Annotated in this window: 99 protein-coding genes, 1 tRNA gene and 1 pseudogene (2 of these 101 cut by a window edge); 36 read left to right on the top strand and 65 right to left on the bottom strand. The window is 63.0% G+C overall.

Features of this window, described 5'->3' with window-relative positions; translation table 11 throughout:
* Positions 1-249, top strand: the 3' end of a protein-coding gene (locus tag NY023_RS22360) for an IS110 family transposase (protein ID WP_013970314.1). The gene continues 705 nt to the left of window position 1, outside the view; 249 of the gene's 954 nt are visible here — the last part of the coding sequence; its start codon lies off the left edge, out of view; it ends in the stop codon at positions 247-249.
* An 85-nt stretch (positions 250-334) separates the two neighbouring features.
* Here NY023_RS22360 and NY023_RS22355 read toward each other — a convergent pair whose 3' ends face one another.
* On the bottom strand, positions 335-1,210 hold the full coding sequence (locus tag NY023_RS22355; protein WP_013974028.1) for a LysR substrate-binding domain-containing protein: 876 nt from the start codon (positions 1,208-1,210) through the stop codon (positions 335-337).
* A 114-nt stretch (positions 1,211-1,324) separates the two neighbouring features.
* Between NY023_RS22355 and NY023_RS22350 the strand changes: the two genes are divergently transcribed.
* Positions 1,325-2,962 (top strand): 5-guanidino-2-oxopentanoate decarboxylase, encoded by a 1,638-nt coding sequence (locus NY023_RS22350; protein WP_013974027.1) that lies wholly within the window; start codon positions 1,325-1,327, stop codon positions 2,960-2,962.
* Between the two features lie 134 nt (positions 2,963-3,096).
* Here NY023_RS22350 and NY023_RS22345 read toward each other — a convergent pair whose 3' ends face one another.
* A complete protein-coding gene (locus NY023_RS22345; RefSeq protein WP_003258430.1) occupies positions 3,097-4,017 on the bottom strand; it encodes an AraC family transcriptional regulator in 921 nt (306 codons plus the stop codon).
* A 202-nt stretch (positions 4,018-4,219) separates the two neighbouring features.
* Between NY023_RS22345 and NY023_RS22340 the strand changes: the two genes are divergently transcribed.
* Entirely contained in the window at positions 4,220-4,513 is a 294-nt protein-coding gene (locus NY023_RS22340; RefSeq protein ID WP_003258431.1) for a putative quinol monooxygenase, read from the top strand.
* A gap of 82 nt (positions 4,514-4,595) precedes the next feature.
* Positions 4,596-4,829 (top strand): hypothetical protein, encoded by a 234-nt coding sequence (locus tag NY023_RS22335; RefSeq protein WP_023660990.1) that lies wholly within the window; start codon positions 4,596-4,598, stop codon positions 4,827-4,829.
* On the opposite strand, the gene NY023_RS22330 is transcribed toward NY023_RS22335, so the two are convergent.
* Both NY023_RS22330 and NY023_RS22325 read right to left on the bottom strand, forming a co-directional pair.
* The gene (locus NY023_RS22330) at positions 4,830-5,435 is read right to left on the bottom strand and encodes a flavin reductase family protein (protein ID WP_013974025.1); all 606 of its coding nucleotides are present in this window, start codon (positions 5,433-5,435) and stop codon (positions 4,830-4,832) included.
* A 118-nt stretch (positions 5,436-5,553) separates the two neighbouring features.
* Positions 5,554-5,958 carry a hypothetical protein gene (locus tag NY023_RS22325; protein ID WP_003258434.1) on the bottom strand — a complete coding sequence of 135 codons (405 nt, stop codon included), beginning with the start codon at positions 5,956-5,958 and terminating at the stop codon, positions 5,554-5,556.
* Positions 5,959-6,299: 341 nt separating this feature from the next.
* Between NY023_RS22325 and NY023_RS22320 the strand changes: the two genes are divergently transcribed.
* Positions 6,300-7,052 carry a membrane protein gene (locus NY023_RS22320; RefSeq protein WP_013974024.1) on the top strand — a complete coding sequence of 251 codons (753 nt, stop codon included), beginning with the start codon at positions 6,300-6,302 and terminating at the stop codon, positions 7,050-7,052.
* A gap of 267 nt (positions 7,053-7,319) precedes the next feature.
* Here the strand turns inward: NY023_RS22320 and NY023_RS22315 are convergent, their stop codons facing one another.
* The 4 genes from NY023_RS22315 to bglX all read right to left on the bottom strand — a co-directional run bounded on the left by NY023_RS22315 (position 7,320) and on the right by bglX (position 14,444).
* Positions 7,320-8,639, bottom strand: a complete 1,320-nt coding sequence (locus NY023_RS22315; protein ID WP_003258436.1) for an MFS transporter — start codon at positions 8,637-8,639, stop codon at positions 7,320-7,322.
* A gap of 279 nt (positions 8,640-8,918) precedes the next feature.
* Positions 8,919-10,253: a sigma-54-dependent transcriptional regulator gene (locus NY023_RS22310; protein ID WP_038410115.1), complete on the bottom strand. Its 1,335-nt coding sequence runs from the start codon at positions 10,251-10,253 to the stop codon at positions 8,919-8,921.
* Positions 10,247-12,004: an ATP-binding protein gene (locus NY023_RS22305; protein ID WP_024087686.1), complete on the bottom strand. Its 1,758-nt coding sequence runs from the start codon at positions 12,002-12,004 to the stop codon at positions 10,247-10,249. The genes NY023_RS22310 and NY023_RS22305 overlap by 7 nt, the downstream gene beginning before the upstream one ends.
* Positions 12,005-12,152: 148 nt before the next feature.
* Positions 12,153-14,444: a beta-glucosidase BglX gene (gene bglX / locus NY023_RS22300; RefSeq protein ID WP_013974021.1), complete on the bottom strand. Its 2,292-nt coding sequence runs from the start codon at positions 14,442-14,444 to the stop codon at positions 12,153-12,155.
* Positions 14,445-14,630: 186 nt separating this feature from the next.
* Between bglX and NY023_RS22295 the strand changes: the two genes are divergently transcribed.
* The gene (locus NY023_RS22295; protein WP_013974020.1) at positions 14,631-15,248 is read left to right on the top strand and encodes a TPM domain-containing protein; all 618 of its coding nucleotides are present in this window, start codon (positions 14,631-14,633) and stop codon (positions 15,246-15,248) included.
* Positions 15,249-15,507: 259 nt separating this feature from the next.
* Complete coding sequence (locus NY023_RS22290; RefSeq protein ID WP_013974019.1) at positions 15,508-16,722, top strand: class I SAM-dependent methyltransferase; 1,215 nt, start codon at positions 15,508-15,510, stop codon at positions 16,720-16,722.
* 44 nt (positions 16,723-16,766) lie between these two features.
* On the opposite strand, the gene NY023_RS22285 is transcribed toward NY023_RS22290, so the two are convergent.
* The 7 genes from NY023_RS22285 to NY023_RS22255 all read right to left on the bottom strand — a co-directional run bounded on the left by NY023_RS22285 (position 16,767) and on the right by NY023_RS22255 (position 23,669).
* On the bottom strand, positions 16,767-17,774 hold the full coding sequence (locus NY023_RS22285) for a DUF4917 family protein (RefSeq protein ID WP_013974018.1): 1,008 nt from the start codon (positions 17,772-17,774) through the stop codon (positions 16,767-16,769).
* 176 nt (positions 17,775-17,950) lie between these two features.
* Positions 17,951-19,198, bottom strand: coding sequence for an IS256 family transposase (locus NY023_RS22280; RefSeq protein WP_013970710.1), 1,248 nt, complete (start codon positions 19,196-19,198; stop codon positions 17,951-17,953).
* 162 nt (positions 19,199-19,360) lie between these two features.
* Entirely contained in the window at positions 19,361-21,067 is a 1,707-nt protein-coding gene (locus NY023_RS22275; protein ID WP_013974017.1) for a SulP family inorganic anion transporter, read from the bottom strand.
* A gap of 165 nt (positions 21,068-21,232) precedes the next feature.
* Positions 21,233-21,306: transfer RNA gene (locus NY023_RS22270), tRNA-Gly, on the bottom strand.
* Positions 21,307-21,417: 111 nt separating this feature from the next.
* Positions 21,418-22,305 (bottom strand): alpha/beta fold hydrolase, encoded by an 888-nt coding sequence (locus NY023_RS22265; protein WP_013974016.1) that lies wholly within the window; start codon positions 22,303-22,305, stop codon positions 21,418-21,420.
* A gap of 449 nt (positions 22,306-22,754) precedes the next feature.
* Positions 22,755-23,447, bottom strand: coding sequence for a pseudouridine synthase (locus NY023_RS22260; RefSeq protein WP_013974015.1), 693 nt, complete (start codon positions 23,445-23,447; stop codon positions 22,755-22,757).
* 9 nt (positions 23,448-23,456) lie between these two features.
* Positions 23,457-23,669: a cysteine-rich CWC family protein gene (locus tag NY023_RS22255; protein WP_015271611.1), complete on the bottom strand. Its 213-nt coding sequence runs from the start codon at positions 23,667-23,669 to the stop codon at positions 23,457-23,459.
* Between the two features lie 143 nt (positions 23,670-23,812).
* On the opposite strand from NY023_RS22255, the gene NY023_RS22250 reads away from it, so the two are divergent.
* Positions 23,813-24,265, top strand: a complete 453-nt coding sequence (locus NY023_RS22250) for a hypothetical protein (protein WP_024087683.1) — start codon at positions 23,813-23,815, stop codon at positions 24,263-24,265.
* A gap of 147 nt (positions 24,266-24,412) precedes the next feature.
* Here NY023_RS22250 and NY023_RS22245 read toward each other — a convergent pair whose 3' ends face one another.
* Complete coding sequence (locus tag NY023_RS22245) at positions 24,413-25,519, bottom strand: enoyl-CoA hydratase/isomerase family protein (protein ID WP_013974012.1); 1,107 nt, start codon at positions 25,517-25,519, stop codon at positions 24,413-24,415.
* A gap of 126 nt (positions 25,520-25,645) precedes the next feature.
* Here NY023_RS22245 and ung point away from each other — a divergent pair, with 126 nt between their 5' ends.
* Positions 25,646-26,338, top strand: a complete 693-nt coding sequence (gene ung / locus NY023_RS22240) for a uracil-DNA glycosylase (protein WP_044047153.1) — start codon at positions 25,646-25,648, stop codon at positions 26,336-26,338.
* A gap of 120 nt (positions 26,339-26,458) precedes the next feature.
* Here ung and NY023_RS22235 read toward each other — a convergent pair whose 3' ends face one another.
* The 5 genes from NY023_RS22235 to NY023_RS22215 all read right to left on the bottom strand — a co-directional run bounded on the left by NY023_RS22235 (position 26,459) and on the right by NY023_RS22215 (position 31,976).
* Entirely contained in the window at positions 26,459-27,490 is a 1,032-nt protein-coding gene (locus tag NY023_RS22235) for an AbrB family transcriptional regulator (RefSeq protein ID WP_013974010.1), read from the bottom strand.
* Entirely contained in the window at positions 27,483-28,997 is a 1,515-nt protein-coding gene (locus NY023_RS22230) for a tripartite tricarboxylate transporter permease (RefSeq protein ID WP_013974009.1), read from the bottom strand. The genes NY023_RS22235 and NY023_RS22230 overlap by 8 nt, the downstream gene beginning before the upstream one ends.
* 3 nt (positions 28,998-29,000) lie before the next feature.
* Positions 29,001-29,459, bottom strand: coding sequence for a tripartite tricarboxylate transporter TctB family protein (locus NY023_RS22225; protein WP_013974008.1), 459 nt, complete (start codon positions 29,457-29,459; stop codon positions 29,001-29,003).
* 200 nt (positions 29,460-29,659) lie between these two features.
* The gene (locus NY023_RS22220; protein WP_013974007.1) at positions 29,660-30,640 is read right to left on the bottom strand and encodes a Bug family tripartite tricarboxylate transporter substrate binding protein; all 981 of its coding nucleotides are present in this window, start codon (positions 30,638-30,640) and stop codon (positions 29,660-29,662) included.
* Positions 30,641-30,686: 46 nt separating this feature from the next.
* The gene (locus tag NY023_RS22215; protein ID WP_013974006.1) at positions 30,687-31,976 is read right to left on the bottom strand and encodes an OprD family porin; all 1,290 of its coding nucleotides are present in this window, start codon (positions 31,974-31,976) and stop codon (positions 30,687-30,689) included.
* Between the two features lie 200 nt (positions 31,977-32,176).
* Between NY023_RS22215 and NY023_RS22210 the strand changes: the two genes are divergently transcribed.
* Complete coding sequence (locus NY023_RS22210; protein WP_013974005.1) at positions 32,177-32,848, top strand: response regulator; 672 nt, start codon at positions 32,177-32,179, stop codon at positions 32,846-32,848.
* Positions 32,841-34,220 carry a sensor histidine kinase gene (locus NY023_RS22205; protein ID WP_013974004.1) on the top strand — a complete coding sequence of 460 codons (1,380 nt, stop codon included), beginning with the start codon at positions 32,841-32,843 and terminating at the stop codon, positions 34,218-34,220. Before NY023_RS22210 ends, NY023_RS22205 begins: the two co-directional genes overlap by 8 nt.
* A gap of 117 nt (positions 34,221-34,337) precedes the next feature.
* Here the strand turns inward: NY023_RS22205 and NY023_RS22200 are convergent, their stop codons facing one another.
* Positions 34,338-35,144 (bottom strand): HDOD domain-containing protein, encoded by an 807-nt coding sequence (locus NY023_RS22200; RefSeq protein ID WP_013974003.1) that lies wholly within the window; start codon positions 35,142-35,144, stop codon positions 34,338-34,340.
* Between the two features lie 55 nt (positions 35,145-35,199).
* Positions 35,200-36,141, bottom strand: a complete 942-nt coding sequence (locus NY023_RS22195; RefSeq protein ID WP_013974002.1) for a YgfZ/GcvT domain-containing protein — start codon at positions 36,139-36,141, stop codon at positions 35,200-35,202.
* A 133-nt stretch (positions 36,142-36,274) separates the two neighbouring features.
* Here NY023_RS22195 and NY023_RS22190 point away from each other — a divergent pair, with 133 nt between their 5' ends.
* Both NY023_RS22190 and NY023_RS22185 read left to right on the top strand, forming a co-directional pair.
* Complete coding sequence (locus tag NY023_RS22190; protein WP_003252043.1) at positions 36,275-36,529, top strand: succinate dehydrogenase assembly factor 2; 255 nt, start codon at positions 36,275-36,277, stop codon at positions 36,527-36,529.
* Positions 36,513-36,971: a protein YgfX gene (locus NY023_RS22185; RefSeq protein WP_013974001.1), complete on the top strand. Its 459-nt coding sequence runs from the start codon at positions 36,513-36,515 to the stop codon at positions 36,969-36,971. Before NY023_RS22190 ends, NY023_RS22185 begins: the two co-directional genes overlap by 17 nt.
* 118 nt (positions 36,972-37,089) lie before the next feature.
* Here the strand turns inward: NY023_RS22185 and nadB are convergent, their stop codons facing one another.
* Complete coding sequence (nadB, locus tag NY023_RS22180) at positions 37,090-38,694, bottom strand: L-aspartate oxidase (protein WP_013974000.1); 1,605 nt, start codon at positions 38,692-38,694, stop codon at positions 37,090-37,092.
* Between the two features lie 434 nt (positions 38,695-39,128).
* Between nadB and rpoE the strand changes: the two are divergent.
* The 4 genes and pseudogenes from rpoE to NY023_RS22160 all read left to right on the top strand — a co-directional run bounded on the left by rpoE (position 39,129) and on the right by NY023_RS22160 (position 42,908).
* Positions 39,129-39,688 (top strand): annotated as a pseudogene (gene rpoE, locus NY023_RS22175) (RNA polymerase sigma factor RpoE).
* A 31-nt stretch (positions 39,689-39,719) separates the two neighbouring features.
* Complete coding sequence (locus NY023_RS22170) at positions 39,720-40,310, top strand: sigma-E factor negative regulatory protein (protein ID WP_013973999.1); 591 nt, start codon at positions 39,720-39,722, stop codon at positions 40,308-40,310.
* Between the two features lie 12 nt (positions 40,311-40,322).
* Positions 40,323-41,285, top strand: a complete 963-nt coding sequence (locus tag NY023_RS22165) for a MucB/RseB C-terminal domain-containing protein (RefSeq protein ID WP_013973998.1) — start codon at positions 40,323-40,325, stop codon at positions 41,283-41,285.
* Positions 41,286-41,507: 222 nt separating this feature from the next.
* Positions 41,508-42,908: a DegQ family serine endoprotease gene (locus NY023_RS22160; protein ID WP_013973997.1), complete on the top strand. Its 1,401-nt coding sequence runs from the start codon at positions 41,508-41,510 to the stop codon at positions 42,906-42,908.
* A gap of 77 nt (positions 42,909-42,985) precedes the next feature.
* Here NY023_RS22160 and NY023_RS22155 read toward each other — a convergent pair whose 3' ends face one another.
* Positions 42,986-44,179 (bottom strand): hypothetical protein, encoded by a 1,194-nt coding sequence (locus NY023_RS22155; RefSeq protein ID WP_144084447.1) that lies wholly within the window; start codon positions 44,177-44,179, stop codon positions 42,986-42,988.
* A 202-nt stretch (positions 44,180-44,381) separates the two neighbouring features.
* Between NY023_RS22155 and lepA the strand changes: the two genes are divergently transcribed.
* The 6 genes from lepA (at position 44,382) to pdxJ (ending at position 50,379) form a co-directional block, all read left to right on the top strand.
* Positions 44,382-46,181, top strand: coding sequence for a translation elongation factor 4 (gene lepA, locus NY023_RS22150; RefSeq protein WP_013973995.1), 1,800 nt, complete (start codon positions 44,382-44,384; stop codon positions 46,179-46,181).
* 5 nt (positions 46,182-46,186) lie between these two features.
* The gene (gene lepB, locus NY023_RS22145; RefSeq protein ID WP_003258486.1) at positions 46,187-47,041 is read left to right on the top strand and encodes a signal peptidase I; all 855 of its coding nucleotides are present in this window, start codon (positions 46,187-46,189) and stop codon (positions 47,039-47,041) included.
* A 161-nt stretch (positions 47,042-47,202) separates the two neighbouring features.
* On the top strand, positions 47,203-47,892 hold the full coding sequence (gene rnc / locus NY023_RS22140) for a ribonuclease III (protein ID WP_003258487.1): 690 nt from the start codon (positions 47,203-47,205) through the stop codon (positions 47,890-47,892).
* Positions 47,885-48,787, top strand: a complete 903-nt coding sequence (era, locus tag NY023_RS22135; RefSeq protein ID WP_015271595.1) for a GTPase Era — start codon at positions 47,885-47,887, stop codon at positions 48,785-48,787. The genes rnc and era overlap by 8 nt, the downstream gene beginning before the upstream one ends.
* Positions 48,788-48,911: 124 nt before the next feature.
* Positions 48,912-49,595 carry a DNA repair protein RecO gene (gene recO, locus NY023_RS22130; RefSeq protein WP_013973993.1) on the top strand — a complete coding sequence of 228 codons (684 nt, stop codon included), beginning with the start codon at positions 48,912-48,914 and terminating at the stop codon, positions 49,593-49,595.
* A gap of 61 nt (positions 49,596-49,656) precedes the next feature.
* The gene (pdxJ, locus tag NY023_RS22125; protein WP_013973992.1) at positions 49,657-50,379 is read left to right on the top strand and encodes a pyridoxine 5'-phosphate synthase; all 723 of its coding nucleotides are present in this window, start codon (positions 49,657-49,659) and stop codon (positions 50,377-50,379) included.
* A gap of 127 nt (positions 50,380-50,506) precedes the next feature.
* Here pdxJ and NY023_RS22120 read toward each other — a convergent pair whose 3' ends face one another.
* Positions 50,507-51,889, bottom strand: a complete 1,383-nt coding sequence (locus NY023_RS22120; RefSeq protein WP_013973991.1) for a heavy metal sensor histidine kinase — start codon at positions 51,887-51,889, stop codon at positions 50,507-50,509.
* Positions 51,886-52,560, bottom strand: coding sequence for a heavy metal response regulator transcription factor (locus NY023_RS22115; RefSeq protein ID WP_003258489.1), 675 nt, complete (start codon positions 52,558-52,560; stop codon positions 51,886-51,888). Before NY023_RS22115 ends, NY023_RS22120 begins: the two co-directional genes overlap by 4 nt.
* Before the next feature lie 349 nt (positions 52,561-52,909).
* Between NY023_RS22115 and NY023_RS22110 the strand changes: the two genes are divergently transcribed.
* Positions 52,910-53,113, top strand: a complete 204-nt coding sequence (locus NY023_RS22110; RefSeq protein WP_013973990.1) for a hypothetical protein — start codon at positions 52,910-52,912, stop codon at positions 53,111-53,113.
* A 69-nt stretch (positions 53,114-53,182) separates the two neighbouring features.
* On the opposite strand, the gene cmoB is transcribed toward NY023_RS22110, so the two are convergent.
* The 7 genes from cmoB to NY023_RS22075 form a co-directional block, all read right to left on the bottom strand.
* The gene (gene cmoB / locus NY023_RS22105; protein WP_013973989.1) at positions 53,183-54,139 is read right to left on the bottom strand and encodes a tRNA 5-methoxyuridine(34)/uridine 5-oxyacetic acid(34) synthase CmoB; all 957 of its coding nucleotides are present in this window, start codon (positions 54,137-54,139) and stop codon (positions 53,183-53,185) included.
* Complete coding sequence (cmoA, locus tag NY023_RS22100; protein ID WP_013973988.1) at positions 54,136-54,879, bottom strand: carboxy-S-adenosyl-L-methionine synthase CmoA; 744 nt, start codon at positions 54,877-54,879, stop codon at positions 54,136-54,138. Before cmoA ends, cmoB begins: the two co-directional genes overlap by 4 nt.
* Before the next feature lie 147 nt (positions 54,880-55,026).
* On the bottom strand, positions 55,027-55,419 hold the full coding sequence (locus NY023_RS22095; protein ID WP_013973987.1) for a protease inhibitor I42 family protein: 393 nt from the start codon (positions 55,417-55,419) through the stop codon (positions 55,027-55,029).
* 170 nt (positions 55,420-55,589) lie between these two features.
* Entirely contained in the window at positions 55,590-58,010 is a 2,421-nt protein-coding gene (gene lon / locus NY023_RS22090) for an endopeptidase La (RefSeq protein WP_013973986.1), read from the bottom strand.
* 217 nt (positions 58,011-58,227) lie between these two features.
* Complete coding sequence (locus tag NY023_RS22085; RefSeq protein WP_013973985.1) at positions 58,228-60,639, bottom strand: glucose/quinate/shikimate family membrane-bound PQQ-dependent dehydrogenase; 2,412 nt, start codon at positions 60,637-60,639, stop codon at positions 58,228-58,230.
* A gap of 30 nt (positions 60,640-60,669) precedes the next feature.
* A complete protein-coding gene (locus tag NY023_RS22080) occupies positions 60,670-62,004 on the bottom strand; it encodes a carbohydrate porin (protein ID WP_013973984.1) in 1,335 nt (444 codons plus the stop codon).
* A gap of 301 nt (positions 62,005-62,305) precedes the next feature.
* Complete coding sequence (locus NY023_RS22075; protein ID WP_044047152.1) at positions 62,306-64,357, bottom strand: TonB-dependent receptor; 2,052 nt, start codon at positions 64,355-64,357, stop codon at positions 62,306-62,308.
* 165 nt (positions 64,358-64,522) lie between these two features.
* Here NY023_RS22075 and NY023_RS22070 point away from each other — a divergent pair, with 165 nt between their 5' ends.
* On the top strand, positions 64,523-64,744 hold the full coding sequence (locus NY023_RS22070) for a VF530 family DNA-binding protein (protein WP_003252112.1): 222 nt from the start codon (positions 64,523-64,525) through the stop codon (positions 64,742-64,744).
* Position 64,745: 1 nt separating this feature from the next.
* Entirely contained in the window at positions 64,746-65,381 is a 636-nt protein-coding gene (locus tag NY023_RS22065; protein WP_013973982.1) for a Pr6Pr family membrane protein, read from the top strand.
* Between the two features lie 58 nt (positions 65,382-65,439).
* On the opposite strand, the gene NY023_RS22060 is transcribed toward NY023_RS22065, so the two are convergent.
* From NY023_RS22060 to NY023_RS22050, 3 genes are all read right to left on the bottom strand, one after another.
* On the bottom strand, positions 65,440-66,201 hold the full coding sequence (locus NY023_RS22060) for a siderophore-interacting protein (protein ID WP_013973981.1): 762 nt from the start codon (positions 66,199-66,201) through the stop codon (positions 65,440-65,442).
* Positions 66,194-66,739 carry a PadR family transcriptional regulator gene (locus tag NY023_RS22055; protein ID WP_013973980.1) on the bottom strand — a complete coding sequence of 182 codons (546 nt, stop codon included), beginning with the start codon at positions 66,737-66,739 and terminating at the stop codon, positions 66,194-66,196. The genes NY023_RS22060 and NY023_RS22055 overlap by 8 nt, the downstream gene beginning before the upstream one ends.
* An 89-nt stretch (positions 66,740-66,828) precedes the next feature.
* Positions 66,829-69,978, bottom strand: a complete 3,150-nt coding sequence (locus tag NY023_RS22050; protein ID WP_044047151.1) for a transglycosylase domain-containing protein — start codon at positions 69,976-69,978, stop codon at positions 66,829-66,831.
* A gap of 476 nt (positions 69,979-70,454) precedes the next feature.
* On the opposite strand from NY023_RS22050, the gene NY023_RS22045 reads away from it, so the two are divergent.
* Entirely contained in the window at positions 70,455-71,873 is a 1,419-nt protein-coding gene (locus tag NY023_RS22045; protein ID WP_013973978.1) for an amino acid permease, read from the top strand.
* A gap of 123 nt (positions 71,874-71,996) precedes the next feature.
* Here the strand turns inward: NY023_RS22045 and NY023_RS22040 are convergent, their stop codons facing one another.
* The gene (locus tag NY023_RS22040; RefSeq protein ID WP_044047150.1) at positions 71,997-73,616 is read right to left on the bottom strand and encodes an FMN-binding glutamate synthase family protein; all 1,620 of its coding nucleotides are present in this window, start codon (positions 73,614-73,616) and stop codon (positions 71,997-71,999) included.
* 246 nt (positions 73,617-73,862) lie between these two features.
* Positions 73,863-78,131: a DEAD/DEAH box helicase gene (locus NY023_RS22035; protein WP_044047149.1), complete on the bottom strand. Its 4,269-nt coding sequence runs from the start codon at positions 78,129-78,131 to the stop codon at positions 73,863-73,865.
* 232 nt (positions 78,132-78,363) lie between these two features.
* Here NY023_RS22035 and NY023_RS22030 point away from each other — a divergent pair, with 232 nt between their 5' ends.
* Positions 78,364-78,777 (top strand): NUDIX hydrolase, encoded by a 414-nt coding sequence (locus NY023_RS22030; RefSeq protein ID WP_013973975.1) that lies wholly within the window; start codon positions 78,364-78,366, stop codon positions 78,775-78,777.
* Here the strand turns inward: NY023_RS22030 and metR are convergent.
* On the bottom strand, positions 78,761-79,678 hold the full coding sequence (gene metR, locus NY023_RS22025) for a transcriptional regulator MetR (RefSeq protein WP_003258025.1): 918 nt from the start codon (positions 79,676-79,678) through the stop codon (positions 78,761-78,763). The genes NY023_RS22030 and metR overlap by 17 nt on opposite strands.
* A gap of 196 nt (positions 79,679-79,874) precedes the next feature.
* Here metR and NY023_RS22020 point away from each other — a divergent pair, with 196 nt between their 5' ends.
* Positions 79,875-80,870: an alpha/beta fold hydrolase gene (locus NY023_RS22020; RefSeq protein ID WP_044047148.1), complete on the top strand. Its 996-nt coding sequence runs from the start codon at positions 79,875-79,877 to the stop codon at positions 80,868-80,870.
* A gap of 158 nt (positions 80,871-81,028) precedes the next feature.
* On the opposite strand, the gene NY023_RS22015 is transcribed toward NY023_RS22020, so the two are convergent.
* The 12 genes from NY023_RS22015 to NY023_RS21960 form a co-directional block, all read right to left on the bottom strand.
* Positions 81,029-81,364, bottom strand: coding sequence for a GlpM family protein (locus NY023_RS22015; protein WP_013973973.1), 336 nt, complete (start codon positions 81,362-81,364; stop codon positions 81,029-81,031).
* Positions 81,365-81,389: 25 nt separating this feature from the next.
* Entirely contained in the window at positions 81,390-82,667 is a 1,278-nt protein-coding gene (locus NY023_RS22010) for a sigma-54-dependent transcriptional regulator (protein ID WP_230491511.1), read from the bottom strand.
* Positions 82,668-82,714: 47 nt separating this feature from the next.
* Positions 82,715-84,619, bottom strand: a complete 1,905-nt coding sequence (locus NY023_RS22005) for an ATP-binding protein (protein ID WP_044047147.1) — start codon at positions 84,617-84,619, stop codon at positions 82,715-82,717.
* A gap of 72 nt (positions 84,620-84,691) precedes the next feature.
* Entirely contained in the window at positions 84,692-85,426 is a 735-nt protein-coding gene (locus tag NY023_RS22000; protein WP_003258023.1) for an amino acid ABC transporter ATP-binding protein, read from the bottom strand.
* Positions 85,423-86,094 (bottom strand): amino acid ABC transporter permease, encoded by a 672-nt coding sequence (locus NY023_RS21995; RefSeq protein ID WP_013973970.1) that lies wholly within the window; start codon positions 86,092-86,094, stop codon positions 85,423-85,425. The genes NY023_RS22000 and NY023_RS21995 overlap by 4 nt, the downstream gene beginning before the upstream one ends.
* The gene (locus NY023_RS21990; RefSeq protein ID WP_013973969.1) at positions 86,095-86,841 is read right to left on the bottom strand and encodes an amino acid ABC transporter permease; all 747 of its coding nucleotides are present in this window, start codon (positions 86,839-86,841) and stop codon (positions 86,095-86,097) included.
* 141 nt (positions 86,842-86,982) lie between these two features.
* Positions 86,983-87,900, bottom strand: coding sequence for a glutamate/aspartate ABC transporter substrate-binding protein (locus NY023_RS21985; protein WP_013973968.1), 918 nt, complete (start codon positions 87,898-87,900; stop codon positions 86,983-86,985).
* 322 nt (positions 87,901-88,222) lie between these two features.
* A complete protein-coding gene (locus NY023_RS21980; protein WP_013973967.1) occupies positions 88,223-92,371 on the bottom strand; it encodes an NEL-type E3 ubiquitin ligase domain-containing protein in 4,149 nt (1,382 codons plus the stop codon).
* Positions 92,372-92,505: 134 nt separating this feature from the next.
* Entirely contained in the window at positions 92,506-94,038 is a 1,533-nt protein-coding gene (gene glpD, locus NY023_RS21975) for a glycerol-3-phosphate dehydrogenase (RefSeq protein ID WP_044047146.1), read from the bottom strand.
* 252 nt (positions 94,039-94,290) lie between these two features.
* Positions 94,291-95,046, bottom strand: a complete 756-nt coding sequence (gene glpR / locus NY023_RS21970; RefSeq protein ID WP_013973965.1) for a DNA-binding transcriptional repressor GlpR — start codon at positions 95,044-95,046, stop codon at positions 94,291-94,293.
* A gap of 276 nt (positions 95,047-95,322) precedes the next feature.
* Complete coding sequence (gene glpK / locus NY023_RS21965) at positions 95,323-96,822, bottom strand: glycerol kinase GlpK (protein ID WP_013973964.1); 1,500 nt, start codon at positions 96,820-96,822, stop codon at positions 95,323-95,325.
* A gap of 51 nt (positions 96,823-96,873) precedes the next feature.
* On the bottom strand, positions 96,874-97,725 hold the full coding sequence (locus NY023_RS21960) for an MIP/aquaporin family protein (RefSeq protein ID WP_013973963.1): 852 nt from the start codon (positions 97,723-97,725) through the stop codon (positions 96,874-96,876).
* 301 nt (positions 97,726-98,026) lie between these two features.
* Here NY023_RS21960 and ybaK point away from each other — a divergent pair, with 301 nt between their 5' ends.
* Positions 98,027-98,497 (top strand): Cys-tRNA(Pro) deacylase, encoded by a 471-nt coding sequence (ybaK, locus tag NY023_RS21955; RefSeq protein WP_013973962.1) that lies wholly within the window; start codon positions 98,027-98,029, stop codon positions 98,495-98,497.
* Positions 98,498-98,535: 38 nt separating this feature from the next.
* On the opposite strand, the gene NY023_RS21950 is transcribed toward ybaK, so the two are convergent.
* Entirely contained in the window at positions 98,536-99,645 is a 1,110-nt protein-coding gene (locus NY023_RS21950; RefSeq protein ID WP_013973961.1) for an ABC transporter ATP-binding protein, read from the bottom strand.
* Positions 99,642-100,562, bottom strand: a complete 921-nt coding sequence (gene argF, locus NY023_RS21945) for an ornithine carbamoyltransferase (protein ID WP_013973960.1) — start codon at positions 100,560-100,562, stop codon at positions 99,642-99,644. The genes NY023_RS21950 and argF overlap by 4 nt, the downstream gene beginning before the upstream one ends.
* Positions 100,563-100,959: 397 nt before the next feature.
* Between argF and NY023_RS21940 the strand changes: the two genes are divergently transcribed.
* Both NY023_RS21940 and grxD read left to right on the top strand, forming a co-directional pair.
* The gene (locus NY023_RS21940; RefSeq protein WP_044047286.1) at positions 100,960-103,068 is read left to right on the top strand and encodes a molybdopterin oxidoreductase family protein; all 2,109 of its coding nucleotides are present in this window, start codon (positions 100,960-100,962) and stop codon (positions 103,066-103,068) included.
* A gap of 91 nt (positions 103,069-103,159) precedes the next feature.
* Positions 103,160-103,495 (top strand): Grx4 family monothiol glutaredoxin, encoded by a 336-nt coding sequence (gene grxD / locus NY023_RS21935; RefSeq protein WP_003254949.1) that lies wholly within the window; start codon positions 103,160-103,162, stop codon positions 103,493-103,495.
* A 57-nt stretch (positions 103,496-103,552) separates the two neighbouring features.
* On the opposite strand, the gene bfr is transcribed toward grxD, so the two are convergent.
* Positions 103,553-104,026: a bacterioferritin gene (gene bfr, locus NY023_RS21930; RefSeq protein WP_003258014.1), complete on the bottom strand. Its 474-nt coding sequence runs from the start codon at positions 104,024-104,026 to the stop codon at positions 103,553-103,555.
* A gap of 201 nt (positions 104,027-104,227) precedes the next feature.
* Positions 104,228-104,446 (bottom strand): bacterioferritin-associated ferredoxin, encoded by a 219-nt coding sequence (locus tag NY023_RS21925; protein WP_003254947.1) that lies wholly within the window; start codon positions 104,444-104,446, stop codon positions 104,228-104,230.
* 224 nt (positions 104,447-104,670) lie between these two features.
* Here NY023_RS21925 and NY023_RS21920 point away from each other — a divergent pair, with 224 nt between their 5' ends.
* Complete coding sequence (locus tag NY023_RS21920; RefSeq protein ID WP_003254945.1) at positions 104,671-105,273, top strand: peroxiredoxin; 603 nt, start codon at positions 104,671-104,673, stop codon at positions 105,271-105,273.
* Between the two features lie 159 nt (positions 105,274-105,432).
* On the opposite strand, the gene rnt is transcribed toward NY023_RS21920, so the two are convergent.
* Positions 105,433-106,044: a ribonuclease T gene (rnt, locus tag NY023_RS21915; RefSeq protein ID WP_230388460.1), complete on the bottom strand. Its 612-nt coding sequence runs from the start codon at positions 106,042-106,044 to the stop codon at positions 105,433-105,435.
* A 59-nt stretch (positions 106,045-106,103) separates the two neighbouring features.
* Entirely contained in the window at positions 106,104-107,150 is a 1,047-nt protein-coding gene (pyrC, locus tag NY023_RS21910; protein ID WP_013973958.1) for a dihydroorotase, read from the bottom strand.
* Between the two features lie 130 nt (positions 107,151-107,280).
* Here pyrC and NY023_RS21905 point away from each other — a divergent pair, with 130 nt between their 5' ends.
* On the top strand, positions 107,281-108,198 hold the full coding sequence (locus tag NY023_RS21905) for a flagellar protein MotY (protein ID WP_013973957.1): 918 nt from the start codon (positions 107,281-107,283) through the stop codon (positions 108,196-108,198).
* 156 nt (positions 108,199-108,354) lie between these two features.
* Positions 108,355-109,572 carry an argininosuccinate synthase gene (locus NY023_RS21900; protein ID WP_013973956.1) on the top strand — a complete coding sequence of 406 codons (1,218 nt, stop codon included), beginning with the start codon at positions 108,355-108,357 and terminating at the stop codon, positions 109,570-109,572.
* Between the two features lie 56 nt (positions 109,573-109,628).
* On the opposite strand, the gene NY023_RS21895 is transcribed toward NY023_RS21900, so the two are convergent.
* The gene (locus tag NY023_RS21895; RefSeq protein ID WP_013973955.1) at positions 109,629-110,111 is read right to left on the bottom strand and encodes a hypothetical protein; all 483 of its coding nucleotides are present in this window, start codon (positions 110,109-110,111) and stop codon (positions 109,629-109,631) included.
* 365 nt (positions 110,112-110,476) lie between these two features.
* On the opposite strand from NY023_RS21895, the gene NY023_RS21890 reads away from it, so the two are divergent.
* Positions 110,477-111,097 carry a response regulator transcription factor gene (locus NY023_RS21890; protein WP_023660944.1) on the top strand — a complete coding sequence of 207 codons (621 nt, stop codon included), beginning with the start codon at positions 110,477-110,479 and terminating at the stop codon, positions 111,095-111,097.
* Positions 111,098-111,140: 43 nt separating this feature from the next.
* Here the strand turns inward: NY023_RS21890 and NY023_RS21885 are convergent, their stop codons facing one another.
* From NY023_RS21885 to NY023_RS21860, 6 genes are all read right to left on the bottom strand, one after another.
* Complete coding sequence (locus tag NY023_RS21885) at positions 111,141-111,317, bottom strand: PA3496 family putative envelope integrity protein (RefSeq protein ID WP_003258006.1); 177 nt, start codon at positions 111,315-111,317, stop codon at positions 111,141-111,143.
* A gap of 104 nt (positions 111,318-111,421) precedes the next feature.
* Positions 111,422-112,060, bottom strand: a complete 639-nt coding sequence (gene nth / locus NY023_RS21880) for an endonuclease III (protein WP_013973953.1) — start codon at positions 112,058-112,060, stop codon at positions 111,422-111,424.
* A gap of 4 nt (positions 112,061-112,064) precedes the next feature.
* Positions 112,065-112,589 (bottom strand): NADH:quinone oxidoreductase, encoded by a 525-nt coding sequence (locus NY023_RS21875; RefSeq protein WP_013973952.1) that lies wholly within the window; start codon positions 112,587-112,589, stop codon positions 112,065-112,067.
* Positions 112,582-113,184: an RnfABCDGE type electron transport complex subunit G gene (locus NY023_RS21870; protein WP_013973951.1), complete on the bottom strand. Its 603-nt coding sequence runs from the start codon at positions 113,182-113,184 to the stop codon at positions 112,582-112,584. The genes NY023_RS21875 and NY023_RS21870 overlap by 8 nt, the downstream gene beginning before the upstream one ends.
* Positions 113,181-114,155, bottom strand: a complete 975-nt coding sequence (locus NY023_RS21865; RefSeq protein WP_013973950.1) for an RnfABCDGE type electron transport complex subunit D — start codon at positions 114,153-114,155, stop codon at positions 113,181-113,183. Before NY023_RS21865 ends, NY023_RS21870 begins: the two co-directional genes overlap by 4 nt.
* Positions 114,152-114,273, bottom strand: partial view of an Rnf-Nqr domain containing protein gene (locus NY023_RS21860; RefSeq protein ID WP_013973949.1) — the 3' portion only. It continues 427 nt past the right edge of the window; the window shows 122 of its 549 coding nt (coding positions 428-549); its start codon lies beyond the right edge, outside the window; the stop codon is at positions 114,152-114,154. Before NY023_RS21860 ends, NY023_RS21865 begins: the two co-directional genes overlap by 4 nt.

Genomic DNA, 114,273 nt, shown 5'->3' with positions numbered 1-114,273 from the left:
GGACAGAAGAATGGGCGACGTCGCCTCACCAAGCGAGGTTGTTCAGAAATTCGTCGCTTATTGCACAACGCTGCGATGGCGGCCAGCAGATCGGCAGCCTGGAAAGGGCTTTACGAACAGCATCGGAGCAGTGGTAAAGCAACAACCCAAGCGTTGGTAATCCTGGCAAGAAAGCTCGCGCGGGTGGCATTCGCCCTGATGAAAAATCAGGACGAATACGTCACTAAAGGCGCGAAACTGGCTTGCTGAAAACCATAGAATCTCCCACAGGTAAAGCACAGGTCTTGGAATCTGTGCTGTACCTGTGGGAGCGGGCGTGCCCGCGAAGAGGCCCTCACTGGCTGGCCTGGTGTTCCAGCCAATCCAGCAACTCCCCCAACCCCGGCGGCAAGCTCTTGGCCTGGCTCACCAGGTAATACCCCTTGCCGGTCATCACCTTCAGCGCAAACGGCATGCACAACCGCCCCCCGCGCAAGTCATCGCCGATCAGCGACCAGTCGCCGATGGCCACGCCGGTGCCCTGCGAGGCCATGGCCATCGCCATGTCCAGCGTCTCGAAATGCTGCTTCGGACCTTGAATGGCCAGCGTTGCCCCGGCTGCCTGCAGCCATAACCGCCAGTCATGCTCATTCCGCGAGGGGTGCAGCAGCATGTGTCGCGCCAGGTCCTCGACCTGCTGCAACGGCACCGGCCCCTCGCGCAGTGACGGCGCGCACACCGGCGTCAACTGCTCATCGAACAGCTTGCGCACGCGCAGCCCGTGGTTCGGCGCATCGCCATACACCACCGCCGCATCGAAACCCTCGCGGCGAAAGTCCACTCCATGTTGCACCGTGGTGGTCAGCTCCACCGGTACATCCGGGCGTAGCGCCTGCCATTCCATCAGGCGTGGCAGCAGCCAGCGCATCACGCAGGTCGGTGCCTTGAGCTGTAACGTAGCGCTGCGCCCACCCACCTCGCGCACCCCTTGTTCAATCAGCGCAAATACCTGTTGCACCCTTGGCAGCCAGTCCTGGCCTTCACGGGTCAGGCTCAACCCACGGGCCTGGCGCTGGAACAAGGCATAGCCCAGATGCTCTTCGAGGGCCGCGATCTGCCGGCTGACGGCGCCCTGGGTGATATGCAGCTGCTGCCCGGCACGGGTGAAATTGCAGTGCTGGGCGGTGACCAGGAAGGTATGCAGGGCGGGCAGGGGCGGGAGGCGTTTCATTGTGCTGAGCCATGATTGCAGAACATGGCTAGTATGTGTTTTTTTGCATTGTGGCGATAGCCGTGGCTGGGTCCAATAGGGGCATAACCCAACCAAGATTCACGGTGAAACCCAATGGCGACCTGCGGCGAAGTACTGGTAAAACTCCTTGAAGGCTATGGCGTTGACCATGTCTTCGGCATTCCTGGTGTACATACCGTGGAGCTCTACCGCGGCCTGGCGGGTTCGTCCATCCGCCATGTCACCCCGCGCCACGAGCAGGGTGCCGGGTTCATGGCCGACGGCTATGCGCGGACCCGCGGCAAACCGGGGGTGTGCTTCATCATCACCGGCCCGGGCATGACCAACATCACCACCGCCATGGGCCAGGCCTATGCCGACTCGATCCCGATGCTGGTGATTTCCAGCGTGCAATCCCGCGACCAGTTGGGCGGTGGCCGTGGCAAGCTGCATGAGTTGCCCAACCAGGCCGCGCTGGTGTCGGGTGTGGCGGCGTTTTCCCACACCCTGATGAGTGCCGATGACCTGCCGCAGGTGCTGGCTCGGGCATTCGCCGTGTTCGAAGGCGCCCGACCGCGCCCGGTGCATATCGAGATCCCGCTCGACGTGCTGGTCGAACCGGCCGATCACCTGCTGCCGGGGCGCGTGGTGCGCAGTAGCCGGGCAGGGGCAGCGCCGCAGGCCGTGGCGCAGATGGCCGAGCGCCTGGCCAATGCACGGCGGCCATTGATCCTGGCTGGGGGCGGCGCATTGGCCGCGGGCGCTGCGCTGGCGCGCCTGGCCGAACACCTGCAGGCGCCGGTGGCGCTGACTATCAATGCCAAGGGGCTGCTGCCGGCCAGCCACCCCCTGCAGATCGGCTCGACCCAGTCGCTGCCAGCCACACGGGCGCTGGTGGCCGAGGCCGATGTGGTGCTGGCGATCGGTACCGAACTGGCCGAAACCGACTATGACGTGACCTTCAAAGGTGGTTTCGAGATCCCGGGCACCCTGTTGCGCATCGACATCGACGCGGACCAGACAGTGCGCAATTACCTGCCGACGCTGTCGCTGGTGGCCGACGCCGAATTGGCTGCCGAGGCGCTGTTCGACGCTTTGCAGCCACTGCCGCAACCCGTGCGTGAAAGCACGTGGGGGGCAACCCGCGTGGCCAAGTTGCGCCAGGCACTGGCGGCGGGTTGGGACCAGCCGACCCTGAGCCAGACGCGTCTGCTGAGTGCGATTCTTGAGCGTCTGCCCAATGCCATTCTGGTGGGCGATTCGACTCAGCCGGTGTACACCGGCAACCTGACCCTGGACATGGACCAGCCACGCCGTTGGTTCAATGCCTCGACCGGCTACGGCACCTTGGGTTACGCATTGCCGGCGGCCATGGGCGCCTGGCTGGGCAGCGCGGAGCAGGTCGGTGAGCGTGCCCCTGCGGTGTGCCTGATTGGTGATGGCGGTCTGCAGTTCACCTTGCCGGAGCTGGCCAGCGCGGTGGAAGCGCAGGTGCCGTTGATCGTGCTGCTGTGGAACAACCAGGGGTACGAGGAAATAAAGAAGTACATGGTCAACCGGGCCATCGAGCCGGTCGGGGTGGATATCCATACGCCAGACTTCATCGGTGTGGCGCGGGCCTTGGGCGCGGCGGCGGAGCAGGTGGCAGATGTGGCGCAGCTGCAGGTGGCGTTGGGGCAGGCAGTGGAGCGCAAGGGGCCGACCTTGATCCAGGTTGACCAGAATCAGTGGCAGGGAGCTGTGTCGGGTTGAAGTAAATCTATTGCCAGTATCGGCCCTTTCGCGGGTGAACCCGCTCCCACAGGTACTGCACAGTTATCAATATCTGTGCAAAACCTGTGGGAGCGGGTTTACCCGCGAAGAGGCCGGCACAGGCAAAGCCAAACTCAGCCAGCAGTCGCCCGCAACCTGGCCACATCACGAATCGGCGGCGCGCCATACAGCCGGCTGTATTCACGGCTGAACTGTGACGGGCTTTCATACCCCACCCGGTAGGCCGCCACCGCTGCCTCGAGGCCGTCATTGAGCATCAATCGCCGCGCCTCCTGCAGGCGCAGTTGCTTCTGATACTGCAGCGGGCTCATCGACGTCACGGCCTTGAACCGGTGGTGCAAGGTCGAGGTGCTGAGGTTGACTTCACGCGCCAGATCCTCGATGCGCAAAGGCCGCTGGTAGTTCTGGTTGAGCCAGGTGATGGCCTGACAAACCCGGTGGGTCTGGCTGTTGGCCAAGGCAATTTCGTACAACCGATAGCCCTGCGGCCCGCGCAGCAGGCGGTACAGAATCTCCCGGCGGAACAGCGGCGCCAGCATCGCGATGTCGCGAGGGGTGTCCAGCAGGCGTATCAGCCGCAGCAAGGCGTCGAGCAACGCGGCGTCGGTTCTCTCCACATACAAGCCACGACCGGAAGGCCGGTTGGGCACCAGCATCGGCCCGCTTTCGGCGATCAGTTGGCTTATTTCGGCTGGGTCCAGGTCCATGCGCAGGCCAAGGCTCGGGTGCTCGGGGCTGGCGTCGAGCTTTACGCCGCTAAGCGGCAAGGTTACCGAGACCACCATGTAGTGCAGCGGGTCGTAGGCGTACTGCTCGTCACCCAGGAACAGGCTTTTGCTACCCTGGGCGAGGATGCACAGCGCGGGTTGCGCCAGCGTCGGTACCGAGCGCACGTTTTCGGTGTAGCGCACCAGGTACAGGTCATCAATGGCCGATGCCGGGCCATGAGGCTCCCCGGCGTGGCGGCGGATCAGCTCGGCCAGTTCCTGGCGTTGCAGTTCCAGGCTTGGGTCGATGGACGTGGCGATGGTCATGATGGCTTTCCTCTGCTGACCGACGCAGCATAGGTTTGGGCAATGGCGGGCGCTAGTCAAAAGCTGCACGCCGATTGCCTGATCCTGCCGCGCTGCAGGATCAGGCAATCGGCGTGCAGTAATGGCCTAACGTGTCGCGCGGGCGAGGCCCTAACCTTGGCAGCCTGGCTTTTTCGTCCGCCTGCTTCAAGGAGATTGTGCAATGACCCCGACACAACCGGTCACCCACCTTGCTTTCATCCGTGCCAGCAGCGGGCGCTCGGCGGAGCTGGGCGCGCGCCTGCGTGACTTGCTCGAGCCCTCGTTGCGGGCACCGGGCTGCCTGAGTTTTTCGGTGCAGCGTTCGCAGGCTGATGCCGATTTATGGTTGCTCAGTGGCAGCTGGCAGGACCAGCAGGCGATGAGTGGCTATTTTGCTTCGCCGACACTGGAAGTGTTTGGTGAGTTGGTGCAGGAACAGGTGGTCAGCAGCCTGGATCTGCATACCTTTGATTGAGGTGTTGCCTGTACCGGCGATAGGGCCTGTACAGGCAAATAGGGTAAAATGCCGGCCCCCGATCAACGAAGCGGATAGCAATATGGCACGTAGGGAATTTCCGTATTTCGAAGCGGTTTCGGCGATGGTCCCGGTGGAAGGTGGCGGCTACAACGCGGCCATCGCGGTCAAGGCCCTGGGCATGGGCGGTGTGCCGCGCTTTCACAAGATTCTCGACGGCCAGGTGTTCCAGGGCGCCGTGGCCGCCGATGAAGCGGCCACGGCCGAGCTGCAACGCCTGCAGGGCGTCAGCGAAGAGGGTGAGCTGATCTGGTGATCAGGCCGGTGGGCGGGCCATCTTGAACAGGTTGCCCAGCTCGAAATAGTCTGCCGGGCCACCACCACGCAGGATCGGCTCGGCGGCAGCGGTATCGTAGATACCGTTCTTCAACAGGTGCTCGGCAATGTGCACCGCCACCACTTCACCCAGGATCAACCAGCTGGGCACCAGTTCCTGGTCGGCCCGCTTGAGCTGGACGATCTGGCTGACCTTGCACTCGAAGGCCACTGGGGTTTCGCCAACACGCGGCACATTGACGATGCTTGATGGCGTGGCGGTGAGGCCGCTCAATTCGAATTCGCTTACCTCGGCGGCAACCGGTGCGCAGCTCTGGTTCATCTGCTCGGCCAACGTGCGAGTGGCCAGGTTCCAGACGAACTCGCCGGTCTGCTCGATGTTGTTCAGGCTGTCTTTGCGCCCGACGCTGCAGAAACCGATGATTGGCGGGATGTAGTTGAAGGCGTTGAAGAAGCTGTAGGGCGCCAGGTTCAGGCGGCCTTCGCGGTCCTGTGAGGAGATCCAGCCGATAGGGCGGGGGCCGACGATGGCGTTGAACGGGTCGTGGGGCAGGCCGTGGCCTTTTGCGGGTTCGTAGTAATACATCTGTGCTGGGCTTGCTGGCCCTACCTCCTGGTGGACAAGGCGCCTAGTGTGCCAAGCCTGTGCCCGCCTGAAAATGATCAAGCCCGGCCGAAGCCGGGCTGGGTGCTCGCATCAGGGATCAGCTGATGCGGTGGGCGTTGGTGCGGTTGAAGCCGTCTTCGGCGAAGCGCTGGCCACCAGTGCGGTCGAAGCCGTCTTCGGCGAAGCGTTGACCACCAGTGCGGTCGAAGCCGTCTTCGGCGAAGCGTTGACCACCAGTGCGGTCGAAGCCGTCTTCGGCGAAGCGTTGACCACCAGTGCGGTCGAAGCCATCTTCAGCGAAGCGCTGGCCACCGGTGCGGTCGAAGCCATCTTCAGCAAAGCGCTGGCCGCCAGTACGGTCGAAACCATCTTCAGCGTAGGCAGCGGATTGGCTCTGGGTCGCTGCGAAGGTGTGGGCGTTGGTGCGGTTGAAGCCATCTTCGGCGAAAGCGCCAGCAGCGAAAACCGAGAGGGCCAGGGTAAGGATCAGTTTGTTTTTCATGGTCGTTGCTCCAGGGGTTTTTGAGGTTGTTTTGTTTCTATGGGTTTAATCCTACGCCGATTAATTTGATTAAAAAGCGCAAATAGTAGTGCTTAAAAATCGAATAGTTCGATATGTGTTGGCATGCATCTTGTGGCTCGGGCAGCGGTTCTGGCTCAGGTGTCCGCCCATGCGCCGACGTTCTGCCAGCCATTTCAGCTTGAGGCGGTGGAATTAATGGGGCGTTAAGGATGAAAAATTTGTCATTGAAGGCTGCTGAACGCATTTTTCATACATCACCAACCGATTTTTCAAATGCTGCTCAGCACCATCGCCGCACCTCAAACCGGAGCGGCACAACAATGAACAAACTTCCGCAAATCACCTTGGCCTTCTGGGTCATGAAGATCTGCGCTACCACCCTTGGCGAAACGGCGGGGGATTTGCTGTCGATGACCCTGAACATCGGCTATGCCCTCAGTTCGTTGCTGCTTGTCAGCGTGTTCCTGCTGACCTTGCTCGGCCAGCTGTACTCGCGCCGCTACCACCCGATGCTGTACTGGCTGGTGATCCTCTCCACCAGCACCGCCGGCACCACCATGTCCGACTTCATGGACCGCACCCTGGGCCTGGGCTACGCCGCGGGTTCGGCCATCCTCATCGGCATCTTGCTGCTGACCTTCCTGGTATGGCGCCTGAGCGGCAACCCGCTGGATGTCACCCGCATCAAGAACCGCACGGGGGAATTGTTCTACTGGGTGGCGATCCTGTTTTCCAACACCCTCGGCACGGCGCTGGGTGATTACCTGGCCGATGACTCGGGGCTCGGTTTTGCCGGTGGCGCACTGTTGATAGGCAGTGCCATCGCCTTGGTAGTGGTGGCCCGCTACTGGACACGCATCCCTGGCGTGGTGTTGTTCTGGGTCGCGTTCGTGCTTACCCGCCCGTTCGGCGCCACCTTGGGCGATTTCCTCACCAAGCCCCACGAGAAGGGCGGTTTGGACTTCGGCACGGTCGGCTCTTCGGCGGTGCTGGGCGGGGTGTTGCTGGTACTGGTGCTGATGGCCACCTGGTACCAGCGCCGTGAGCCGCGTCAGGCGTTGGAGATGTCCTGAGCCTGCTTTCCGATACCAGTGAGCCGATTAATTGGGCTATTCGGCTCACATTGTGAGCCGAATAGGATTTCTAATCGGCTCATCAGAAGGCTTCGGAGGTATGGCTTGATGTTTGCGCTGTTGCTGAAATCAAGCGCCGTCCGCGCGGTGCGTCTCGCATGCGCTGGAGCCCTCAAACCGTACACCTGGATTGCATGACGCATTCGCATGTATGAAAAAAGGCGCCCCGAAAACGGGGCGCCCTTCTTCATTACCGCAAGCTCACACTCACTCAGTGGTAATCCGCGAGTGCTGCTTGGTGTCCTTCATGGTCGCGTAAACCAGCAGCGAGCAGGCGATGCAGGCGGTCACGTACCAGTAGAAGCCACTCTCCATGCCGGCGCTCTTGAACCAAAGGGCCACGTACTCGGCGGTGCCGCCGAAGATCGACACGGTCAGCGCGTACGGCAGGCCCACGCCCAGGGCGCGGATTTCGGTGGGGAACAGCTCGGCTTTGACCACGGCGTTGATCGAGGTGTAGCCGCTGACGATGATCAGCGCCGCCATGATCAGGAAGAACGCGCCCCACCAGGTCTGGATGGTGTGCAGGGTGCTGAGGATCGGTACGGTGAACAGGGTGCCGAGCACGCCGAAGGCGATCAGGATCGGGCGTCGACCGATCTTGTCGGACAGGCCGCCGATCACCGGCTGCAGGCACATGAACAGGAACAGCGTGGCGGCCGAGATGGTGGTCGAGTCGCTGATGCTCATGCCAACGGTGTTGACCAGGTACTTCTGCATGTAGGTGGTGTAGGTGTAGAAGGCCAGCGTGCCGCCCATGGTCAGCCCGACCACGGTCATCAGCTCCTTGGGGTGGCGCAGCAGGGTGCGCATCAGGCTTTCCTTGGCCTTTTCCTTCTTGGTGAAGGAGGCGGTTTCTTCCATGCCGCGACGCAGGTACAGGGCCACCACGGCGCACAGCGCACCGATCACGAACGGTACGCGCCAGCCCCAGGCATACAGCTGCTCGGTGGTCAGGGTCTGTTGCAGGACGATCAGTACCGCCAGGGCGATGAGCTGGCCGGAGATCAGGGTGACGTACTGGAAGCTGGAGAAGAAGCCACGGCGGTCCTTGCTGGCCATCTCGCTGAGGTAGGTGGCCGAGGTGCCGTATTCACCACCCACCGACAGGCCCTGCATCAGGCGTGCAATGACCAGCAGGATGGGTGCGGCGACTCCGATGGTTTCGTAACCCGGGGTCAGGGCGATGACCAGCGAGCCTGCGCACATCAGCAGTACCGAGGCCATCAATGCGGCCTTGCGGCCTTTGCGGTCGGCGTACAGGCCCATCAACCAGCCACCGATCGGGCGCATGAGGAAGCCCACGGCGAAGATCGCGGCGGTATTGAGCAATTGTGCGGTGGAATCGCCGGCCGGGAAGAAGGCCTTGGCGAAGTACAGCGAGAATGCGGCGTAGACGTACCAGTCGTACCATTCGACCATGTTGCCGATGGACCCGCTGAAGATCGACTTCAGGCGGCTGGCGGTGGTTTTTTCTGTGGCAGGCGCGGTGGACGCCCCGGCTGGCAGGGAGGTGGCATTATCCATCAGGGATACCTTCTCGTTGTTTTTGTGGAGCGCGCCGTAGCGCAGCTTGCACAGGTGATTGCAGAAGGTGTGCCAAATGGGTGCATTGGGCTTCAAATGGGGGCGCTGCGCGCCCCTTCGCGGGCACACCCGCTCCCACAGGGACCGCGTGACGTCTGACTCTTCGCGTTTCCCTGTGGGAGCGGGCGTGCCCGCGAAGGGCTGCAACGCAGCCCCAAAAGAATCCTGCTAATGAGCGGTTATTTGCTTAGTGAGCGAGCACGATAGGCGGATTTCCGCTCATTCCCGCTCGATGAAGTCCTCGCGCACCAACCCATGCCGCTGCATCTTTTCGTTCAGCGTGCGCCGCGGCAGCTGCAAGGCCTCCATCACCGCCTTGATTTCGCCCCCGTGCTGGCGCAGCGCCGCGCGCAGGCATTGCGCCTCGAACGCTTCCATCTGTTCGCTCAACGACTGCCCGGCAGGCGTCACCTCGATGTTCGGCGAGCCCAGCCCCAATGCATGCCGCTCCGCCGCGTTGGCCAGCTCACGCACGTTGCCCGGCCAGTCATGCGACAGCAGCTGCGCCAGTTGCGCGCCCGACAGTGGCGGGGCTGCGCGACCAAGCTTTTCGCCGGCGGCACGGGCAAAGTGCTCGAACAGCAGTGGAATGTCCTCACGCCGTTCACGCAACGGCGCCAGGCGCAACTCGGCCACGTTCAGGCGATAGGCAAGGTCTTCGCGGAAGCGCCCGGCGCGGGCTTCTTCGAGCAGGTCGGGCTTGGTCGCGGCAATGATGCGCAGGTCGACGCTGATGCTCTGGTTGGCCCCCAGGCGTTCCAGCTTCTGTTCCTGGATCACCCGCAGCAGCTTGGCCTGTTGGGCCAGTGGCATGCTTTCGATTTCGTCGAGGAACACCGTGCCACCGTTGGCGTACTCCAGCTTGCCGATGCGCTTGCCTTGGGCACCGGTAAAAGCGCCGCTTTCATGGCCGAACAGCTCGGCCTCGAACAGCGACTCGGGGATGGCTGCACAGTTGAGGGCGACGAACGGCTTGCCGGCGCGTGGGCCAAAATCGTGCAGGCAGCGGGCCACGCGCTCTTTGCCACTGCCGGTTTCGCCGCGGATCAGCACATTGACCGGCAGGCTGGCCAGGTCCAGCACTTGCCGACGCAGCTGTTGCAGGCCCTGGGACATACCCAGCAGTGTGCCTTCCAGGCGTGACTTGAGATCGGCCTGCTCGTGCAGCCGGCGGTTTTCCAAGACCAGCTGGCGCTTTTCTAGGGCCCTGCGCAGGCTGCCCAGCAGGTGCTGCGGGGTAAAAGGTTTTTCCAGGAAGTCGTAGGCCCCGCTGCGCATGGCTTCCACTGCCATGGGCACATCGCCGTGGCCGGTCAGCAGGATCACCGGCAAGTCGGGGTCGTCCGCCAGCAGGCGTTCGAGCAACTGCAGGCCATCCATGCCCGGCATGCGTACATCGCTGATGATCACCCCGGGAAAGTGCCGTGGCAGGTGTGCCAGGCATTCTTCGGCGCGGGCGAACAGTTGCACGCTGAAGCCCGACAGGCTCAGCCATTGCTCGACCGCCGTGCGGATACTGGCTTCATCATCGACGACGATCACTGAATTCAACATGCAGGCTCCAGGTCACGGGGGAGGGTAAGGCTCAGGCGCGCACCGCCAGGCAGGTTTTCGGCCTGCAGCTTGCCGCCGGCCTCGTGGACGATGCCGTAGGAAATGGCTAGCCCCAGCCCAAGGCCTTCACCCACCGGCTTTGTGGTGAAGAATGGGTCGAAGACCTTGGCCAGGTTGGCCTCGGCAATGCCGCCACCCGAATCCAGCACGCTCAGGCGCCATAGCTCGCCGTCGGGCTCGATGCGGATTTCCAGGCGTTTGTAGCGCTTGTCGGCCATGGCGTCGAGGGCATTGCGCAGCAGGTTGATCAGCACCTGCTCCAGGCGAATGGCATCGCCGCGCACCCAGGCCGGGCGCGCCAGGTACAGGGCTACCTCCACTTCTTCGCTGCGAATACGCGCCTCCAGCAGGTGCAGTGCCTGGTCGACCACGGTGGCCAGGTCGAGGCGTTCGCGCAGGCCGACCGGGCTGTTGCGGGCGAAGGTTTTCAGGTGACTGGTGAGCGCGGCCATGCGCGTGAGCATCTGCTCCAGCGGCTCCAGTGCCTGGCGTGCTTCGTCATATCGGCCATGGTCGAGCAGCAGACGCAGGGTTTCCAGTTGCATGCGCTGGGTGGTCAGCGGCTGGTTGATTTCATGGGCCATGGCCGCCGACATCTGCCCAAGCGCCGCCAGCTTGGCCGATTGCACCAGCCCCTCCTGGGCGGTGCGCAGCTCACGGGTGCGTTCCTCGACCTGGCGCTTGAGCTCCTCCCGGCTACGCTGGCGCAGGCGGGCAAGGCGCAGGCGCTGGCTGACGAACAGCGCAGCGAACACCAGGCTCAGCCATACGGCGGCGGCGCCGAGGGCGGCATTGCGACCGTCGGCGGCCACCTGCGGCTTGCGCAGCAGATGCAAGGTCCAGTTTTCACTTTCCAGCGGCAGGCTTTCCCACAGGTACTCGGCGCTACCCTCCGGGCCTTGCACGCGGCTGAGGGTGCTGTTGGCGGCAAAGCGGGTCAGCACCTGGTGCTGCAGCGGCACCAGCGGTTGCTTGTCGTACTGACGGGTTTCGGCCAGTTCGGCACGGTCGGCACCATTGAGCGGCTGCAGCTCGCGGTAGCGCCAGCCGTCCTGGTTGGCGATGAAGGTGATGCCACGGGCATCGCTGACCAGCAGGATGTCGCTGCCCTGGCGCCACTCGCGTTCCAGCTCGGGGAACTCCAGCTTCACCACCATGGCGCCGAGGAAGCGGCCATGCTCGTCGTTCACCGCGCTGGCGAGGAAGTAGCCCGGCACGCCACTGGTCACACCGACTGCGTAGAAGCGGCCACTGCCTTGGCTGCGGGTTTGCTTGAAGTAGGGGCGGAAACCGTAGTTGGAGCCCACATAGCTGCTGGGCAGCCGCCAGTTGCTGGCGGCGATGGCCAGGCCGGTGCGGTCGAGCAGTTCGAGGGTGGAGGAGTTGGCAGCGCCGTTGATGCGTTCGAGCTTGCGGTTCAGGGCGTCCTGCATCGGTTCGCTGACCGGGCCGCGCAGGGCGGCGATCAGTTCCGGGTCCAGCGCCAGCACGGCGGGCAGGGCGCGGTAGCGGTCGATCAGCGTGTGCAGGGCATTGGCATACAGGCCCAACTGCTGGCTGGCACGCTGGGCGTCGGCTTCCATGGCCTGGCGCTTGGCCTGGTGCATGGCCCAGCCGGCGCTGAGGGCGGTGCCCAGCACGATCAGCAGGGAGATCAGCCCCAGACGCAGGGCGCGAACGGAAAAGGGCATGGGGCGGATCCGGATTGAATGGGAGATCAGGGCCGGCCTCTTCGCGGGCTTGCCCGCTCCCACAGGTATCGCGCAGGCCATCTGCTTGCGGAGTACCTGTGGGAGCGGGCAAGCCCGCGAAGGGGCCGGTACAGGCAAAACCTGTCAGTTACAGCAGTTCAAAGCTCTGCTGTTGCACCGCCTGGGAATCCAGCCCGACCTGGACATTGAATTCCCCTGGCTCGGCAACCCGTTGCAGTTGGCCATTGTAGAACTTCAGGTCTTCTTCGCTGATGCGGAAGCTCAACGTGCGCGACTCGCCAGGCTTGAGCATCAGCTTCTGGAAGTTCTTCAGTTCCTTCACCGGGCGGCTCATCGATGCCGATACATCCTGCAGGTACAACTGCACCACGGTCTCGCCTGCCACCTTGCCGGTGTTCTTCACCGTCACCTTGGCTTCCAGCGTGTCGCCACGCTTGAGGTCCTTGTTCGACAGCTTCAGCCCCGACAGCTCGAAGCTGCTGTAGCTCAGGCCATAGCCGAACGGGTACAGCGGGCCATTCGGCTCCTCGAAGTACTGCGAGGTGTAGTTGCCCGGCTTGCCCGGTGTGAAGGGCCGCCCAATACGGGTGTGGTTGTAGTACATCGGGATCTGCCCGACCGAACGCGGGAAGGTGATGGCCAGCTTGCCGGACGGGTTGTAATCGCCGAACAGTACGTCGGCGATCGCGTTGCCGCCTTCGGTACCGGCGAACCAGGTTTCCAGAATGGCGTCGGCCTGCTCGCGTTCCCAGGCAATCGACAGTGGGCGGCCGTTCATCAGCACCAGCACCAGCGGCTTGCCGGTGGCCTTCAGGGCCTTGATCAGCTCCCGCTGGCTGGCCGGTATTTCCAGGGTGGTACGGCTCGACGACTCGTGGGACATGCCGCGGGATTCGCCGACCACTGCCACCACCACATCGGACTGCTTCGCCGCCTTCACCGCCTCGTCGATCAGCACCGCGGGCGGGCGCGGGTCGTCGACGATTTCCGGAGCATCGAAGTTGAGGAAGTTCAGGTAATCGAACATCGCCTTGTCGCCGGTGACATTGGAGCCTTTGGCGTAGACCAGCTTGGCCTTGCCCTCCACGGCGCGGCGCAGGCCTTCGCGCACGGTCACCGAGTGCATCGGTTTGCCGTCGGCAGCCCAGCTGCCCATCATGTCGATCGGCGCATCGGCCAGCGGGCCGACCAGGGCGATGGTGCCGGCCTTTTTCAGCGGCAGGGTCTGGTTGTGGTTTTCCAGCAGTACCAGGCTGCGGCGCGCCACGTCACGCGCGGCATCGCGGTGTAGGCGGTCGTTGCCGTAGTAGTCCTTCAGGTCGGTTTCGGCCTTGCCGATGCGCACGTACGGGTCCTTGAACAGGCCCATGTCGTACTTGGCACCCAGCACTTCGCGCACTGCCTGGTCCAGTTCGGCCTGGGTCACTTCGCCAGACTTCAGCAGGCCTGGCAGCTCTTCGCCGTACAGGGTGTCGTTCATGCTCATGTCGATGCCGGCCTTGATCGCCAGTTTGGCGGCTTCGCGCCCGTCGCGGGCGACGCCATGGCGGATCAGTTCCTGGATGGCACCGTGGTCGCTGATGGTCACGCCCTTGAAGCTCCACTCCTTGCGTAGCAGGTCGTTCATCAGCCAGGTATTGGAGGTGGCCGGCACGCCGTTGATCGAGTTCAGCGCCACCATCACCCCGCCGGCACCAGCGTCGAGCGCGGCGCGGTAGGGTGGCAGGTAGTCGTTGTACATTTTCGGCAGGCTCATATCGACCGTGTTGTAGTCGCGCCCGCCTTCCACCGCGCCATACAGGGCGAAGTGCTTGACGATGGCCATGATGCTGTCGGGGTTGGCCGGGCTGCTGCCCTGGAACGAGCGGACCATCACCTGGCCGATCTTAGAGGTCAGGTAGGTGTCTTCGCCGAAGCCCTCACTGGTGCGGCCCCAGCGCGGGTCGCGGGCGATGTCGACCATCGGTGCGAAGGTCATGTCCAGGGCGTCGGCCGCGGCTTCGATGGCGGCGGTGCGGCCGACCTTGGCGACGGCGTCCATGTCCCAGGTCGCGGCCATGCCCAGGCCGATCGGGAAAATGGTGCGTTCGCCGTGGACGGTGTCGTAGGCGAAGAACATCGGAATCTTCAGCCGGCTACGCATCGCCGCGTCCTGCATGGGGCGGTTCTCGGGGGCCGTGCGTGAGTTGAAGGTACCGCCGATGCGCCCGGCGGCAATTTCCTCGCGGATCTTATCCTTGGGCATTTCCGGCCCGATACTGATCAGGCGCAGTTGGCCGATCTTCTCGGCTTCGGTCATCTGGCTGATCAGATGGTCGATGAACGCCTGCTTGTCCTGCAGGGGCGGGGCGGAGGGGGCGGCGAGTGCCGCCTGACTGGCAAGGCCCATGGCCAGGCCCAGCAAAGACAGTTTCATCATCAATTCCGTTGTGAGGCCTGTGCCGTATCCACGGTGATACGCGCGCGGCCGAAGTTTTCAGGCGGCTATTGTTGTACGATTCGCAGGCATTTCTTCCAGCGGCGGATTATGCCTGAATATGTCGCCTGCGGACGAAGCCCCGAATGCCGGGACAACAACTATAAGAACGCTCAAGAGACCGACGGCATGACCCCCCTCGACGAATACCATCAGCGCCAGATCGCCGAAGCCATTGCCCGTGCCGAACGGCGCACCGATGCCGAACTGGTGACGGTGCTGGCCCGCCGGGCCGACGATTATGCCTACTGGCCGTTGTTCTGGGCCGCCGTGCTGGCGCTGGCCGTGCCGGCCCTGTTGCACTGGCTGCTGGGTTGGCCCGGAGTGCGTGGCTTGCTGGTGGCCAATGTGCTGCTGTTCGTAGGCTTGTGCCTGCTGCTGCGCAGCCCGCGCCTGGCCGGCTGGCTGATCCCCCGGGCCCTGCGCCGCTGGCGTGCTTCGCGCCTGGCCCGCCAGCAGTTTCGCGAACAGAACCTGCAGCGCACTGCTGGTGCCACGGGCGTACTGATCTTCGTCAGCGAGGCAGAGCGGCATGTGGAGATCCTGGTCGACCGCGGTATTGAGCGCCATCTCGATGCCACCGCCCGCGCGGCCATCGTCGCCCGCCTTGCCGAACAGGTACGCCAGGGCCGCACCTTGCAGGGGTTTGTCGAGTGCATCGAGGCATGCGGCGAACTGCTCAGCGAACATGTGCCGCCTACCCATGCACGTAACGAGTTGCCCAACCGGTTGGTGATTCTCGATTGAGCCGAACCCCGATGGCTTGACGCGCCCCCCTGTAGGAGCGGCTTTAGCCGCGAACACCGGCGCAGCCGGGGCCATGCACCGCGTTGGATTCTTCGCGGCTAAAGCCGCTCCCACAGGGTACGTGTACCGCTTGCGAATTCGGTTCCCTACGCGACAGCGCAGCCCAAAGGACTGGGCGATCTCCCACAGGAAGTTAGCCACCCTGTAGAATGCGTGCATTGCGCCATGCGCTCCCCGCTACCCGAGGCACCGTTTTTCCATGTCCGCCAGTTCTTCTGCCCCATCCGCGCCGGATGCGCGCACCCAGTTTCTCGACCTGCTGAACGCCGCCCTGCATGGCAATACCCTGGTCAAACTGGTATTGGCGCGCCATGTCGGTGCCGACCAGACCTTGCAACGGATCATTGCTAAGCCGCTGCAGGTCAAGGGCCAGCCGTGCCTGTCGCTGGTCTATCGCCACCAGACCCGTGACATCACCCGCAATCTGGCGCTGGAGCAGGCCCAGGCGCTGGTCGCCGAGCTGCTACCGGACAGCTTCCGCAACGCGCACCTGTTCGATGCCGACGGTGAAGTGCAGTTGACCTTCAGCAAGAAGGGCAAGCCCATGCTCCAGCGCCACGGCGCACAGGCGCCACGCGAAGCTGCCAGCAGCAGCGGCCATGACCGCGAGAAGAAGCGCTATCTGGAGCTTTCACGGCCGTTCCTGCGTGACCTCGGGGTTACTGACGCACAAGGCGCGCTGATACCGTCGATGTCGCGCAAGTGGAAGCAGATCAACAAGTTCATCGAAGTCTTCGACCACGCCCTGGCCAGTGCACCGGTGCCGGCGGAGCAGGCGCTACGGGTGGCCGACTTCGGCTCAGGCAAGGGCTACCTGACCTTTGCCATGCACGACTACCTGCGCAATAGCCTGGGCCGCGAAGCGCAGGTAACCGGCGTCGAGCTGCGCCAGGACATGGTCGACCTGTGCAACGCCGCCGCCTTGCGCCTGGAGCACCCGGGCCTGGAGTTCCAGTGTGGTGACGTGCGTAGCGTGGTGCCCGAGGCCATCGAAGTGATGATTGCCCTGCATGCCTGCGACATCGCCACCGACTACGCCATCCACACCGGCATTCGCTGCAACGCCGCGATCATCATGTGCTCGCCGTGTTGCCACAAGCAGATCCGCCCGCAACTGCACAGCCCGGGGTTGTTGCAACCGATGCTGCAGTACGGCCTGCACATGGGCCAGCAGGCCGAAATGCTGACCGACAGCCTGCGCGCGCTGTACCTCGAAGCCTGCGGGTACGAGACCAAGGTGTTCGAGTTCATCTCGCTGGAGCACACCAACAAGAACAAGATGATTCTTGCGGTGAAGCGGCGCCAGGCAGGGGACAACGGCGCGTTGCTGGAGAAGATCGGGCAGCTCAAGGCCTTTTACGGGGTGCAGGAGCATTGCCTGGAGACGTTGTTGCGTGCGGATGGGTTGCTCTGACGTTACGACGCCAGGCAGCTCCTGCAACTGACTGCGTTGAGCGATCAGGTGCGAGCTGGCGCCTCGATAGCCAGTTCTGCCTGTCCCAACGGATGCGTACTGGCATCAAAGAAGTGCAGCATTGTCCCCGGCATATCCCCGAACCTGTCGACAAAATGCTGCTTCTGGTTGATCACCGATGCCTCGCTCAACGGCCTTATGGCAATCGACAGATGCGTCGGTCGGGCCTGTCGGATGGCTTCGAGCAGATGCTGGTCACTGCTGTCCAGGTGCAGCCCGAACAGGCATAGCCCCTGGCTTTCCCGCGCCAGTTGCCCCAGGCACCAGCCCAGGTAGTCAGAGTTGCGGATGGCGCGCAGCTTCTCGTCGCTGCGGTCTTCGTTGACGAACAGCGGCACTTCGCCCGGGATGTTCACGGCAAAACCATCAAGCAGTTCGGCGCTGTCGGCACTGCGTTGGCGGGTGGTACCGTCGGGCAGCTTGAGCAGGTGCAGGCCGCCATGCAGGTGCAGCACCCGCGTGCCTTCGCCGTTGGTGCGGCGCACGTCGAAGAAGCCTTGCTCGTCGAACAGTTCGGCGAAACCCTGCGGGGCGTGTTGCACGGCCCACGGTAGCAGCAGGTCGTAGTTGCTGGTGTAGACGCTGCGGTAGCCGCGCAGGGCCTGGTTGAGGGTTGCCAGGGTCGTGGCCGGCATGAGTGGCCACGGCAGGTGCACCGTGCGTACGGCGTGGATCAGCGCTTCCTTGATCGAGTAGTAGCGGTTCAGCGGCGCGGTGGAGTTGATGGCCAGCGCGGCGTTGGTGCGCACGGTGGTGTTGAGGGCGCTGAGCACCGGCTCGAACAGTTCCGTACCCAGTGACTTGAACAGTGCCTGGTCGCTGACGGCCAGGCCTTTCTTGCGCCCGGCACGTTGCGCTTCCTCGAACAGCGAGAAGTAGCCGAACGGCTTCCACAGCACGCGGCTGGCGCCGTTGCCCAGCAGCAGGGCGTCGCAAGGGTGGCGGGCGGCGAGTTCCGGCCAGGGGGTGAGAGTGGCGTCTAGTGCGGGCATGCTGGGGTCCGTTGGGTGGAGCGGGAACGGGGGCGACTTTAGCATGTCATGCAAGGCGTGCGAGGGTTGGTGTCCAGGCAACTGCTTTGTGCAGGCTGCACTGGCCCTATCGCCGGGACTGTCAGTTTTTTTGTGTTCGGGCCGGTAATGGCCTGCCGCCAGGCAGGCCCTGATTTTCACCAGGTTGGCCTGATGAACCGATCTCCGTACAGAATCGCAAATTGATTCATCGCGCTTTTCCAATCATGGGCCGGTTTTCCCCAATTGGCTGTTATGTTGCGCAATCCCAGCCAAATCAGTTTGGTCGCTGCGTCATCATTCGGGAAATGCCCGCGAGTCTTGATGACCTTGCGTAGTTGGGCGTTGATGCTCTCGATGGCGTTGGTAGTGTAAATCACCTTCCTGATGGCCGGAGGGAAGACGAAAAATGGAATCACTCGATCCCAGGCGCGTCTCCAGGCAGCCACCACCGTTGGATATTTCTCGCCCCACGGCCCGCTTTCAAATTCATCGAGTGCTTGCTCAGCCGCTTCAGCATTGATGGCTTGGTAAATCGGCTTCAGCTCCTTGGCCAGAGCCCGCCGCTTGTCCCAGGCCGCGAAGTCGAGGCTGTTGCGGATCAGGTGCACGATGCACGTCTGCAGCGTCGTCTCTGGAAACACGGCGCTGAGGGCCTCTGGCATGCCTTTGAGACCATCGGTCACGGCAATCAGCACATCTTCGACACCACGCGTCTTGAGATCGTTAAAGACCTTCATCCAGAACTTCGCACCCTCGGTGTTCTCGATCCAGATGCCCAAGATATCGCGCGTCCCGTCGGGTAGAACGCCCAGTGCCAGGTAAATGGCCTTGTTGCGCACCAGGCCTTCTTCGCGAATCTTCACCCGCAGCGCATCGAAGAAAATGACCGGGTACATCGGCTCCAGTGGTCGCTGTTGCCACGCGCCAATCTCCTCCATGACCTCATCTGTCACAGAGCTGATGAAATCGGGCGAAACGTCGGTTCCATACTGCTCGGACAGAAAGGCTCGGATCTCTCTGACCGTCATGCCTCGGGCGTACATGGCGATGATCTTGTCATCGAAGCCGGTGTACCGCCGCTCGTGCTTAGGGATCAGAATGGGTGCAAAGCTGCCGTCTCGATCTCGGGGAATTTCCAAACGAAGAGGGCCATCGCCGGTCAAAACCGTCTTGCCACTCTTACCGTTACGCTGGTTGGTTTCATCCTCTGGGCGCTGCGCGCCCGGCGGATAACCCAGGTGGTGGCCGAGCTCGGCATGCAGAGCTCGCTCAATCAGGGCCTTTTTGAACGCCGCAGAGGCATCCTCGATAGCTTCTGCGGTCATCAAACCCTCACCGAACTGCTCCAGCAGCTCTTTGGGGATTTTGGGCAGGTCACGCAGGGGTTTCTTTTTGGTTGGCATACATGCACCTCTTACTCATGTTATGCCCGAACACAAAATTTCTGACACCCTCCTATCGCCGGCAAGCCAGCTCCCACATGTTCGTCACAGGCATTGAGAGCAGTGCAGTACCTATGGGAGCCCGCTTGCCTGCGATATGGCCAGTAGCAGCGACGCAACGCTTCAACCTTGTTCAGCCTGTTGCCCAACGCGACTCCTGTTACGCCAAACCCGATAGGCGCGAATGCCCGCCCGCACCGAGCCGAACAGCAGTTTGTCTTCCATCTCCCGGGCCATCCCCGAGCGCACCAGCATGCGCAGGAAGGTGCCGCGGGCACGGGCGATGGCGAAGAAGATGCCCTGGGCGGCCAGGGTGTCGCGCACTTCGCGCAGGGCGGCGATGCCGCTGACGTCGATGCTGGTCACCGCCTCGGCATCGAACAGCACGGCCCTGGGCCGTTCCTGGCTCTGCACCGCTTCGAGCAGGCGCATCTTGAAGTAGTCGGCGTTGAAGAACAGGATCGCGTCGTCGAAGCGGTACACCACCAGGCCTGGCACGGTGCGGGCATCCTTGTGTTTGCGGATGTCCACCTGGCCTTCGGTGCCCGGCAGCCAGCCCAGCACTGCGTCGGTGGGCTGATAGATGCTGTACAGCAGGCGCAGGATCGCCAGGGTCACGGCAAACACGATGCCGGGCAGCACGCCCAGGCTCAGCACACCGACCGTGGTCAGCAGGCAAAGCCAGAACTCGAAGCGGCTCAGGCGGCGGATATGCTTCAGCGACTTGATGTCGATCAGCCCCCAGCCTGCCATCAGCAGCACGGCACCCAGCGCGGCCTGCGGGATCCACGCCATCGGCGCGGTGAAGAACAACAGGATCAGGGCGATGACCAGTGCTGCGATGATGCCCACCAGTTGGCTCTTGCCACCGACCATGTCGTTGACCGCAGTGCGCGAGTCTGCGCCGCTGATGGCAAAGCCCTGGGAAACCCCGGCAGCCAGGTTGCTTACGCCCAGGGCGACGAATTCGTGGTTGGCGTTGATCGCGTAGCCGTGCCGGGCGGCAAAGCTGCGTGCGGTGAGCATGGCGCTGCAGAAGCTGACGGTGGCGATACCCAGGGCGTCGCGCAGCAGGCTTTTCATTTCTGCCAGGTTACTGTGTGGCCAGGCCAGCTGCGGGATGCCGGCAGGTACCGGGCCGAGAATGGCGACGCCAAAGCGGTCAAGGCCGAGCAGGCCGACCAGCAGCATGAACAGCGCCACTACAGTTAGCGCCGCAGGCAGCTTGGGGTAGCGTCGTGGCAGCCAGATCAGCAGGCCCAGTGCGGCGATGCCGATGAGCAGCGTCACCCAGTGGATTTCGCCCAGGCGCTGGAAGAAGTTGATCAGGCTGAGGATGAAACCGTCGCCCTCGATCTTGAACCCCACCACCTTGGACAACTGCCCGGCGATCAGGCTCAGGCCGATACCGTTGAGATAACCGATCAGGATCGGCCGCGAGAAGAAGCTGGCGATGAACCCGGCCCGGGCTACCCCAGCCGCGATCAGCATTACCCCGACCAGCAAGGTGACGATCACCGACAGCTCGGCAATCCGGTGCGGCTCGCCCATGGCCAACGGCGCCACGGCGCCGGCGATCATCGCGCAGGTAGCGGCGTCTGGGCCGACCATCAGCTGACGCGAGCTCCCGATAAGGGCATAGACCATCATCGGCAGCACACAGGCATACAGGCCGTACTGCGGCGGCAGGCCGACGATCTGCGCGTAGGCGATGGCAATGGGAATCTGGATCGCCGCTACCGAGAGGCCGGCCTGCAGGTCGGCGTGGAACCACTCGCGGCGGTAGTGCAGCAGGTTGGCAAGGCCCGGTAGCCAGCGGGAGAGAAACATGCGTCGTCCTTTCGAAATGCTTCACGAATCCATCCACGCATTGAAGCGGATCGGCAGGCAAATGGCCATGGGGCAGGTCAAAGGGAGGGGGGAGAAACGAAAAAAGGAGCCTGGGCTCCTTTTGACAGCGATGACGTTGCTGGAACGCCATGCGGGAATGCGATGTGGAGCGGGTAGAGGGAATCGAACCCTCAACTAAAGCTTGGGAAGCTTTCGTTTTACCACTAAACTATACCCGCGTTTGCGCAGCACTTTTTACCAGAACCCTCAACGAATTAGAAGCCCAAGTTATTAAAAAGCTTGTCGGCGCCCCATGGTTTGCGGGTTTGAGCCACAGGACGCCGAGTTGCTCAGATGGCCAATGCATGCTGCTCCTGTTTTACAGGCTGGTAACGTTGACGAGGTTCACGCACGGTTGGCTTCAGGAACCCCAGCATGACACTGCGAGTGTCCTCGCAAGCGGCCTTGTGTTCCATATCCAGGAAGTGGCCTGCATCGCGGATCACGCTGAAGTGGCTTCGGCCCACGTGCTTGCTGAACTGCCGCGCATCTTCGACCGTGGTGTACTCGTCGCGGTCACCATTGATGAAAAGTACCGGGATGTCGATATTGCGTGCACCATCCAGCGCCCGCCCCAGGTCATGTTGCAGCACCTCGTTGATGTGGAAGTGCATCTGCGCATACTCGTGGCTGTCCAGGCTGCTGACATGGCGGTAGTTGAAGCGCTTGAACAGTGACGGCAGGTGTTTGCCGATGGTGTCGTTGATCAAATTGCCGACCTGATAACGGTCGCAGGCGGCCAGGTACTGGCAACCACGGTCCAGGTAGTCGCGCATCGGTTCGTTGATCACCGGTGAGAACGAACTCACCACTGCCTTCTTCACGCCCCGCGGCTGGTGCGCCAGCGCCAGCAGCGTACTTGCGCCACCCCACGAGAACGACATCACGTGGTCTGCCTGGAAGTGCTCGATCAGCTCGAGGAGAATATGCGCTTCGGTCTCCTTGCTGATAAAGCGTTCCTGGCGATTGTGCGGCTTGGATTTGCCAGCGTATGGCTGGTCGAACAGTACAACGTTGAACTGCGGGTGCAGGTTACGTACCGTCTGGGCGAACGAGGCCGTGGTGGCAAGCGAGCCATTGATCAGGATGATCGTATTCTCGGCCGCATCCGCGCGATAGAACTCCGTGTAAACCCGATACTGACCTTGGATATCAAGTACAGCGATTTCTGGCCTCATGTCATCGACTCCTGGCGCAAAAAGGGTATTCGCGTCACCTAGGGTGCACGTTCTTTATGACAGGTAGGCATTTGCCTGAAGAGAAACCGGGGGGCCCTGTGTCGATCCTTGGCACGTGCGTCGACGGTATTGTTTTTGGCGGGCAATTCGCCGTGCCCCAAGGCATCGAGGCCCTGGGTGGCCGGCAAAAAGTGTCTTCGACTGCGGTCGTGACTTGGTAGTCACATGCAGACTGACGATTTGGATTCAAGCAGTGGGTCGGGAATCCCGCAAGTGCCGTTCGGGGGAAAATGTGACTTTTGTCGCTGAGCGGTCGTATGACGACCCCTGATCTGTCTGGTCCGGCCTCTTCGCGGGCTCGCCCGCTCCCACAGGGATCACACCAGCCCGGAGGCCTGTGGTGTGCCTGTGGGAGCGGGCGTGCCCGCGAAGAGGCCGGTACAGGCTGATTAGACCGTCGCTATTTCATCCGCCGTCAGCTCACGAAACGCCCCAGGCGCTAACCCCGGGTCAAGCCGGATCGCCCCCATGCTCTCCCGATGCAACCCCACCACCTTGTTGTCGAAATGGCCGAACATGCGCTTCACCTGGTGATAGCGCCCTTCGATGATCGACAGCCGTGCCTGGCGCGGCCCGAGGATGTTCAGCTGGGCGGGCAGGGTGGTGAGGTCTTCGAAAGCGAAGTAGAAGCCCTCGAGGAACTTGGCCACATAGTGCTCGCCAATCTCGTCCTCGGTTTGCACCAGGTAGTGCTTGGGCAGCTTGGTCGCGGGCTGGGTAAGCCGGCGTGACCATTGGCCATCGTTGGTCAGGATCATCAAGCCCGTAGTGTTGAAGTCCAGCCGCCCGGCAATGTGCAGGTCCTCACGCAAACCGGCTGGCAGCAGGTCGAGCACGGTGCGGTGTTGCGGGTCCTGGGTGGCGCTGACGCAGCCTGCCGGCTTGTGCAACATCAGGTAGCGTGCCGGGCGGCCAGCCTGCAGCAGCTGGTCGTCCAGCTCCACGCGGCTGAATTCGCGCACTTCGGCCAGTGGGTCGCTGACCACTTGGCCATCCACCCGCACACGGCGTTGCGCCAGCATCAGACGGACTTGCTGGCGGTTGTGGCTGGGCAGGTTGGCGAGGAAACGGTCGAGGCGCATGGCAAACGGTCAGTCGGAAGCGGGGGAGCGAAGTTGTTCTTCGACGGCGGCGCAGCGCGGGCACAGGCAGGCTTTGTCGCGCAGCTCGGCGGGCAGGGCTTCGAGCACGGCAGGGTCGATGGTCACGCTGTAACACCAGCAGGCCTGGGTGGCTCGGCGCGGATCTGCCAAGCTGCACTGGTTGAGGGCGCCACAAGCGGGGCAGTGCTGGTTGTCGGGCATGGCTGCCATTCACCTGTATCAAATTGTTGCAGAAATGGCACTGCACCTTGGTGGCACTGTCTTATTCAGTGTCGATGATCGCATTTCGCATCGACGCTCGCCAGCGCCGCTGTTCGGGCACTCCAGCGGTCCAGGAGGCCGCCATGTCCTATCGAATCCTGTTGATCGCCCTGCTGGGGCTGATGACTTCCGCCTGCGTTCCGTACTACGAGAGCGGGGGCTATTACCGATCGGACCACTACTACTCCGACCGTTATGTGTCACCGGATTATTACCGTTATGACCGCTATTACGTAGCGCCGCAGCCCCGTTATTACTATCAGCCTGCGCCACGCTACTACTACCGCTCGGCGCCCGCGCCTCACTACCGGTCTCATCCACAGCCGGGGATGAAGCAATGGTATGGCAACCCACGCAACGACTATGGCAACCGCCAGCGGTATGACTATGGGCGCGACCGGGATCGTCATGATTATCGCGATGGCAGCCAGCGCTATCAGCAGAATGACCGTTGGCACTCCAGCGGGCGGGGGGATGGTGACCGACGCGGGGATGGGCGGCGTGGGCACGGGCAAGGGGGGAACTGGCAGCGGTAGGTGAATTGAAAACCGGGGGCGCGTTGCGCCCCTTTCGCGACGCAAGGCCGCTCCCACAGGTACGGCGCAGCATTGGAAACCATCGCTGTACCTGTGGGCGCGGCCTTGTGTCGCGATGGGCTGCAATGCAGCCCCAACTTCTCGAAGCTACCCGAGATCCGCCAGCGGATGCCGCCCCTCCCACACCTTGGCAAAATGCGCCTCCACCACCGCCGCCGGCACTTGCGCCACATCGGGCCAGTGCCAGTGCGGCTGGTTGTCCTTGTCCAGCAGGCGCGCACGCACGCCTTCGCTGAATTCCGGGTGGCGGCAGCAGTTCAGGCTCATGTTGTATTCCATCTGGAACACCTGCGCCAACGACAGGTGCCGTGCCCGACGGATCTGTTCCCACACCAGGTGTGCGGTCAGCGGGCAACCTTCATGCAACCGTTGGCCGGCATCTGCCAGCAGCGGGTCGCCGTGATGCTTGAGCCCCTCCAGCGCACGCCAGGCGGCAGCTGCGTCGGCCACGTCGAGCAACTGATCGATCACCTGTCGCCTTGGTAGCCACTGGGCCTCGGGCAACTCGGCGCAGACGCGGTGCTGTTCGGCCTTGAGCAGGCTGTTCAGTTGCAGGGCGGTCTGTTCCTGCCAGTTCAGTTGCAGCAGTTCCTCGATCAGCGCCTCTTGCTGGTACTCGCCCAGAAATCGGTCGGCCAGGCCCAGGTCCAGGGCGTCGTGGGCATTGATCGGCGCACCCGTCAGGCCGAGGAACAATCCCAGCTTGCCCGGCAGGCGGGCAAGGAACCAGCTGGCGCCCACATCCGGATACAGGCCGATGCTGATTTCCGGCATGGCCAGCCGACTGCTGGGGGTGACAATACGCACATTGGCGCCCTGCAGCAGGCCCATGCCGCCGCCCAGCACATGCCCGTGCCCCCAGCACAGCAGCGGCTTGGGATAGGTGTGCAGGGCAAAGTCCAGACGATATTCGGCGGCGAAGAAGGTGGCGGCCAGCGGGGGCACGCTACCAGGGTGGTCGCGGCAGGCTTGTACCAGCGCACGCACATCACCGCCGGCACAGAAGGCCTTGGCACCGTTGCCGCGCAGCAGCACGCAGACGATTCCCGGGTCGCGGGCCCAGGCGTGCAACTGTTCGCCCAATACTTCGATCATCGGCAGGCTCAGCGCATTGAGCGCCTTGGGCGCATCCAGGGTGGCGATGCCGATGCGGGCGCCATCGGCGCCGGTGAGTACCTCGCAATGAATGGCCATGGACTACCTCGCGCAAGTCATCGCCCAAGTATGGCTTGCCTGGCCGAACATGCCGGTCGTCGGTCGGATCGTTTGACAAGCGGGAAGGGCTTACCTAGTGTCGCGCCATTGTTTATGGAAGGCCCCATGACTGACGACGATCGCATCAAACTCGAACCCAGCTGGAAGGCCGCCTTGCGCGCGGAATTCGACCAGCCCTACATGCATCAGTTGCGCGAGTTCCTGCGCAGCGAGTACGCCGCCGGCAAAGAGATCTACCCGCCAGGGCCGTTGATCTTCAACGCGCTCAACTCGACGCCGCTGGACCAGGTGAAGGTGGTCATCCTTGGCCAGGACCCTTACCACGGGCCGGGCCAGGCGCATGGCCTGTGCTTCTCGGTGCAGCCGGGCGTGGCCACGCCACCGTCGCTGGTCAACATCTACAAGGAGCTGCAGCGCGACCTGAACATCCCGATTGCCAGTCATGGCTACCTGCAGAGCTGGGCCGAGCAGGGTGTGCTGTTGCTCAACACGACCATGACCGTGGAGCGCGCCAATGCCGCGTCGCATGCCAAGAAGGGCTGGGAGTTCTTTACCGACCGGATCATCCAGGTGGTTAGCGAGCAGTGCCCGAACGTGGTGTTCCTGCTGTGGGGCTCGCATGCGCAAAGCAAGCAGAAGCTGATCGACGGGACCAAGCACCTGGTGCTGAAATCGGTGCATCCATCACCGTTGTCGGCTTACCGTGGGTTCCTGGGGTGCGGGCATTTCAGCCGGGCCAACAGTTTCCTCGAGCAGCGCGGGCTGGCGCCGATCAACTGGGCATTGCCACCGCTGTGATCACCTGAAAGAACGCGTCGCCTGCTTCGCGGGCTTGCCCGCTCCCACAGGGATAGCACCTGCCTTGAGGGCGATGCAGTTCCTGTGGGAGCGGGCAAGCCCGCGAAGCAGGCGACGCGATTATTCCGGGGTTGCGTTCCACACCCGGAACAACGGCTCTGCCAGAAACAGCACAAACAACAAGCGCATCACCTGCAGCGCCGTCACCAGTGGCACCGACAGCTGCAGGGTCTCCGCCGTCAGGCTCATCTCGGCAATTCCGCCCGGCATCATCCCCAATGTCAGCGAACGCAGATCCAGCGCGGTCATCATGCTCAGCACCCATGCGGCACTGCCGGCAATCGCCATGCACAACGCCGTGGCCACCAGGGTGCGGCCCAGGAACGACGGTGCGCGGCGGAAGAACGCGCGGTTGAAGTGGCAGGCCAGGCCGCTGCCGATCAACCACTGGCCGATCTGGCTGGCGCCATTGGGCAGGGTTATCTGCAGGTCGCCCGCCAGGCTCACGGTGGCTGCGACCAATAAGGGCCCGAACAACCACGGGTTGGGCTGGCGCAAGCGCTGCCACAGCAGGGCGACGGCAACGCCCAGCGGTGCAATCAGCGCCAGCCAGCCCCAGCTCACACTGCCGGTGTGATTCAGCGGTACCCCGTCACCCAGCAGGAACTTGAACAGCGCCGGCACGCACAGTACCACCGCCAGTACGCGCAGGCTTTGCGCCGCCGCCACCTGGCTGAGCACTGCGCCATTGCGGGCGCCAAGGTTGACCATCTCCCCCGAACCGCCCGGCATGCTGGCGAAGAACGCCGTGGCACGGTCTTCACCGGTGCGCCGCAGCAGCCATACGCTGATCACGCTGGACAAGGTGGTGAACAGCGCGCCGAAGAAGATCAGTGCGAAATGGCTGGCCACCTGCTCGATCACCGCCGGGGTGAAGTGCAGGCCAATGCCGACACCGATGATGCATTGCCCGCATTTGCGGCCATTGGGGATTTCCGGCAGCTGCCAGGGTGTCAGGCAGCGCACCAGGATGATCGCCAGCAACGAGCCGACCATCCACGGCAAAGGCCAGCCGACCTTGCTGGCGGCAAAACCGCCAGCAAGGCCGACCAGCCCGGTCGCGACAAACAACGGCAACGAGCGATCAGGCATCGGCCATCGCCCGGCGCTGCAGGCTGCGTTTGCGCCAGATGCGCAGCAGCGGCAGGGTCAGCATGCAAATGGTCAGTACCCATACCGACATGCTGATCGGGCTCGACCAGAGGATGCCCAGTTCGCCGTTGGAGATCGACAGCGCCCGGCGCAGGTTCTGCTCCATCAACCCACCGAGGATGAAACCGAGCAGGATCGGCGACAGCGGGAAGTCCAGCTTGCGCAGGATATAGCCCATGATGCCGATACCGACCATCAGGAACAGGTCGAAGGTAGTGGCATGCACGGCGTAAACGCCGATCGCGGTGATGATGGCGATCACCGGTACCAGCGCCCAGTTTGGCACGGCGAGGATGCGGGTGAAGATGCGGATCATCGGGATGTTGAGGATCACCAGCATGATGTTGGCGACGAACAGCGAGGCGATCAGGCCCCAGACGATGTCTGGCTGCTGTTCGAACAACAGCGGGCCTGGGGTGATGTTGTACAAGGTCAGCGCGCCGATCATCACCGCGGTGGTGCCCGAGCCAGGTACGCCCAGGGTCAGCATCGGTACCAGGGCGCCACAGCAGGAGGCGCCGATGGCGGTTTCCGGTGCGGCCAGGCCGCGGGCGTCGCCCTTGCCGAACTTGCCCTTGTCGCCCGCCAGGCGTTTTTCGGTCATGTAGGCCACGGCGCTCGCCAGTGTTGCACCGGCACCAGGCAGCACACCCATGATGAAGCCAAGCAGGCCGCAGCGGATGTTGACCACGAACACCGAGGCCGCTTCCTTGAAGTTGAACAGCATACGGCCGGTGGCTTTGACTGCCTGGTGGCCATGGTGGGTCTTTTCCAGCAGCAGGAGGATTTCGCTGATGGAGAACAGGCCCAGCACCAGTACCACGAACTGGATGCCGTCGGCCAGGTGCACGCTGTCGCCGGTGAAGCGGTACACGCCACTGTTGGCATCGATGCCGACTGCCGACAGGAACAGGCCGATCAAAGCGGCAATGAAGGTTTTCAGCGGCTTGTCGCCGGCCATGCCGCCGAGGGCGACGATGGCGAACACCATCAGCACGAAGTACTCCGCCGGGCCGAAGGCGATTGCCCATTTCGCCAGCAGCGGTGCGAACAGCACCATGCCGCAGGTGGCGATCAGCGCACCGATGAACGAACTCCAGGCCGACAGCGACAGCGCTACGCCAGCCAGACCATTGCGGGCCATCGGGTAGCCATCGAGAGTGGTCATCACGGTCGAGGCTTCGCCGGGGATGTTCAGCAGGATCGAACTGATACGTCCGCCGTACTCGCAGCCCAGGTACACCGCTGCCAGCAGGATCAGCGCCGATTCCGGCGGCAGGCCGAGGGCGAAGGCGATGGGGATCAGCAAGGCCACGCCGTTGATCGGGCCCAGGCCCGGCAGCAGGCCGACCACGGTACCGATCAGCGTGCCGGTGAGGGCGGTGACCAGGTTGTAGGGGGACAGGGCGACGCCGAAGCCCTGGCCCAGGTAGCTCAAGGTATCCATGTGTCAGTTCTCCAGTACGCTCAGCAGGCCAAGGGGCAGGGGCACGTCCATCACGCGGTCGAACAGCCAGTAGAGAAACAGGCTCATGCCCGCCACCACGATGGCGCTGTGCAGCCAGCGGCCGCCGTACAGGCGGGCCATGGGCACGCCGACCAGGATGGCGCTGAGGATGAAGCCCAGGGCTTCGAAGGTGCTGGCGAACACGATCAGCAGGCCGACGCAGGCGGCGATCTTGATCAGGGTCTCGCGGTCCAGTTCCGGTTCATCGTCCTTGCGCACGATGGGGGTGGGGCGGAACACCAGGTACAGCAGGCCCAGGCCGAGCAGGCCGAGCGTCAACAGCGGGTAGGCGCGCGGGCCCACCGGTTCATAGGAAAACGCCGCCTGGTAAGGCCAGGCCATCACGGCCAGGGCGGAGCACACCGCCAGCAGGGCCAGGGCGAAGATGCGTTGCAGGATCATGAAGGAATCCTCGTTGGGATCACGCAAGCGAGATGCAAATCCTGTGGGAGCGGCCTTGCGTCGCGATCGGGCGCGAAGCGGCCGCAAAACCTGCCACTGCGATCTGTCTGAAGCATCGCATCGGCTGAGACAGGGGCCGCTGTGCGGCCTATCGCGACACAAGGCCGCTCCCGCAGGGATTGTGGTAACTCCGGCCAGTGTTACTGGATCAGGCCAAACTCCCTGGCCAGTGTCTTGTAATCAGCCACTTGCTTCTTCACATAGCCGTCCAGCTCTGCACCGGTCATGGCGAACGGGAACAGTTCGCGCTGGTCACGCAACTTGGCGAAGTCTTCCGAAGCCAGCATCTTGTCGAATGACTGCTTCCACCAGGCGTATTCCTCGTCGCTCACCTTTGGCCCCAGGTAGAAGCCGCGTACCACTGGCCAGACGATGTCGTAACCCTGTTCCTTGGCGGTGGGGATGTCTTTCATCTCGGGCTCGTCCAGGCGCTTTTCCGAGAACACCGCGAGGATGCGCATGTTGCCGCTCTGAATGTGCGGCATGGAGTCGGAGATGTCGGTCGAGCCTACCTGGATATGCCCGCCCAGCAACGCCGTGGCGATCTCGCCGCCACCTTCCAGGGCGACGTAGCGCAGGTCACGCGGGTTGATGCCGGCGGCCTTGGCAATCAGGGCGGTCTGCATCCAGTCCTGGCTGCCGACGGTACCGCCGGAGCCGATCACCACCTTGCTCGGGTCTTTCTTCAACGCCGCGACCAAGTCGTCGAGGGTTTTGTAGGGCGAGTCGCTTTTCACTGCGATGGCGCCGTAGCTGGTGCCGACGGCGGCCAGCCATTTCACCGCGTTCTCGTCGAAGCGGCCGAACTTGCCCTGGGCCAGGTTCAGCAGCGAACCGCTGGACCAGGCCACCAGGGTGCCGGCATCGGCCGGGCGCTGGGCGACCACGGCGTTGTAGGCCACCGCACCAACACCGCCGGGCATGTAGGTGACGCGCATCGGCTTGGTGAGGATTTTTTCCTGCACCAGGGCGCTCTGCACCAGTTTGCAGGTCAGGTCGAAGCCGCCGCCGGGCGAGGCGGGAGCAATGCATTCGGGGCGTTTCGGTTCGGCAGCGAGGGCGTTGCCGGCCAACAGCAGGCAGCCGGTAGCGAGGACGAGGCGGCGCAGTGAGTAGGTCATCGTCTTTCTCCGTGAGCGTTGTTGTTATCAAGTTATCGCTATGGGGTTACCACAGCGCCACGCTGTAGCTCACCAGCAGCCGCACCTCGTCCGCGTCGCGGGCGAAGTTGGAGCGGAAGGTGGCGTTGCGCAGGCGCACGGCGACGTTCTTCAACGGGCCGCTTTGTACCACGTACTTCATTTCGGTATCGCGTTCCCACTCCTTGCCCTCGCCACCGGCGGCGCGGCTGACGTTGTCGCCGCTGATGTAGCGGGTCATGAAGGTCAGGCCGGGCACGCCGAGCGCGGCGAAGTTGTAGTCGTAGCGTGCCTGCCAGGAGCGCTCGTCGGCGCCTGCGAAGTCGTTGATCTGGACGAAGTTGACCAGGTACGGGTCGGCACCATCGACGTACGGGAAGGCGCTGTCGCCTGACAATTGCTGCCAGGCGGCGCTGACCTTGTGCCCGCCCAGGGCGTAGCTGAGCATGCCATTGACGGTGGTGTTGTCGATGTTGCCGGCCTTGGCGGCGCCGGCGTCGTCACTCACAGCCAGGCGCAGGTCGGCGCCCAAGGTGCCGGGGCCCCATGGCTGGGTGGCGACCATGCCGATGAAGTGCTGGCGGTAGATATCGTCGAGCTGGGCAAAGTGGTAGCTGCCGGTGATGCGATCGGTGAACTGGTAGTCGAGGCCGGCCAGGTCCAGGTTGTCGGCGTTGAACGAGCCACCGAAGCGGCCGTTCTTGTTGTTCAGGGCCAGGTCTTCCCAGTTGGTGTCGTTGCGGTCCTTGGCCTTGTCCAGTCGGCCTCCGGTGAAGGTCAGGCCCTTGACCTCCTTCGAAGTCAGCAGGCCGCCTTCGAAGGTTTGCGGCAGGATGCGCCCATCGTTGGGCTGCAGGGTCGGCAGTTCGGGGATCAGAGTGCCGATCTTCAGTTCGGTCTGCGACACCTTCACCTTGCCGGTCAGGCCGAGTTTGGAGTACTCGTCGGCGGCCTTGCCGTCATCGTGCGTCGGCAGCAGGCCGGTGTCGGTGCGGTCGGGGCTGGAGTCGAGCTTGATGCCGAGCATGCCCAGCGCATCCAGGCCGAAACCCACGGTGCCATCGGTGTAGCCAGACTCGAAGTTGAGCATGAAGCCCTGGGCCCACTCGTCGCGCTTGGATTGCTGCGCACTGGTGCCGTCGCGGAAATCGCGGTTGAAGTACATGTTGCGGGTTTCGAAGGTGGCCGTGCTGTCTTCGAAGAAGGCGGCCTGACTCATCGGCGCGACACCGGCAAGCGCAAGGGCGCTGACGATGGCGGAGGGGCGTGCGGCAAAGGAACGGGTAGGCGCGAACGCCTGCGGCTGCGATGACAGCATCACTGATGGCTCCGTTTATTGTTCTTATTCGTTGCACCTTGCTGGTGCTTTTTTTCGGCGCGTAGGGCGACCGTGGTGCGATGCTAGGTAACCAACCTTTCGCTAACCTTTCAGCGTGAAAGGTTTGTCGACAGGGCTTCACAGGCCTGCCGACAGCGGTACACTCCGCGCCACCGTCCCACCCGAGCAGGGAGAATCCGATGCGTGTGCTGCTGGTCGAAGACCACCTGCAACTGGCTGAAAGCGTGGCCCAGGCCTTGAAAAGCCATGGCCTGACCGTGGATGTGTTGCATGACGGCGTGGCCGCCGACCTGGCCCTGGCCAGCGAGGAGTACGCCGTGGCCGTGCTGGATGTCGGCTTGCCGCGCATGGATGGCTTCGAGGTGCTGGCGCGCCTGCGCGGCCGTGGCAAGACCCTGCCGGTGCTGATGCTGACCGCGCGCAGCGACGTCAAGGACCGGGTTCATGGGCTGAACCTGGGCGCTGACGACTACCTGGCCAAGCCGTTCGAGCTGACCGAGCTGGAAGCACGGGTCAAGGCCCTGTTACGGCGCAGCGTGCTCGGTGGCGAGCGCCAGCAACGCTGCGGGCCGTTGGTATACGACCTGGATACCCGGCGCTTCACCTTGGGTGGCGACAACCTGACACTGACTTCTCGCGAACAAAGCGTACTGGAAGCGCTGATCGCCCGCCCGGGCCGGGTGATGAGCAAGGAGCAACTGGCCGCCCAGGTGTTCGGCCTGGACGAAGAAGCCAGCCCCGATGCCATCGAAATCTACATCCACCGCCTGCGCAAGAAGCTCGACGGCCACCCGGTGGCGATTGTCACCTTCCGTGGCCTGGGCTACCTGCTCGAGCACCGCGATGCGTGACAACGGCAGCCTGCGTGGGCGCTTGCTCGGCAACCTGGCCTTACTGCTGGTGGTGCTGATGCTGGCCAGCGGCCTGAGCGCCTACTGGAACGGCCGCGAGGCCGCCGATACTGCCTACGACCGGACCCTGCTGGCCTCGGCAAGGACGATTGCCGCAGGCCTGTCCCAGCGTGACGGTTCGCTGAGCGCGGATGTGCCCTACGTGGCCCTGGACACCTTCGCCTACGACAGTGCCGGGCGCATCTACTACCAGGTGCTGGACATCCAGCAGCGGCTGATTTCCGGCTACGAGAACCTGCCAGCGCCGCCGCCGGGCACGCCGCGTACCGACGACTATCCGGCGCTGGCGCGGTTCTACAATGCCACCTACCTGGGCCAGGACGTGCGCGTGGTCAGCCTGCTGAAGCCGGTGAGCGAGCCGAACATGAACGGCATGGCGGAAATCCGTGTGGCCGAGACCGAGGAAGCGCGGGTGCGCATGGCCCGTGGCCTGATGGCCGATACCCTGCTGCGCCTGGGGATGCTGGCGCTGGGCGCGCTGGTGATGGTGTGGTTTGCCGTGAGTGCCGCGTTGCGGCCGCTGGAGCGCCTGCGCACGGCGGTGGAAGAGCGCCAGCCGGACGACCTGCGGGCCTTGCCGGTGGTGCAGGTGCAGCGGGAGCTGGGCCCGCTGGTGCGGGCTTTGAACCATTTCACTGAGCGTTTGCGCGGCCAGTTCGAGCGCCAGGCGCAGTTCATCGCGGACGCTGCCCACGAGTTGCGCACGCCGCTGGCCGCGCTGAAGGCGCGGGTCGAGCTGGGCCTGCGTTCGACCGAGCCGCAGGAGTGGCGGCAGACACTGGAGTCCGCGGCCCAGGGCACCGACCGGCTGACCCATCTGGCCAACCAGCTGCTGTCGCTGGCGCGGGTCGAGAACGGTGCGCGGGCGATTGCAGAAGGCGGCGCGCAGCGCCTGGACCTGAGTCAGTTGGCTCGTGAGCTGGGCATGGCCATGGCACCGCTGGCGCACAAACGCGGGGTGGCGCTGGCCCTGGAGGCCGAGGCGCCGGTGTGGCTGAAGGGGGAGCCGACGCTGCTCAACGAGCTGTTGAGCAACCTGGTGGACAATGCCTTGGCGCATACGCCGGCTGGCGGCAACGTGATCTTGCGAGTGCTGGCGCCGGCGGTACTGGAGGTGGAGGATGACGGACCGGGGATTCCCGAGGCCGAGCGTGAGCGGGTATTCGAGCGCTTCTACCGGCGCAGTGCGCAGGGCAGTGGGCTTGGATTGGCGATTGTCGGCGAGATCTGCCGGGCGCACCTGGCACAGGTGAGCCTGCATGACGGTGCGAAGGGCGGGTTGCGGGTGCGGGTGAGTTTTATCGCGGATTGATGTGTTGCCTGTACCGGCCCTTTCGCGGGTGAACCCGCTCCTACAGGTACAGCGCAGCCTTCAGCAGCGGCGCGGTCCCTGTAGGAGCGGGTTTACCCGCGAAGAGGGCGCTGTCGGTCAGCGCAACATGCTCCGCGCCTCGATCAGTTCACCCACTTCAAGCTCGGTGCCGTACGGCAGGCCCAGATGGCGGTATGCCGGCAGTGCCGCCAGCGGTCGGTGGCGGCCTCGCTGGCTGATGCAGCGGGCGATCTGCACGATGTCGATGTAGTCGATGTTGTCGGTCTGCCGGTCCAGGTCCTGCACCTGGCTCGGCAGGTTGACCAGTTGCTCCGGAAACTCCCAGGCCTTGAGGATCTTGTCGCCCAGCACTGGCTGGATCTGCTCGATCACATAATGCAGGCACACTGGGTCCGACAGCAGTTCGTTGTGCTCTTCGGCGTAGATCAGTACCGGCAGCGCGCCAATCTGGTTGACCAGGCCGCCGAGGGTGGCCTGGTCGGGTTTGAGTTGTGTAAAGCGCCGGCAGATTTCGTAGCTGATGCCCGCCACATCCAGGCTGTTGGCCCAGATATCGCGTAACTTCTGCTCCACAGCCGGCGCCCGTGCGTGGAAAATCTGCTCGATCACCAGGCCAATGGCCAGGTTGCAGCTGTAGTTGATGCCCAGCCGCGTGATGGCGGTGTGCAGGTCGGTGACCTCGACCGCCGCGCGCAGCAGTGGGCTGTTGACGACTTTGATCAGGCGCGCTGAAAGGGCCGCATCGCGACCGATCACCTTGCTCAGGGCCGCTACGCTGATCTCGCTGTCTTCCGCCGCCTCGCGGATGCTCAAGGCAACCTCGGGCAGGGTCGGCAGGACCAGGTCATCCTTTTCGATGGCATCGAGCAACTGTGCTTGAACCATCTCGGCCAGCTTGTTCATGGGCGTGTCTACCGCAGTGGTGGTGCGGCCCCGCCATGTAGGCGGGGCAGGCTGGTCAGCGCTGGATTTCCCGGTCGCGGTCCAGTTCGTAGGGCAGGGTCAACACCTGCAGGCGTTGGCCTTCGAGGCTGCCCAGGTGCAGGTTGTCGTCTTCCACCGCTTCGGCGCTGAGCACCGCGAGCAGTTCGCAGCCTGTGCCGTTGCTGGCAGCAATGACCACTTCACCGACCGACGAACCATGGGTGGGCGAGAAGATCTCGACGCCCGGGGCCGGAATGGCCTGCTGGTCCAGTGCCAGGCGGTACTGGCGGCGCTTGAGCTTGCCCAGGTACTGCATGCGGGCAACGATTTCCTGACCGGTGTAGCAGCCTTTCTTGAAGCTGACGCCGTCGACGGCCTGCAGGTTGATCATCTGCGGGATGAACAGCTCGCGGGTCGGCCCCATGACCTGGCCGATACCGGCGCGAATCTGCCCCAGCAGCCAGTTATCCAGGCTGCCTTCGGGCAGCGCGGTGGCCAGCGCCTGGCGAACGCGGTCGGCGTTGTCTGCCGGTACCCACAGTTCAACGCGGTCGGCGGACACGGCGATGGCGATCAACCCGTCGTGGCGCACGGTGCTACCGGCTGCCGCAGGCACATCGAGCCCCAGGGCCTGCAGCGCCGCATCGCCGCCTTGCAGGCCGAAGCGTGCCCAGGCAGCGCTTTCATCGGTCAGCGTGGCCTTGGAGAACACGGCGTACTTCTTGAGGTCGGCCAGCTGGGCGTCGAGCAGCTCGCTGGCCATGGCCAGCAGGTAGCCGTTGCCTTCGGGCAGGATGCGGAAACTCGACTGCATGCGCCCCTTGACCATGCAGCGGGCGCCGAGGCTGGCGTGTTCCGGGCTGAGGTAGTTGATGTTGCAGGTCAGCTGGCCTTGCAGGAACTTGCCTGCATCGGAGCCGCGGACGGCGAGGATGCCCTCGTGGGACAGGGGGCAGAAGAAAGCGGAATCGGCCATGGGTCATCGCGGTGGCTAAAGACTGGCGGCCATCATAGAACGCCGGTAACAAAATAGGTAGTTGACTAGACCAACGCCCGGTGTCGCTTCGCTCGCCTGGCTGTATACTGGCGGGCCATTCGAGGAGGGCCCCATGGTCGAACAAACTGAACTCAACCGGCTTTTCTGGCACAGCCGCCGCGGCATGCTGGAACTGGACGTACTGCTGGTGCCTTTCACCCAGGAAGTCTACCCCACGCTCAACGAAACCGACCGCGAACTCTACGTGCGTCTGTTGAGCTGCGAGGATCAGGACATGTTCGGCTGGTTCATGGAGCGCACCGAGTCCGAAGACCCGGAGCTGCAGCGCATGGTCCGCATCATCCTGGACCGTGTCCAGCCCAAGTGAGTGCTTCGAGTGCCGCTGGCAAGGCTCGCGCCTGCTGCTGGCGGCCTACCTGGGTTGCCAGGTACTGGCGTGGTTCGCCGTATGGGCGAGCCCGCTGCCCGGGTGGTCGGCCCTTGCAGTTGTCGCCGCCTGTATTGCCCACGCTGGCTGGGCCATTCCCCGACGTATTCTGCTGACGCATGAGCATGCCGTTGTCGGCCTGCGCCGTGATGTGCGCGGCTGGCAGGTGTTCAGCCGTGCCCGTGGCTGGCAGCCGGTGCGCTTGTGCCGGGACAGCGTGGCGTTGCCGGCGCTGGTGGTGTTGCGCTTTGTGCGGGCGGGGCGCTGGTTGGGGGAGAGCCAATGCGTGCCACGGGATGCGCTGGGGGCTGATGAGCACAGGCGCTTGCGGGTGCAGTTGAAATTCAGCCGGCGCAGGTGGGCAGGGGTGGGCCGGGCATAAAGCCCTACCGAATTGACTTCTTCGCGGGCTGGCCCGCTCCCACAGGTACTGCGCAAGGCTGCAAGGCAGTGGGAATCCTGTGGGAGCGGGCGGGCCCGCGAAGGCCGCGACGCCGATTTCAGATCGGGCTGAGAATGGTGTCCTTGGCCTCGTCCAGCATCCCCGGGTAATCCAGGGTGTAATGCAGTCCGCGGCTTTCCTTGCGCTGCATGGCCGACAGGATCATCAACTCGGCCACCTGCGCCAGGTTGCGCAATTCGATCAGGTCGCGGCTGACTTTGTAGTTGCTGTAGAACTCGTCGATTTCGTCCAGCAGCAGGCGAATGCGGTGCTGCGCTCGCTGAAGGCGCTTGCTGGTTCGCACGATGCCGACGTAGTCCCACATGAAGCGCCGCAGTTCGTCCCAGTTGTGCGCAATGATCACGTCCTCGTCCGAGTCGGTGACCTGGCTGGCGTCCCAGCCGGGCAGGGCCTTGGGCATGGTCACCTCATCCAGGTGCGCCTGGATGTCGGCGGCGGCGGCACGGCCATAGACGAAACATTCCAGCAGCGAGTTGCTAGCCATGCGGTTGGCGCCGTGCAGGCCGGTGAAGCTGGTTTCGCCAATGGCATACAGGCCCGGCACGTCGGTGTGGCCGCGGTCGTCGACCATCACCCCTCCGCAGGTGTAGTGCGCCGCTGGCACCACCGGGATCGGCTGACGGGTGATGTCGATGCCGAAGGCCAGGCAGCGCTCGTACACGGTGGGAAAGTGGCTCTTGATGAAGTCGACCGGCTTGTGGGTGATATCCAGGTATACGCAGTCCACGCCCAGGCGCTTCATCTCGTGGTCGATGGCGCGGGCCACGATGTCGCGCGGCGCCAGTTCTTCGCGCGGGTCGAAGCGTGGCATGAAGCGTTCGCCATTGGGCAGGCGCAGCAGGGCACCTTCGCCACGCAGGGCTTCGGTGATCAGGAAACTCTTGGCCTGTGGGTGGTACAGGCAAGTCGGGTGAAACTGGTTGAACTCCAGATTCGCCACCCGGCAGCCAGCCCGCCAAGCCATGGCGATGCCGTCGCCGCAGGCACCGTCGGGATTGCTGGTATACAGGTACACCTTGGCCGCACCGCCAGTGGCCAGCACGGTGAAGCGCGCACCGAAGGTGTCCACCTCGCCGGTGTTGCGGTCGAGCACGTAGGCACCCAGGCAGCGCTCGCCGGGCAGGCCGAGGCGGCGTTCGGTGATCAGGTCGACCGCCACGCGCTGCTCCAGCAACTGGATATTCGGGCGTTTGCGGGCCTGCTCCAGCAGCGTGGTGAAGATGGCTGCGCCGGTGGCGTCGGCGGCGTGGATGATGCGCCGGTGGCTATGCCCGCCTTCGCGGGTCAGGTGGAACTCGAAGCCGCCGTCGTCGACGCTGTAGTGCTCGTCGCGGGTAAAGGGCACGCCTTGCTCGATCAGCCACTCGATAGCCTCGCGGCTGTGCTCGACGGTAAAGCGCACGGCGTCTTCATGGCAAAGGCCGCCGCCGGCATTGAGGGTGTCCTCGACATGCGACTGCACGGTATCGGTATTGTCCAGCACCGCCGCGACACCGCCTTGGGCCCAGAAGGTCGAGCCGTTGGCCAGGTCGCCCTTGCTGAGTACGGCGACTCGAAGGTGGCTGGGGAGGTTCAGTGCCAGGCTGAGACCGGCGGCACCGCTGCCGATCACCAGGACATCATGTTGGAATTGTTGGCTCATGTCGGGACACTAGTATTCTTTGGAAGGGGCGCGGCACAATAGTCACGCGCCGATGGCATTGTGAAACTATCGTAAAAGCTGGCCGGGTTGCCTTTATAGCAGCCCCGGGTGGCCAATTTCCATGCCACTTGCCTGGTCGCGACAACCTTTGTGGGAACTTTCCGACATGGCCGGAAATCCTATGAAGGCTGCCCACGCGCCACAACTTGCCGCGGCGACGCAGGGCGGCAGGCCTGTCCGGGCTGTCCCTGCGTACTCGAAACCTGATTATCGACGTAGCCGGCCGTGACCGTGCCGCGTCTTTCGTGCAAGCCGACCAAGGGCTGCAGGAAACTTGCTTGGAGGGGAGAACTTTTGCGCAAAGCCCGAGTCTATGGTTGCAAGCCTGAACGATGGCTGATGCAACGCTCCTTCGAGTTCACTGAGGAGTGTTCATGCTAACCCAGGAAGAGGATCAGCAGCTTGTCGAGCGCGTTCAGCGTGGTGACAGGCGAGCGTTCGATCTGTTGGTGCTGAAGTATCAGCACAAGATTCTCGGGTTGATCGTGCGGTTCGTTCACGACACCCACGAGGCCCAGGATGTAGCACAGGAAGCCTTCATCAAGGCCTACCGTGCGCTTGGCAACTTCCGTGGCTGTACCGCATCGCCATCAACACGGCGAAGAACTACCTGGTGTCCCGTGGAAGACGGCCGCCAGACAGTGATGTGAGCTCCGAGGATGCGGAGTTTTACGACGGCGATCATGGTCTCAAGGATCTCGAGTCCCCAGAGCGCTCGTTGTTGCGGGATGAAATCGAAGGCACTGTCCATCGCACCATCCAGCAACTGCCTGAAGACCTGCGCACGGCGCTGACCCTGCGCGAGTTCGACGGGCTGAGTTACGAAGACATTGCCAGTGTCATGCAATGTCCGGTGGGTACCGTGCGCTCTCGAATCTTCCGCGCTCGGGAGGCAATAGACAAAGCCCTGCAACCTTTGCTGCAGGAAACCTGAGACAGCGGCGACAGCCAAGAGAGGAACCGCCATGAGTCGTGAAGCTTTGCAGGAATCGCTGTCCGCGGTGATGGATAACGAAGCGGACGAGCTTGAACTGCGTCGTGTGTTGAACGCCGTAGACGATGCTGAAACCCGTGCCACCTGGTCGCGTTACCAGGTTGCCCGCGCAGCCATGCACAAGGAGCTGCTGCTGCCTAACCTGGATATCGCCTCGGCGGTGTCTGCAGCGCTGGCTGACGAAGCCGTGCCGGCCAAGGCCAAGAAAGGGCCATGGCGCAGCATTGGCCGCCTGGCGGTAGCTGCCTCGGTCACCGTAGCCGTGCTGGCCGGTGTGCGCATGTACAACCAGGACGAGATCACTGGCGCCGAGCTTGCTGCCCAGCAACCTGCCCAGCAAGGCCTGAGTGTGCCACAAGCACAAGGCCCTGCCGTTTTGGCAGGCTATAGTGAGAGCAGTGAGCAACCGACCGGGCCGATGGCCAACGGCGTGCTGCAGAACCAGGCCGGCTGGGACCAGCGTCTGCCAGGCTACCTGCGCCAGCATGCCCAGGAATCTGCGCTCAAGGGCACTGAAACCGCATTGCCGTATGCCCGCGCCGCCAGCCTGGAAAACCGTTAAGTAAGGAGGATCATGCGCGCGCTACCTCTCCTGTCGCTGCTGATTGGCAGCTGCGTGACGGTGCCAGCATTGGCGGCCAATTCTTCGCCCGAGGCGAGCGAGTGGCTGAGCAAGCTGGCACAGGCCGAGCAAAAGCAGAGCTACCAAGGCTCTTTTGTCTACGAACGGAACGGCAGTTTCTCTTCCCACGAGATCTGGCACAGGGTCGACGACGGCAAGGTCAGCGAGCGGCTGTTGCAGCTCGATGGTGCCGCTCAGGAGATCGTGCGCGTGGATGGCAAGGTGGAGTGCGTCAGCGGGGCCTTGGTCAGTGGAGTGACGACGCCCCCGAACACTACGCAGCGTGTACTTGATCCGCTGAAACTGATGGGCTGGTATGACTTGAGCGTGGCGGGCAAGTCACGGGTCGCCGGGCGCGATGCCGTGATCGTGACGCTCACCCCGCGAGACCAGCACCGCTATGCCTTCGAATTGCACCTGGACCGCACTACTGGCCTGCCGCTGCGCTCGTTGATGATCAACGACAAAGGGCAGTTGCTGGAGCGCTTACAGATGACCCGTCTCGATACTGACGCACCCAGCGATGATGACCTGCGCGCCAGTGCTGCATGCAAGCCGGTGCAGCATGTGGCTGCTGCCGCCAACGACACGGTCGCCGGCTGGCGTTCGGACTGGCTGCCGCCCGGCTTCGAGCTGGTCAACAGCTCGGTACGCCGCGACCCCAAGAATGACAGCACGGTCAGCAGCCTGATGTATGACGATGGCCTGGCGCGCTTCTCGGTGTTCCTCGAGCCGGTAAAGGATGAGGGCGGGACCGACATGCGCACCCAGCTTGGCCCGACCTCGGCGGTCTCGCGTCGGCTGAACACGCCCAAAGGCAAGGTCATGGTCACTGTGGTCGGCGAGATTCCGCTGGGTACCGCAGAGCGTGTGGCGCTGTCGATGCGCCCCCAGGATGGCCAGGCGCGCCAGTGATGGCGTGCATTTGCGGGCATGGCGTGCAGGCCATGCCAAGGCGTGCGGACATGCCGCTGAAATGAAATTAAAGCATTGTCATTTGCAATCCATCGGCAAATTTTCTATAGGTCAGGCTTCTAGGAGCCTGGCCTTTCCTGTTTTGTGCAGGGGCCTTTCTAAACTACCGCTCGTTGTGACGGGAGCCGTATGTCAATACCACGCTTGAAATCCTACCTATCGATGTTCGCCGCCGTGCTGATGCTCGGCCAGGTGCTCAGCGCCCAGGCCGAGGAAGCCCTGCCGGACTTCACGACCCTGGTCGAGCAGGCCTCGCCAGCCGTGGTCAACATCAGTACCAAGCAGAAACTGCCGGACCGCCGCATGGCCGCCGGGCAGATGCCCGACCTGGAAGGCCTGCCGCCGATGTTCCGCGAGTTCTTCGAGCGCAACATGCCGCAGCAACCGCGCTCACCGCGTGGCGACCGCCAGCGCGAGGCCCAGTCGCTGGGTTCGGGCTTCATCATTTCCAGTGATGGTTACGTACTGACCAACAACCACGTGGTAGCCGATGCCGACGAGATCATCGTCCGCCTGTCGGACCGCAGCGAGCTGCAGGCCAAACTGGTCGGCACCGACCCGCGCACCGACGTGGCCCTGCTCAAGGTCGAGGGCAAGAACCTGCCGACCGTCAAGCTGGGTGATTCCGAGAAGCTCAAGGTGGGCGAGTGGGTGCTGGCCATCGGTTCGCCGTTCGGCTTTGACCATTCGGTGACCAAAGGTATCGTCAGTGCCAAGGGCCGTACCCTGCCCAATGACACCTACGTACCGTTCATCCAGACGGACGTGGCCATCAACCCCGGCAACTCCGGCGGCCCGCTGTTCAACATGAATGGCGAAGTAGTGGGTATCAACTCGCAGATATTCACCCGCTCCGGTGGTTTCATGGGCCTTTCGTTCGCCATCCCGATCGATGTGGCGATCGATGTCTCCAATCAGCTGAAGAAAGACGGCAAGGTCAGCCGCGGCTGGCTGGGCGTGGTGATCCAGGAGGTCAACAAGGACCTGGCTGAGTCGTTCGGCCTGGACAAGCCGGCCGGTGCCCTGGTGGCCCAGGTGCTGGAAAACGGCCCTGCAGCCAAGGGCGGCCTGCAGGTGGGTGACGTGATCCTGAGCATGAACGGCCAGCCGATCATCATGTCGGCCGACCTGCCGCATCTGGTCGGCAGCCTCAAGGATGGCGAAAAGGCCAAACTGGAGATCATCCGCAATGGCAAGCGCCAGAACCTCGACATCAGCGTTGGCGCACTGCCCGACGAAGACGCTGACATCGGTACCGGCGCCGAAGGCAGCGCCGAGCGTAGCAGCAACCGCCTGGGCGTCTCGGTTGCCGACCTGACCGCCGAGCAGAAGAAAGCCCTGGAGCTCAAGGGTGGCGTGCTCATCAAGGAAGTCCAGGATGGCCCGGCCGCGATGATCGGCCTGCGTCCAGGTGACGTGATCAGCCACCTGAACAACCAGGCTATCGGTTCGGCCAAGGAATTCACCGAAATCGCCAAGGAACTGCCGAAGAACCGTTCGGTGTCGATGCGTGTGCTGCGTCAGGGCCGTGCCAGCTTCATTACCTTCAAGCTGGCTGAATAAGGTGTAGTTGCCTTCGCAGGCATTGTCCGGCTTGACAGGCCCGGTGCGTGAGCGCCGGGCTTTGTCATTCAGGGGGCTCAGTTGAAAATGGACATCAACGTGCCGAGGTATCCAGCAACTGCGGTTGAGTTGAAACCGATCACAGTGCGCTGCCCGTTGTCCAGGCAAGTCATGGCATCGGGAATGCCGACAAGATCATTGATCGGTCGGAAGGATGTATCAATGGAGCCATCCGCAAGATAGCGACGGTTTTCCAGGCTCCTGCCCAGGCCGAACGCAAACAGCCGATGTTGCCCATCGATGGCCACTGCACGCCAATCTGTAAAGCCTGAGTCGTCCAGGATCGGTGCACCGTCGTTAAATGTCGGGTCCTTCGCGCCACTGGCATCGAACTGCCAGAGCAGTGCTTGTGATGAATTGTCTCCGTTTGTCGCTTTACCGGCGACCAGCAGCTGTCCTTCCGGCCTGGCTAGCAGCGCGTTGAGTTCGGTAGCGAAACCCTCAGCCCGGAAATACACTGTGCCGCCTTCACCGAAGGCTGAATCCAGCTCGCCGTCGTGGCGGTAGCGAGCGAGAAAGCTTTCTGCGGGCTGCCCCTGCTGCGAGCGGGTTCCGCTGACCACGAACCCGTCAGGCAACTGAACGATTCCGGCGACAGCAATTTGGCCTGCGTCCGGTAGAATATCGATGAATTCCTGAAGCCCTGCTGCTGGCTGGCCGGAGTGTTCCCGCAGGTACACCCTGGCCATCGTGGCACGCGCGCCTTGAGCCTTTTGGAGGTTCAGGGAAACCATGAGGTATGGCCCATCGCTTGTAAGGCGACCGCTACCAATCACCATGCCCATATCCGGCGGCACGCTCAGGAGCTGGTGTTCACCTCCTCGGCCATCGCGGTCGTAACAGGTGAGCCTGGGCTTTGCCAGCAGATTCGAGGTAGGGGCACTCCATCCCAGCACTGTGAAGCGTTGGTCAGCCAGTACCGTTAGCGCTTCAGTCGATGCATGCTCGTCGATCACGTAACGGCCAACGATCACGCCGCCCTGTGCAAAGTCGTTGTCAACTGAACCGTTTGCGGTAAAGCGGGTCAGGGCAAAATGACGCCCCCCGGAGGAGTCAAAGGCAAGCGCGCTGACAAGCAGGCTGCTCCCTTGTAGCGCCATGCCAGTCAGGTTTCGGCCTATTGAAGCGCCATGGAACGAAGGGAGCTCGGCCCTGCCATTCATTCCAAATGCAGGGTCGTAATCCCCCGGTGTCATGTGTTGTTCGGGCATGCTGGTCACCTTGTTCGAGAGATTGGCAAGGATGGTCGACTCCCGATGCGGTGAGTACTGGCAGAAATGTCAGGTAGCACCTCTGTCAGGCAACCATGTTCACCAACGGCTGGATGGCGTGGCAGCCTGCTGCGGCTTAAGGTACAATTCCCGGCTATTTTTCGGCGGGCGTCCGGCTCGCAGCCTTTTCGAGTGTTGACCCGTGAGTGATTTGAGTCATATCCGCAATTTCTCCATCATCGCCCACATCGACCATGGCAAGTCGACGCTGGCCGACCGTTTCATCCAGATGTGCGGTGGCCTGTCGGCACGCGAGATGGAAGCCCAGGTGCTCGATTCCATGGACCTGGAGCGTGAGCGCGGTATCACCATCAAGGCCCACAGCGTCACGCTCAACTACAAGGCGCAGGACGGCAAGGTCTACCAGCTGAACTTCATCGATACTCCTGGCCACGTCGACTTCACCTACGAAGTCTCGCGTTCGCTGGCGGCCTGTGAGGGCGCACTGCTGGTGGTGGATGCCGGCCAGGGCGTCGAGGCCCAGTCCGTGGCCAACTGCTATACCGCCATCGAGCAGGGCCTTGAGGTCATGCCGGTACTGAACAAGATGGACCTGCCCCAGGCCGATCCGGATCGCGTCAAGGACGAGATCGAGAAGATCATCGGCATCGACGCCACCGACGCCGTGGCCTGCAGTGCCAAGAGCGGCATGGGCGTGGACGAAGTGCTCGAGCGCCTGGTGCAGACCATTCCCGCGCCGGAAGGCGATATCGAGGCGCCGCTGCAGGCGCTGATCATCGACTCCTGGTTCGACAACTACCTGGGCGTGGTCTCGCTGGTGCGCGTGCGACACGGTCGCGTCAAGAAAGGCGACAAGATCCTGGTCAAGTCCACCGGCAAGGTGCACCTGGTCGACAGCGTGGGCGTGTTTACCCCGAAGCACACCCAGACCGCTGACCTGAAGGCCGGCGAAGTGGGCTTCATCATCGCCAGCATCAAGGACATCCACGGTGCCCCGGTCGGTGACACCCTGACCCTGTCCGCGACCCCTGAGGTCGAAGTGCTGCCAGGCTTCAAGAAGATTCAGCCGCAGGTCTACGCCGGCCTGTTCCCGGTCAGCTCCGACGACTTCGAGGATTTCCGCGATGCGCTGCAGAAGCTGACGCTGAACGACTCGTCGCTGCAATACATGCCGGAAAGCTCCGACGCCCTGGGCTTCGGCTTCCGTTGCGGCTTCCTCGGCATGCTGCACATGGAGATCATCCAGGAGCGCCTGGAGCGCGAATACGACCTGGACCTGATCACCACCGCGCCAAGCGTGATCTATGAGCTGGAACTGAAAACCGGCGAGACCATCACCGTCGACAACCCGTCGAAGCTGCCGGACGTCTCGGCGGTCGCCGATTTCCGCGAGCCGATCGTCACCGCCACCATCCTGGTGCCGCAGGAGCACCTGGGTAACGTCATCACCCTGTGCATCGAGAAGCGTGGCGTGCAGCGCGACATGCAGTTCCTCGGTAGCCAGGTGCAGGTGCGCTACGACCTGCCGATGAACGAAGTGGTGTTGGACTTCTTCGACCGCCTCAAGTCCACCAGCCGCGGCTATGCTTCGCTGGACTATCATTTCGATCGCTACCAGTCGGCCAATCTGGTCAAGCTGGACGTACTGATCAACGGCGACAAGGTCGATGCCTTGGCATTGATCGTGCACCGCGACAACGCGGCCTACAAGGGCCGTGCGTTGACCGAAAAGATGAAGGAACTGATCCCTCGGCAGATGTTCGACGTGGCGATCCAGGCAGCTATCGGCGGCCAGATCATTGCGCGGACAACCGTCAAGGCGCTCAGAAAGAACGTACTGGCCAAGTGCTACGGTGGCGACGTCAGCCGTAAGAAGAAGCTGCTGGAGAAGCAGAAGGCCGGTAAGAAACGCATGAAACAGGTGGGTAACGTGGAAATTCCACAGGAAGCCTTCCTCGCCGTGCTCAGGTTGGATAGCTAGGTCCTATGTCGCTAAATTTCCCGCTGTTGCTAGTCATCGCCGTCTTCGTCTGCGGCCTGCTGGGCTTGATCGACCTGCTGTTCCTGGCCCCGCGCCGGCGTGCGGCAATCGCCAACTACCAGGGCAGCGTCAGCCAGCCCGAGATGGCGGTGGTCGAGCGCCTGGGCAAGGAGCCGTTGCTGGTCGAGTACGGCAAGTCGTTCTTCCCGGTGCTGTTCATCGTGCTGGTGCTGCGTTCGTTCCTGGTCGAGCCGTTCCAGATCCCTTCGGGGTCGATGAAACCGACCCTGGAAGTGGGCGACTTCATCCTGGTGAACAAGTTCTCGTACGGCATTCGCCTGCCGGTGATCGACAAGAAGGTCATCGAGGTGGGTGACCCGCAACGCGGTGATGTGATGGTGTTCCGCTACCCTAGCGACCCGAACGTCAACTACATCAAGCGTGTGGTCGGCCTGCCGGGCGACCAGGTGCGCTACACCAGCGACAAGCGGTTGTTCGTCAACGGCCAGCCGATTGCCGAACAACTGGTGGGCACCGAGCCGGGCACTTTGGGCAGCGCCGAGCTGTACAAGGAAAAGCTCGGCGAGGCCGAACACCTGATTCGCAAGGAAATGAGCCGTTATCGCATGCCGCCGGACCAGCAATGGACCGTGCCGGCAGGCCATTACTTCATGATGGGCGACAACCGCGACAACTCCAACGACAGCCGTTACTGGGATGACCCGAACATCCCGAAGGAACTGCACGGCATGGTTCCCGACCGGAACATCGTCGGCAAGGCCTTCGCGGTGTGGATGAGCTGGCCAGAGCCCAAGCTCAGCCACCTGCCCAACCTGTCGCGGGTCGGTCTGATCCATTGATACCCATCGGCGCTGGCCTGCAGGCAGCGCCGAATGCATTTCTGACATAGGCTGTGTTCTCAGGGATCGGGAGATTCGTCGCACATCGCGGCGGGCCACAGCCAAACAGTCTTTCAGGATGTTGATTTGAACAACGCGTTGAACAACGAACGGGTGGCTGCATGAGTGCTCCCCTTGCCCGTCTGGAGCGAAAGCTCGGTTATACCTTCAAGAACCAGGACCAGATGCTCCTGGCACTGACCCATCGCAGCTACGCCGGGCGCAACAATGAGCGCCTGGAGTTTCTCGGTGACGCCATTCTCAACTTCGTCGCCGGCGAAGCGCTGTTCGAGCGCTTCCCGCAGGCCCGCGAAGGCCAGCTGTCGCGCCTGCGCGCGCGGCTGGTCAAGGGTGAGACCCTGGCCCGCCTGGCCCGTGGTTTCGACCTGGGCGATCACCTGCGCCTGGGCTCGGGTGAGCTCAAGAGCGGTGGTTTCCGCCGCGAGTCGATCCTGGCCGACGCCCTGGAGGCGCTGATTGGCGCCATCTACCTGGACGCCGACATGGAAACGGCCCGGGAGCGCGTGCTGGCCTGGCTGGCCGATGAATTCGAAGGCCTGACCCTGGTCGATACCAACAAGGACCCGAAAACCCGCCTGCAGGAGTTCCTGCAGTCGCGCAGCTGTGAGCTGCCGCGTTACGAAGTGGTGGATATCCAGGGCGAACCGCATTGCCGGACCTTCTTCGTCGAATGCGAAGTGGTGCTGCTGAACAACAAGAGCCGTGGCCAGGGCGTTAGCCGGCGTATCGCCGAGCAAGTCGCCGCCGCGTCTGCACTGATCGCCCTGGGCGTGGAGAATGGCAATGACTGATAGCAACCCGACCCGCTGCGGCTATGTGGCCATTGTCGGCCGCCCGAACGTGGGCAAGTCGACCCTGCTCAACCACATCCTCGGCCAGAAGCTGGCGATCACCTCGCGCAAGCCGCAGACCACCCGCCACAACATGCTCGGCATCAAGACCGAGGGTGACGTGCAGGCGATCTACGTCGATACCCCCGGTATGCACAAGGCCAATGACAAGGCCTTGAACCGCTACATGAACCGCAATGCCTCGGCGGCCCTGAAGGACGTCGACGTGGTGATCTTCGTGGTCGACCGCACCAAATGGACCGACGAGGACCAACTGGTGCTGGAGCGCGTGCAGTACGTGACGGGCCCACTGATCATCGCGGTCAACAAGACCGACCGCATGGAAGAGAAGGCCGAACTGATCCCGCACCTGCAATGGCTCCAGGAGCAGTTGCCGAACGCCGAAGTGATGCCTATCTCCGCGCAGCAGGGGCACAACCTGCAGGCGCTGGAAGCACAGATCGCCAAGCACCTGCCCGAGAACGAACACTTCTTCCCCGAAGATCAGATCACCGACCGCAGCAGCCGCTTCCTGGCCGCCGAACTGGTGCGCGAAAAGATCATGCGCCAGCTGGGTGCGGAATTGCCGTACCAGATCACCGTGGAAATTGAAGAATTCAAGCAGCAGGGCCACGTGCTGCACATCCACGCGCTGATCCTGGTCGAGCGCGATGGCCAGAAGAAGATCATCATTGGCGACAAGGGCGAGCGCATCAAGCGCATCGGCTCCGAGGCGCGCAAGGACATGGAGGTGCTGTTCGACTCCAAGGTCATGCTCAACCTGTGGGTCAAGGTGAAAGGCGGCTGGTCCGATGACGAGCGCGCCCTGCGCTCGCTGGGCTACGGCGACCTGTAAATTCGCCTGACGGCTCAGGTTACTCTGTGGGAGCGGGTTTACCCGCGAATGCGTCAGTGGGTTCACCATCGCATTCGCGGGTAAACCCGCTCCCACAGTTGTCTGGGGCATTTAGAGAACGTTTATGGAACAACCTGTCGGCCAGCCAGCCTACGTGCTGCACAGCCGTGCCTACAAGGAAACCAGCGCGCTGGTGGACTTCTTCACCCCGCAGGGCCGCATGCGTGCCGTGCTGCGCCGTGCGCGTGGCAAGGGTGGCAGCCTGGTGCGGCCGTTCGTGCCGCTGGAACTGGAGCTGCGCGGGCGTGGCGAGCTGAAGAATGTCGGGCGCATGGACAGCGCTGGCATCGCCGCCTGGCTGCATGGCGATGCCCTGTTCAGCGGGTTGTACCTCAACGAACTGCTCATGCGCCTGCTGCCCGCCGAAGCGCCTTTCCCGGCGCTGTTCGAGCACTACACCCTGACCTTGCAGGCCTTGGCCGCCGGTCGCCCGCTGGAGCCGCTGCTGCGCTCCTTTGAATGGCGGCTGCTGGACGAACTCGGTTATGCGTTTTCGTTGCACCACGACGTCAATGACCAGCCGATCGCGGGTGAAGGCCTGTACCGCTTGCGTGTGGATGCCGGCCTGGAGCGGGTCGAGCTGGTGCAACCCGGGCTGTTCCGCGGCACCGAACTGCTGGCCCTGGCCGAAGCCGACTGGGATGCCCCAGGTGCCTTGCTCGCCGCCAAGCGCCTGATGCGCCAGGCACTGGCGGTTCACCTGGGGGCAAAACCACTGGTCAGCCGCGAACTGTTTCGCAAGCGCTGATCACGACGTATGCTGTGGGGCTCAATCTTCAGGAGAGCCTTTCGTGACTCACAGCAACCGCATGCTTCTCGGCGTAAACATCGACCACGTGGCGACCCTGCGCCAGGCCCGGGGCACGCGTTACCCCGATCCGGTCAAGGCTGCCCTGGATGCCGAGGAAGCGGGCGCCGATGGCATCACCGTGCATCTGCGTGAAGACCGCCGGCACATCCAGGAGCGTGATGTGGTGCTGCTGAAGGACGTGCTGCAGACGCGCATGAACTTCGAGATGGGCGTCACCGAAGAGATGATGGTCTTTGCCGAGAAGATCCGCCCGGCGCACATTTGCCTGGTACCCGAAACCCGTCAGGAACTGACCACCGAAGGCGGCCTTGACGTGGCGGGCCAGGAGGCACGAATCAAGGCTGCGGTTGAGCGGCTGTCGCGTACCGGTGCCGAAGTGTCGCTGTTCATCGATGCCGACGAGCGGCAGATCGAGGCGTCGCGTCGCGTTGGTGCGCCTGCCATCGAACTGCACACAGGGCGTTACGCCGATGCCGAAACCCCGACCGAAGTGGCCGAGGAACTCAAGCGTATCGTCGATGGCGTGGCGTTTGGCGTGGGGCAGGGGCTGATCGTCAACGCCGGCCACGGGCTGCACTACCACAACGTGGAGGCGGTGGCGGCGATCAAGGGCATCAATGAGCTGAACATCGGTCATGCGCTGGTGGCGCATGCGCTGTTCGTCGGCTTCAAGGCTGCTGTGGCCGAGATGAAGGCGCTGATCGTGGCGGCTTCGCGCTAATCGTTGGTCGCCTGTACCGGCCTATTCGCGGGTAAACCCGCTCCCACAGGTACCCCACAGGCCTTGAGGCTTGTGCAATTTCTGTGGGAGCGGGTTTACCCGCGAAGAGGCCGGCACAAGCGATGTATTACTCGGCAGGAAACACAAGGGTAAACCGGGTAGGCCCCAAGGGCCTGCTGCTGACCTCGACCCGCCCGCCATGCAACTGCATGATCGATTTCACGATCGCCAGCCCCAACCCGGTCCCTCCCTCCAGCCGCGAGCGCCCCGAGCCCACCCGGTAAAATCGCTCGAACAAGCGCGACTGGTGTTCTTCAGCAATACCAGGCCCCTGGTTTTCCACCGAAAGCCGAACTTCGCTGCTCACGCGCTCGATACGTAGTTCCACAGGCTTGCCATCCGGGCAGTGCCGAATGGCATTGCTCAACAGGTTCGACAGTGCCCGCTGAAACATCAGCCGATCACCCTGCGCCGTCCCCCAGCCTTGCACACGCAACTCAACCCCTTTCAGCTCGGCACTGAACGCAAACAGCTCGACAACCCGCGCCGTCTCGTCGGCCAATGCCATGGGCTTGAGCGCGACCTGGGCCTGGGGTTGGCTGACCTGGGCGAGAAACAGCATGTCATTGATGATGCGGTTGAGCCGAGTCAGTTCTTCGATGCTGTCTTCCAGCACTCCGCGGTAATTCGCGTTGTCCCGTTCGCGGGCCAGCGTCACTTGCGCCTTGCCCATCAGGTTGCTCAACGGTGTGCGCAGTTCATGGGCCAGATCATCGGAAAACTGCGACAGCTGGCTGACGCCCTGATCGAGGCGGTCGAGCATCACGTTGATGCTGCTGGCCAGCTCTGCCAGTTCCAGCGGCAGGCCGGTAGCGGGAAGGCGATGTTGCAGGTCCTGGGCCGACACCCGCCCGGCGATGCGCCGGAAGTGCCGCAGTGGCCTCAGGCCGCGCTGCATCAGCCACCAGGCACCGGCCCCGATCAGCAACAGCAGCAACGGCAGCGCGAGCAAGGTGGAGTGCAGGTAGGCCTGCAGCAGGGCGTTGTCGTCGGCGCGGTTGAGCGACATCATCACCTTGACCGGGGTGTCGTCGCGCAGGCGCATCAGCTGGGTCACGGTGAGTATCTGGTTGCCATTGCTGTCGCGCCACGCATGAAAGGCCAGACGGGCATCGGTGCGCAGATCGCCTACCTGTGATTCCAGCGCTGGCCCCAGGCTGAGCAGGTGCGGATGGCGGCCTTCGAGGGCCAGCACGCTGAGGCTGAGGTTGTCATGCCCCATCACCAGGTCGAGCAAGGGATGGGCGCGGCTGCCCAGGTCTTCGCTACGCAGGTCGACGCGCAGGTTGTGCTCGACCTGCAGCATCTTGCGCGCCAGGTCCTTGCGTGCGCGGCTGTCCAGTTCGTGATCGAGGGCGAACACGGCCAGGCAGGCCAGCAGCAGTACCAGTGCGGCGCCCATCAGCGTCACGCTCAGGCCCAGTCGCAGTGACAGGCTGGCGTTTTTCAAAAGCGTGCCTCGAGCACGTAGCCGACGCCACGCAGGGTATGGATCAGCTTGTTGTCGAACGGGTCGTCGATCTTGGCCCGCAGGCGCCGGATCGAAACCTCGACCACATTGGTGTCGCAGTCGAAATTCATGTCCCACACCAGCGAGATGATCTGGGTGCGCGACAGCACCTCGCCGGTCTGACGCATCAGCAGGTGCAGCAGGGCGAATTCCTTGGCGGTCAGGTCGATACGCTGCCCGGCGCGGTAGGCACGGTGGCGGCCGGGGTCCAGCTCCAGATCTGCAACGCGCAGGGTGCTGGGCTGCAGTTGCTGGTCGTTGCGGCGCAGCAGGCTGCGGATACGGGCGAGCAGTTCCGGAAACTCGAAGGGCTTGAGCAGGTAATCGTCGGCACCCAGGTCCAGGCCCTTGACCCGGTCGGCCAGGCGGCCATGGGCGGTCAGCATCATGATGCGCGTGGCCGATTCGGCGCGCAGCCGCTGCAGCACGGTCCAGCCATCGAGCTCGGGCAGGTTGACGTCGAGGATGACCAGGTCGTAGGGCTGCTGGCGGGCCAGGTGCAGGCCATCGGTGCCGGTGTGGGCGCAGTCGACCACGTAGCCGTTCTCGCGCAGGCCCTGCTGCAGGTAGTCGGCGGTGCGCAGTTCGTCCTCGATGATCAGTAGACGCATGGATGGGCTCGGTGTGATGAAAGGGGGCGATTCTCGACCCTGTAGTGGCATCAGGGTCAAGGCGCAGGATGGTACGGCATGCGAAAAGGCGCGCGGCGCAGATAACGGATTTGTAATCCTGCTGTTATCTGGCTGTCTGTTGTGGCCCTTTCGCGGGTAAACCCGCTCCCACAGGATTTTCACAGACGCTGAAATCCCTGCAGTTCCTGTGGGAGCGGGTTTACCCGCGAAGGGGCCAGCACAGACAACACAGGGCCACATTGCAAGACTGTAATCCCCGCCTCACCTTGCCGTTAGCTGGCCCTCGCTAGGATGGCCCTGTCTGATCGGTTATCACGAGGCAACCACGATGAACCTGACCAAATTCCTGCTGTTGGCCACCCTTGCCCTGGGCAGCGCCAGTGTTCACGCCGAGGGCGGTGCGGAACGTTCGAAACAATTCTGGCAAGCGTTCCGCGAAGACCAGCAGCGCCTGTACGACGACAAGCAACAGGCCGTCGCAGAGCGTGAGCGCAAGGCACAGGAGAAGGCCCGCGAGTTGGCCAAGGATTGAGGTAACACCACCTGCGCCGCGACAGCTCCTCGGCGCAGGTATATTCAGGCGCCCAACCGGGCGCCTTTTTCATTTGCGTGCCAGCAGGGTGGCGCGGCGTGGAGCCGGCAGGCCTTCGATGGTCTTGCTGTGGTCGTTCGGGTCAAGGAAATCGCCCAACGACTGGTAGCGCATCCACTCGGTGCTGCGCTGTTCCTCGACGCTGGTCACGCTCACGTCGACGCATCGCACATCGCTGAAACCGGCGCGGCGCAACCAGCGCTCCAAGGCCGGTACCGACGGCAGGTACCAGACGTTGCGCATCTGTGCATAGCGGTCCTCAGGTACCAGTACCTGGTTTTCGTCACCCTCGATCACCAGGGTTTCCAGCACCAGTTCCCCGCCTTTTACCAGGCAGTCCTTCAGCGCCAGCAGGTGCTCGATGGGCGAGCGACGGTGATAGAACACCCCCATGGAAAATACCGTGTCGAAACCTTCAAGGTTGGCCGGCAGGTCTTCCAGGGCGAACGGCAGGTGCCAGGCGGGCAGCTCTGGCAGGTATTGCTGGACGGCCTGGAACTGGCAGAAGAACAGCCAGTTGGGATCGACGCCAATCACCATGTCGGCACCGGCACCGAGCATGCGCCACTGGTAGTAGCCGTTGCCGCAGCCCACGTCGAGCACGCGCTTGCCCTTGAGGTCCAGGTGCGGTCCAACCCGCGACCATTTCCAGTCCGAACGCCATTCAGTGTCCACATGCACGCCGAACAGGTCGAAGGGGCCTTTGCGCCAAGGCGACAGGCCCATCAGTGCCTGATGCATCTGCGCGCGGGTCGCGTCGTCGCAATCGCAGTCCAGGCGCAGCCCGTTGACCAGGTCGACTTCGCTCGGCTGTAGGGCGGGCAGGGCCTCCAGCGCACCGCGCCAGCGGTCGAGGTCACCGTGACCCTTCTCCAGCTTGGCTTCCAGTTGCGCTTGCAGGCCTTGCGACCAGGAAGCCAGGGGCGTGCCCGCCAGGCGACGGACGAGGGGGGACAGATCGATCATGGCAGGGCAATCAACGAGGCGAAGTTAAGGCATTGGAACCAGGGCACCACCTTCGAGAAACCGGCTGCACGCAGGCGTGCCTGGTGGGCTTCGAGGGTGTCGGGTTTCATCACGTTCTCGATGGCGCTGCGCTTCTGGGCAATTTCCAGTTCGCTGTAGCCATTGGCACGTTTGAAGTCCAGGTGCAGTTCATTGAGCAGGTCCTGCTGTTCCGCATCGGCGAAGCGCAGTTTTTCCGAGAGGATCAGCGCACCACCGGGCAAAAGCGCCTGGCGGATGCGGCCAAGCAGTTCCAGACGCTGGTCGGGGGCGACGAATTGCAGGGTGAAGTTCATCGCCACCACCGAGGCGGGCTCGAATGGCAGGGCCAGGATGTCGGCTTCCAGCACCTGCACTGGCAGCAGTTCCTGGAACATCGAGTCCTGGGCAGTGAGGTACTGGCGGCAACGCTCGACCATCGCCGCGGAGTTGTCCACGGCAATCACCCGGCAGCCATCACTGCGCACATGGCGGCGCAGCGACTGGGTAACGGCACCCAACGAGGCACCGAGGTCGTACAACGCGGTGTGCGGCTGGGCGAAGCGCGCGGCCAGCACGCCGAGGTTCTCGACGATGGTCGGGTAGCCTGGCACCGAGCGCTTGATCATGTCCGGGAACACGCGCACCACATCCTCGTTGAAGACGAAGTCGGGCACTTGCTCCAGGGGCTGGGCGAAAAGGCGGTCGGGTTGTTTGCTCACGGGAGGGCTCGATACAGGGTGAAACGGAGGCGCATTTTAGCCAAAGGCCGCGATTCTTGCCATGGCAGCGCTTCAGGGGCGGGGCGCCGAGGGGCCTCTGCCCCTAACAAGTGGCCGTTCAGGTTGCCCGGGACGGAGCTGCGGCCTTTAGCGGACGATGATCTTGCAGTCGAAGGTTTGTACGGGCGCAATATCTGCGGCCCACGGCTGCTGGTACACAAGCACCAACTGGCCATCGCCGGTACCACTGGCCTGGTAGCGCCAGGTGGAGACACCGGCATTGCCGACCAGGTCTTCCTCCTCGGGAGCGCTGTACACCTCCGGGCCAAGGCTGCGCAGTACATTGGCGGCGGGGTTTTCGACGCGCCAGCGATAGCCGGTGGATGGGTTGCTGGGCAGGGTCAGTGTCAGCACCTGGCCAACCTGCAGGCGTGTCGGGCATTCGCTTTCTGCGTCCAGTTCGACGGGTTGCGTAGGCTGTTGAGCGCAGGCGGAAATCAGGGCGAAGCTCAGGGGAACGAGCAGACGAGGGGCGGTCATGTTGGCTCCGGAGGCTGGCGATGGCCTGAGGATAACCGATGATCGAGGAAATTTGTGTTGCCTGTGCCGGCCCTTTCGCGGGTAAACCCGCTCCCACAGTGATCTCACTGGGCTCAAGCCCTGCGCTATCCCTGTGGGAGCGGGTTTACCCGCGAAGGGGCCGGTGCTGGCTAGAACAGGACTTTGGCCACGTCGGCGAAGCGCTTGGCGAAATGCACGGTCAGGCCTTCGCGCAGGTAGTCCGGCAGTTCCTCATAGTCCCCACGGTTAGGCTCCGGCAAGATCAGCTCGAAGATCTTCTGCCGCCGTGCTGCAATCACCTTCTCGCGCACACCGCCAATCGGCAGGACCTGCCCGGTCAGGGTCAGCTCGCCAGTCATGGCCACCCCTTTTTTCGGCGCCTGGTCACGGGCCAGCGATAGCAGGGCGCTGGCCATGGTGATACCGGCACTCGGGCCGTCCTTGGGCGTGGCGCCTTCGGGCACGTGCAGGTGAATGAACGCTTCGTTGAAGAAACCAGGGTCACCACCAAACTGCTTGAGGTTGGAGCTGACGTAGCTATAGGCGATTTCGGCCGACTCTTTCATCACCTCACCCAGCTTGCCGGTCAGCTTGAAGCCGCGGTTGAGGCTGTGGATGCGGGTGGCTTCGATCGGCAGCGTCGCGCCGCCCATGCTGGTCCAGGCCAGGCCGGTGATCACACCTTTGCCGGCCAGCACCTGCTCGCTGCGGAACACGGGCATGCCGAGCGCAGTTTCCAGGTCTTTGGTGCCGATCTTCAGCTTGGCTTCGGGGTTGTCCAGCAACTTGACCACTGCCTTGCGCACCAGCTTGCCCAGTTGTTTCTCCAATTGGCGTACCCCGGCTTCGCGGGCATAGCCTTCGATCACCGCGCGCAGGGCGCTGTCGCTGATGCCGAGGCTGGTCTTGGCCACGCCAGCCTTTTCCAGCTGTTTTGGCCACAGGTGGCGCTTGGCGATGGCCAGTTTCTCTTCGGTGATATAGCCGGACAGGCGGATCACTTCCATGCGGTCGAGCAACGGCCCGGGGATCGAGTCCAGGGTGTTGGCGGTGCACACGAACAGCACCTTGGACAGGTCCAGGCGCAGGTCGAGGTAGTGGTCGAGGAAGTCGACGTTCTGCTCCGGGTCCAGGGTTTCCAGCAGCGCTGAAGCCGGGTCGCCCTGATAGCTCTGGCCCATCTTGTCGATCTCGTCGAGCATGATCACCGGGTTCATCACTTCGACGTCCTTCAGGGCCTGCACCAGCTTGCCGGGCTGGGCGCCGATGTAGGTGCGGCGATGGCCCTTGATCTCGGCCTCGTCACGCATGCCGCCGACACTGAAACGGTAGAACGGCCGGCCGAGCGATTCGGCGATGGATTTGCCGATGCTGGTCTTGCCTACCCCGGGCGGGCCCACCAGCAGCACGATCGAGCCGCTGATCTCGCCTTTCCAGGCGCCCACGGCAAGGAACTCGAGAATGCGCTCCTTGATGTCATCGAGGCCGGCGTGGTGCTGGTCGAGGACCTTGCGCGCGTGGTTGAGGTCGAGCTTGTCCTTGCCGTACACACCCCAGGGCAGGGCGGTTGCCCAGTCCAGGTAGTTGCGGGTGACGGCGTATTCGGGCGAGCCGGTTTCGAGGATGGCCAGCTTGCCCATCTCTTCGTCGATGCGCTTGCGCGCCTGGTCCGGCAGGGTCTTGCCCTCGAGGCGCTGCTCGAACTGCTCCAGGTCGGCGCTGCGGTCGTCCTTGGTCAGGCCCAGCTCCTGCTGTATGACCTTGAGCTGTTCCTTGAGGAAGAACTCGCGCTGGTGCTCGCCGATCTGCCGGTTGACTTCGGCCGAGATCTCGTTCTGCAGGCGCGCGACCTCGACTTCCTTGCGCAGCATCGGCAGGACCTTTTCCATGCGCTTGAGCATGGGGACGCAGTCGAGCACTTCCTGCAACTGGTTGCCGGTGGCCGAGGTGAGGGCGGCGGCGAAGTCGGTGAGCGGCGAGGGGTCGTTGGGGCTGAAGCGGTTGAGGTAGTTTTTCAGCTCTTCGCTGTACAGCGGGTTGAGTGGCAGCAGTTCCTTGATCGCGTTGATCAGCGCCATGCCATAGGCCTTGACCTCGTCGGTCGGCTCGGCGGGCTGGCGCGGGTATTCGACTTCTACAAGGTACGGCGGGCGGTGGTGCTTGAGCCAGGTACGGATGCGCACCCGGGTCAGGCCCTGGGCGACGAACTGCAGCTTGCCGTTTTCGCGGCTGGCGTGGTGCACCTTTACCAGCGTGCCGTACTGCGGCAGCGCCGAGGTATCGAAGTGGCGGTGGTCTTCTGGCGGGGTATCCATGAAGAACAGGGCCAGGCTGTGGTCCGGCGACTTGGCTACCAAGTCCAGGGTTTCTGCCCAAGGGTCTTCATTGACGATGACCGGCAGCACCTGGGCCGGGAAGAACGGACGGTTGTGGATCGGGATCACGTAGACCTTGTCCGGCAGCTGCTGGCCGGGCAGGGCGAGGGCGTGGCCGGTTTCGGCCTGGGGTGTGGTGTGTTCGACTTCGCTGTGTTCGTCGGGATGTTCCGGGAAATCCTGCTGGTCGCTCATGGGGCACCTGCGTGAATGACTATGGTGCTTAGATGGGGCGCGGGGGGATGGGTTTCAATGGTAGTTGAAGGGTGCAGAGAGGAGTGATGCCTGTACCGGCCTCTTCGCGGGTAAACCCGCTCCTACAGGTACGGCGCCGAACTTGGGGGCAGCGCCGTACCTGTGGGAGCGGGTTTACCCGCGAATGCGGCAGCAGGTTCACTGCCGCATCTCTGGATTACTCAGCCAGTTTGTAAGCGATGATGTAGTCGCCCATCCTGGTGCCCAGCGAGCCATGCCCGCCGGCAGTCACCAGCACGTACTGCTTGCCATCCTTGCCGGTGTAGGTCATCGGCGTGGCCTGGCCACCCGCGGGCAGGCGGGCTTTCCACAGTTCCTTGCCGTTGTTCACGTCATAGGCGCGCAGGTACTGGTCCAGGGTACCGCTGAGGAAGCCGACGCCACCAGCGGTGACGATCGAACCGCCCATGCTCGGCACGCCAACCGGCAGGCCGATCGGCACCGGGGTGCTGTCGCGGGTGGTGCCGTTCTTGTGCTTCCACACTACCTTGTTGGTGAACAGGTCGATGGCGGCGACATAGCCCCAGGCCGGGGCCTGGCACGGTACGCCCAGGGGCGACATGAACGGGTGCATGGTCACTGCGTACGGTGCGCCGGTGTTCGGCTGCACGCCGCTGGTCTCGCTTTCGCGCTTGCTGCCCTCGGCCACCTGCTCACGCGGGATCATCTTCGACACGAAGGCCATGTAGTTGGGCGAGGTGAACAGCAGTTGGCGCACCGGGTCGACCGACACGCTCCCCCAGTTGAACACACCGACGTTGCCCGGGTAGACCAGCGAGCCTTGCTCGGACGGTGGAGTGTATTGGCCTTCGTAACGCAGTTCGCGGAACTGGATGCGGCACAGCATCTGGTCGAACGGCGTGGCGCCCCACATGGCCTGTTCGGTCAGCTCAGGGCCGAGCAGGTTGAGGTCGGAGCGGGCCTGGGTCGGCGAGGTGTGGTCGCCCTTCACCGCACCTTGAGGGGTGGGGATCTCGCGGATCGGCACGATCGGCGTACCGTCGCGACGGTCGAGCACGTACAGGCTGCCTTGCTTGGTCGGCACGATGATTGCCGGCTTCACGCCATCGTCGGTCTTCAGGTGGACCAGGGTCGGCTGGCTGCCGACGTCCATGTCCCACAGGTCGTGGTGGGTGAACTGATAGTTCCAGCGAGCCTTGCCGGTGGCCAGGTCGAGTGCGACCACGCCGGCGCTGTACTTCTCGGCGCCCGGGGTGCGGTCGGCGCCCCACTGGTCCGGGGTCTGGTTGCCCAGTGGCAGGTAGATCATGCCGAGGTCTTCGTCGACGCTGGCGATCGACCACATGTTGGCCGAGTTGCGGCTGTACATCTTGCCGGGGGCCAGTGGCTGGGTGTCGTCCGGGTTGTTGCTGTCCCAGTTCCACACCAGGTGACCATCGTGTACATCGTAGGCGCGGATCACGCCGGATGGCTCGTTGGTCGACTCGTTGTCAGTGACATGGCCACCGATGATTACCAGATCGCGGGTGATCGCGGCAGGCGAGGTGGAGTAGTAGCCGCCAGCGGTGAACGGGCCGATGCCGGTGGTGAGGTCGATCACGCCCTGGTTGGCGAAGCCTTCGCAGACCTTGCCGTTGTCGGCATTGATGGCGATCAGGCGGGCGTCCGCAGTCGGCAGGTAGAGGCGGCGAGGGCAGGCCTGGGCCACGGCTTGGCCGGCGTCGGTAATTTTCGGTGCCGGGCTGCCGTCGCGGCTGACGTAACGGTTTTCGTCATAGTACGAAACGCCACGGCAGGTCATGTGGGCAAAGCCTTTGAAGGTGCCGACGGGGCTCTTGACCTGTGGATCAAAGCGCCAGATTTCCGCGCCGGTGTCCGGGTCCAGGGCCAGCAAGCGGCTATGCGCGGTGCAGGCATAGAGCATGCCGTTGACCTTCAGTGGGGTGTTCTGGTTGGTCAGCTCCACAGGGTCGTTTTCGGTCGGCAGGTCACCGGTGCGGATGCGCCAGGCCTCTTCCAGGCGGTAAGCGTTCTGCGGGGTGATCTGGCGCAGTGGCGAATAGCGGTCGCCGTGCTCGGTGCGGCCGTAGGCCTGCCATTCACCGTCGGGCATGGCCGGGGCGGCGCTGGCCATTTCGCTGCTGTCGCGGCCCAGTTCGCCAAACACTTCACCGGGGTGGGTGAACTGGCTGCCCAGGGCACAAGCGCCAGATGCTACCACTGCAACGCCGAGCAGCGCAGTGTTGGCCTTGCTGGCCGGGCCGACCAGCGGACGACGCGCCCAAGGCAGCAGCAGGACCACGCCGATGGCAAACCAGATGGCCAGGCGTGGCACCAGTTGCCACCAGTCCAGGCCCACTTCGAACAGGGCCCATGCGGTGCTGCCCAGCAGTACCAGGCCGTACAGCCCCAGGGCGATGCGGCGTTGGGCCAGCAGCAGGATACCCGACAGGGCAAAGCCGATTCCGGCGATCAGGTAGTAAAGCGATCCGCCCAGCTGGCTCAGCTTGATGCCGCCAGCCAGCAGGGCCAGGCCCATCAGCAACAGCAGCGCGCCGATCAGGCGCGGTAGCCAGCGGCTTCCATTGTTGGCACCTTCAGTGCTCATCGTAGGTTCTCCGTCAGGTCAAGAAAGGGGTTAGAAACTGCTCTGGATCTTCAGGCCGCCGATCAGGGCGCCATCGACTTGCGACACCCCGCCCGGGTGGCGGATGTACTGCAGGTTGGGGCGTACCGTGAGCCAGTCGGCCAAGTGGATGCCGTAATACAGCTCGGCGCTGTACTCAGTGTCCTGTACCGGCAGGAAACCGGGGTTGTCATAGTCGTCGATGCCGGCGGCCTGGTTGACCAGACGCGCGTTCTTGCGATAGGCAGGGTTGACGTGCACGCGGGCGAGGGCGAAACCGATGTCGTCCTTGGCGCGGGCGTCGAATGGCCCTTTGTATACCAGTCCTGCCTGAACATAGTTGTCGATGGCATTGGTCTTCTTGTCGTGCACCGTGGCGTTGGCGAACAGGCTCAGGCCACGCGACTGGTCGGACGCCAGCGAAGTCACCTGCTGCTGGGCGCCGAGCCACAAGCCGTGCTTGCTCGAACTGCTGCGGTAGGCGGCGCCGCTGAGGGCTGCCGGCTGGCCATTGCTGTCCTTGAGAACATCCTGTGCCTTGGCATTACTGTAGTAGTAGCCGGCGCGATATTCCCCTTTCAGGCCATTGACCTGCGGGCTCCATACCAGTTCGATCGGCATTACCGCGCCTTGGGTGCCGCTGCCGCTGAGCTTGAAGCCGTTGCCCGACTCCAGGTTGGAGGGGTTCTGCTCGTACACGCCGACCTGGGCGTAGAGCGCATCGCTGAGGTTGTAGCGGACGCGCAGGGCCCACTGGCTGACCGGCCAGTTGTACCAGATGCCACCTACCCAGTTGCCTACCTGCGAGCCGCAGAAGGCCAGGTTCTGGAAGTCGCAGGGGAAGCTGTTGAAGTCTTCGCCTTCGCCGAAACGGCCGAATTTCACATCCAGTGCGCCATCGAAGTACTTCTGCTTGATCCACATCTGCGTCAGCCGCCAGGTTTCGCCACGGCCCCAGACCTCCTGGGCCGAGGTGAAGCCGCCGACACGCGGGTCGTTGATACGGTCGTTGCTGATGTTGTCGCCGTGTCGCTCGGTAATGGTCAGCTGGAATTCGGTGTCGTTCCAGCCGAGGATCTTCTCCAGGTCCAGGTGGCTGCCGAAGGTGAACTGGTCGCTGTAGCGCGCGGTGCGGTCGTGATCGTAGCCACCGTGCAGGTTGCTGCCCATCTCGCCGGTGTAGCCGAGGGTGAAGTCGTAGCCTTTTTCCAGCAGTTCGCTGCGGGTGCCACCCCAGTCGCCGAGCATCCATGGCGAATCGCTGGCGAACATCTCGCTGGCGCTGCTGGGAGCCGCCAGGGCGCTGAGGGCAAGGCCGATGTAACAGGTTTTGGGCAGTTGGAGCATGAGATAGCGCTATCTTTTGATTATTGAATAAACGGCAGGCGCATCGAAGGGCGGGCCCCTCAATGAATATGGCGACAAGATGGTTTCGATGAAGCGATTCAGCTTGCGGCGGGGAGGATATAGGGGAAGTTGTAAGAAAAAAAGACAAATTGTCGCAGTGAATTGTTGCTGATATGGCAACAGTCCAGAGCTTGCGAGCTCTTTGTGGGAGCGGGCGCGCCCGCGAACACCGGCGGAGCCGGTCATCCACCGCGTCGGTTTCTTCGCGGGCATGCCCGCTCCCACAGATACTGATTTGCAATCAGAAGATGGTACGCAGACCCACTTCCACACTACGCCCCGGCGCCGGGGCGATGTCGCGCAGGATCGAACTGGCATAGCGCACGGTCTGGTCCGTCAGGTTTTCGCCGCGCACAAACGCCATCCACTGGCTCTGGCCAACTTCGAAGCGGTAACCAACGCTGGCCCCTAGCGTGGTATAGCCATCAGTGCTGGTTTCGTTGGCCGGTTTGCGATGCTGAGACGCAGCGTGTTGCACGTCGACCCGCGCCTGCCAGCGGTCCAGCTCCCAGACCAGGCCGCTGTTCAGGCGCAGCGGGGCGATGCGGGGCAGCGGCTCGCCACTGTCCAGGTTCTTGGCCCGGGTGTAGTCACCAGACACTTCCAACGCGAAGCTGCCGTAACGGTTCTCGGCCAGCTGCCAGCGATCCTGGGCCTCGATGCCATAGAATCGCGCCCGCACGCCCTGATACTGGTACTCCGGGAAACCGCCGTGGTCATGATCGTGATCATGGTCGTGGTCATCCTCATCATGATCGTGGTCATGCCCCTCGCGGTTGTTGCCGGTGCTGATCAGGCCGATGTAGTTGCGGAAGTGGCTGTAGAACACCCCGACACTGCCCTTGTGGGTGCCGTTGTCGAAACGCAGGGCCAGGTCGGCGGAAACGGCTTTTTCCTTGTTCAGGCTGGCATCGCCGACTTCAAAGGCTCCGGTGGCCACGTGGGCACCATTGGCATACAGCTCGTAGAAGGTCGGGGCGCGCTCGGTGTAGCCGAGGTTGGCGGCCAGCGACCAGACCGGGTCGAGCTGGTACACCGCCCCGGAAGACAGACTGAAGGCGTTGAAACTGCTGGCGCTGTCGGCGTCGGCGAAGTTCTCGTTGCCTTTGGCATCCGGATCGACCCGGGTGTGCTCCATGCGTGCACCCAGGCTCAGGTTGAGGCGCTCGGTGGCTTGCCACTGCTCCAGCATGAACAGCGCCAGGCTGTCGGTGTCGGTGTGCGGGACGAAGGCTTCCTCGCCCAACGCGGAGAATTCGTTGCGGCTGACCTGGGCACCGATCACGCCTTCTACCGGCCCGAGCGGTTGGTGGCGAGCTTCGATACGTGCTTCATAGCCCTTGTTCCTGAAGGTGGTGTGGACCTCGCCTTCTTCGACTTCACGATGCTCGTAGTCGGTGTAGCCGGCATCGACCTTGATCGAAGTGAGCGGGCCGTCCAGATCGCGCAGCTCGGAGGCGAAGGCGTAATGGTCCTGCTTCATGTCCAGGCGCACACCTGGCTCGGCCACCGAGCCATAGTTACTTTCGTAGCGGCTGTACGACAGGCCGGCGTAACCGTGGTCCCAATGGTAGGCGCCACCCAGGGCGCCACCGTCCTGGCGGCCATCGCTGTTTTCCAGGCGGTGCTTGCTGCCGGGTTCGTCGGCATCGCGCACCTTGGAACTGCGCGCGTAACCGGGGATGCGCAGGTCGTTGAACTGGCGGCTGTTGGCATCCAGGTGCAGGGCGAAGGCACCGTTGCCGGCTTCCAGCTTGCCAGCGCTGCTGCGGGTGGTATCGGCGCCGCCGTAGCGCAGTTCACCGGCACCGTGGATGCCCTCGATGGGGGCATCCGGGATGCGGTTGTCGAAGGTATTGACCACGCCGCCGATGGCGTTGCCGCCGTAGAGCAGGGCGGCTGGGCCACGGACGATCTCGACACGGTCGACGGTCACCGGGTCCAGCGGCACGGCGTGGTCGTAGGACAGTGATGAAGCGTCGAGGGCGCCGACGCCATTGCGCAGGATGCGAATGCGGTCGCCATCCAGGCCACGAATTACCGGGCGACTGGCGCCAGGGCCGAACCAGGTGGAGGCGACTCCGGGCTGCTTGTTCAGGGTTTCACCGAGGCTGCCGTGCTGCTGTTGCAGCAGGTTGTCGCCTTCGAGCACGGTGCTGGGGGCGGCCAGCTGGCTGTTACCCAAAGGGTTGGCGGTGATGACCTGGGGTTCGAGCTCCACCGCTTGGCTGGGTGGTGCGGCAAGCCAGAGCGCGACGGCGAGGGGAGAGAGGCGAAGCGGTGTGTACAGCATGGGGATGGGGCGTTCCTTGGCAGATGCTTTTTTATTGTTACAATATAACATCTCTATTTCAGCACAGAGGTTTTGCGCCTGGCCAGCGGTTTTTCTGTTGACTCACCTGATCCCACCCACCACTACACTCGTGTAAGGTGCGCATCTTTCCTACGGAGCACTGGCATGAGCACGGCCCAACACAACGCGCTGCACGGCAAGACCCTCGAACAGATCCTCACCGAGCTGGTGGCGCACTACCAATGGCAGGGCCTGGCTGAGCGCATCGATGTGCGCTGCTTCAAAAGCAACCCGACCATCAAGTCGAGCCTGACCTTCCTGCGCAAGACGCCGTGGGCACGGGAAAAGGTCGAGCAGCTGTACGTGAAGCTGCAGCGTCAGGCCTGACATGCCGAGTCGCCCCTGGCTGACCGGCATGGCCGTGCTGGGCTGGTTCGGCCTGACCGTGCAGGTGTATCTGGTGCTGCTGGCGCGCTGGCAGGAGCAGGCCAGCCTGGTGGGTGGCCTGATCAATGTGTTCGGGTATTTCACCGTGTTGACCAACACCTTGGTGGCAACGGTGCTCAGTTATGCGGCGTTTGGCCGGGAAGGCCGTGCCAAACGCTTTTTCCTGTCGCCTTCGGTGAGTTCCGCAGTGGCTGCCAGCATCGTGCTGGTGGCATTGGCCTACAGCGTGCTTTTGCGTCACTTGTGGCAACCGCAGGGCTGGCAATGGCTGGCGGACGAGTTGCTGCACGATGTGATGCCCGTGCTATATGCCTTGTACTGGTGGTGCGAGGTGCCCAAGGGCAGGTTGCGGCTATGGCATCTGCTGGTCTGGGCGGTTTACCCGGCGACGTATTTTGCCTACGCGCTTTGGCGTGGGAGCGAGATTGGCGTGTATGCCTACCCGTTCATCGACGTGGCGAGTCTGGGGTATGGGCAGGTAGTGCTCAATGCCGTGGGGGTGTTGGCGGGGTTCTGGGGTATTGGGCTGGTGTTGCTGGGGCTGGATCGGTGGCGGGGGCTGCACAGATTGGCTTGACCTGCACTGGCCCTATCGCCGGCTTGCCGGCGATAGGGCCAGTGCAGGCAATAAACAATCATTCGTCGTCCGCAGTCCCGTCGGCACGCCAGTAGGCCACAGCCTTGAGCGCATCCTCAGGCAAGCCTTTCTCCAGCAACAGTGCCTTGGCCTGCCGGCTCAGGGCTTTTTCCAGTGCCACCCAGCCGTACAACCGGCCCTGCGGCAAGGTCAGGTTCTTCACTAGTGCCAGCAAGTCCTCCTGTTGGCGACGTACCCAGATCACCTCAACCTGTGCCTTGCTCGGCAGTGGCTGGCGTTCCTGCTCGTCTTCGATCTGGATAACCGCCAGCACCTGACGGCCCGCAGGCAACTCCTCCAGGCGGCGGCCAATGGCCGGGATGGCAGTTTCGTCACCGATCAGCAGGTAGCTGTCGAAGATGTCCGGCACCACCATCGAAGCCCGCGGCCCGGCAATGTTCAGGGTTTGCCCGGGTGCGGCCTGGGCGGCCCAGGTGGATGCAGGGCCATCGCCGTGCAGCACGAAGTCGATGTCCAGTTCATTGGCCACCAGGTCGATGCGCCGTGGCGTGTATTCGCGCATGGTAGGCCGTGCGCCACCTTCTCGGCCCAGGTTGCGAGCCTCGATGGCTTGCTTTTGCTCCGGCGTTTCGGCGAACAGCAGCTTGATATGGTCGTCGCTGCCCACGCTGGTGAAACCTTGCAGCTCGGCACCCCCGAGAGTGATGCGGCGCATGCGCGGGGTCAGTTCGGTGACCCGCAGCACCTGCAGGCGGCGTTGGCGGATTTCGTGGTTGACGCGGTGAATGGTGTCACTCATGGGGTGTCTCCGGGACAGGTTCGGCCGGCCCGGAGGCGATGGCCTTGGCGGTGTGGTTGAGCAGGTCGCGGACCCGCTCGATTTCTTCCGGAGCCCAGCGGCCACTGTGCATGTGCAGTGCGTGGCGCAGGTTGCCGACCGCTTCATGAATCTCTGGTGGGCGGTCGTGGCCGCGCAGGGCGCGCTTGCTGACTTCGATGCGCATGCGCACGCCGTCCAGCGCGACGGCCTGTTCGGCCAGGGCGGTGCGGCCGGCTTCGGTGATGGCATAGAGGCGTTTGCTGCCCTGCACCTGGCCGCTGATCAGTTCGGCCTCCTCGAGGAAGTTGAGGGTGGGGTAGATCACCCCGGGGCTTGGGCTGTAGCTACCGTCGAACAGGTTTTCGATCTGGCGGATCAGGTCGTAGCCGTGGCCTGGCTGCTCGGCGAGCAGGGCCAGCATCAGCAGCTTGAGGTCGCCGGGAGCGAAGACGCGCGGGCCGCGTTCGCCACGACCTGGGCGCCGCTCGAAGGGGTCATGGGGGGTATGTTCGCGCATGGGGGCAGGGCTCCGTCGTTTGCGATATATCGTAAGATATTACTCAAGATATATCTAAAGACAAGCCCTCAATTGCAGATGATTATCATCTATTCGTTCGATGTGTCCCCTTGCGGTGTGGCTGTATGCACGGCAACCTGCGGCGGCTTGCACTCGTTCGGATTGCCCGGTTGCAGGTAAGGCATGAGAATCGGAGCCATGCCCTTGAGCACCTGCACCGGCAGCGCCGAGGTGAACTTGAAGGCCTCTGCCGAGCGCCCCGGCACGAATGCGGTCAAGGTGCCGAAATGGTTGTCGCCCAGGAAGAACACGAAGGTAGCGGTACGGTTCAGCGAGCGCGAGCCGATCAGTCGGCCGCCAGCACCAAAGCTTTCGATGCGGTTGTCACCGGTACCGGTCTTGCCGCCCATCACCAATGGCGTGCCGTCCTGCAGCTTGAAACTGCCGGAAATACGCCGCGCGGTGCCCGCATCCACCACCTGCGACATGGCGCCTTTGAGGGCGCGCGCCACTTCGACCGGCAGAATCCGCACACCCCGGTCCGGGTCGGTGACCAGCTTGGTCTCGTAAGGCGTGTTGGCAGCGAAGTGCAGGGTGTCGATCCGCAAGGTCGGCAGGCGCACACCGTCGTTCTGGATGATGCCGACCAGTTCGGAGAGGGCGGCGGGGCGATCGCCCGAGCTGCCGATGGCGGTGGCCAGCGAGGGTACCAGGTGGTCGAATGGATAGCCCACGCGCTTCCAGCGCTGGTGAATGGCGAGGAACGCTTCGATCTCGACCATGGTGCGAATGCGGCTGTCACGGGCGCCCTGATGGCGGCTCTTGAACAGCCAACCATATACCTCCTGGCGCTCGAAGCGGCTGGCATTGACCATTTCGGTCAAGGTCGAACCCGGGTTCTTCAGCAGGTAACCCAACAGCCACAAGTCCAGCGGGTGGACCTTGGCGATATAGCCCTGGTCGGGCAGGTCGTACTTGCCCGGGCCATAGGCGTCGTGCATCTCCGACAGGCGGCCATCGGTCAGTTTGCCCAGGACGATCTTGTCACCCTTGAGGTGGGCGCGGACGAAGGCGTTGAAGGTTTCCTGGCCAGCCTCGGGGAACAGGTAGCGGTGCACGGCCGCCAACCGTTGCGGGGTCACGCGCATGCTGTCGAGGAAGGTGTCCAGGCGCTGCTGCGAGGTCTTGCGCTGGTATTTCTTCCAGAAGCGCATCAGGTAGTTGGTGCCTTCTTTGTCGGCGAAACGGGCCAGGTATTCCTGGCGGCGCGGGTCGGAGTCGTCCTTGAGCAGCGGCACGCGGTTGTACGGTTGCTGGTAGGTCACGTAGCGCACCAGGTCGCGCATCAGGCGGATGAACGGCAGGTTGATCGATTCGCGCAATGCATCCTTGAGGGTTGGGTTGCGGCTGTTGTCTTCCTTGCGGAAGTTGTTGAACACATGCATGCCGCCGCCGGTGAAGAAGGCTTCGCCGGTGTTGGCCGAATACTTGCGTTCCAGCGCGGCATCGAGCATGGCGTCCAGGCTCTGGTTCTTGCTGTTCTGCGCCAGCCATTCCAGCGACCACTGGCTGATGCGGTCGAGTTCGGCGACTTCGACTTTCTTCAACTCGGCGGCTGGCTTGCCGGCGTATTTGTCGTGCAGTTCGGCGATGATCTCCAGATAGGTGGTGAGCACCCGCAACTTGGCGGTTGAACCCAGCTCCAGCTTGCTGCCTTCGTTGATGTCGAATGGCTGGTCGGTGCTGTCGGTCTGCACCCGCACCCGCGAGCCGTCGGCGGTGCGCTCGAACAAGGTGAAGCTGTAGCTCACCTGATCGGTGGTCTTGGCGGTGAGCAGGCGTTCGCCGATCAAGCCGATCTGCGCCGCGAATTCAGGGTCGGCAAGGTTTTTCAGGTACTGGCTGACCTGCAGCTGCAGGTCGGACTGCAGGGTGCTGGTGGCCGACACATCCAGCCGGTCGAGATCGTACAGCGGGCGGTTGAGCATCGCTGCCAGGCGGTTGCGCGCCAGGCTGATGCCCTTGTTGGTGACGATCGGCACGATGGTCGGTTGCGCCACCCAGTCGCGGTATACCGCCTTGCTGGCCAGTGCAGCGTCGGCCAGTGGCTGCTCGATGACCTTGTTGGCGGCCAGCACGCGGATGTGCGCGTCGGTCAGTTCGGCCAGTTCGAGCCGCCCCTTGGACAGGTAGTGCGACGGCCGGCGCTGGGCAATCATCAGCGACAGCACCTGGCGCAGGGCCAGGCCGCGTGCGGCCATGCTCTCAGGGTCGCTGGCGGTGGAACTCAGGGCCTGGTTGACCTGGTCGAAATCGGCGCCGTACCACACCCGCAGGCCTTCGGCCATGCCATGCACTTCGCCATGCCCAGGTACTGCCGACAGAGGCACGCTGTTGAGGTAGTCCCGCACGATGCGCTGGCGCGCCTCGGTTGTATCAGGGCCGCCCTGATAGGCACGCACGCTGGCGGAAATCATCTGGCGGATCTTCTCGGCGCCGGAAACGGTCAGGCCGTCCGGTGAATGGCGGTACTTTTCAAGCTGCGTGGCCAGGGTGCTACCGCCAGCGGACTGGCCGGGCAGGGCCAGGTACTTGGCCACTTGGCTGTAGGCGGCCTTGGCAAAGCGCGGCCAGTCCACGGCCGGGTTGTTGCGCGGGTCCTTGGTGTCGAGCAGGTCGCGGTTCTCGATGAACAGCAGGCTGTTGACGATCACCGGCGGGATCGCCGCAAAGTCCGGGTACAGGTGTTGCGGGTAGTTGTACTGGTACAGCATGTCGCCGCGGCAGTCGGTGATCGACAGGCCAGCCTGGATTTTCTCGATATAGGGGGCGAACAGCCCATGATCGACGTAGTTCATCAGCGCCGGCGAGAACTTCACCTGCTCGCTGATCAGGTAGTCGCGCTTGAGTAGCCGTGGCAGGAATTCGCCCAGGGCGCTGTAGCCCAGGCGTTTGTCGAACGGCCCTTCGCCGGGGTAGACGATGGCATCGCTGGGGCCTGGTTGCAGCGAATAGGTGAGGGTGCTGGCCAGCTTGCTGAATTCCCGCGACTGCAGGTTGGACGTGCGGAATTCGTCATATGCAGCGAAGCCGATGGCAACCAGCGCCACCAGCAGGATGAGGATGATCAGCCGCCACCATAGCCGACGCTGACGGGGGGACTTTGGTTGTGGCGTCTCGGCCGGAGGTATCTCGGGTGCTTCCGTTCTGCTTGGTTCCGATTGCCACAGTGCGCCCATAGTCTTCTATCCGGCCAGGTATTTTCGTCTTGCTTGTCTGAAGCTTAGACGTTGAGCGGGTCAGGTGAAAAATTTGTAAGAGACGGAGAAGGGTGGCGTAGGGCTATGCGGCTTTGGTGTGGGTTTCTTCATACGGCGATGTTGCTATGGTGGCCGGGCGATTTTGGGCCGCTTCGCGCCCCATTCGCAGCACAAGGCTGCTCCTACAGGGGAATGCGTATCCATTGTAGGAGCAGCCTTGTGCTGCGAATGGGGTGCGAAGCGGCCCCAGAGATCTAGCTGAATATTCCTGTTTATACAGCGAAAAAACCTGCAAGGGTCTTCCTATACTGCTCGCCCCCTTCGCCTCGCCGGGCGCTCTATTCCGGCACTCGGGCCGGCCCACAAGGCCAGTTCGGCAAGCCAATGCCACGCCTATCGGCCTGGCTGGTGCTGCACGAAGGTCAAATCCAATAACAAAATGAGGTTGTATTGCTATGCCAGTCGGCAACCACTCTGCCCACGGCCAGGCCGCTGAAGGCGGCCCGCTCAAGCGTGAACTGGGCGAACGGCACATCCGCCTGATGGCGCTGGGCGCCTGTATCGGTGTCGGTCTTTTCCTCGGTTCGGCCAAGGCCATCGAAATGGCCGGCCCCGCCATCATGTTGTCCTATATCATCGGCGGCCTGGCCATCCTGGTGATCATGCGCGCCCTTGGCGAAATGGCCGTGCACAACCCTGTCGCCGGCTCGTTCAGCCGTTATGCCCAGGACTATCTAGGCCCGCTGGCGGGCTTCCTTACCGGCTGGAACTACTGGTTCCTGTGGCTGGTGACCTGCGTTGCCGAAATCACCGCGGTGGCCATCTACATGGGCATCTGGTTCCCCGACGTACCACGCTGGATCTGGGCCCTGGCGGCGCTGGGCAGCATGGGGGCGGTCAACCTGGTGGCCGTCAAGGCCTTTGGTGAATTCGAGTTCTGGTTCGCCCTGATCAAGATCGTCACCATCATCGCCATGGTCCTTGGCGGCATCGGCATCATTGCCTTTGGCTTCGGCAATGACGGCGTGGCAGTGGGTATTTCCAACCTTTGGAGCAACGGCGGCTTCATGCCCAATGGCGTGACCGGCGTGCTGATGTCGCTGCAAATGGTCATGTTCGCCTACCTGGGCGTGGAAATGATCGGCCTGACCGCCGGTGAAGCACGCAACCCGCAAAAGACCATCCCGCAGGCCATCGGCTCGGTGTTCTGGCGCATTCTGCTGTTCTATGTCGGTGCGCTGTTCGTGATCCTGTCGATCTACCCTTGGAGCGAAATCGGCAGCCAGGGCAGCCCGTTCGTCATGACCTTCGAGCGCCTGGGCATCAAGACCGCCGCCGGCATCATCAACTTCGTGGTCATCACTGCAGCGCTGTCGTCGTGCAACGGCGGCATCTTCAGCACCGGGCGCATGCTCTACAGCCTGGCGCAGAACGGCCAGGCCCCGGCGGCCTTCGCCCGTACGTCGAAGAACGGCGTGCCGCGCAACGCGCTGCTGCTATCGATCGGTGCGCTGCTGCTGGGCGTGCTGGCCAACTACCTGGTGCCGGAGAAGGTCTTCGTCTGGGTGACTTCGATCGCCACCTTCGGCGCGATCTGGACCTGGGTGATGATCCTGCTGGCGCAACTGAAGTTCCGCGCCGGCCTGAGCTCCACTGAACGCAAGGCGCTGAAATACCGCATGTGGCTGTGGCCGTTGAGCTCGTATCTGGCGCTGGCCTTCCTGGTGCTGGTGGTCGGCCTGATGGCGTACTTCGAGGATACCCGCGTGGCGCTGTACATCGGCCCGGCGTTCCTGGTGCTGCTGACGGTGCTGTACTACGCATTCCGCCTGGCGCCGAAAGATGCGCAGGGCGTGGCCAGTACTGCTTCCTGATCTGAAATGGCTGGGGCCGCCTTGCGGCCCTTTCGCGACACAAGGCCGCTCCCACAAGAGATCGCGTACTCCTGTGGGAGCGGCCTTGTGTCGCGATGGGCTGCGTAGCAGCCCCAGGTTCAATCAGGCCGCCACTTCACTGTTCGGTTCGAAGCTGTCCGCCCGCGCCAATTGCCACATGCGCGAATAGAACTGCCCGTTCACCTCGCCAGTCAGCAGTTCACCCGGCTTCAAGAACACATGCATCTGCGAGAACAGTTTGATCTCGGTGGCCGAGATGCGCCGTACCAGGTGCTTGGCTTCCAGCTGCGCCGGGTGCTCCAGGCCCGCTGCCGCAAGCATTTCGGCCAGGGCACGCAAGGTATTGTGGTGGAAGTTCAACACCCGCTGGGCTTTGTCCGGCACCACCAGCGCACGCTGGCGCAGAGGGTCTTGCGTGGCCACACCGGTCGGGCACTTGTTGGTGTGGCAGCTCTGCGACTGAATGCAGCCGATGGCGAACATGAAGCCGCGCGCCGAGTTGGCCCAATCAGCGCCAATGGCCAGCACGCTGGCAATGTCGAACGCGCTGACGATCTTACCGCTGGCGCCCAGCTTGATCTTGTCGCGCAGGTTCAGGCCAACCAGGGTGTTGTGCACGAACAGCAACCCTTCGCGCAGCGGTACGCCAATGTGGTCGGTGAACTCCACCGGCGCCGCGCCGGTGCCGCCTTCCTTGCCGTCGACGACGATGAAGTCGGGCAGGATGCCGGTTTCCAGCATGGCCTTGGCTATGCCCATGAACTCCCACGGGTGGCCCAGGCAGAACTTGAAACCTACCGGTTTGCCGCCAGACAGCTCACGCAGCTGGGCAATGAACTGCATCATCTCGATGGGGGTGGAGAAGGCACTGTGGCGCGACGGCGATATGCAGTCTTCGCCCATCAGCACACCACGGGTTTCGGCGATTTCCCGGGTCACCTTGTGCTTGGGCAGGATGCCGCCATGGCCGGGCTTGGCGCCTTGGCTCATCTTGATTTCGATCATCCGCACCTGCGGGCTGCGTGCCTGGGCGGCAAAGCGTTCGGGGTCGAAGCGCCCGTCTGGCGTGCGGCACCCGAAGTAGCCGCTGCCCAGTTCCCAGACCAGGTCGCCGCCATGCTCGCGGTGATAGGGGCTGATGCTGCCTTCGCCGGTGTCATGGTGGAAGTTGCCCAGCTTGGCGCCCTGGTTGAGGGCGCGGATGGCGTTGGCGCTGAGCGAGCCAAAGCTCATCGCCGATATGTTTAAGATCGACGCTGAGTATGGCTGGCTGCATTGCGGCCCGCCGACGATGACCCGGAAGCTTGCCGGGTCGGCCAATGGCGCCGGGCGCATGGAGTGGCCGATGAATTCGAAGCCGGACTCGTACACGTCGATCAGGGTGCCGAAGGGTTTGTCCGAGGCTTCGTTCTTCGCCCTTGCGTAAACCAGCGAGCGCTGGGCGCGGGAGAACGGCAGGGCGTCGCTGTCCGCCTCCAGCAGGTACTGGCGAATTTCCGGGCGAATGGCCTCGACCAGATAGCGGATGTTGCCCAGGATCGGGTAGTTGCGGCGTACTGCGTGGCGTTGCTGCAACAGGTCGAACAGACCGATGAGGCTGAGGATTCCGGTGCTCAGGGTGAACGGCCACAACCATTCGTGGTGGGTGAACGGCAGGCTTGCCAGGGTGAACAGCACACAGGCGGCGAAGAAGGCATAGCGACTGAGAAGTGACAGGCTCATACAGGGTCCTTGCGATGGCGCGGTCAGGCTCAGGGCCTGGGGCAAACCCCGACCATAGCCAAGTTGCTCGGCTGTGCAAATTAAAATCGGGGTAGCGAAAATCATTCTCGCCAAACCTTGTGTTGGCTGTACTGGCCCTATCGCCGGCAAGCCGGCTCCCACAGGGATAGCGCATCGCTCAAGGGCGATGCGGTTTAGGTGGGAGCTGGCTTGCCGGCGATAGGGCCAGTACAGCAAAAAAAGCATTCAGATGGTGTCGCGCAGCAGCTTCTGCCGCCAGCTTTCCTGCTCTTGTGCCGGCGCTTCAACCAGGTATGAATAGTGCCCGGCCACCCGCACCGCCACCGGCACCCCGTCGCGATACAACAGGCGGTTGCCGCTCACCGCCGGCACTTTCGCCCCCGGCAGCAACGACCCGACCAGGTTCAGTGGGTCACTGGCACTCACCACCACCAATGCCCCGTCCAATTCACGCCGCCGCACCTGCCGCAGCAGCCCCACCGCCTCAGGTAAGGCGAACTGTTCGCCGGCCAGCCCGGCAATGAAGCGCCCGCCACGAATCTCGCCACGCGCTTCCAGCCGGTGATAGCAGCGCAGCAGTTCGCGCCAGGGCGGCAGCACATCGCTTTCGCGCTCCAGCAGGCGCCAGCACACCACGCCATAGCGCCGAAGCAGGGCCCGGGCGATGTGCTCCAGGCGCTGGCTGTCGTCTACAGTGCCCCTGCGCAGCAAGGCCCAGCGCCCGGCATGGGACATGCTGCTGGACAGCGGCGGGTGGCCGCGTCGGCTGTTGCGCGATGTGCGTTTCGCCGCCGGGGTGATCAGGCTGCGCAGGCCGGTGAAGCTGTCGGCCCCCACCAGGCCTGCGCCTACCAGCTCTTGCAAGGCCGTCTCCAGTTCGCTGGGTAGTAGGTGGGCGTCGTGTGCCAGCTCGTCGAAGAACAGCGCGCCATGCGCGTTCAGCACCTCGTGGACGCGTTGCGCTCGTGCGCCGAGGCTATCCAGGGCGGGTACGGGGGCAAGGCTGCGCCACAACCCAAGATGCTCGCGCGGCAGCAGCACCAGCGGTGTGCTCGACAAGGTGTTGCTCGACACGGTCGCCGCCAGCCGGCTCCAGGCGAACTGCCCGCTACGGCAGGCATCGTCGAGCCAGTTCGGGCTGTAGTCCTTGATACGTGCTGGCAGCAGTTCGGCCTCCCATGCTCCGGCGGCACTCGGGAATCCTTGTAACTGGCCTAGTACCTCGGCCACGGCTTGCGGGCCGCGCAGGCGCGTGTCGTCAGCCAGGTGCTGCCAGTCGAACAGAAAGCGCATGAAGTCCTGCAGGCTGACCGGCTCGATCTCCCGGCGCAGGCGTTTGACCGTGTAGCGGTGGATGCGCGCAAGCAGATGGCGTTCGCACCATTGCAGTTCGCTTGCGCCGGGGCTGAAATGCCCACGCAGCACATAGCCTTCGGCCTCCAGGCAGGTCAGGGCCTGTTCGATGGCCGGCAGCGGTTTGCCAAGTGCTGCCGCAATCTGCGCGCGGGTCAGCGGGCCATGGCCGCTCAGGCGGGCTCGCAACAGTTCGACCAGCGCAATGTCCGGCTCGATGGCCTGATCGAAGCCTGGCAGTACCTGCAACGCAGGTTCCAGCCGGGAGCCGGGATACAGCACCTGCAGCAGACTCAACCGCTCGCGTGCCAGCCACAGTTTTTCATCCACCAGGCGCAAGGCCCGGCCGGCCTTGGCCAATTGTCTGAGCAGCAGTTCCCAACCGGCATTGCCCTGCACTTCGTCCTGGCTGATGGCACCCAGGCCCATCAACGCTTCATGCATTTCGTCGGCGTTGCCCGGCTGCGGCCAGGCCTCGGCCGTCACGGCGGCAATCGCATCGGCGTCCAGCGCGCCCAGGTCGTCGCCGTTCTGCACCTCGTTCCAGCGCCGGTTGAGCACTGCCTGCGTGCGACGCTCTTCCAGTGGCGCGTCATCCAGGAAGGCATATGGCCGAGCATTGAGGATGGCCGCCGCCAACGGCGAAGGGGCGGGTAGATCGCGGCACAGCAGGCGTACCGTGCCGCTTTCCATGCGCCGCAAAAGTGCTAGCCAGCCTTCGCTGTCCATCGCCTCGTGCAGGCAGTCGTCGAGGGTTTGCTCGACCAGCGGATGATCGGGAATCTGCCGCTCGCCGACGATGTTCTCCAGGCAGGCGATCTGGTCGGGGAACACGGCAGCAATCAGGTCTTCACTCTTCATCCGCTGGATCTGTGGCGCCACCTTGCGACCGCCGACAAAGCGCGGCAAGGCCATGGTCACGCTGGCGTTCCAGCGCCAGCGCACGCCGAACAGCGGCGCATCGAGCAGTGCCTGGACAAGGATCGACTCGGCGTTGCGGCTATTCAGGTAACGCCACACGTCGTCCAGTTCGAAGCTGTGGCTGGAGGACAGCGACAGCACGATGGCGTCCTCGCTGGCCGCCGCCTGCAACTCGAAGTTGAAGGTGCGGCAGAAGCGCTTGCGCAGGGCCAGGCCCCAGGCGCGGTTGATGCGGCTGCCGTAGGGCGAATGGATGATCAACTGGGTACCGCCGGACTCATCGAAGAAGCGCTCCATCACCAGCGTGTCCTGCGAGGGCAGGGCACCAAGCACTTCGCGGGTGCGGGCCAGGTAGTCGAGCAACTGGCCAGCGGCGGCTTCGCCCAGTTCGAAGGTGGCCTGCAACCATGCCAGCACCTCGGCTTGGTTGTTGTCAGCCAGCTGTTGGTCGATCTGTGCCTGCAGCCGGGCCACCGCGGCAGACAGCTCATCGCTGCGCCCCGGCGCCTCGCCCAGCCAGAATGGAATGGTCGGTGGCAGGCCATGGGCATCCTCCACCCGCACCCGGCCCGGTTCGACGCGCAGGATGCGATAGGAAGCATTGCCCAGCTGGAAGATATCGCCGGCGATGCTTTCCACCGCAAAGTCTTCGTTGACGCTGCCGATGTTCAGCGCCTGCGGTTCGAGCAGCACGGCGTAGTCGGCGTTGTCGGGGATGGTGCCGCCGCTGGTCAGGGCGGTCAGCTGGCTGCCGCGGCGGCCACGCAGGGTGCCGCTCACCGCATCGCGGTGCAGGTAGGCACTGCGCACGCCCTGGCGGCCGTTATAGCCCTCGGCGAGCATGCGCAGCAGGGCCTGGTAATGTTGCTGGTCGAGTTCGGCATAGGGCGTGGCCTGGCGCAGGCAGTCGAACAGGGCTTGTTCGTGCCAGGGCTGGTTGCTGGCTTCGGCGACGATCTGCTGGGCCAGCACGTCCAGCGGCGCCCGGGGAATGTGCAGCTCGTCCAGCTCGCCCCGGCGTATGCAGTCGAGCAGGGCCACGCATTCGATCAGGTCATCACGCGAGGTCGGGAACAAGCGGCCCTTGGGCACGCCATCGACCTGGTGGCCGGCGCGGCCGACCCGCTGCAGAAAGGCCGCTATCGAACCTGGTGAAGCGATCTGGCAGACCAGATCGATGTCGCCGATATCGATGCCCAGCTCCAGCGATGCGGTGGCCACCAGCACCTGCAACTGGCCATTCTTAAGGCGTTGTTCGGCATCCAGGCGTAGTTCCTTGGCCAGGCTGCCGTGGTGCGCGGCAACCGCCTCCTTGCCCAGGCGGTCGCTGAGGTGGCGGGTGATGCGTTCGGCCAGCCGTCGGGTGTTGACGAACACCAGGGTGGTGCGGTGTTCGCGCGCCAGGGTGGCCAGGCGGTCATAGACCAGGCCCCAGACATCGGTGGCCATCACTGCACCCAGCGGCACTGGCGGCACCTCGATGGCCAGGTCGCGCTGCCGAGCGTGGCCGACATCGACGATTGCGCAGGGGCGGCTGTTGCCGACCAGAAATTGCGCCACCCGCTCTACCGGGCGTTGCGTGGCCGACAGGCCGATGCGCCGCAACGGCCGGTTGCACAGGGCCTGCAGGCGCTCCAGGGTCAGTGCCAGGTGGGCGCCGCGCTTGTTGCCGGCCAGGGCATGGATTTCGTCGATGATCACGGTGTGCACGCTGGCCAGGCCTTTACGGCCAGAAGCCGAGCCCATCAGCACGTAGAGCGATTCGGGGGTGGTCACCAGGATGTGCGGCGCCAGCTTGCGCATGGCGGCACGCTCCTTCTGCGGGGTGTCGCCGCTGCGCACGGCCGTGGTGATGCGCGGGGCGTTCAGGCCCTGGTCCGCGATGGCCTGGCTGATGCCTTCGAGCGGGGCTTGCAGGTTCAGGCGGATATCGTTGGACAGCGCCTTGAGTGGCGAAACGTAGACCACCTGGGTTTGCGCTGGTAGCTCGCCTTGGTGCTCCAGGCCTTGGCGGAACAGTTCGTCGAGCACGGCCAGGAACGCACTGAGGGTCTTGCCCGAGCCGGTCGGTGCGGCTAGCAGCATCGACTTGCCCGCATGGGTCAACGGCCAGGCCTGGGCCTGGGCATCGGTCACCGTGGCGAAGTGGCGACGGAACCAGGTGCGCACGGCGGGGTGGAACAGCTCGAGCACCGGGTGGTGTTTGGCGGGCAGGTTCATGTGTTGGTTATGGAGGGTGTAGGGCGGGTTGGCAAGGGGCCGTTCGTCTGCCGGATCGGCTATGACCTTCGCGGGTAAACCCGCTCCCACAGGTACTGCGCCGCTCTCTGACCTTGTGGTGCACCTGTGGGAGCGGGTTTACCCGCGAAGAGGCCGGCACAGGAAACACTGGCCTTGTCAGGCCAGGAACCCCATGGGATCCTCCCCGGCCATTGTTTCAGGTGAGCCCCCCATGCCCAACACCATCCGCATCGCCGCGGCCCTGCTGATCGATCCCCAAGGCCGAACCCTGCTGGTACGCAAACGCGGCACCCAGGCTTTCATGCAGCCCGGCGGCAAGATCGATGCTGGCGAAACACCCGTGCAGGCGCTGGTGCGAGAGCTGCATGAGGAACTGGGCCTGCACATTGACCCGGCCCAGGCCGTGCACCTGGGCCAGTTCAGCGCCCCGGCCGCCAACGAGCCGGGCTTCGAGGTACAGGCCGAACTGTTCCGTGTCGACAGCGCCGCAGCCGTGCTGCCGGCCGCGGAGATCGAGGAGGTGGTGTGGCTGGCCGCAGACCAGGTACCCGCCATGCAGCTGGCACCCCTGACCCGCGACCTGATCCTGCCGCTATACCGCCAGGCCGTCAGCGCACCGCGCTGACGCCATCGAGGGTGGCGAACGAGGTGTCCTTGGCCGTGAGCAAGAAGTCGCGCATGTATGGCGCATCGAGCATGTCGGTGCGCACGGCGGCATAAAGCGTGGCGAACAGGCCTTTTTCACCCAGGCGCTTGCCCTTCACATATCCGCGCGAGCTGTACTCGTGCAGCGCCCAGTGCGGCATGCCGCACACGCCACGGCCGCTGGCCACAAGTTGCATCATCATCACCGTCAGCTCCGATGTGCGCACGGCAGCGGGCTCGATGTCGGCCGGCTCCAGGAAGCGGGTGAAGATGTCCAGGCGGTCGCGCTCCACCGGGTAGGTGATCAGGGTCTGGTCAAGCAGGTCCTGCGGCACGATGTAGGGCTTGCTGGCCAACGGATGCTGGTTGGCCACCGCCAGCATCGCCTCGTAGGTGAACAGCGGCACGTAGGTGATGCCCGCCAGGTCCAGCGGGTCGGAGGTCACCACCAGGTCGAGGTCGCCGCGGGCCAGGGCCGGCAGTGGGGCGAAGGCAAAGCCGGAGGCCAGGTCCAGCTCCACCTCCGGCCAGGCGTCACGGAACTGGTCGATGGTCGGCATCAGCCACTGGAAGCAGCTGTGGCATTCGATGGCCATGTGCAGTCGCCCGGCGGTGCCGCCGGCCAGGCGCGCGATGTCACGTTCGGCGCCGCGCAGCAGCGGCAGGGTGGCATCGGCCAGTTGCAGCAGGCGCAACCCGGCGCTGGTGAAGCGGATCGGCTTGGTCTTGCGCACGAACAGCGGCAGGCCCAGGCGCTCTTCCAGCTCCTTGAACTGGTGCGACAGCGCCGACTGGGTCAGGTGCAGGCGCTCGGCGGCCTCCACCAGGCTGTCGGCCTCGCGCAGGGCATGAAGGGTTTTCAGGTGACGGATCTCCAGCACAGCTGACTCCGGTGTATGAACTTGAGGAAACAGGGAATGAGTTGAGTTTCCCTCATGTTGCCGCGCCTGTCGACTGGGCGTGCTGCCGCACCGCCTGGCGGGAGTCATCAAACTGTCACTGAACTGTGGCAGCGCGCCCGAACAGAATTCATCAGACTCGCGCTCTACTGGGGATCTGCATTCTGGTGTTTCTTTCATGCGGGCTTTTTGGCTTTTTCTTTTCTTTGTATTCGGCGTACCTGCAAGTTTCGCTGAACAGCGTTGTGACGCCCACGTGCCGGTGCAGCGGGCCGAGCTGGGCGCGGTCAGCCTTGTCTACCAGAGCGTCGGTGCGCCACGCGACCCGGCTTTGCTGCTGGTGATGGGCCTTGGCGGGCAGCTGATCCACTGGCCGGACGACGTGGTCGAAGCGTTGTGCCGCCAGGGCTTTCGGGTGATCCGCTATGACAACCGCGATGTCGGCCTGTCACGCTGGAACCAGTTGCCACCGACGGCCAACCTGACGGTCGAACTGCTGCGCTACAAGCTGGGCCTGTCGGTGGCTGCGCCCTATACGCTGACCGACATGGCGGACGATGGCCTGCGCTTGATGGATGCGTTGGGCGTGCGCCAGTTTCATGTGCTGGGGGTGAGCATGGGCGGCATGATTGCCCAGCACCTGGCTGCCATGGCGCCCGAGCGCGTGCGCAGCCTGACGCTGGTCATGTCCAGTTCAGGGGCGGCGGGGTTGCCGGCGCCGAATCCGGCGCTGGTGCAGTTGCTGGCCCGGCGCAGCGCGCCGAACCGCGAAGTGGCCATCGAGCAGCAGGCTGATCTGCTGGCGGCGCTGGGTAGCCCCGAGGTGCGTGACGACCGTGCGGCCTTGCTGCAGCAAGCGGCCGTGGCCTACGACCGGGCGTTCAACCCTGAAGGGGCCAAGCGCCAGATCATGGCGATACTGGCCGAGCCGAGCAGGGTCGAGTTGCTTAACCAGTTGCGGGTGCCGACCCTGGTAGTGCATGGCACGGCCGACCCGTTGCTACCGGTGATGCATGGCGTGCACCTGGCGGCGCATATCCAGGGCAGCCAGCTGCGCTTGATACCGGGTTTGGCGCACCGCTTCCAGGAGCCGTTCAAGGCGCCGTTGCTGGGGGCGGTGTTGCCCTACCTGCAGGCACATCGGCAGGATGTCACGCATATCGCAGGGCTGTGAATCGAGGTCTGGCGCGGTCCATTGTGGGAGCGGCCTTGCGTCGCGAAAGGGGCGCGTAGCGGCCCCAGGATTCAAGCCCCCCTACAAAAATGCCGGGGCCGCTTTGCGGCCCTTTCGCGACGCAAGGCCGCTCCCACAGGGTTGCGTGCGCCTTCAGGCTAGTGCATCCGCACCCACAAGGTCACCAGCACGGTCGCCGCCATCAGCCAGGCCACCGTGGCCAGCGCCAGCGATGCCTCCAGGCGCATGCGGTCGACCAGTACATACAAGGTCGCCAGGTACACGAAGTACGGAATGATCGACCACATGCCGAACAGGATGGTGGTCTTCAGGTCGGCAATGCTGCGCCCCTTGCCGACAATGTAGTGGGCAATCAGCGCGAAGGTGGGGAACAGCGGCACCAGCCCGGCGATGTAGTAATTGCGTGTCTTCGAAAGCACCGCCAGCAGCACCACCACACCAGCACCCAGGGCAGCTTTGAATACCAGGTCCACGTTGTCTTTCCAGGTTGGGTTGAGGTCAGCCGAGGCCGTATTTCTTCACTTTGTCGAACAGCGTGGTCTTGGCCATGCCCAGCTCCTGGCTGGCCTGGCTCAGGTTGCCACCAGTACGTTGCAGGGCATCGCTGAGCAGGTTGCGCTCGAACGCTTCCACCGCCTCGGCAAAGCCCAAGCCTTGGCTGGCACCACCGCTGGGGCCTTTCTTGAACGCAGGCAGGCCGAGGGCATAGCGTTCGGCGACGTTGCGCAGCTCACGCACGTTGCCCGGCCAGTCGTGGGCCATCAGGCGCGACAGGGTCTGGCTGTCCAGCGCAGGTGTTTCACGGTCGAAGCGCAGGGCCGACTGCTGCAGGAAGTGTTCGAACAGCTGCAGGATATCTTCGCGGCGCTCGCGCAGCGGTGGCAGCTCCAGTGTCACCACGTTCAGCCGGTAATACAGGTCGCTGCGGAACTGGCCACTCTGGCCCATGGCATCCAGGTCAGACTTGGTGGCGGCGATCACCCGGCAGTCCACCGGAATGCTCTGGTTCGAGCCCAGCCGCTCCAGGGTGCGCTCCTGCAGCACACGCAACAGCTTGATCTGCAGGTTGATCGGCATGCTCTCCACTTCGTCGAGGAACAGCGTGCCGCCATTGGCATGTTCGATCTTGCCGATGCGGCGTTTGCCGGCACCGGTGAAGGCGTTGGCCTCGTGGCCGAAAATCTCGCTTTCGAACAGGTTTTCCGGCAAGCCGCCACAGTTAAGTGCCACGAACGGCTGGCCCTGACGACGGCTGAAGTCGTGCAGGCAGCGGGCGACCAGTTCCTTGCCGGTACCGGTTTCGCCTTCGATCAGCACGTTGGCCGAGGTATCGGCGACGTTGGCGATGAGCTCGCGCAGGTGCTCCATGGCCGGCGAACGGCCAATGATGCGCCCCTCCAGGCTGCTTTGCTCCGCCAATTGGCGGCGCAGGGCCACCACTTCGCGCGACAGCCCGCGCTGTTCGAGGGCGCGGCGCACCACGTCGACCAGGCGCTCCGGGGAGAAGGGTTTTTCCATGAAGTCGTAGGCGCCATTGCGCATGGCGCCCACCGCCATGTCGATATCGCCGTGGCCGGTGATCAGTACCACCGGCAGGCTGCGGTCGCGGGCCTTGAGGCGGTTGAGCAGCTCCAGGCCATCGATGCCCGGCAGGCGTATATCGCTGACGACGATGCCGGCGAAGTCGTCGCCGATGCGCTCCAGCGCCTGCTCGGCGCTGCCCACACCTTCACAGGCGATGTCTTCCAGGGCCAGCGCCTGTTGGCAGCCGAGCAGCACATGCGGGTCGTCTTCGACGATCAGGACGGTAAGAGGCGCTTGGTTCATGGGTGCTCTGCCGATTCGCTAGGGGGTGAGACCAGGGGCAGGGCCAGGACGAAGGCCGTACCGCCGCTGGCGGGATGCTCGACGTTGAGGCTGCCCTTGGCGGCGGCGGCAAGGCTCGCCGACAGGGTCAGGCCCAGGCCCAGGCCGTGTTCGCCCGGCTTGGTGGTGAAGAAAGGTTCGAACAGGTGCTTGCGCGCCTCGGCGTCGATGCCGTGGCCATTGTCGCGCACCTGCAAACGGTACTTGTCGCCCTGCAGCTCGCCTTCCAGCCACAGTTGCGGCAGTGGCTGGGCGGCCATGGCATCCAGGGCGTTGCCGATCAGGTTGACCAGGATCTGCTCCAGGCGGGTCTGGTCGATGGCCAGCTGCTGGTCCTCGAACTGATTGTGCAGCTGCAGGTGGCAGGCGCTGATGCGGTTGGCCAGCACCTGCAAGGTAGCGTCCACTGCCTTGGCCAGCGAAGCCTGGCCGCTGTCGTCGCTGCGTCGGGCGAACGAGCGCAGGCTGGCGGTGATTCGGCCCATGCGGTCGATCAGGTCGTTCATGGTACGCAGGTTGGTGCTGGCGGTTTCCAGCGCCCCGCGTTCGAGGAAGCGCACGGTGTTGCCGGACAACGTGCGCAGCGCGGCCAGCGGTTGGTTCAGTTCGTGGGCAATGCTGGTGGACATCTGCCCGATGGCGGCCAGCTTGCCAGCCTGTACCAGTTCATCCTGGGCGTGACGCAGGGTCTGCTCGGCATGCCGGCGCTCGCGAATCTGACCCTTCAGGCGTTCATTGCTGGCACGCAGGTCGGCCGTGCGTTCGGTAATCCGTCGTTCCAGCTGGCTGTTGGCTTCCTGCAGGGCCTCGCGGGCTGCCAGGCGAGTGGCGATGACCTTGCGCCGTTCGTTCCAGGCGATGCCGAGGATCGCCAGCAATGCAAAGGCCACGCCTGCCAGGATGCCCTGTACCATGGATTCGCGGCGCAGGTCCTGCAGCGGGGTCAGCAGGGTGAAATGCCAGGGCGTGTCGACCAGGCGCCGGGTCTGGGCCAGGTAGGCCATTTCGCGGGCCTTGCCCTGTGCGGTTTCGCTGTTGGCCGGGAAGGTCAGCTTTTCCACACCATCGGCCAGGGTCTCCCGTGCCAGGGGTTGCAGTTCGTTCAGCGGCCACCAGTAGTACTGCAGGCTGCGAGCCAGGCGCTCCTTGATCTGCGGGGTCAGCGGGCGTACCGACTTCAGGCGCCGGGCAGGGTCGCTGGAGAGGATGATGATGCCGTTCTCGTCGCTGACGAACGCCTCCAGGCGGGCACGCTGCCAGCGCTCCTCGAGGGTGTCCAGGCGCACTTTGATCACCGCCACGCCAATGATCTTGCCATGCTCCTCCAGGCCGTGGGCCAGGTAATAGCCGGCCTCGCCGGTTGTACTGCCGATACCGTAGAAACGCCCGGGTTCGCCGCGCACGGCAGTCTGGAAGTAGGCCCGGAACGACAGGTCCTCGCCGAGGAACGAGTCGGCATCGCGCCAGTTGCTGGTAGCCTGGACACGGCCGTTGGTGTCGAGGACGAAGATGGCCCGGCTGCGGCTGCGCCGGTTCAGGCCTTCGAGGTATTCGTTGACGGTCTGCCGCGAGCCGCCGTCAGGGTCGGTGAGCAGATGCGAGACGCTGTCTTCCAGCTCCAGCAGGCTCGGCAGGTAGGTGTACTTGCTGATTTCGCTCTCGACCGTGCGCGCGTGCAGCTCCAGCTGGCGCTCGCCGTTTTCGCTGAGGGTGCGGATGCCGCTGCTCTCGCTGATCAGGTAGCCAGCCATTCCCAGGCCGACCATCAGCAGGATGATCAGTGGCGGTAACAGCAATTGGCGGAGCAGGCGGGATTTCACGGCAGGCTTGGCAGGGAGAAGAAGCGAAGGATCGCATTTCATCACAGTGGCCTTGTCACGACCAGCGCCTGCTGCCCGAAGGGCAGCGGCGCCGACCGCTTCAGTGAAGCAAAATCAGTGTTGCAGGATCTTGCTGAGGAAGTGCTGGGTACGTTCGTGGCGGGCACTCGGGTTGCCGAAGAAGTCTTCCTTCTGGCAATCCTCGATGATGTTGCCCTTGTCCATGAAGATCACGCGGTTGGCCACCTTGCGGGCAAAGCCCATTTCGTGGGTCACGCACATCATTGTCATGCCTTCGTGGGCCAGCTCGACCATCACGTCCAGTACTTCGTTGACCATTTCCGGGTCCAGGGCCGAGGTCGGTTCGTCGAACAGCATGACGATCGGGTCCATCGACAGGGCGCGGGCGATGGCCACGCGCTGCTGCTGGCCGCCGGACAGCTGGCCGGGGTGCTTCTTGGCGTGGGCACCGAGGCCGACGCGGTCGAGCAGGGCCAGGCCCTTCTTGGTCGCTTCTGCTTCGCTGCGGCCAAGCACCTTGCGCTGGGCGATGGTCAGGTTCTCGGTGATGGACAGGTGCGGGAACAGCTCGAAGTGCTGGAACACCATGCCAACGCGCGAACGCAGCTTGGGCAGGTTGGTCTTGGGGTCGGCGATCGAGGTGCCGTCGACCACGATGTCACCTTTCTGGAACGGCTCCAGGGCGTTGACGCACTTGATCAGGGTGGACTTGCCCGAGCCCGACGGGCCGCAGACCACCACCACTTCACCCTTCTTGACCTCGGTGCTGCAGTCGGTCAGTACCTGGAAGTCCCCGTACCACTTGTTTACGTTCTTGATGGAAATCATACGGCGATCCTTTTTTGCAGGCGCTTGACCAGCCACGAAGCGGAGAAGCTGATGAGGAAGTACACGACACCGGCGAAAATCAGGAACTCATGGGAGCGCCCGATGATGTCGCCGTTGGAGCGTGCCGAGTTGAGGAAGTCCACCAGGCCCACGGTGTAGACCAGCGAGGTGTCCTGGAACAGGATGATGCTCTGCTGCAAAAGCAGCGGCGTCATCTTGCGGAAGGCCTGGGGCAAGATGATCAGGCGCATGGTCTGGCCGTAGGTCATGCCCAGGGCCTGGGCGGCGCCCATCTGGCCTTTGGAGATCGACTGCACGCCGGCGCGGACGATTTCGCAGAAGTACGCGGCCTCGAACATCATGAATGCCACCACGCAGGAGGTGAAGGCACCTACCGGGGTGTCCTCGCCGGTAATCCAGCGCAGCACGAATGGTACCGCCAGGTAGAACCAGGTGATTACCAGCAGCAGCGGGATCGAGCGGAAGTAGTTGACGTAGGCGCCGGCCACGTTCGACAGCAGCTTGCTCGACGACAGGCGCATCAGGGCCAGGATGGTCCCCAGTACAATGCCGCCAACCACGCCCATTATCATCAGCTGCAGGGTCATGACCATGCCTTCCCAAAGGGCAGGCAGGGCCGGGATGATTTCGCTGAAATCCATGTCCATTTATTTGCCCCCTACGGAAATCAGGCCGGGCACCGAGACTTTCTTCTCGACCATGCGCATCAGCAGCATCAGGCCCATGTTCAGGGTGAAGTAGATCAGCGTGGCCAAGGTGAAGGCCTCGAACAGGTTCGCCGAGAACTCAGCGGTCTGCTTGGTTTGTGCCAGCAGTTCCATCAGGCCGATCAGCGACGCCACCGACGAGTTCTTGAACACGTTCAGGAATTCCGAGGTGAGCGGCGGAATGATGATCCGGTAGGCTTGTGGCAGCAGCACGTTGGTGTAGATCTGCGACAGCCTGAAGCCCATGGCGCGGGCGGCGGCTTCCTGGCCGCGGGGCAGCGCCTGGATGCCGGTACGCACCTGCTCGCACACGCGGGCGGCAGTGAACAGGCCCAGGCAGATGACCACGCTGATCAGCGCCGAAGTGGTCGGGTTGAGGTCCTGCTTGAACCATTCCTGCAGGCCTTCTGGCAGCAGGTCTGGCACCAGGAAGTACCAGATGAACAGCTGCACCAGCAGCGGTACGTTGCGGAACAGCTCCACATAGGCGGTGGCGATACCCGATACCAAACGGTTCGGCACGGTGCGCATGACACCGAGGACCGAGCCCAGCAGCAAGGCGATGACCCAGGCGGAGATGGCGATGGCGATGGTCCAGCCCAGGCCGGTGACGTACCAGTCCAGATAGGTTTCGCTGCCCACGCCGGTGGACTTGAAGAACACGCCCCAGTCCCAGTTGTAATTCATCGGGATTTCCCCTCAGACGGTTGTTTCACGGGCACCTTCCAACATCCGAGGGCATAAGCCCTCGGATGAAAGGTTAGACACTAACGGGTGGCCTGCAGGTTTAATTCGCGCTTTGCAGCGCAACAGGCCATGGGCTGGTGGTCAGGACTTTTTCTCGTCGGCAGCCTTGTCGGTTGGCTCGGCGATCAGTTTCTTCAGCTCGTCGCTCATCGGGAACTGCAGGTTCAGACCCTTCGGCGGGATTGGCTGTTGGAACCATTTGTCGTAGCTCTTGTTGACTTCGCCCGACTTGAAGTAGCCGACGATGGCGTCATCGACCGCTTTCTTGAAGGCCGCGTCATCCTTGCGCACCATGCAGCCGTAGATCTCGTAGGACTGCGGGGTACCGGTGATGACCCAGTCCGACGGTTTGCGAGCCTTGGCCATTTCGCCGGCGAGCAGGGCGTCGTCCATCATGAAGGCCACGGCGCGGCCGCTTTCGAGCATGTTGAAGGCTTCACCGTGGTCCTTGGCGGAAATCACGTTCATCTTCATCTGCTTGTCGGCGTTCATCGCCTTGAGGATGCGCTCGGAGGTGGTACCTGCGGTGGTTACCACGTTCTTGCCGGCCAGGTCCGGGAAGTCCTTGTATGCCGGCTGACCGTCCTTGACCTTGGTCAGCAGGCGGGTACCGACTTCGAAGATACCGACCGAGAAGCCGACCTGCTGCTGGCGCTCGACGTTGTTGGTGGTGGAGCCGCACTCGAGGTCTACGGTGCCGTTCTGCACCAGCGGGATGCGGGTCTGGGAGGTGACGAGGTTGTAGCGGACCTTGATGTCCGTGCCCAGCTGCTTCTTCAGGGCGTCGACGACAGCCATCTGGATGTCATGCGAGTAGCCCACGGGCTCGGGCTTGCCGGCCAGGTAGGAAAACGGGATGGAGGAGTCGCGGTGGCCCAGGGTGATGGTGCCCGAATCCTTGATCTTCTTCAGGGTGCCGGTCAGTTCTTCGGCCATGGCCGGCGAAGCGATCACAGCGGCCGCGATGGCGGCGCCCAGCAATTGACGAACGATGCGCATCAAATTTTCCTCGACGTGTTTGTTTTTTTTATGGAGCCGTTGGCGGACTCTTCGTTCAACGAATACAGAAATAAACGATTGCATTCGGCTACCAAGTGTAGAGCATGAGTCGTGCCAAGCTCTGGTATTGATCATAACGCCTCGAATTCATTGGGAATCAACCTTTCGCACTCATCGTGTGATGGTAAGTTCCATTCGCCATACCGAATGAGTGGCGGTTAATCGTTCGGAAATCCGAACGGATTTGCCAGCCCTGGATCGCAATGCACGAGCGATCAGGACCGCTGCCATGCAGCGCCTGATCGCAGTGCTGCCAGCTTGGTCAATGGGGCATGAGCCGCTCTTTCGGCGTCTGGTTCCAGCGCGCCCAGGCCTCGGTAGTGAGGGTGCGTATCAGCACTGACTCCTCGGCGGCAAGTTCGCGCATCAAAACCCTGGCCTGGTCTTCATAGCCCGCTTCCTGGCCGGCCACGGCCCTTGCCTCGAGCGCTTCCATTCGCTCGTGATAAGGCCTTGCGGTCGCCTCGAAACGGTCAGCATAGGTTTCTCGCAGGTAGTTCTGCCAGTAAGGGCGGCCTGCAAGCGCGTCCAGCATCGACAAGGTGCTGTAGCTTTGCAGTACTTCTATTTCTGCTGCGTTCAGATCCCGCGTTGTCACGTGGGCGAATGATGCGAAGTGCATCTCATCCGGTGGTGCTGGCAAGTCAAGTGGCCTCGTCAGCCGCAGGCGATAGAAAAGCCGAACTTCGATTTCATCTACTCTGCGTCCTGCTTCGCGCAGGGCCTGGATGTGCCGGTTGGCAATATCGTCAAGCAGGTCCAGGCGGTGCAGCTGGCCGCCCAGATACAGCAGGTGGCTCTCTCTCATTTCCGCTGGCACCCCTTCGATGCCCTGGAAGGCCAGCACGCCCACTTCCATCTGGTTGAGCAGCAGCAACAGGCGGTCCTCGCAGGTACGCGGCCCGTCGGCCTCGCGAAACAACTGCTCGCGTAACGCTTCATTGTTTTCGCAGGCTTCGAGGATGTGCCAGAGACGGCGTCGATAATGCCGCGGATGGGCCTCGAAGTCTTCGCTCTGGGCAAAGTCGGCCAGGAATCTGAACAGGCCTCCAGAGCCCGGCTCTTCGCTCAGGCGGTCCCAGGCTGCCTCCCGTTCTGCACGGAGGAGCTCGTTTCTGGACGCTACCCAGGTTGCACGGGTTTCTTCATCTATTGGCTCGTGGGCATACGACGCGCTGCCTCGGGCGCCTGTTTCGCTGGCACCCTGTGCTTCGTCCAGATACTCGATGCTGCCTTCGCTCAACGGATTGTCATGCAGGTTCAGCCTTTGCAGGCGCAGGCGCAAGCCGCGCATCTCGCGCTGCAACTCGCTGATTCTGTTGTCGCGCAAGTCGATATGGGCGCGTAGCGCTACGCTCTGGTGGACCAGGCCAATATCCGCCTGGCCCGTTGCTCGCAGGCGCAGGTCCCGCACATGTGGCAAGGCCGAGAGGTCGGGCATGCCGTTGAGGGGGTTGTAGTTGAGTATCAGGGTATCCAGCCGCTGCAACTGAGCCAGGCGGCTGCTACCTGCTGCGTCCATCGCAATCAGGTTGTTGCTCAGGTTCAAGCGCCGTAGCTGGCTGAGGCCCTCGATGCCATCGGGAACCAATGTCAGCCGGTTGCCGCTCAGGTCCAGGTCCACGACGTTGGGGAACAGCCTTAGGAAGCGCGCATCGATCTGCTGCAGGCGCATGTTGCGTAACGTCAGCCGGCGCACGTGTCGGTATTCCACACCCTCCGGCAGGTCTGGCAAGGCATCGATGTGCTCGCCGTCTATGGTCAGTTCATATTGGTCGTTGCCGTCCACCAGTTTGCGCCGCCAACTGCGGCGAAGGGTATCGGCTACCCGGCGTCTGCGAATGGCGTCGATCGGAGATTGCCAACCGGCCTGCCAGACCCGAAGTGTTTCGCGCAGGTCGGCAAGCTGGCGTTGCAGCGTCTGGTAATGGTCCCACAAGCTCTCCCCGCGCTGGCGGACTGCTTCGAGGTAAGCGTCCAGTTGCAGTTCGGAGAGTGTGGAGAATATTTGATGGATCCCTCGGCGAATAGCGCTTTGGCTGCTTTCACCACCGCCGCTGAGTGTATAGGCCAGCCTGCCGTCGGCGAAACGCCGGGGCGGCCTGATAGTTGCGCGGATGCCGGGCAGGTCGAGCAGGCCAGCCGTTGAGTCGCGATCCTGTTCGGCTGCCATGGCCAGTTTGTCGCGCAGTTCCCTGAGCTGCAGGTTGCGGTTCCCCAACCGGGTTTTCTGCTCGTCGTCCAGGCATTGCAGGAGCGCTGCCAGCAAGGACTTGCCCTGGGTTTCTTCGCCAGCCAGGGCGTAGCCTTGCTCATTTTTGACAATGGTGCGTACCTTCTGCGCGGTCTCGCTCTGGCTGGCGAATATCTGTAATCCCTCCAGTCCGCCGTGGCGTAATTCGACCCGTACTGAGTCTGGCCACGGGGCTTCCCTCTCGATGAGGCGTAGGGCCAGTATTTCGCTATCGGTGTTGGCCAGGTTCTGTAGGCGCAAGCCGAGACAAGCCCGGTCGATACGGCTGGCATGTTCATACCATCGTGCATGTTGCGCCATGCTCAGTGGTATCCGCCCGGAAGCATGCAACTGTTCTATCTGGGCGCTACTGCCATGGTCGATGACTTCCTGGGCGCCCCTTGGCGATAGCCCCCGAAAGGCGCCGATCAGCTTGGCCTGGTCGATGGATAGCGGTGTTTGCCATGCCTGAAGTTTCTGCTCGAAGGCCAGCCCTTTCAGGGTAGGATCCTGCTGGTGCAGCTTGATCCGGTCGTGGATGTCTAGCAGCCGCGCGGGTGGTGGAGCGTTCTCCAGGCAAAGTCGGCGCAGCTGGTCCACGGACAGGCCTGTGACCTTCAGAAGCATCCGGCCATGGTCTGATAAAGTGTCGGCAAAGTGCTCCCCTTGCAGGCCTTCCAATAATATCGAGACATCTTCCTCGGCAGGCAGGTAGCGGAGGTTTCTGGCCAGCCTTACGCCGCGGCCGGGCAACACCGTTGGCGCAAGCCTGTCGACAAAAGGTATTCGTCCCAGCGTATGCAGCGCACCTGCAGTCAGGCCTGTGGTCGCCAGGCCTTGGGCTACGTTGAACAAGTGGTCCAGTGCACCTTGGCGATCACCTAACTGCCAGTCCTGGTAGCCTTCGTAGACTTCATCGAGCAATTGCGCCGCGCTGACGACCAGCAGCAGGTCTCCCAATACCGGTACGACCAGAGCTGCCAGCCCCAGCAGGTCCAATCCGGCGCTGAGCATGCCCTGCAAGCGCTGATGTCTGCTCAGGCGGTCTTCGACGTCCGTGGGCACAGCCAGGTAGGCTGCATCATCGAACATTCGTCCGAGCAAAAGCGCTCGTACATGTGCGAACACATCCCCCTCTATTGGCAGGTTTCGCCCGTCGAGCTGCGGTTTCTTTGCTCCAGGCGACGCTACCAGCCGTTGTGCAAGTTCCTTGTCGAAAGCGCTTGTGTCCCGCGCCTTGATGAAACGCTTGAAAAACCTGCGGAATGGTTGCTGTTTGAGGCGAGTGGCCAGGTCGCTGTACACATCGTTCCAACTGTCGTAAAAGCACAGGCTTTGCCCGGGGGCATCGGGTATCCAGACGATGATCTCGTCGATGTCGGCAGCCAAGGCAGGGCGCCACTCGAGAGTGATGACCCCCGTCACGCACTTGCCGAGCAGATAGAGTTGGCGAGGTGTCAGGGTGCCTTTGCCATAGGTTGCGAGCGCAGGGGTTTCCAGCATCGACCGCAGCCGAAGCAAATCCCGCTCATCCAGTTGCCGCTTGAACCTGGCTTCGTAAACCGCTGCTTGCATGCGCGTTCGTACGCCGGTTTCAAACAGGTGCCTTATTGTCGTGCGCGCCTGATCGCCCGGCTGGCCACGCCCAGCGTTGGGTTCGAGCACTGTCTTGAGCAGCACCTGATACTTGCCGCCCAGATCCAGCGAGCGGCACAGGCGAACGAATTGCTCGAAGGTCATGGCCAGCTTTTCGCCTTTCTCGTTTTCCAGATGCGCTTTACGCAACAGCCACGGTTCAGCTTCGTGTGCTTCGAAGTTATGCAGGGCGGCAGCCAGCAGGGTTTGTCGTGTGCTATGGATTACGGTCGGCTTGTAGAAATGCTCTGCGGCCGAAGGTAGTTGGAACTCTTCGCTCACGACCACGTGACCCCGTCGTGCGTCGATATGCCCCACTCTCTGCTCACGCAGCGCGCGTTCGAGCAGGGGCAGGGCGAAGTCTTCGAGGCGAGGGATTCTTTCGAGCAGATGGCGAAGCCTGTCCGCTGCCTGTTGTTGTGCACCCAAGGCCTTGCCGTAGGCTTGCAGGTGCGTTGTGTCGGCGCCGGTCAACCAGTCTGGCAGTTGCTGGGCGATCAGGGCGTCGACTGAATAGGACGGGTTGTATTCGGTGGGTGGCACGTGATGTTCTCCGGGGTTTGAAAGACCCCAGAGCATCACGCCGATAATGTGGTTTGGCGGTAGTTACTGCTGCGCCGAATGGCACGCTTGACAGCCAGGCGCTTGCGCCTGGCGCGTGTGGGCGGGCCAGGGAGTCACGCTGCCTGGGTGCGCGCCTGCTGCTCTCGTTGCAGGTAGTCTGCAAGCACTTGTTGTTCGCCCGCGCTGGTGAACAGGCCCAGCTTGGTGCGGCGCCAGAGAATGTCTTCAGCGCTGCAGGCCCATTCGTTGCTGGCGAGGTAGTCGACCTCTCGAGCGAACAACCCACCACCAATTGCCTGGCCCAGGTCTTCCGGCCCTTGCACGCCCTCCAGCAACTGCCATACACGGCTGCCATAGGTCAGCACCCAGCGCTTGGCGATATCGACCGGCAACCAGCCACAGCGCGCCAGCACCGCATCTACCAGAGCCTGCACCGTGGTCATTTGCTCACCACCAGGTAGCGGCGCGCCAGCGGTCCAAGTGCCGCGCATCTGTGGGAAGTGCGGCTTGAGCTCGGCCATCGCCGATTCGGCCAGTTTGCGGTAGGTGGTCAGCTTGCCACCGAATACCGACAGCAACGGCGCTTGCCCTTCACTGGCGGACAGCGCCAGGGTGTAGTCGCGAGTGACCGCGGACGGATTGTCCGATTCGTCGTTGCACAGTGGGCGCACGCCGGAATAGGTGTGCACGATGTCGCTGCGGCTGATCTGATGGTTGAAATGGGCGTTGACCACTTTGAGCAGATAATCGGTTTCCTGCTCGGTGATCGCGACTTTGGCTGGGTCGCCGCTGTATTCGCGATCGGTGGTGCCGATCAGCGTGAAACGCTCCAGGTACGGGATGCAGAAGACGATACGCTGGTCCTCGTTCTGCAGGATGTAGGCATGTTCGCCTTCGTACATGCGCGGCACGATGATGTGGCTGCCCTGGATCAGGCGGATGCCGTAGGGGGCATCGAGCTTGAGGTCGTCCTTGATGAAGCTGGCCACCCACGGCCCGGCGGCATTGACCAGGGCACGGGCGCGAATGGTCTGCAGGCGGCCGTCAGCGTGCTGCAACTCCACTTGCCACAGGCCATCCACACGCTCCGCGCGCAGGCAGCGGGTGCGGGTATGGATATGGGCACCTTTTTCCCGTGCGGCCATCGCATTCAGCACTACCAGGCGGGCATCGTCCACCGCGCAGTCGGCGTATTCGAAACCACGGCTGATTGCAGGCTTGAGCGGGTATCCCGGGCCGAAGCGCAGGCTGCGCGAAGCACCCAGGCGCTTGCGCTTGCCCAGGTGATCGTAGAGGAACAGGCCGGCGCGAATCATCCAGGCAGGGCGCAAGTGCGGGCGGTGCGGCAGCACGAAGCGCATCGGCTTGACGATGTGCGGGGCTTTGGCCAGCAGCACTTCGCGCTCGGCCAGTGCTTCACGCACCAGGCGGAACTCGTAGTGCTCCAGGTAGCGCAGGCCGCCGTGGATCAGTTTGCTGCTGGCCGACGAGGTGTGCTGGGCCAGGTCGTCCTTTTCGCAGAGGAATACCTTGAGGCCACGCCCGGCGGCGTCGGCAGCGATGCCCACGCCATTGATGCCGCCGCCGATTACGGCGAGGTCATAGCAGTCGGCGACTGGGGGCTGGGACGAAACGGGCTGGGACACGGGCAAGGCCTCCTGGTGCTGTTTACATCGAATATGAACATTTATGTTCGTTTTCGAAAATACTAGCGCAACAGAAAGCTGGTCGCCAGTCAGTCTTTATAGAAAAAACTGATCAGATGACAATGAAATGAACATTTACGAAAGTTTTGGATGATCGGTTTGAAAGGTATCGCACCTGTGAGATCAAGCGCGGCGTGGGCGACGCTCGATCTCACAGGCGCGACAAACCTTGCGGCATGCGCCTGTCAGCCCTCAAACCACCTCAAGCCGGATCTTGTACTGGTTCAGCAGCTGGGTGAGGGCGGCGGTTGGCGCCTGGTCGGTCACCAGGCAGTCGACCAGGCTGATCGAGCCCATGCGCACCATGGCGTTGCGTCCGAACTTGCTGGAGTCGGCGGCAAGGATCACTTGCCGGGCATTGGCGATGATTGCCTGGGATACCCGCACTTCCTGGTAATCGAAATCGAGCAGGCTGCCATCTTCGTCGATGCCGCTGATGCCCACCAGGGCGAAGTCGACCTTGAACTGGTTGATGAAGTCGACACTGGCCTGGCCGACGACGCCGCCATCACGGCGCACCGTACCACCAGCCACCAGCACTTCGAAATCGTCCTTGGCGGCTAGGATCGCGGCCACGTGCAGGTTGTTGGTGATGACTTTCAGGTGGTTGTGGTTGAGCAGCGCCCGGGCGATGGATTCGGTGGTGGTGCCGATGTTGATGAACAGCGAGGCATGGTCGGGAATCTGCCGGGCCACGGCTTCGGCGATGCGTTGCTTTTCGTCGCGCATCTGATCGGCGCGCATGGCGTAGGCGGTGTTCTCGATGCTCGAGTCGTAGGCCGCGCCCCCGTGGTAGCGACGTAGCAGATTGAGCTCGGCCAGCTGGTTGATATCACGGCGGATGGTTTGCGGTGTGACGACGAACAGCTGCGCCATTTCTTCGATACTGACGTAACCGCGTTCGCGCACCAGTTCGAGGATTTGTTGTTGGCGAGGGGGCAGATTCATGGGCGGTCCTTTGGGGCTGCCGGACAAATGCTGCAATGATGCCGTAGGACGCGGACTACGACCAGTAGACTATCGGGGCGGCCGCGGGGACAAATGCCCTGCATCGATTCTGTGGCCTGCGCTGGCGCTTTTTTGTAGGAGCGGCCTTGTGTCGCGAAAGGGCCGCGAAGCGGCCCCAGCAACATTTGCAATGACACGAAAATCCTGGGGCCGCTTTGCGGCCCTTTCGCGACACAAGGCCGCTCCTACACGTGGTGTAGCGCCTGTCAGGTAGGATCAGGCCTCGTGATCTTCCCAGTCACGGGTACGATCGACTGCCTTCTTCCAGCCTGCGTACAGCTTCTCTTTCTGCGTTTCATCCAGCTGCGGGCTGAACTCGCGCTCGATGATCGCCTTGTCGCGCAGTTCGTCCAGGCCGCTCCAGAAGCCACAGGCCAGCCCTGCCAGGTAGGCCGCCCCCAGCGCCGTGGTTTCGCGCATCTTCGGCCGCTCTACGCAGGTGCCGAGGATGTCGGCCTGGAACTGCATGAGGAAGTTGTTGGCAACCGCACCGCCGTCCACGCGCAGCTCGGACAGGCGCTGGCCGCAATCCTGCTGCATGGCGTCGAGCACGTCGCGAGTCTGGTAGGCGATGGATTCCAGCGCGGCGCGGATGATGTGGTCCACCTTCACGCCACGGGTCAGGCCGAACAGTGCGCCACGGGCATACGGGTCCCAGTACGGGGCACCCAGGCCGGTGAAGGCAGGCACCAGGTATACGCCGTTGCTGTCCTTGACCTTGCTGGCGAAGTATTCGGTATCCAGTGCGTCGTTGACGATCTTCAGTTCGTCACGCAGCCACTGCACGGTGGAACCACCATTGAACACTGCGCCCTCCAGCGCATAGGCCACTTCACCACGCGGGCCGCAGGCGATGGTGGTTAGCAGGCCATGGGACGACTTCACCGCCTGGTCACCGGTGTTCATCAGCAGGAAGCAGCCGGTGCCATAGGTGTTCTTGGCCTGGCCCGGTTCAACGCACATCTGGCCGAACAGTGCCGATTGCTGATCACCGGCGATACCGGCAATGGCGATACCGCTCTTGGTATGGCCGTAGACCTCGGAGGAAGGGCGTACCTCGGGCAGCATCTGCCGTGGGATGCCGAGGATTTCCAGGAGCTTGTCGTCCCACTGCAGGCTGTGGATGTTGAACATCAGCGTGCGCGAGGCGTTGGTGTAATCAGTGACATGCACCTTGCCGCCGGAGAACTTCCAGATCAGCCAGGTATCGATGGTGCCGAACAGCAGCTCGCCGCGCTCGGCGCGTTCGCGGGCACCCTCGACATTGTCGAGGATCCACTTCAGTTTGGTGCCGGAGAAGTATGGGTCGGTGACCAGGCCGGTGGTTTCGCGGATGTAGCCTTCATGGCCGTCGCGCTTGAGCTGGGCGCAGATCTCAGTGCTGCGGCGGCACTGCCAGACGATGGCGTTGTACACCGGGCGGCCGGTTTCCTTGTCCCACACCACGGTGGTTTCACGTTGGTTGGTGATACCCAGTGCGGCGACCTGGGCGTGGCTGATGCCCGCCTGGGCCAAGGCCTCGACCATGGTCGCGCTCTGCGTGGCAAAGATTTCCATCGGGTCGTGCTCGACCCAGCCCGCCTGCGGGTAGTGCTGGGCGAACTCGCGCTGGGAGGTCCCCACCACATTGGCGTCGCGGTCGAAAATAATGGCCCGCGAACTGGTGGTGCCCTGGTCCAGGGCGATGATGTAGTTCTTATCCTGGGTGTCTGTCATGGTCGTAGGCCTTGCGAAAATAGGGGGTCAGGGCTGGGCGTGATGCCGGCGTCAGTTGACTTGAGTATCGCCCTGGCGATTGTCATTTGTCTCAGGGTTCACGGCGGCTGCCATTGGCAGGTTGCGTGCGATCAGGCCGCGATAGGTCGCGGCACCCAGGCAGGCGCCAAGGATCGGTGCGAACACCGGAACCAGGAAATAAGGCATGTCCCGACCGCCAGTGAAGGCGATTTCGCCCCAACCGGCCAGGAAGGTCATGAGTTTTGGCCCGAAATCGCGGGCCGGGTTCATGGCAAAGCCGGTCAACGGGCCCATGGCGCTGCCGATAACCGCGATCAGCAGGCCGATCAGCAGCGGGGCCATGGCACCGCGCGGCAGGCCGTTGTTGTCGTCGGTCAGGGCCATGATCACGGCCATCAGGATGGCGGTGATGATCACCTCGACCAGAAACGCCTGGCCGGTGGACAGCGATGGGTGCGGATAGGTGGAGAAGACCGAGGCCAGTTCCAGGCTGGCTTCGCTACCGCGCAACATGGCGTGGGCCTGTTCGAAATCGAAGAACAGGTTGCTGTACAGGGTGTAGACCAACGCTGCGCCACAGAACGCGCCGCATACCTGGGCCAGCATGTAGAAGGGCAGCTTGCGCTTGTCGAAGCCGGCGAACAGGGTGAGGGCGATGCTCGCCGCGGGGTTCAGGTGCGCGCCGGAAATACCGGCGGTGAGGTAGATCGCCATGCTGACGCCCACGCCCCAGATGATACTGATTTCCCAAAGGCCGAAGCTTGCGCCCGCGACCTTGAGCGCGGCGACGCAGCCGGTACCGAAAAAGATGAGCAGTGCAGTGCCCAGGAACTCGGCCAGGCATTGGCTGGAAAGCGTGGGTTGGCGTAGAGCAGTCGTCATGTATGACCTCGTTTTTTTTGTTGTGAGGCGCGTGGCGCTCGACAGCAAAGCCCGGAGTCTATCCCCGTTGACCCGGGCAGATGTTGGAAATGCACCTTAAAAGTGCACCATTTATTCAGAAACGAAAAAATATAGACAAGAAACGCTGATGTCAAAGGTCGAAAGTGAACGGTCGGTCACGATCTGGATGCTGATTTCAGATGCGGATCCGCGTACTAGAGCCGCGCAATTGCGGTGCGCTGGCTGCGGTGTGGGAATTGTCCTAAAGTAGCCGCCGAGCTGTCCCGACCGGAGCCCCCGCATGACCCCCGCCCTAGACCTGTTGAAGAAACACCGTGCCGAGCATCGTGTGCACAGTTACGAACATGACCCCAAATCGGCGTCATATGGCCTGGAAGCGGCGGAGAAACTCGGTCTCGACCCGCAGCAGGTATTCAAGACCTTGCTGGCGAGCAGCGAGAAAGGTGAGTTGCTGGTAGCAGTGGTGCCTGTGGTGGGTACGCTCGACCTCAAAGCCCTGGCCCAGGCTGCCGGAGTGAAAAAGTGCGAGATGGCCGACCCAGCGTCGGCGCAGCGAGCCACGGGGTACCTGGTGGGCGGGATCAGCCCGCTGGGGCAGAAGAAGCGCCTGCGCACCTTCATCGATGACTCGGCGCAGAACTTTGCAACCATCCATGTCAGCGCCGGGCGGCGTGGGCTGGAGGTGGAGTTGGCGGCGGTGGTGCTGGCTGAGCACACCCAGGGCAAGTTCGCCGGGATCGGTAGAGGCTGAGAATCTTGGGGGCCGCAGAGCGGCCCCAATATTTCGAATCAGGTCGCCGAGCTGTACCGGCGAACGCCGTTGTCCTGCCGCGGCAACTGCGCCGCCACGCTGCCCGGCACCGGGAACAGCACCAGGTGATCGGCCTTGACCGCAATCCCCACATCCTCACCGACCTGACGGTCGTCATGGCTAGGGAAGATCGCCTCGAGCTGGCTGCCGGTCGGCAATTGCAGGCGGTACAGGGTCGATGCCCCAAGGAAGCTCTTGCCGACGATGTTCGCCTGCAGCGCACTGCCCGGTGCGTGGACGATATCGTCAGGGCGCAGCAGCACATCCACCGAGCTGCCCGGCGCCATGATGTAGGCACGGTTGCCGCGTAATTCACCCAGTTCGGTATTGACTGCCTCGTGGCTGATCATCTGCCCACGGATGAAATACCCCTGGCCAATGAAGCTGGCCACGAACGGCGTCTGCGGCTCGTGGTAAAGGTTGTAGGGCGTGTCCCACTGCTCCAGGCGGCCTTCCTTGAACACGCCAACCTGGTCGCTGACGGCAAAGGCTTCTTCCTGGTCATGGGTCACCAGAACGGCACTGGTGCCGCGACTCTTGAGAATGTCGCGAACCTCATGGCTCAGGCGCCGGCGCAGCTCTACGTCGAGGTTGGAAAATGGCTCGTCGAGCAGCAGCAGTTGCGGCTCCGGTGCCAGTGCACGGGCCAGGGCGACCCGTTGCTGCTGGCCGCCGGACAGTTCATGCGGGTAGCGCCCGCCCAGACCGCCCAGCTTGACCAGCTCGAGCATCTCTTCGATGACCTCGGCCTGGCGGGGGTGCTTGGCGATGCCGAAGGCAACGTTCTGCGCCACGGTCAGGTGCGGGAACAGCGCGTAATCCTGGAACACCATGCCGATGCGGCGTTTTTCCGGGGCCAGTGTGAAACCGGCCCGGGAAATGACTTCGCCAGCCAACTGGATCTCGCCATCGTGCACGGGTTCGAAACCGGCGATGGCGCGCAGGGTGGTGGTCTTGCCGCAACCGGATGAACCCAGCAGGCAACCGATGTCGCCTGCGTTCAGGTGCAGATTGAGGTTCTGAACGATGCGCTGGTCGCCATAGCCGCAGGCGAGGTTGCGCAGGTTGAGCAGTAGGGGTTGACTCATGCGTGGTGGTAAGCCGGTTCTACAAGGAATTCGAGAAGGGCCTTCTGTGCATGCAGGCGGTTTTCAGCCTGGTCCCAGGCGACCGAACGTGGGTCGTCGAGCAGGTCATGGCTGATTTCCTCACCACGGTGGGCTGGCAGGCAGTGCATGAACAGGGCGTCGGGTGCCGCCAGGTCGAGCAGTTCGCGGGTGACCTGGTAAGGCGCGAAATGCGCCAGGCGCCGTGCAGTTTCCTCCTCCTGGCCCATGGAAGTCCAGACATCCGTGGTTACCAGATGGGCGCCGCGCACGGCTTCCTTCGGGTCACGCACGATCTGCACGTGGTCGCCACCAATGGCCATGAAGCGTGGGTCCGGCTCGTAGCCTTCCGGGCAGGCAATGCGCAGCTGGAAGTCGAACTGCCTGGCTGCCTCGATGTACGAGTTGCACATGTTGAAGCCATCGCCGATCCAGGCGACGGTCTTGCCCTGGATCGAGCCGCGATGTTCGAGGAAGGTCTGCATGTCGGCCAGCAGCTGGCACGGGTGGGACTCGTCGGACAGCGCGTTGATCACCGGCACACGCGAGTTGGCGGCGAATTCGGTCAGGGTGCTGTGGGCGTGGGTACGGATCATCACCACGTCGAGCATGCTCGACAGCACGATGGCGCTATCGCCGATCGGCTCGCCACGGCCCAGCTGGGTATCGCGCGGGGACAGGAAGATGGCCTGGCCGCCGAGCTGGATCATGCCGGCCTCGAACGACACGCGGGTACGGGTCGAGGATTTTTCGAAGATCATGCCCAGTACGCGGTTCTTCAGGGGCTCGAACAGCACGCCTCGCTTGCGCAGGTCCTTCAGCTCGATGCCGCGGCGGATCACACCGAGCAATTCGTCGGTGGTGAAGTCCAGCAGGGAGAGAAAGTGCCTAGCGCTCATGATTGACTACCTTATCTGCAACGGTATGCAGGTCGACCGTATGGTTTTTTTTGACAACGGGAGTGACCTGCGGCGTAAGCCGCACGGGGGCGGACGAAATAGGGAAAGGCGCAATACTATAAGTAAATGTCGCCTGAAGCCAAGAGGGGAAACAGCTGCCCAGTACCAAAGGGTGTTGCAAAGGGTGTCTTTTCCCGACGGGCAGTGCTGTTTTTTATTTGCTACAGAGGGTTGTACACGGCTTGCCGGCAATTTGGCAAATGGCTGTCGCAAATCGTGTGCCTGATGTCGGTGGATTCACGCCGCGAAGGGCGCTGGCCGGTGGCGGGGGCTGGGCGCATAGTCGATGTTCGACAACCCTCTACACATCCTCCACAACAACAAGGCAGAGGCGGCCATGACCAAGACCCTGCATCACCGTGCCTGTCACCTGTGCGAAGCGATCTGTGGGCTGAACATTGAAGTCAGCCATGACGACGACGGGCAGGCTCAGATCAGTTCGATCAAGGGTGACCCCCAGGACCCATTCAGCCGCGGCCATGTCTGCCCCAAGGCCGTGGCCCTGCAGGACATTCAGAACGACCCCGACCGCCTGCGCCAACCGCACAAGCGGGTGGGCGAGCACTGGGAGGCCATCGGCTGGGACGAGGCCTTTGCCCTGGCCGCCGACAGGCTGTGGGCGATCCAGCAGGTCCATGGGCGCAATGCCGTGGCGGTGTACCAAGGCAACCCGAGCGTGCACAACTACGGCCTGATGACCCACAGCAACTACTTCCTGGGCCTGCTGAAAACCCGCAACCGCTTCTCTGCCACCTCGGTGGACCAGTTGCCGCAGCACCTGGTCAGCCACCTGATGTACGGCCATGGCCTGCTGCTGCCGATCCCGGACATCGACCAGACCGGTTTCATGCTGATCCTCGGCGGCAACCCGCTGGCCTCCAACGGCAGCATCATGACCGTGCCGGACGTGGAAAAACGCCTGAAAGCCCTGCAGGCCCGGGGTGGGCGCCTGGTGGTGGTGGACCCGCGGCGCAGCGAAACGGCGGCGATGGCCGACAGTCACCTGTTCATTCGCCCTGGAGGGGATGCGGCCTTGTTGTGTGGCTTGCTCAATACCCTGTTCGCTGAAGGCCTGGCGCGCGGCTCACACTTGCCGGTCGTCGGCCTGCAGCAGGTGCGCGAAGCGATCGCGCCGTTCAGCGCGGAGGCCATGAGCGCGCACTGTGGCATTGCCGCGACAGACATTCGCCAGCTGGCAAGGGACTTTGCCGCGGCCGACAGGGCGGTGTGCTACGGCCGCATGGGGGTTTCGACCCAAGCCTACGGCACCCTTTGCCACTGGCTGGTGCAACTGATCAACCTGGTGACCGGCAACCTTGACCGTGAAGGCGGCGCGTTGTGCACCGAGCCTGCCGTCGACCTGGTGGCGACCACCTCGGGTGGCCATTTCAACGCCTGGCAGAGCCGGGTGTCGGGCTTGCCCGAGTACGGCGGCGAACTGCCCGTGGCGGCCTTGGCCGAGGAAATGCTGACGCCCGGCGAAGGGCAGGTGCGTGCGCTGGTGACGGTGGCTGGCAACCCCGTGCTCTCAACGCCCAATGGCCGCCAGCTGGATGTGGCGCTGGACGGGCTGGAGTTCATGCTCAGCATTGACCTGTACATCAACGAAACCACCCGCCATGCCGACCTGATCCTGCCCTCTACCTCGGCGCTGGAAAACGACCATTACGACAGCACATTCAACTTGCTGGCCGTGCGCAACGTGACCCGCTTCAACCGGGCGATCCTGGCCAAGCCCGAAGGGGCATTGCATGACTGGGAAATTTTTGTCGGACTGGCACAAGCGTTCGCCAAACGCGCCGAGCTGGAATTGAAGCCGACCTTGGCACCGGCGCAGATGATCGACCTGGCCCTGCGCAAGGGGCGTTATGGTGACGCGACACCCTGGCAGCTGTCGCTGGCAGCGCTGGACGAGCACCCGCATGGCCTCGACCTGGGGCCATTGCGCGCCAACCTCGCTGCGCGCCTGACGACTGCCAGCAAGGCCGTTGAAGCGGCGCCCCAGGTGCTGCTGGATGACTTGGGGCGACTGGCGCAACAGGCCCCTCCGGCGCCGGGCGAACTGCTGCTGATCGGCCGTCGCCATGTTCGCAGCAACAATTCATGGATGCACAACTTTCATCGACTGGTGAAAGGCAAACCGCGCCATCAGTTGTTGATGCATTCGCAGGACCTGCAGCATCGTCAGTTGCAGGACGGCCAGCGAGTTCGTATCCGCTCGCGTACCGGGGATCTTGAAGTCGAGGTTCAGGCCTGCGAGGACATGATGCCTGGTGTAGTCAGCCTGCCCCATGGCTTCGGTCACTCTCGTCAAGGCGTGCACATGAAGATCGCCAAGGCGCAACCTGGGGTGAGTGCCAACGACCTCACCGATGAGCGTCTGCGTGACCAGGTTTCCGGCAACGCCGCCCTCAATGGCGTACCCGTGCAGGTAGAGGCCGCGTAAGGAATGGTAAGGCCGAGCATGCTGCTCGGCTTTCCGTTACAATGCGTCACCGTGCCGACGACCGCGTCGGAAAGTTCAGCCGAGGTGCTACATGGATATCATCGAAACGATCAAAGAGCAGATTGCCAACAACACCATTCTGCTTTACATGAAAGGCTCGCCGAATGCCCCGCAGTGTGGCTTCTCTGCGCGTGCATCGCAGGCCGTGATGGGTTGTGGCGAGAAGTTCGCCTACGTCGACATCCTGCAGAACCCGGAAATCCGTGCGAACCTGCCAAAATACGCCAACTGGCCGACCTTCCCGCAGCTGTGGGTAGCCGGTGAACTGGTCGGCGGCAGCGACATCATGCTGGAAATGTTCGAGAAGGGTGAGCTGCAGACCCTGATCAAGGAAGCGGCTGCCAAGGCCAAGGCTTCCGAGGCCTGATTTTCCGGCAAGCATGAAAAAACCCGCTGATCGCGGGTTTTTTCATGGAGCGAATATTTATTCTTCGCCCATCTGCGACTGCAGGTAGTTCTCGATACCAATCTTGTCGATCAGCCCCAGCTGGGTTTCCAGCCAGTCGATGTGTTCTTCCTCGGACTCGAGGATATCTTCGAGCATGTCACGCGAGCCAAAGTCGCCAGCGGTTTCGCAATGGGCGATGGCCGCTTTCAGGTCGACCAGGCCTTTCTGTTCGATCTTCAGGTCGCATTCGAGCATCTCTTTGGTGTGCTCGCCAATCAGCAGCTTGCCCAGGTCCTGGACGTTGGGGATGCCTTCGAGGAAGAGAATACGCTTGATCAGTTTGTCAGCGTGCTTCATCTCGTCGATGGATTCCTTGTACTCGTGCTTGCCGAGTTTGTTCAGGCCCCAATCTTCGTACATGCGTGCGTGCAGGAAGTACTGGTTGATCGCGACCAGCTCGTTTCCGAGGATCTTGTTGAGATGCTGGATGACGCTTACGTCGCCTTTCATGTCGGGTTCCTGCCCTGTAGAAGTGTGCCAATACAGTGAAGTTTGAGCCCGATACTTAGGTGTGTCAAACCTAAGTTCTTGAATAATAAGTGAAAATTAATGGAAATAAGAATGTTTGTGAACCGCGTTGGAGCGCTAACTTATTGAATTGCGAGCATAAAAAAACCGGACGCAAGGTCCGGTTCTTCGAATTCTTCGTTTTCAGGCTGCGGTAAATTCCACGGGGTAGGGCAGGGCTGCCTGGCTGACCTGGAGTTCGGTCAGGGTCTCGCGGACCACCTGCTTGGCCACGCAGGCACATTTGCCGCACTGGCTGGCGACGTTGGTGGCGGCTCGCACTTCCTTGTAGCTGCAGCATCCTTCATAGATCGCATCGCGGATCTGTCCGTCGGTAACGCCGACACAAAGACACACATACATAAAGGCTGACCATCGTTGGTGGGCTCGATGGAGTGGAGCTTAATGTTAATGAGAATGCTTGTCAAAGGAGTTTCTGAAAGGGCCGTGCTTGAGCGACCGGCGGTTGCTTCGTCGTTGGAGTCGGCCTGTCACCAGAAGCCGTGTATGATGGACGGCCTTTGTTGGATGTCGGGCAAGCCCGTCTGGCCCGGCAAACGGTTTTTCACCCTCATCAGGAGATTACAATGAGCGTACTCGTTGGTAAGAAAGCCCCCGATTTCACCGTTCCGGCCGTGCTGGGCAACGGCGAGATCGTCGACAGCTTCAACCTGGCTTCGGCCATCAAGGGCAAGTACGGCCTGGTGTTCTTCTACCCGCTGGACTTCACCTTCGTCTGCCCGTCCGAGCTGATCGCCCTGGACAACCGCATCCCTGACTTCCAGGCGCGCAACGTGGAAGTGATTGGCGTGTCGATCGACTCGCACTTCACCCACAACGCCTGGCGTAACACCCCGGTCAACAACGGCGGTATCGGCCAGGTCAAGTACACCCTGGCTGCCGACATGACCCACGAAATCTGCAAAGCCTACGACGTCGAGTCCGAAGGCGGCGTAGCCTTCCGTGGCGCCTTCCTGATCGACACCAACGGTGTTGTTCGTTCGCAGATCGTCAACGACCTGCCACTGGGCCGCAACATGGACGAGCTGCTGCGCCTGGTCGACGCCCTGCAGTTCCACGAAGAGCACGGCGAAGTCTGCCCTGCCAACTGGAAAAAAGGCGACAAAGGCATGAACGCTTCGCCGGAAGGCGTTGCTGCCTACCTGAGCGAGAACGCTGGCAAGCTGTAATTGCCGCGTGCATGAAAAAACCGGCCCTTGTGGCCGGTTTTTTTGTGCCGTCCTGTGCCGGCCTCTTCGCAGGCTTGCCCGCTCCCACATGAGTCGCACAATGGCTGAGGCCACTGCAGTACCTGTGGGAGCGGGCATGCCCGCGAACGCTTTTGCAGATCAATCGTTGAAATCGCGCCAGCCGCCCATCTCTTTCCAGCGGTTGACGATGCCGCAGAACAGCTCGGCCGTCTTCTCGGTGTCATAGCGCGCCGAGTGCGCCTCACGCCCGTCGAAGTCGATGTCGGCGCTCTGGCAGGCCCGCGCCAGTACGGTCTGGCCATAAGCCAGGCCCGCCAGGGTAGCGGTGTCGAAGCTGGAGAACGGGTGGAACGGGTTGCGCTTCAGGTCATTGCGCGTCACCGCCGCATTGAGGAAGCCCAGGTCAAAGCTGCTGTTGTGGCCGACCAGGATCGCCCGCTTGCAACCATTGGCCTTGAGCGCCTTGCGTACGCCACGGAATATGTCGGTCAGCGCACTTTCTTCGCTGACTGCCATACGCAGCGGGTGGTCCAGCTTGATCCCGGTGAATTCCAGCGCGGCCGCCTCGATGTTGGCGCCCTCGAATGGCTCCACGCGGTGGAAGTAGGTGTGCTCGGGGAACAGGAAGCCCTTTTCGTCCATGCCGATGGTGACTGCGGCAATTTCCAGCAGGGCATCGGTAGCGCTGTTGAAGCCGCCGGTTTCAACGTCTACCACTACCGGCAGATAGCCGCGGAAACGCTCGGCCATCGGGTGGCGCGAACCGCTGCTGCCTTGGGTGTCGAGGTCGTCTTCGTAGAGGTCTTCGCTCACGCGTTTTCCTCCAGCAGGCGCCAGCGCAGTTTTTCGCCGGCGCGCAGCGGGACCACGGTCTGCTCGCCAAACGGCAGGCTATCCGGGGCGGTCCATTCTTCGCGGACCAGGGTAATGGTGTCGGTGTTTGCCGGCAGGCCGTAGAACGCCGGGCCGTGCAGGCTGGCAAAGCCTTCCAGCTTGTCCAGCGCGTTACGCTGCTCGAACGCTTCGGCGTACATCTCGATGGCTGCGTAGGCGGTGTAGCAACCGGCGCAACCGCAGGCGGCTTCCTTGGCGTGTCGGGCGTGTGGGGCCGAGTCGGTACCCAGGAAGAACTTCGGGTTGCCGCTGGTGGCCGCATCCAGCAACGCCACCTGATGGGTGTTGCGCTTGAGGATCGGCAGGCAGTAGAAGTGCGGGCGAATGCCGCCAACCAGCATGTGGTTGCGGTTGTACAGCAGGTGCTGCGCGGTGATGGTCGCGCCGACGTTGGCCGGGGCCTCGGTGACGAACTGCGCGGCATCGCTGGTGGTGATGTGCTCGAACACCACCTTCAGTGTCGGGAAGCGCTCGACCACACGGCGCATATGCTCGTCGATGAAGCGCTTCTCGCGGTCGAACACGTCGATCTCGCTACGGGTCACTTCGCCATGCACCAGTAGCGGCATGCCAACTTCCGCCAGCGCCTCGATGGCCGGGAAGATGTTGTCGATGCTGGTCACGCCCGAGTCGGAATTGGTGGTGGCGCCAGCAGGGTACAGCTTGGCGGCATACACGAAACCGCTGGCCTTGGCCGCGCGGATGTCCTCGGGGCTGGTGCGGTCGGTGAGGTACAACACCATCAGCGGCTCGAAGCTGCTGCCAGCCGGGCGGGCGGCCAGGATGCGCTCACGGTAGGCGCCGGCCTCTACGGCATTGCGTACCGGCGGAACCAGGTTGGGCATGATGATGGCACGGGCGAAAGTACGCGCCACATCGCCAACGGTGTGGGGCAGGACGGCACCATCGCGCAGATGGATGTGCCAGTCGTCGGGACGCAGGAGGGTCAGGCGATCGGACATTGGGGATTCCAGGCGGGTCGAACTCAAGCCCCAATGCTACCGGAAAACCCTGGGTGGAGCACGGCTATCAAGTTTTCCGCCAGGCGTCCGATAGCCTGCAGGTAAGCCGTCTGAATTTGTGGAGCCGCCCGTGCGCCAGCGTTACCTAGCCCTGTTGACCCTGTTCGCCAGCCTGCCGGCCGGTGCGCTGACCTTCCAGACGCGCATGGAAAACATTGCCTGGAAGGTCGAGGGTGACCAGTTCGAATGCCGGCTGATCCAGCCGATCGATGGTTTCGGCAGTGGCGAGTTCGTGCGCCGCGCGGGCGAGCAGCCGGTGTTCCAGTTGCGCTCGGACAGCAACGTACTGGGGGCGGGCACGGCCACATTGCTGGCAGCTGCTGCGCCGTGGCAGCCTGGGCGCAGCGACATCAATCTGGGCAGCGTGCGCATCGCCCGTACCGGGGTGTTGTTCAGTTCTTCCCAAGGCCAGGCCAGTCGCCTGATCAACGGCCTGCTCGATGGGCGCAGCACGGTGGTACGCAATTATGCCGGCGAGGCGGGCAGGCCGATGGAGGTGCGTGTGCTGCCGGTCAGCTTCGCCAAGGCCTACAACGACTATCAGGCCTGTGCCGGCAAGCTGCTGCCGATGAATTACGATCAGGTGCGTCAGACCCAGGTGGGCTTCCCCGGGGGAGGCTTCGAGCTGGATGGCGCGGCCAAGGCACGGCTGGATGTGATCCTCGACTACATCAAGGCTGACCCGACCGTTAACCATGTAGAGCTCAACGGCCACTCCGACAACAGTGGCAATCGCCTGACCAATCGCGACATGTCGCGCCGCCGGGCACTGGCGGTAGCCGACTACCTCAAGGCCCATGGCGTTCCGGAAGAGCAGATTACCGTGCGTTTCCATGGCGAGCGTTACCCATTGGCGAAGAACACCAATGCTGCCAACCGGGCGCGTAATCGTCGGGTGAATATCGAACTGGATCGGGTTGCGGTCATCGAGAAGCCGGCTGAGAAGCCTGTCGAAAAGGCCCCTGAGCCAACACCTGCCAAGTCCTGAAGGCTGCTCCCACACGGCATTTCATAATTTCCGACGGTAAGTCGCCCTTCCGAAACTTCTTGTCGCTTTGTCGTCAGAAGCTGTCGCCCCACTGTAATTTTATCCGTAACGTCGTTAGAATCGATCCCTTTCCGTACAACCCCGTGGAGTGATGGCATGGCGGACGTAAAAAAGGTCGTACTGGCGTATTCCGGCGGCCTTGATACTTCGGTGATTCTCAAGTGGCTGCAGGATACCTACAACTGCGAAGTGGTGACCTTCACCGCTGACCTGGGGCAGGGCGAAGAGGTCGAGCCGGCTCGTGCCAAGGCCCAGGCAATGGGCGTTAAAGAGATCTACATCGACGACCTGCGCGAAGAATTCGTGCGTGATTTCGTGTTCCCGATGTTCCGCGCCAACACCGTCTACGAGGGCGAGTACCTGCTGGGTACTTCCATCGCCCGTCCGCTGATCGCCAAGCGCCTGATCGAAATTGCCAACGAAACCGGCGCCGACGCCATTTCCCATGGCGCCACCGGCAAAGGCAACGACCAGGTGCGTTTCGAACTGGGTGCCTACGCGCTGAAGCCAGGCGTCAAGGTAATCGCCCCATGGCGTGAGTGGGACCTGCTGTCCCGCGAGAAGCTGATGGACTACGCCGAGAAGCACGGCATCCCGATCGAGCGCCACGGCAAGAAGAAGTCGCCGTACTCGATGGACGCCAACCTGCTGCACATCTCCTACGAAGGCGGTGTCCTGGAAGATACCTGGACCGAGCACGAAGAAGACATGTGGCGCTGGAGTGTCTCGCCTGAGAACGCCCCGGATCAGGCTACCTACATCGAGCTGACCTACCGCAACGGTGACATCGTTGCCATCGACGGTGTCGAGAAGACTCCGGCCACCGTCCTGGCCGACCTGAACCGTATCGGTGGTGCCAATGGCATCGGCCGTCTGGATATCGTCGAGAACCGTTACGTCGGCATGAAGTCGCGCGGTTGCTACGAGACCCCTGGTGGCACCATCATGCTCAAGGCCCACCGTGCCATCGAGTCGATCACCCTGGACCGCGAAGTCGCTCACCTGAAGGATGAGCTGATGCCGAAGTACGCCAGCCTGATCTACACCGGCTACTGGTGGAGCCCGGAGCGTCTGATGCTGCAACAGATGATCGACGCTTCGCAGGTCAACGTGAACGGCGTGGTACGCCTGAAGTTGTACAAGGGCAACGTCACCGTTGTCGGCCGCAAGTCGGACGACTCGCTGTTCGACGCCAACATCGCTACCTTCGAGGAAGATGGCGGCGCCTACAACCAGGCGGATGCAGCTGGCTTCATCAAGCTCAACGCCCTGCGTATGCGCATTGCTGCCAACAAGGGCCGCTCGCTGCTCTGATTGCCGTCATGTGCAGCAAGAACCCCGGCTCAGGCCGGGGTTTTTTTTCTGTGGAATCAGTGGCCGTCGTTTGCCACCTGTTCATCAAGCGCGCTGATCGATAGTTGCGCGCACTGGCGTCTGTCCAGGTTGCAAAAGCGCCAGGTGCGAGATTGCTGAGGCGGTTGGGCGAGGGCGGACAGCAATTGCTGCTCCATCATGCGATAGGCATCGGGGCCGGAAAACATGAACGTGACAGGCTCGCCCTGCAGCGCTTCGCCGGTACTACCGGGAATTGCATGCTTGGCCACATCACTCGGTGTCGATGTGTTGTCGTTTGGCGTCCTGTTTGGCGACGGGTCGTAGAACGACTTGTAATTGAAGTTGAGCGTGAGGAAGAACAGTGCCGTCAGGAAGAATGGGAAGCCCACCAGGAACCAGGTATAGAGCTTTTGGCTGGATTCGCTGAGAAACGGCAATGTGGCAAGGGCGGAGGCTTCGATAATCCCTGCGAAGATGGCAATGATCGTCAGCGGGGCGACAGGCTGTACTTGGTGCATATGGGTCGTCTCCAGCGATTTTGCACATCTTTACCTTACGGCGATGCTCAACTAAAGACTGGATTGTTTCCCGGGTGAGAATAATCGCTTGAAATCCTGATGACGGTGTTTGTTCAGCGCATTTGAGCTGAATATTTCCTGAGGTGTCGGCCGGTTTCCAACTGGTGCACTTTTACCAGCCGGTGATACCGTTCATTTGGTAACAGGGAATTTGATTGTTACAAGTGCATCAGTTGAGTGTAGGAAATTTCTGTAAGTGTTGTAGGTTCTATCTGTTCATATATTTCGCCGGTAAATCACCGCGCCAGTAAGCGTTCTGTAGGTTATCTTGGCGGGCCAAAGCAAAAGCAATGAATGGATATCGCATGAATAAAGTGCTTATCGTGGATGATCATCCGGTCATACGCCTGGCCGTACGCATGCTGATGGAGCGGCATGGGTATGACGTCGTGGCGGAAACCGACAACGGGGTGGCTGCGCTGCAACTCACACGGCAACACCTGCCGGATATCGTGGTGCTCGATATCGGTATCCCCAAGCTGGATGGCTTGGAGGTGATCGGTCGCATGACAACTTTCAGCCCGGGCAGCAAGGTGCTGGTGCTGACATCGCAGGCCCCCGGCAACTTCTCGATGCGCTGCATGCAGGCGGGGGCGGCGGGGTATGTGTGCAAGCAGCAGGAACTCACCGAGCTGCTGAGCGCCATCAAGGCCGTACTGTCGGGCTACAGCTACTTCCCCAACCAGGCCTTGCATGTGTCACGTGGCAGGGGCGGAAGCGAGACGGATATGGTCAACCGCCTCTCGGCGCGCGAGATGACCGTGTTGCAACAGCTGGCGCGAGGGCGTTCCAACAAGGAGATTGCCGACAGCATGTTCCTCAGCAACAAGACGGTCAGTACCTACAAGTCGCGCCTGTTGCTCAAGCTCAATGCGCGCTCGCTGGTCGACCTGATCGAGCTGGCGCAGCGGCAAGGGTTGAACTGAACGCCAAGGCCGTAAAGCCTCCAGCCAGGAGGCTTTGCCAGGGTTACAGATCGTAGTCGAAGTCGGCCAACTGCTTCTGCAGGCGCCTTTCCTCCAGCATATTGTCGATGGTGCGGCGCTTGCTCAGGTTGGTCTTTGCGGTTTCCACCTGGGGTTCCGCTTCGTCATCTGCGGCAACAAAATCATCTTCGATCGACAGGTCGTCTTTATCGCTACTCATGAGTCGCTCCAAGCCAAGGGGCCATTGGCCGTCCTTATAACCAGAAAGCAGACGCTGGTAAAAAAGATTTTTTCAATCGCTGCCGGTAGTTTCCAGCTATCGACTCAATCGTCGGAGGTCTTGTGCTTGTACTCGCACAAGTCTTCAATCCGGCAACTGCCGCAGCGTGGCTTGCGTGCCTGGCACACATAGCGCCCGTGCAGGATCAGCCAGTGGTGGGCGTCGAGCAGGTAATCCTTTGGTACGAACTTGATCAGCTTTTTCTCCACTTCCAGCACCGTCTTGCCTGGCGCAATGCCCGTACGGTTGCTGACCCGGAAGATATGGGTATCCACCGCCATGGTCGGCTGGCGGAACGCTGTGTTGAGCACTACGTTGGCGGTCTTGCGGCCAACGCCGGGTAGCGCCTCCAGGGCTTCGCGAGTCTGCGGGACCTGGCTGTCATGGCGTTCGATCAGCAGCCGGCAGGCTTCGATAACGTTCTTCGCCTTGCTATTGTACAAGCCAATGGTCTTGATGTACTCACTCAGGCCTTCGACGCCCAGCGCATAGATGGCCTCGGGGGTGTTGGCGACCGGGAACAGGCGTGCGGTGGCCTTGTTGACGCCGACATCGGTGGATTGCGCAGACAGTGTCACGGCGACCAGCAACTCGAACGGGGTGGTGTACGCCAGTTCGGTCTTCGGGTCGGGGTTGTCTTCGTGCAGCCTGCGAAAGATCTCCAGGCGTTTGGCGGCATTCATGAAATCAGAGCTTTCCTTGATGACGTGATTGGGCAGGGCCCGGACGCAGGCGATTGTACAAGGCCAACAGCAGTCCGAGCAGTAGCAAGGCGCCCGGGGCCAGGCTGGCCAGGTGCAGGCCGATACCGTCGGCCAGCCATTGGCGGCTGGCACCAAGCAGCAGGCATGTGGCAAGCAGCGCGCAAAGGTGGCCGGCGAGCAGGCGCCAGCGCCCTTGATCGGGTAGCAGGTAGTCAATGGCCAGGCATTGCAGGCACAGCAGTGCGGGATAGTGGCCGAGGGAGAGTGCCAGTGGCAGCAGCCAGGCACGCAGTGCCAGTTGCAAGCAACTGGCCAGGGCCGCCAGAACCAGCAGGCTGGCCAGTACATAGGTCCAGGTGACAGACCGTCGGCGCAGGGGGGGCATTAATAGCTGGTGAAGGCTGCTCAGCAGCACTGCGCACACGCCTATGGTGGCGCCTTCGCTCAGTGTTCGGGTGGCGCCCAGCAGAGGCACCAGGCTTGCGCCGAGCAGGTAGAGCCTATTCATGCGTGGCGCCCTCCAGCAATACCCTGCGCTGCTCATCGAAGTAGCTCAGCGCTTCCTGTAGCGCGACGATCACTGCACGTGAGGTCACGGTTGCGCCGGCCAACTGGTCAAAGTCGCCCTGGTCGCGCTTCAGCGCCCAGTGGTCGCCCAGCTGACGATTGGCAAATTGCCCCAGCCAGTTCAGCTGCGCATCACCCAGGCGTGCACCCAGCCCAGGGCTTTCCTGTTGCTCGACCACCTGGCTGCCGATCAGTCGGCCGTCCGCTGCGATGGCCACGCTCAGCACGATAGGCCCGGCATAGCCCTGGGCCTTTGTGACCAGTATGACGGCGGCCGGTTTACCCGCCAGCGTTGCCCGGTAAGCTGCCAGGATGCGGCTGTTTGGCCGCTGTGCGGCGGGCCTAGGCAACGGGCTGTCCAAAGGTTGGTTGTCGTAACTGCCTTCTGGCAACACCGCCAGCCGCTGGCGGCTATTCAGTTGCTTCTCGGCGTCGGCGATGGCTGCGCTGGTCCAGTGCTGCCAGGCCAAAGTGGTCGACAGCGCCAGTGCTCCGGTCAGGAGCAACAAACCCACATCACGTACCAGGCGCTTCATCGGGCAACCTGCTGGCGCTGCAGAGCCAGGCGTTCGAGGCTCGGCGCCATGAGGTTCATGAGCAGGACGGCGAACGCTGTACCGTCCGGGTAGCTACCCCAGGTGCGGATCAGATAGATCAGCAGGCCCGCCCCCAGGCCGAAACCCAGCTTCGCCCACTCCTGCCGGGGCCCGGACACCGGTTCGGTGGCAATGAAGAACGCCGCCATCATTGTCGAGCCGGAGAACAGGTGCACCAGGGGAGAGCCGTTGGAGTCCGAGCCCGAGCCATTCCAGCCCAGCAGGCTGAACAGGAACAACCCAGCCAGCAGACCGGCCGGCGCATGCCAACTGATAACCTTGCGTTGCAGCAGGAACAGGCCGCCCAGCAGGAACGCCAGGTTGACCCATTCGCTGCCCCGTCCACCGATGCTGCCGAAGCCCGGGTGACCGGCGAACAGTTCATCGATGGTCAGGCTGTGGTTGTGGCGAAGGCCGTCGAGCAGCGTCGGCCTGGCCCAGGCATCGATCTGCTCGCCGCCGGCGAACACCAGCTGTAGGCTGTCGAGCAGGCCTGGTGCCGGCCCCGGCCAATGGTTCATCTGCAACGGGAAGCTCAGCAGCACGAAGGCGTAGCCGACCATGGCCGGGTTGAACAGGTTGCGCCCAACCCCGCCAAAGGCCTGCTTGCCGATGCCGATGGCAACGCTGGTAGCGACCACCGGCAACCACCAGGGTGCCAAGGTGGGCAGGGCGGCGGCGAGCAGCACGGCGGTCACCAGCGCGCTGCCGTCGTTCAGCGCCGTGCGCAGCGGTTGTGCTCGCAAGGTAAGCAACAGCGCCTCGCACAGCAGCGCGGTGCTGGCGCACAGCAACAGGTTCAGTAGCAAACTCCAGCCATGCAGCCAGAACAGCGCCAGCAGGCCAGGTACGCAGGCCAGCAACACCAGGCCCATGCTGGTGCGTAGCCGCGGGTCGGGCTTGGCGGTCATTGGGCGAACAGCCCGTTGAAGCCGGAAAACGCCATGGCCATTACTCCGGCCCCAAGCAGTTCGATGGGCAGGCCGCGCATTGCCCCGGGGACGTCGGCATGAGCGCTGCGCTGGCGCA

Source organism: Pseudomonas sp. NBB, assembly GCF_032701105.1.
GTDB lineage: Bacteria > Pseudomonadota > Gammaproteobacteria > Pseudomonadales > Pseudomonadaceae > Aquipseudomonas > Aquipseudomonas asiatica.
This window is presented reverse-complemented; position numbering and strand designations above follow the sequence as displayed.

Excerpts from the sequence above, each read along its gene's own strand:
- recO (WP_013973993.1), top strand. The coding sequence starts at position 48,912 with ATGGAACAACCTGTCGGCCAGCCAGCCTACGTGCTGCACAGCCGTGCC.
- NY023_RS22045 (WP_013973978.1), top strand. The coding sequence starts at position 70,455 with ATGCCAGTCGGCAACCACTCTGCCCACGGCCAGGCCGCTGAAGGCGGC.
- NY023_RS22070 (WP_003252112.1), top strand. The coding sequence starts at position 64,523 with ATGAGCACGGCCCAACACAACGCGCTGCACGGCAAGACCCTCGAACAG.
- NY023_RS22050 (WP_044047151.1), bottom strand. The coding sequence starts at position 69,978 with ATGGGCGCACTGTGGCAATCGGAACCAAGCAGAACGGAAGCACCCGAG.
- NY023_RS22285 (WP_013974018.1), bottom strand. The coding sequence starts at position 17,774 with ATGCCCGCACTAGACGCCACTCTCACCCCCTGGCCGGAACTCGCCGCC.
- bglX (WP_013974021.1), bottom strand. The coding sequence starts at position 14,444 with ATGATGAAACTGTCTTTGCTGGGCCTGGCCATGGGCCTTGCCAGTCAG.
- NY023_RS22340 (WP_003258431.1), top strand. The coding sequence starts at position 4,220 with ATGACCCCGACACAACCGGTCACCCACCTTGCTTTCATCCGTGCCAGC.
- ung (WP_044047153.1), top strand. The coding sequence starts at position 25,646 with ATGACTGACGACGATCGCATCAAACTCGAACCCAGCTGGAAGGCCGCC.
- NY023_RS21950 (WP_013973961.1), bottom strand. The coding sequence starts at position 99,645 with ATGAGTCAACCCCTACTGCTCAACCTGCGCAACCTCGCCTGCGGCTAT.
- NY023_RS22095 (WP_013973987.1), bottom strand. The coding sequence starts at position 55,419 with ATGACCGCCCCTCGTCTGCTCGTTCCCCTGAGCTTCGCCCTGATTTCC.
- NY023_RS22085 (WP_013973985.1), bottom strand. The coding sequence starts at position 60,639 with ATGAGCACTGAAGGTGCCAACAATGGAAGCCGCTGGCTACCGCGCCTG.
- NY023_RS22265 (WP_013974016.1), bottom strand. The coding sequence starts at position 22,305 with ATGAGGCCAGAAATCGCTGTACTTGATATCCAAGGTCAGTATCGGGTT.
- NY023_RS22275 (WP_013974017.1), bottom strand. The coding sequence starts at position 21,067 with ATGTTTCTCTCCCGCTGGCTACCGGGCCTTGCCAACCTGCTGCACTAC.
- NY023_RS22345 (WP_003258430.1), bottom strand. The coding sequence starts at position 4,017 with ATGACCATCGCCACGTCCATCGACCCAAGCCTGGAACTGCAACGCCAG.
- NY023_RS22255 (WP_015271611.1), bottom strand. The coding sequence starts at position 23,669 with ATGCCCGACAACCAGCACTGCCCCGCTTGTGGCGCCCTCAACCAGTGC.
- NY023_RS22195 (WP_013974002.1), bottom strand. The coding sequence starts at position 36,141 with ATGGCCGATTCCGCTTTCTTCTGCCCCCTGTCCCACGAGGGCATCCTC.
- NY023_RS22065 (WP_013973982.1), top strand. The coding sequence starts at position 64,746 with ATGCCGAGTCGCCCCTGGCTGACCGGCATGGCCGTGCTGGGCTGGTTC.
- cmoB (WP_013973989.1), bottom strand. The coding sequence starts at position 54,139 with ATGATCGATCTGTCCCCCCTCGTCCGTCGCCTGGCGGGCACGCCCCTG.
- ybaK (WP_013973962.1), top strand. The coding sequence starts at position 98,027 with ATGACCCCCGCCCTAGACCTGTTGAAGAAACACCGTGCCGAGCATCGT.
- NY023_RS21920 (WP_003254945.1), top strand. The coding sequence starts at position 104,671 with ATGAGCGTACTCGTTGGTAAGAAAGCCCCCGATTTCACCGTTCCGGCC.
- NY023_RS22330 (WP_013974025.1), bottom strand. The coding sequence starts at position 5,435 with ATGTATTACTACGAACCCGCAAAAGGCCACGGCCTGCCCCACGACCCG.
- NY023_RS21890 (WP_023660944.1), top strand. The coding sequence starts at position 110,477 with ATGAATAAAGTGCTTATCGTGGATGATCATCCGGTCATACGCCTGGCC.
- NY023_RS21900 (WP_013973956.1), top strand. The coding sequence starts at position 108,355 with ATGGCGGACGTAAAAAAGGTCGTACTGGCGTATTCCGGCGGCCTTGAT.
- nth (WP_013973953.1), bottom strand. The coding sequence starts at position 112,060 with ATGAATGCCGCCAAACGCCTGGAGATCTTTCGCAGGCTGCACGAAGAC.
- era (WP_015271595.1), top strand. The coding sequence starts at position 47,885 with ATGACTGATAGCAACCCGACCCGCTGCGGCTATGTGGCCATTGTCGGC.
- nadB (WP_013974000.1), bottom strand. The coding sequence starts at position 38,694 with ATGAGCCAACAATTCCAACATGATGTCCTGGTGATCGGCAGCGGTGCC.
- NY023_RS22205 (WP_013974004.1), top strand. The coding sequence starts at position 32,841 with ATGCGTGACAACGGCAGCCTGCGTGGGCGCTTGCTCGGCAACCTGGCC.
- NY023_RS22245 (WP_013974012.1), bottom strand. The coding sequence starts at position 25,519 with ATGGCCATTCATTGCGAGGTACTCACCGGCGCCGATGGCGCCCGCATC.
- NY023_RS21865 (WP_013973950.1), bottom strand. The coding sequence starts at position 114,155 with ATGACCGCCAAGCCCGACCCGCGGCTACGCACCAGCATGGGCCTGGTG.
- NY023_RS22200 (WP_013974003.1), bottom strand. The coding sequence starts at position 35,144 with ATGAACAAGCTGGCCGAGATGGTTCAAGCACAGTTGCTCGATGCCATC.
- NY023_RS22005 (WP_044047147.1), bottom strand. The coding sequence starts at position 84,619 with ATGAAATGCGATCCTTCGCTTCTTCTCCCTGCCAAGCCTGCCGTGAAA.
- rnt (WP_230388460.1), bottom strand. The coding sequence starts at position 106,044 with ATGGCCGAGCGTTTCCGCGGCTATCTGCCGGTAGTGGTAGACGTTGAA.
- NY023_RS22155 (WP_144084447.1), bottom strand. The coding sequence starts at position 44,179 with ATGCCCGAACAACACATGACACCGGGGGATTACGACCCTGCATTTGGA.
- NY023_RS22115 (WP_003258489.1), bottom strand. The coding sequence starts at position 52,560 with ATGCGTCTACTGATCATCGAGGACGAACTGCGCACCGCCGACTACCTG.
- NY023_RS22210 (WP_013974005.1), top strand. The coding sequence starts at position 32,177 with ATGCGTGTGCTGCTGGTCGAAGACCACCTGCAACTGGCTGAAAGCGTG.
- rnc (WP_003258487.1), top strand. The coding sequence starts at position 47,203 with ATGAGTGCTCCCCTTGCCCGTCTGGAGCGAAAGCTCGGTTATACCTTC.
- NY023_RS22060 (WP_013973981.1), bottom strand. The coding sequence starts at position 66,201 with ATGAGTGACACCATTCACCGCGTCAACCACGAAATCCGCCAACGCCGC.
- NY023_RS22040 (WP_044047150.1), bottom strand. The coding sequence starts at position 73,616 with ATGAGCCTGTCACTTCTCAGTCGCTATGCCTTCTTCGCCGCCTGTGTG.
- NY023_RS22295 (WP_013974020.1), top strand. The coding sequence starts at position 14,631 with ATGACCCCCCTCGACGAATACCATCAGCGCCAGATCGCCGAAGCCATT.
- NY023_RS22260 (WP_013974015.1), bottom strand. The coding sequence starts at position 23,447 with ATGCGCCTCGACCGTTTCCTCGCCAACCTGCCCAGCCACAACCGCCAG.
- NY023_RS22220 (WP_013974007.1), bottom strand. The coding sequence starts at position 30,640 with ATGACCTACTCACTGCGCCGCCTCGTCCTCGCTACCGGCTGCCTGCTG.
- grxD (WP_003254949.1), top strand. The coding sequence starts at position 103,160 with ATGGATATCATCGAAACGATCAAAGAGCAGATTGCCAACAACACCATT.
- NY023_RS22160 (WP_013973997.1), top strand. The coding sequence starts at position 41,508 with ATGTTCGCCGCCGTGCTGATGCTCGGCCAGGTGCTCAGCGCCCAGGCC.
- NY023_RS22020 (WP_044047148.1), top strand. The coding sequence starts at position 79,875 with ATGCGGGCTTTTTGGCTTTTTCTTTTCTTTGTATTCGGCGTACCTGCA.
- NY023_RS21925 (WP_003254947.1), bottom strand. The coding sequence starts at position 104,446 with ATGTATGTGTGTCTTTGTGTCGGCGTTACCGACGGACAGATCCGCGAT.
- pdxJ (WP_013973992.1), top strand. The coding sequence starts at position 49,657 with ATGCTTCTCGGCGTAAACATCGACCACGTGGCGACCCTGCGCCAGGCC.
- NY023_RS22230 (WP_013974009.1), bottom strand. The coding sequence starts at position 28,997 with ATGGATACCTTGAGCTACCTGGGCCAGGGCTTCGGCGTCGCCCTGTCC.
- NY023_RS22110 (WP_013973990.1), top strand. The coding sequence starts at position 52,910 with ATGAACCTGACCAAATTCCTGCTGTTGGCCACCCTTGCCCTGGGCAGC.
- NY023_RS22310 (WP_038410115.1), bottom strand. The coding sequence starts at position 10,253 with ATGTTGAATTCAGTGATCGTCGTCGATGATGAAGCCAGTATCCGCACG.
- NY023_RS21875 (WP_013973952.1), bottom strand. The coding sequence starts at position 112,589 with ATGAATAGGCTCTACCTGCTCGGCGCAAGCCTGGTGCCTCTGCTGGGC.
- NY023_RS22250 (WP_024087683.1), top strand. The coding sequence starts at position 23,813 with ATGTCCTATCGAATCCTGTTGATCGCCCTGCTGGGGCTGATGACTTCC.
- NY023_RS22235 (WP_013974010.1), bottom strand. The coding sequence starts at position 27,490 with ATGCCTGATCGCTCGTTGCCGTTGTTTGTCGCGACCGGGCTGGTCGGC.
- NY023_RS22290 (WP_013974019.1), top strand. The coding sequence starts at position 15,508 with ATGTCCGCCAGTTCTTCTGCCCCATCCGCGCCGGATGCGCGCACCCAG.
- NY023_RS22355 (WP_013974028.1), bottom strand. The coding sequence starts at position 1,210 with ATGAAACGCCTCCCGCCCCTGCCCGCCCTGCATACCTTCCTGGTCACC.
- NY023_RS21985 (WP_013973968.1), bottom strand. The coding sequence starts at position 87,900 with ATGCGCATCGTTCGTCAATTGCTGGGCGCCGCCATCGCGGCCGCTGTG.
- NY023_RS21940 (WP_044047286.1), top strand. The coding sequence starts at position 100,960 with ATGACCAAGACCCTGCATCACCGTGCCTGTCACCTGTGCGAAGCGATC.
- NY023_RS21990 (WP_013973969.1), bottom strand. The coding sequence starts at position 86,841 with ATGAATTACAACTGGGACTGGGGCGTGTTCTTCAAGTCCACCGGCGTG.
- NY023_RS22305 (WP_024087686.1), bottom strand. The coding sequence starts at position 12,004 with ATGCCCTTTTCCGTTCGCGCCCTGCGTCTGGGGCTGATCTCCCTGCTG.
- NY023_RS21960 (WP_013973963.1), bottom strand. The coding sequence starts at position 97,725 with ATGACGACTGCTCTACGCCAACCCACGCTTTCCAGCCAATGCCTGGCC.
- NY023_RS21895 (WP_013973955.1), bottom strand. The coding sequence starts at position 110,111 with ATGCACCAAGTACAGCCTGTCGCCCCGCTGACGATCATTGCCATCTTC.
- NY023_RS22035 (WP_044047149.1), bottom strand. The coding sequence starts at position 78,131 with ATGAACCTGCCCGCCAAACACCACCCGGTGCTCGAGCTGTTCCACCCC.
- glpR (WP_013973965.1), bottom strand. The coding sequence starts at position 95,046 with ATGAATCTGCCCCCTCGCCAACAACAAATCCTCGAACTGGTGCGCGAA.
- NY023_RS21870 (WP_013973951.1), bottom strand. The coding sequence starts at position 113,184 with ATGAAGCGCCTGGTACGTGATGTGGGTTTGTTGCTCCTGACCGGAGCA.
- glpK (WP_013973964.1), bottom strand. The coding sequence starts at position 96,822 with ATGACAGACACCCAGGATAAGAACTACATCATCGCCCTGGACCAGGGC.
- argF (WP_013973960.1), bottom strand. The coding sequence starts at position 100,562 with ATGAGCGCTAGGCACTTTCTCTCCCTGCTGGACTTCACCACCGACGAA.
- NY023_RS22350 (WP_013974027.1), top strand. The coding sequence starts at position 1,325 with ATGGCGACCTGCGGCGAAGTACTGGTAAAACTCCTTGAAGGCTATGGC.
- NY023_RS22170 (WP_013973999.1), top strand. The coding sequence starts at position 39,720 with ATGAGTCGTGAAGCTTTGCAGGAATCGCTGTCCGCGGTGATGGATAAC.
- NY023_RS21885 (WP_003258006.1), bottom strand. The coding sequence starts at position 111,317 with ATGAGTAGCGATAAAGACGACCTGTCGATCGAAGATGATTTTGTTGCC.
- NY023_RS22320 (WP_013974024.1), top strand. The coding sequence starts at position 6,300 with ATGAACAAACTTCCGCAAATCACCTTGGCCTTCTGGGTCATGAAGATC.
- NY023_RS22325 (WP_003258434.1), bottom strand. The coding sequence starts at position 5,958 with ATGAAAAACAAACTGATCCTTACCCTGGCCCTCTCGGTTTTCGCTGCT.
- NY023_RS22190 (WP_003252043.1), top strand. The coding sequence starts at position 36,275 with ATGGTCGAACAAACTGAACTCAACCGGCTTTTCTGGCACAGCCGCCGC.
- NY023_RS22075 (WP_044047152.1), bottom strand. The coding sequence starts at position 64,357 with ATGCTGTACACACCGCTTCGCCTCTCTCCCCTCGCCGTCGCGCTCTGG.
- NY023_RS21995 (WP_013973970.1), bottom strand. The coding sequence starts at position 86,094 with ATGGACATGGATTTCAGCGAAATCATCCCGGCCCTGCCTGCCCTTTGG.
- NY023_RS22080 (WP_013973984.1), bottom strand. The coding sequence starts at position 62,004 with ATGCTCCAACTGCCCAAAACCTGTTACATCGGCCTTGCCCTCAGCGCC.
- pyrC (WP_013973958.1), bottom strand. The coding sequence starts at position 107,150 with ATGTCCGATCGCCTGACCCTCCTGCGTCCCGACGACTGGCACATCCAT.
- NY023_RS22165 (WP_013973998.1), top strand. The coding sequence starts at position 40,323 with ATGCGCGCGCTACCTCTCCTGTCGCTGCTGATTGGCAGCTGCGTGACG.
- NY023_RS22280 (WP_013970710.1), bottom strand. The coding sequence starts at position 19,198 with ATGCCAACCAAAAAGAAACCCCTGCGTGACCTGCCCAAAATCCCCAAA.
- NY023_RS22000 (WP_003258023.1), bottom strand. The coding sequence starts at position 85,426 with ATGATTTCCATCAAGAACGTAAACAAGTGGTACGGGGACTTCCAGGTA.
- NY023_RS22030 (WP_013973975.1), top strand. The coding sequence starts at position 78,364 with ATGCCCAACACCATCCGCATCGCCGCGGCCCTGCTGATCGATCCCCAA.
- NY023_RS22225 (WP_013974008.1), bottom strand. The coding sequence starts at position 29,459 with ATGATCCTGCAACGCATCTTCGCCCTGGCCCTGCTGGCGGTGTGCTCC.
- NY023_RS22055 (WP_013973980.1), bottom strand. The coding sequence starts at position 66,739 with ATGCGCGAACATACCCCCCATGACCCCTTCGAGCGGCGCCCAGGTCGT.
- bfr (WP_003258014.1), bottom strand. The coding sequence starts at position 104,026 with ATGAAAGGCGACGTAAGCGTCATCCAGCATCTCAACAAGATCCTCGGA.
- lepB (WP_003258486.1), top strand. The coding sequence starts at position 46,187 with ATGTCGCTAAATTTCCCGCTGTTGCTAGTCATCGCCGTCTTCGTCTGC.
- NY023_RS22215 (WP_013974006.1), bottom strand. The coding sequence starts at position 31,976 with ATGCTGTCATCGCAGCCGCAGGCGTTCGCGCCTACCCGTTCCTTTGCC.
- NY023_RS22335 (WP_023660990.1), top strand. The coding sequence starts at position 4,596 with ATGGCACGTAGGGAATTTCCGTATTTCGAAGCGGTTTCGGCGATGGTC.
- NY023_RS22315 (WP_003258436.1), bottom strand. The coding sequence starts at position 8,639 with ATGGATAATGCCACCTCCCTGCCAGCCGGGGCGTCCACCGCGCCTGCC.
- lon (WP_013973986.1), bottom strand. The coding sequence starts at position 58,010 with ATGAGCGACCAGCAGGATTTCCCGGAACATCCCGACGAACACAGCGAA.